This is a genomic window from Streptomyces sp. NPDC001020 (assembly GCF_053599115.1).
On record NZ_JBSFLQ010000015.1, the window covers coordinates 1 to 114,094 of the forward strand.

Consider the following 114,094-nt stretch of genomic DNA (forward strand, 5'->3'; position numbering starts at 1 on the left):
CCCCACCCGACACCAACCCCCACAACCCCTCCGGAGACACCACACCCCCCGGAAAACGACACCCCACACCCACCACCGCCACCGGCTCATGAGCGGCATCGGGACGCAAGGCGCCGAAAGCCGGCGGCAGAGCGGGGGACGCTGTGGCGGCCTCGTCCGCGTCGAGCGGTGCGAGCAGCCGCTCGACGACGGCCGCCGGGGTCGGATGGTCGTAGGTGAGCGTGGAGGGCAGAGCGACGCCGAGCGCGGCACCGAGCCGGTCGCGGAACTCGACCGCGCCGAGGGAGTCGAAGCCGAGCTCCTTGAAGGCACGGTCGAGGGGCACGGTCTCGCCCTGGCCGTAGCCGAGGACATCGGCGACGGAGTCGCGCACCAGAAGGGTCAGCCGGCGCCGGCCGAGCGCCGCCGGTTCGTCGCCGGCGGTCGCCTGGGGGCCGGAGCCGGGTGGGCCGGGCTCACGGTCACCCGGCACGACGGGGGGCGGTGCCGCCGTGCCGGGTGCCGTGCCGCCGGTCGGCACGGGTGCCGCAAGGGAGGGCTGCGGTGCCCGTGCCGATGTTTCCGGTACGGCACCGGGCTGTCCGGATTCCGTTCCCTGGAAGGGCCAGTGGCTCTTCCGGAGGAACACCTGTGAGGGCAGGGCCACCCGCCGAGCGCCGGGCAGGAGGGTGCCCCATTCCGGCTCGCGGCCCTGGACGTGGAGGGTGGCGAGGGCAGCGGCGGCGGTCTCGGCCTCCGGCCTGCCCCGGCGCAGCGCGGCGGCGAAGGCCGCGCCCGGCAAATCCGTCAGCGCCTCCCGCGCCAGGGAGGCGAGCACGGCGTCGGGGCCGAGTTCGAGATAGGTCGTGCAGCCGAGCCCGCGCAGGGTGAGCAGGCCGTCGTGGAAGCGCACGGGCTCGCGGACCTGCCGGATCCAGTGACGGGGGGTGTCGATGCCGTCGGCGAGGCGGCCGGTGAGTGCCGAGACCGTCGGCCGGGTGGGGGCGTGGTAGGTCAGGGTCCCGGCGACCGCGGCGAAGGCGTCGAGCATCGGTTCCATGTGCGCCGAGTGGAAGGCGTGGCTCACCGGCAGCCGGCGGGTGCGGCGGCCCCGCGCCCGCCAGTGAGCGGCGACCTCCGCGACGGCCTCGTCGTCTCCGGAGACGACGGTGGCCCGGGGGCCGTTGACGGCGGCGAGCGAGACCGCCGTGCCGGGCAGCAGCGGCTCGACCTCCTCCGCCGCCGCCTCCACGGCCACCATCGCGCCGCCCTGCGGCAGTTCGCGCATCAGCGCACCGCGGGCGGCGACCAGGGTGCAGGCGTCGGGCAGGGACAGGACGCCCGCCACGTGCGCGGCGGCGATCTCGCCGACGGAGTGCCCGACCAGATGGTCCGGCTCGACGCCCCAGTGGGCGAAGAGCCGGTACAGGGCGACGGAGAGGGCGAAGAGCGCGGGCTGGGTGAAGTCGGTGCGGTCGAGGAGGTCCGCCGCCGCGGTCCCGGGCGCGGCCCACATGACCTCACGGAGCGGACGGTCCAACAGACCGTCCAGGTGGGCGCAGATCTCGTCGAAGGCCTCGGCGAACGCACGGTGGGCCGCGTGCAGTTCGCGGCCGGCGCCGAGACGCTGCGCGCCCTGCCCAGGCATCAGGAACGCGACGGGGGCCGCGGTGCCGCCCTGCCCGCCGGGGGAGCCGGTGACCGTGCCGGGGTGGCTTCTGCCGTCGGCCAGGGCGTCCAGTGCGGCGAGACGGGTGTCGGCGCCGGTGCCGAGGACCACCGCACGGTGGCGTTGCCGGGTGCGGGTGGTCGCCAGGGAGAAGGCGATGTCGGCCGGGGACGCCTCGGGAGAGTCGCCCAGGTGGGCGCGCAGCCGGGCGGCCTGCCGGGCGAGGTCCTGCGCGTCGCGTCCGGAGAGTACCCAGGGCACGGGCACCGCGCTGTGCTCGGGGGGCGTGCCGGTCTCGTCGGCGCGGGGCGCGGCGGGCGGCTCGGCGAGGACGGCGTGCGCGTTGGTGCCTCCCATGCCGAAGGAGCTGACGCCGGCGGTGAGCGGCCGGTCCTCATGGGGCCAGGGGCGCGCGGCGGTGACGACGCGCAGGCGCAGCGCGTCCATCGGGATACGGGGGTTCGGTGTGTCGAAATGGAGGCTCGCGGGAATCCGCCGGTGGACGATGCAGAGGCCGGCCTTGAGCAGGCCGACTATGCCGGCGGCGCCCTCCAGATGACCCACATTGGTCTTGGCGGAGCCCACCAGGAGGGGACTGTCCGGATCCCGCGTGCCGCCGTACGCGGCACCGAGCGCGGCGGCCTCCACCGGGTCGCCGACACGCGTACCGGTGCCGTGCAGCTCGACGTACTGGACCTCGGCGGGTTCGGCCCCGGCTGCGGCGCAGGCGGCGCGGACGGCGGCCTCCTGGCCGGCGGCGCTCGGCACGGCGGTTCCGTCACTGCCGTGCCCGTCGTTGGTGACGGCGCTGCCGCGGATGACGCAGTGCACCGGGTCGCCGTCCGCGAGCGCGTCGGACAGCAGTTTGAGCATGAGGACGACGCCGCCCTCGCCGCGGACGTAGCCGTCGGCGGCGGCGTCGAAGGTGCGGCAGCGCCGGTTCGGCGAGAGCGCGCCGAACTTCTCGACGACACCGGTGCCGTCGGGGTCGAGGACGAGGTGGACGCCGGCGGCGAACGCGGCCCGCGACTCCCGTCGGCGCAGACTCTCGCAGGCCAGATGGACGGCGACGAGGGAGGAGGACTGCCCGGTGTCCACGCTGAGGCTGGGGCCGCGCAGGCCGAGGGTGCGCGAGACCCGGTTGGCGAGCAGGCCGCGCTGGGTGCCGGCGAGGGTGTGGCGGGTGGCCGCCGTAGCGTCGCACCGCGCCGCCAGCTTGGCGAAGTCGTCTGCCATGGCGCCGACGAAGACAGCGGTGGCGGTGTCGCGCAGCGAGCCTGGCGCGATGCGCGCGTCCTCGGCACATTCCCAGGCGAGTTCCAGGAGGAGACGCTGCTGGGGGTCGATCCAGGCGGCTTCCGCGGGAGAAATTCCGAAGAATTCAGCGTCGAATCCGTCGATGTTCTCCAGGAATCCACCGACCGGCACCTGGGGCGACATTCCAGGTGATTCCCGACCCCCCGAGGGAACGGGAACATTCCGCGTGCCGGGCATTTCTGAAACAGCATCCTCGGCCTCGACGAGAAGCCGCCAGAAAGCCGCGGGGTCCTCGGCTCCCGGGAGCCTGCACGCCCAGCCGACAACCGCTACGGGTTCGCCGTTCCGTGCATTTGGGACGACGGGTGCAGGGGGTTCGGCGGGCGATGTCGCACCCGTCCGCCGCCGTGCCGAACCACGCATGAGGAACCCCCGATCCACGTGCATCGAACTGTGGTGGAAACTTTCCCAGAGGCCGTGGTCGCACGCACCTCCGATATTGCTCTGCTCAGGCTGCACACGGGGCGTTGTGTTAATTCTTCGATGCGCGCGCAAGAAGCGTCGGCAACATCGTTATTGGATCATCGATGTCCTTGCGCGGACGATGTACTGATCCTTTTTCCTCACATGACGAAGCGAATTGCTCCGCGGCGAGTAATCGGGCGAGTGCCGCGGCCCGCTGGTTGCTCGGTTCACGTTCGGCGCACTCGGCCGCGTAGATCCTCAGGAGGGTGTCGAAGCGGTACAGTCCGCCGCCCGCCTCCTCGAGCATGTGATGGTCGGCGAGAATCTGGAGCGACTGTCCGGCCACCGCCGGGTCCGTGCCCGTGAGCGCGGCGCTCACGGCGACGTCGATCACCTCGCCCTGATGGAGCCCGAGCAGCCGGAAGAGCCGCGCGGCGTCCGCGGGCAGGGCGTCGTAGACGACGTCGTAGGCGGCCCGGAGGCTGGCGGCGACGTCGTCCTCCACGGCGAGACGGTCGAGGCGGCCTTCCTCGGCGGCGTGCTGATGCACCATGTCGGCGAAACTGAGCCGAGGGTGGTCGGCGAGGCCCTCGGCCGCGATCCGCAGGGCGAGCGGCAGACGGCCGCACATCTCCGCGAGCCGGGCGGCGGCGTCGCGCTGGCCCTCCATCCGTCCCTCGCCGATGAGATAGGCGAGCAGCCGCACCGATTCGGTGATGTCGAGCGGCTTGAGTCCGATGCGGTAGGCGCCGTCCCGCACCACGAGTCCGCGCTGCGCACGACGGCTGGTGACGAGGACGCAGGACGGTCCGTTGGGCACGAGGGGGCGCACCTGCTCCGCGTTGACGGCGTCGTCGAGGACCACGAGCATGCGCTTGCCGTCCATCAGGCTGCGGTAGAGCGCGGTGCGTCCGGCGAGGTCGTCGGGGAGGCGGGTGTTGGGCACTCCGAGGCTGCGCAGCACCTGTGCGAGTGCGTCAAGTCCGCTGAGCGCACGGTGTCGTGGGGCGCTGCCCTCCAGGTCGACGTAGAGCTGGCCGTCCGGGAAGCGGGAGGTGAGCCGGCGGGCCGCGTGCAGGGCGAGGGTGGACTTGCCGACACCGGGAGCGCCTTCGACGACGACGAGGGTGGGACGCATCTCCCGGTCGGCGGTCTGGGCGGTGAGGGCGTCGAGTTCGGCGAGTTCCTGTGCACGTCCCACGAATCCGCGTGCACTGTAAGGGAGTTGGGCCGGGCGGACCGGTGCCTCGGGGAGCGGGGCGGGCTGGGCTCTTCCGGCGGGGCGACAGCTCTCGCGCAGAGAGGTCACGTCCGTGACCCTGCCCAGCAGGTCGGGGTGACCCTCCAGGATGCGGCTGTGCAGCGTCTGCAGATCGAGGCCCGGCTCCAGGCCCAGTTCCTCGCTGAGCAGCCGGCGTGTCTCCCGGTAGACGCCGAGGGCGTGGGCGCGGCGTCCGCAGCGGTAGAGCGCCAGCATCAGGAACCAGCGCAGGCGTTCCCGCAGGGGCTCCTTCGCGACCAGGTTGGAGAGCACCGGGACGACCTCGGCGTGGCGGCCGACGGCGAGCATGTCGGCCGCCCACTCCTCGACCGCGGTCATCCGCAGCTCGGACAGGCGGGTGCGCTCCATCTCCGCGAACGGGCCCGGAACGTTGGCGTAGGCGTCTCCGCGCCACAGGCCGAGCGCCGCGTCGAACTCTCGCAGGGCCTCGGGCAGCCTGCCCTGGCCGTGCAGCCGACGCGCCTGCGCGTGGTGACGTTCGAAGAGGGCGATGTCGACGTGGTCCGGGTCCAGGGCCAGTGCGTAACCACCGCCGGACGAGATGAGCACCCCGCCCGACTCCCGGCGGCCGCGCCCCGGGTCGAGCGCTCTGCGAAGGCCGGCGACGTAGGTGTGGACCCCGTTGGCCGCGGTCTGCGGGACAGCACTGCCCCAGACGGCGTCCACGATCTCCTCGACGCCCACGATCTCGTTGATCCGGCTCACCAACACGCCGATGACCGCGCGTTGTTTGGGCGGGCCGAGCAGCACCTCCGCGCCGTCACACCACGCCCGCACTGAGCCCAGCAGTTCCAGCCGCATGATCCCCCTCATCCGACAACGCCGAAGACATCCGGACCCGCGCCGGTGCGCCGCGGTCCGCTCGGTGAAGAATCGCGCCCCACTGTTACCCCGACATCACACCAGTGCCCCGCTTCACCTCATCTGCAACCTGCGGAGGAAGCGCCGACTTGCGCGCTGACAACAGCGAAATTTCAACAAAGGTAACCATCATTCGAACACCTGTCACCGCCCACATTGCTCACCAGTCCCCGGCGTATCGCCCGGCCGGTGACACGTGCGGGAAAGGGCGAGGCCGGGTCGCCGGCGGGAGGCAACATGCCATCCGCGCACGGGTGCCTCCGGACCGGCGGGCGGTCCGAAGGCACCTGGCCGCGGCGCAGCCGGAGGCACGTGCGGCGTGCGGCGTGCGGCGTGCGGCGTGCGGCGTGCGGCGGTTCAGACGAACAGCCCGGCCATCTCGTCGAGACTGCGCAGGGTGTCGTCCTCCGGCACGGTCGGCAGGGTGAACAGGATGCGGTCGGCGCCGGCCTCGGCGATCGACTCGACCACCTTCCGGTCCGGCGGGACCTGATACATCGTCACCGGTATGTAACCCCGCCCTCGTTCCTCGGCCGCCCGACGGAAGTCGGCGATGACCTGCCGGAGGGATGTCTCGCCCCCCAGCATCACGGGCAGCCAGGTCAGCCCCCATTCGTCGCCGTAGTCCAGAACCCTCTGCACGGCGGCGGGGTGGTTGCCGCCCACCATGACCGGCGGATGCGGCCGCCGCACGGGTTTCGGCCAGGAGAACACGGGGTCGAAGGAGACGAAGTCGCCGTGGAACTCCGCCTCCTCCCGAGTCCACAGTTCCTTCATGGCGAGAACCCGCTCCCGCATGAGGTCCATCCTGGTCCGCGGATCGGTCCCGTGGTTGCGGATCTCCTCGCGGTTCCAGCCCGCTCCGACGCCGGCCACGACCCGGCCTCCGGAGACGCGATCCAACGACGCGATCTCCTTCGCGAGCGTCAGGGGATCGCGCTGGGTTACCTGGAAGACCCCGCCCCCCAGCACCAGGCGCTCGGTGACCACGGCCGCCGCGGTGAGCACCACGAACGGGTCGAGGGTCCGGTACAGCTCCCGCCGGAGTTCGCCCCCACCGGGCCACGGGGTCTCCCGGCGCACCGGGATATGGGTGTGCTCTCCCTCGAAGAGGGACTCGAAGCCGCGTTGCTCGAGCGCCCGACCGAGGCTCACCGGCCCGATCCCCTCGTCCGTCACGAGCGCAGACACACCGAACTTCATGCGCCGTTCTCCTTTCGGTGGGTATGCCGGGACGCCGGCACGGTCCCGTTCAGGATGTCGCGGGCTCGCCGGCGCGAGCGATGGGCACCGTGTCCGAGACCCCCTCCGCGCGCACGACCTTCCCGTCGCGGATGATCCAGAAGTGCACGAAACGCACGTTGAACTCGTTGCCCGTCCCCTTGAAGCGTCCGCTCCACCAGCCGAGCGCGGTCACCCAGTCGCCGGACGGAAGGAGTTCCTCCACGTCGAACTTGGCCTGATCGAGATGGCCGAGAGCGCTGGCAAAGTACGCCTTGGCCCCGTCGAGGCCCTTGTAGTCGCCCTCGGACCACGGCAGGGACTTCGGTGCGACGATCTCGACCTCGGGGTGACAGGTGGCGATGACGCTCTCGATGTCGAAGGCGGTGAGCCCCGCGTAGAGACGCTTCACCGTGTCGACCGGCTGTTCCGTCATGCTTCCTCCATGGCTGGTTGCGGTGTGGTGGTGGTACACAGGGACGGCGCGTACGGAGCACCCTTCACGCGACGGGGGTGCCCACGGCGGAGGGGCGGCCGGTCACCGCGGGCGATCTGCGGGCGGCTCGCAGCGAGCGGGCGATGACGCCGGGCCGCAGCAGAGCGGACGGCGGTGCGAGCATCTGCTGCACGTTCAGCATCACGCGATGCACGTCCACGGAGGTGTGACTGGCCCGGGTCACCTTGCCGACGTACCAGTTGGCCACGTCTGTGCCGAAGGCCTTGGGGCCGACGGTCTCCGGGAAGATGAAGTCGCCGGCGGTGGAGATGCGCCACGGCATCTCGAGGAGCTTGCCCACCGCCCGGAAGTAGGTGCGGCTCATCCGCTCCGTCGGTCCGCCGCAGTGGTCGAGGGAGCGGCCCAGTTCGAGGGCTTCCAGGATGGCGACGGTCATGCCCTGGCCGTAGAGCGGATTGAAGCTGCACACGGCGTCGCCCAGGGCGACGTAACCGGCCGGGGGACGGCGCAGCCGCTCGAAGTAGCGCCTGCGCGACATCGGGTACGTGTAGCGCAGCGCGTTGCCCGCCTCCACCGGCTCGGACCTGGCCAGCAGGTCCTTCATGTGGGAGGTCGGAAGACCGGCCGCGAACGCGGCGAAGCCGTCCGGGTCGGTCGGGGCGTAGGAGCGGTGCCAGCCGCCGAGGGTGACGATCCAGCGGTCGTTCTCCACCGCGAAGGCAGCCGCCGCCCGCTTGTCGTCGGGTCCGATCGAGGCCATGAGGAAGAGCAGACCGCCCATCTCCGTGACGCGGTCGCCGGGTAAGCGGTGCAGCAGCCTGCTCGAGTATCCGACGTCGATCTTCACCGTGTCGACCTCGGGAGCCGGGCAGCCGACCTGCTCCAGCCAGCGGTCGCCACGGTCGCTGCGCCCCGTGGCGTCGACCACCAGATCCGCCTCGACCACCTCTCCATCGTCGAGCACTGCACCGGTGACGCGGCCGGGAAAGCCGGTCACGCCGGTGACCGTCGCGTTGTCCCTCAGCGTGGCGTTGGGCAGTCCCGCCACCCGCCGCCGGAGCGAGTACTCAAGAAAGGCCCTGGTCAGGCTGACGCCCATCATGCCTGTGGGGTGCGGGATGCGGAACGCGCCCATCTGGTGGAACAACAGGTCGTTGCCCGGGTCCCACGGGACGGCTCCGCTCGCCGTCAACTCCGCGGTCAGCCCGGGGAAAACCTCCTCCAACGCGATCCGTCCGCCGATCAGCAGGGCGTGGCTGTGGCGGGCCTGGGGCGCGCCCTTGCGGTTCGAGACATCGGACGGCAACGCGTCCCGGTCGAGCACGGTGATTCTCTCGAATCTTCCGGCCAGAGCACCGGCGGCGGTGAGTCCCGCGACGGAGCCTCCGACGACGACCGCATGCTTCCCGAACACCAAAACCCACACCCCCACCTTCACGAGCGGCCTGTGCCGCTCCTGGATCTCCGGGTCTGAGGTGAGTCTGCGCGGGCAGATGTGTGCCGGTCGCCTCCGTGGTTGCTCAATCGACCGGTCACTGCCGGATCACCAGGGGCGGTGCCGGCCCCTGGGGACGCCCTCCCGGCCGGGGGGCAACCGGGAGGGCGGGGCCGGGGGCCGGGTGCGGCCGCCCCCGGAGTTCAGGCCCCGGCCCGCACCGCCGTTCCGTGGGCGTACGGGGGTGCGGACGGGACGGGGCCGGCCGCCGGCAGCGGCGCGGTCCGGCCGGTCACCTCCAGCACACCGTCCTCCTGCCACCGGCCCAGGAACCCGGAGCAGACCAGGGATCCCCGGTGGCCGGCGGCCGGCTCGGGGCAGCCGCCGTCGCACAGCCGGTCGAAGGGCAAGGGGTCCCCTGCCGCCCAGATCCGGCCCGTGGCTCCGGCCGGCAGGGGACGCCCCTCCTCGTCCCGCACGGTGACCCGGACCCCTGGCACCGCGGACCCCAGGCCCCGCGCGGGCGTGGAGGCGGAGGCGGTCCATGGCAGGGCGCCGTCGCGCGGGGCGAACTCGGCGAGCAGCCGGGTGTAGGGCAGTAGTTCGGTGTGGCGCTCCACCAGCCCGGCGGGGAGCGGTCCGCCGATCAGGAGCGCCGTGCCGGGGCCCGCCGTCCTGCCGGGGCGGTCCTCGGCGAGCAGCGCGTCGTACTCCTCGGGCCCGTACACGGCGGCCGCCCCCGGGTGGTCGCGCCCGGTCGCCGTCGCACCGGGACCGTTGAGCCGGCTTCCGGCGGAGACGGCCCACCACAGCGCGGCGAGACCGCGTGCCTCGCCGGGCCGCTGCGCGGTCCACACGCCGCGGCCGGGTCGCCCGGCCCGGCACAGCCTGGCGCGGGTGGCCAGCAGCCAGGCACGGTGGCCGACGAGGTGCCCCACGCAGCCGCCCGTGGTGTGCTCGGTCAGGAGGTACGCGACGTCGTCCGGGCCGGACCGTGGCAGCGACACGTCGACCCGCACCGGTGCGATCCGGGCCCAGGTGCGCTCGTCGTCGAGGACCATCGCGTCGAGCGGCCAGCGCTCCCGGTGGGCGGTACTGCACAGCACGAGGGTGGCGCCGCTCATCTCGGCGATGCGGGCCGCCTCCCTCTCGTCGGCCCGATCCGGAACCGGCACGCAGACACCGCCCAGGGCGAGCACGGCGAGCTGGGCGACGAGGGACTGAGTGTGGTCGGCGGTGTGGACGAGCACCGGATCGCCGAGCTGCACGCCGTAGCGGAGCATCACGGAGGCGAGTCGGCGGGCGTTGTGCTCGGCCGCGCCGTAGGTGAGGGTCCGACCGCCGTCGGCGACGGCCACCTCGTCCGGCCGGCGCGCCGCGATGTACCCGAACAGACCGTCGACGGTGGTCTGTTCGGTCGCCGCCGTCCCCGGGCGTCGCACGGACCGGCCGCTCGGGTCGGCGGCGGGCCGGTGCTCACCGGTGCTGATCACTGACGCTGCGCTCACTCGGGCCCCCAGGTTACGGCGTGCACACGGGCGTCCAGGTCCGAGGGCTTCCCCGGGCTCGGTGCGACCAGTGTCGCGGGGCCGCTCTGGGCAACTTCTTAAGAGAATGTGCCCGAGGTGCAGCCGACCCGCCATCGCGTGCGCCAGGCTGCACCGGGCCGGGCCCCGGGGCAGGGACGAGTCCGCGGGGCGCGGCCATGGGCGCCGCCGGGACACGAGGGAGGACCGCACACTCGGCGGCAACAGCCCGACCCGCCGGCGCCCGGGAGGTCAGAAGAGGGCCGCGCCGCTCTCGAAGTCCAGCAGGCGCTTCTTGCGGTCCAGGCCGCCGCCGTAACCCGTGAGGCTGCCGTTCGCGCCGACGACGCGGTGGCAGGGCACGATGATGCCGATGGGGTTCTTGCCGTTGGCGAGTCCGACCGCGCGCGAGGCACTCGGACTGCCGAGTGCCTCGGCCAGTTCGCCGTACGAACGGGTCTCGCCGTAGGGGATCAGGCGTAGCTGTTCCCAGACGCGGCGCTGGAAGGGAGTTCCGTCCAGGCGCAGTTCGAGGCTGAATTCCTTCAACTCGCCCGTGAAATAGGCCTCCAGTTGGTCGATCACCTCACCGAAGGGTGTGTCGTCGTCCGAGGCTCGGCTTCGCTCGCGCGGGGCGACTCCCATGCCGAAGCTCTCCTCGGGCGGCCGGTGGCGCTGGCTTTCCATGTAGAGGCCGGACAGGACGCCGTCCGTGGCGACGAGGGTCAGGGGGCCGTACGGGCTGTCGATCACGGTGTGCTGTTTCTCTGTCATGGAATGGCCTTTGGCGTCCTCATACGGGCAGGAAGTTGATCGGGTGACCGTCCGTCGCCCACAGATACTGGACTGCGTACGCCCGCCACGGCCGCCAGGCCGCCGCACGTGCCGTGAGCGCGGCGGGGGTGGACGGCAGGCCGAGTTGCTGTGCGGCGCGGCGGATGCCGAGGTCGGTGGGCAGGAACGCGTCGGGGTCGCCGAAGGCGCGCATGGCGATCACGTCGACGGTCCAGGGGCCGAAGCCGGGCAGGGAGAGCAGCCGGGCACGACTCTCCTCCCAGTCACTCTCGACGCCCAAGTGGAGTGATCCGTCGGCGAGTTGACGCACCAGGGTGGTGAAGGTCGTACGGCGGGTGCGTGGCATCGCGAGCGATGCGGGGTCGAGCGCGGCCAGTGCCTGCGGAGACGGGAAGAGATGGGTGAGGCCGCCCTCGGGGTCCTGGACCGGTTCACCGTGCGCGGTGACCAGGCGGGCCGCGTGGGTACGGGCGGCGGACGTGGAGACCTGTTGGCCCAGGACGGCCCGTACGGCGAACTCGGCCTCGTCGACGGTGCGCGGCACCCGGCGGCCGGGTGCCTTGTCGACGAGGGGCGCCAGCAGCGGGTCCGTGCGCAGTTGCTCGTCGACCGCGACCGGGTCGGCGTCCAGGTCGAGCATGCGGCGGCACCGGCTGATGGCGACGGGCAGGTCGCGCATGTCGCTGAGGGTGAGGCGGCAGGCGATGTGCTCGGGCTGAGGGGTCAGCGCCACGATCCCATGCCCGTAGGGCAGTCGCAGTGTGCGCCGGTACGCGCCATCGCGCCATTCCTCCACGCCGGGTACGGCGGTCGCGGCGAGGTGACCGAAGAGGTTGTCGGGGTTGAGCGGGGCGCGGAACGGCAGGCGCAGGCCGAGGACGCCGGGGGCGGTCACCGTCTGCTTCGGGCGACGGCTGCGCAGCTCGCTCGGGGGGAGCGCGAAGACCTCGCGAACGGTGTCGTTGAAGGTGCGGATCGAGGAGAAACCGGCTGCGAACGCGATCTCCGCCATCGGCAGCGCGGTCGTCTCGATGAGCAGCCGGGCGGTCTGGGCCCGCTGGGCGCGGGCCAGTGCGAGGGGACCGGCGCCGAGTTCGGCCAGGAGCTGGCGCTCGACCTGGCGGGTGCTGTAGCCGAGGCGGCCGGCGAGGCCGGGCACGCCCTCGCGGTCGACGACGCCGTCGGCGATCAGTCGCATGGCGCGAGCGACCAGGTCGGCGCGCTGGTTCCACTCGGGCGAGCCGGGGCTGGTGTCCGGGCGGCACCGCTTGCAGGCCCGGAATCCGGCCTGCTGGCAGGCGGCCGCACTCGGATAGAAGATCATGTTCTGCGGCTTCGGCGGCACCACCGGGCAGCTGGGCCGACAGTAGATCCGCGTGGTCACCACCGCTGTGAAGAACCAGCCGTCGAACCGTGCGTCCTTCGACTGGACGGCGCGCAGGCAGCGCTCCCTTTCGGTGTGCATCCCGTTCTGCATGTCTCCAGCATCGGCCACGGGTGGCGGCCGGGCTGGCGGAAATCCGACATGTACGTGAGCCGACCTGCTGTTACCTCGATGACGAGCCTCCAGATGCGCCGGGTGATCACACTCGATGCTGCGCGCGGTGTCGAGGCGGCGGTCACAGTCGGACGACGACGAGGGCGATGTCGTCCCGGGCGCCGCCGGTCACCCCCAGTTCGGCCAGCACGACGTCGGCCATGCTTTGCGGGCTGAGGGTGCTGCAGTGGCCGAGGGTGTCGGTGAGCCGGTCCAGACCCTCTTCGATGTGCTCATCGCGCCGTTCGATCAGCCCGTCCGTGTAGAGCACGAGGGTGTCCCCGGGGCTGTAGGTATGAATGGCCTGGGGGCGGGGCACGTGCTGGGGCCGGGCGCCCAGCGGTGGGTCGGTGGCCTGGTCGAGCAGGTCAAAGCCCCCGTCGGACCGGACGAGGACCGGTGGCGGGTGCCCGGCGCTGCTGTAGACGATCAGATTGCTGCGGGGCTCCACCAGCACCTTGACAGCGGTGGTGTTCAGCGCCCCCTCCACCGACCGGGCGTACAGGCCGAGCACCTCGAGAGCCTGGGCGGGACGCCCCAGCGCGCGCATGGCCGCGCTCAGGGCGCTGCGGAGCATCCCCATGACGGCGGCGGCCTCCAGGCCGTGTCCGACGACGTCGCCGACGGCCACCGCGAAGGTGCCGTCGGGCAGGTCGACCAGGTCGAACCAGTCGCCACCCACGTTCAGCGAGCCGGCGGCGGGCAGATAGCGCACCGCGACGTCCTTGTGCCGGGAGAGATCGGGCGCCTGAAGCATGGCTTCCTGGAGCGCGAGGGCCACCTGGCGTTCGTTGGTGTGGGCCTGCCGCAGCTCCTCGTTCAGCACCTGCAGCTCGCGCGCCCGCGCGTACAGCTCGGCCTCCAGGGCCTCGCGCTCGGTGGGCGGCCCGGGCCCTCGCTCCTTCCCGGCGCCGCGCGTGCTCATGTACGCGGTCACGTCCTCCGCCCGGTGGATGATCCATATCACCTTCCCGTCGGAGCCCACGACGGGCGTGTTGACCGGGGACCACCACCGCTCCTCGAAGGTGCCGGGGCGCCCCGTGACGGGGATGCCGTACTTCATGAAGGCCAGCGCATCGGGCTGCCGGGTGGCCAGGACCCGCTCCAGTGAGTCGTGCAGGGTTCGTACCCCCTCGGACTCCGGGTCGTTCGGGTCGTCCGGGAAGGCGTCGAAGATGTGCCGTCCGACCAGGTCGTCCCGGGTGCGTCCGGTCATGTCGAGGTACGCCTGGTTGACCTCCACGATCACCAGGTCGGGATCCAGAACCAGGTAGGGGCTCGGTGTGGCGGCGAACAACGCCGCGTAGTCCATCACCGACATCGTCACTCTTCCTCGCTCCCCGCCCGTCTCTTCACGCTACGGTTCGCGTAGCTCAGACGCCCCCCCGAGGCTTCGCCGCCCTCTGGGAAGGTGAGTACGGGGTCCTCCCAGGGGGAGCTTCAGCCCGTGTGACGCGTCAGCCGACCTGCGCCGCGAACGCCTCGTACGCACGTTCGTCGAAGAGGACGAACCTGACCTCCTCGACCGCCGTCCGCGCCGCACGCACCGTCTCCACCGCGATGCGGGCGGCGTCCTCGATCGGCCACCCGTAGATGCCGGCGGAGACGGCCGGGAACGCGACCGTCCGGGCACCGAGTTCGTCGGCGACCCGCAGTGCCTCCCGGTAGCAGGAGGCCAGCAGGTCCGAGCGGTCCTCCCCGCTGGTGTAGCGCGGGCCCACCGTGTGGATCACCCAGCGTGCGTCCAGTTCCCCCGCTGTCGTGGCGACCGCCTGGCCCGTGGGCAGGCCCTTGCCGTAGGAGGAAGCGCGCAGGGCGCGGCACTCCGCGAGGATCGCGGGACCGCCACGCCGGTGGATCGCACCGTCCACGCCTCCCCCGCCGAGCAGGGAGGAATTGGCCGCGTTGACGATCGCGTCGGCGCTCTGACGGGTGATGTCGCCCTGGACCAGCGTGAGGGTGGTCATCTCTGTCTCAGCCTCCTCCAGACGGCCTTCGCCGCGTTGTGCCCCGACATGCCGTGCACACCGGGGCCCGGCGGGGTCGCCGACGAGCAGATGAAGACGGCGGGGTGCGGCGTGCTGTACGGGAACAGCGAGGGTTTGGGGCGCAGCAGGAGCTGGAGTCCGCGGGCCGCGCCGGAGGCGATGTCGCCGCCGACGTAGTTGGCGTTGCGGGCGGCCAGTTCGGGCGGCCCGGCGGTGGCGCGGGCGAGGACACGGTCGCGGAAGCCCGGGGCGAAGCGCTCCAACTGGCGTTCTATGGCCTCGGTGAGGTCGCCCTGCCAGCCGTTCGGCACGTGGCCGTACGCCCAGAAGACATGCTTGCCCGCGGGCGCCCGGGTGGGGTCGGCGACGCTGGGCTGCACGGTGATGAGGAACGGCGGGTCGGGGGCACGGCCCTCCCGGGACGCCGCGTGCAGGGCGGCACCGATCTCCGTGCTGTCCGCGCCGATCTGCACGGTGCCGGCGACGCGCGGTTCCTTCGCGGTCCACGGCACCGGGCCGTCCAGCGCATAGTCGATCTTGAAGGCGCCGGGGCCGTACCGGTAGCCGTCGTAGTACCTCCCGAGGCCGGCGATGCGGGCCAGTGCGGTGGGCGAGGTGTCGAAGACGTAGGCGCGCGCGGGCGGCAGGTCGTCGAGGCGCTTGACCTCGTAGTCGGTGTGGAGGGCGCCACCGAGGTCCTTGAGGTACGCGGCGAGCGCGTCGGAGATCGACTGGGAGCCGCCCCGGGCCACCGGCCAGCCGCGGGCGTGCGCGGCCAGCGCGAAGATCAGGCCGATCGCGCCGGTCGCGAAGCCGTCGAGGGGGGCCATCACATGCGCGACGAGCCCGGCGAACAGGGTCTTGGCCCGCTCGTCACGGAATCGGCGCATCAGCCAGGTCGACGGGGGCAGGCCGGCGAGACCGAAACGGGCCAGAGTGAGAGGGTCATGGGGCAGCGAGGTCAGCGGCAGCGACATGAAATCCCTGGCCAGCGTGTCCCAGCGGCTCACGAAGGGCTGCACAAGCCGGCGGTAGGTCCCCGCGTCCCGTGGTCCGAACGATGCGGCCGTCTCGGCCACGGACCGGGAGAGCACCGCAGCGGTGCCGTCCGGGAACGGGTGCGCCATCGGTAGTTCGGCGTGCAGCCACTGAAGGCCGTACCGCTGCAGGGGCAGCGCTCGGAACGCGGGCGAGTTGATACCAAGGGGGTGCGCGGCGGAGCACGGGTCGTGCCGGAAGCCGGGCAACGTCAGTTCCTCGGTGCGGGCGCCGCCACCGATGGTGCCGCACGCCTCGAAGACGGCCACGGAGAAGCCGCGGCGGGCCAGCTCCACGGCAGCCGTCAGCCCGTTGGGCCCCGCCCCCACCACGACCGCATCGAGCATCGACGGCACCTTCGGACTCCTTCGTCAGCCGACGGCCACTGGGCATCAGGATATGCCCGGGGGCCGACGCCTCCGGGGCGTGGGTGACCGCCACCAAGTGAGTCGACTCGAGTAAAGCGACGGTGTTGTGTCTTCCCGCACCGCAGCGAGGTGGTAGCCCTCCCCGCTGACTCTGGCTGGGGCGGTCGACGGGAACGGCGCGCTGGTTGCGCCCTCTGCCCTCGCGGCGGACGGCGGCGCCTTCGCCGAGGGTGATGTCGTCGCAGTTCAGGCTGGTGAGCCCGGAGACGTGAAGGCCTGTCCGGACGCCAGGGCCGGCATGGCCTTGTCCCGTCGTCCCTCCCAGCGTGTCGGATCCGGCGCGATCAGCGCGTCGACCTCCGATCTGCCCGCCGGAGCGGGCCACGATACCGGCAGAAGGTCTTTATGGACCCGCGCAGAGGCCCGCCCGGCCCCGTTACTGCCGCACCGGAATGCCCACGGGAGTGCCGCCTTCCAGCAGCCACTTGGCGACAATCGCCGCCCTGCTCCGCACGCCGTACCGGTCATAGAGACGCTGCAGATGGGAATCTATCGTGCGAACGGACATGCCGAGGTGTTTCGCTATCTCTTTGTCACGACGACCTTCGGCGATAAGCGAAAGAATCTCGATTTGCCGCGTACTGAGGTGCATTGCCCCTCCAGGACGAGCGCAAGCAGGACCATTGCGACGACACGCACCGAACGTAAACGACGCCTCGTAGCCGGTCAAGCACTCATATTGCTCTTACAACGGCCACCACTATGAGGGCGGGAGTCGGGTCGCCGCCCGCTCCGTCAGTCGTCCTCGTCCGCGGCCCCTCGGCCGGACCTCGAGGAACGCGCTCGCCGTCATGCACCCCACAGCGCGGGTGTCGCCGCCGTCCTCCACGTCGGCGCAGTCCCTGCAGCGGTCGCGAACACCTCACCCACGTCTGCGGTGTCCGCGTGAACTCGGCGCACCAGGAAGCGGGTTGCGGCGTCGGGGCATCGCCGTGCGCACGGGTCCGCGCCCCATCGCGCCGACCGCTACCACGCCACCTGGATTTCGCCCCGTCCCGGTTCACCGATCTCGGTCTCGGTGAGTTCGAGAGCCTCGGGCCCGCCGTACTCGTCGACCATTACCGCTTGCCTCGCTCTGTTACCTCCGACCTTGCGAGCGCGGCGAATTCCGCTCTTTCAGAAACTCAGAAACTCAGAACCTCGGCGACTCGGAGACTCAGAGACTCAGAACGAAGGCGCACACGTTCCCCTCGTCCGCAAACCACCGCATGGGGTGGCCGAAAGCGCCGCGGGGGGTCGGCGGACACGGGACGACTCCAAGATCGCTGTACTCGCAGTGATCGAACAAGGTGAGCCGAAGGGAGTCGAGGCCAGCGGAAGGCGTCGGACCCGTAGCCAGTGCAGCAGCGACGCGGGCAGGAAGATCGCCCAACTCCGCGCCCTCCCACGCCCATACACGTGCCGTCGGGTCAGCAGGCGTGGCCCGCTCCTGAATCTGGACATGCGCTCGCTCCCCACCGCACAGAAGCAGCGCCCACAGCGTTCCCTGAACCACACTGCGCGGGAGACCGTACAGGCTTCGGCCGACCGAGTCCGGAGCGCCGGCAAATGCATGGAACGCCATACACGACAAGGCCGGCGATTCGTTGACAGTCTCGTGGGCATCCGTCGTGGTCATCGTTTTCCGCCTCGCTCACCTGGGTCGATGGGATGCGATCGCTGCTCAGTGGCGCGGCAAACCGTGTGCTCGCGACCGTGACTCACCTTAGGGTCACGCAACGTACCGGGGACAGCCGTGAAATCCCTGAACGTCCTTTCCACCACAGCACCGCATCTGCACGCCGTCCACGTGGAGCTATACGCTCGTCGCATGCTGGATTTCGATCGTCTGCGGGCGCTGGTCGCCGTGGCGGAGCAGGGGTCCATGACCGGCGCGGCCGTGGTGTTGTCCTTGTCCCAGCCCGCCGTGTCACGTCAGATAGCCGCCCTGGAACGGCAGGCCGGTACACGGCTGCTGATACGGGGACCTTCCGGGGTCCGGCTGACACCGGCCGGAGAACTGCTCGTCAGCCACACCCGGGCCATGGTGGAACGCCTGCAACGCGCCGAGGGACAGCTGGGGCTGCTGACCGACGAGCCGGGACGTGGAGCCCGCATCGGATCATTCAGCAGCGCGAACACCTCCCTGATTCCTCAGGCCATGGTCGAATTCATGCGCCGCCACCCACGAGTCACGCCACCGGTTGTCGCCGCCACCGATCCTGAGACACATCTGGCGGTGCTGCGGACGGGCGGACTGGACCTCGCGCTGGTCACTGAATGGGACCTGGCGTACCAGGACCTCGACGGAATCGAGCTGTTTCCGTTGGTCGAGGACGAGTTGTTACTGGCCACGGCGCGGGACCGTTCCCGGGCGAGCGGCCGCGTACGCCTGGGGGATGTACGAGGCGAGGTCTGGATCGACGGCGCCCATCCGGACTGCCTCGGGCCGCTCGAGGGGCTGCTCGGACACCGCAGGGCCGCTCCAGCCGTCATCCAGTGCCATGACTGGACCGCGAAGCAGGGTTTGGTGGCCTCGGGCGCCGGGGTCATGCTCTTTCCCTCGCTCGCCCGCCGCACCGTACGGCCCGATATCGTCCTGAGCCCTCTCGACGGCGAACTCCCGAGGCGGCGGATCTTCGCCGCGTGTCCGGACGGCGCCAGGCGTGTTCCCCAAGTCGCCGCGTTGCTCGACGCGATGCGGGAGGCGGCTCAGCGTTGGGCTGCCTCACCGTGAAGCGAACCCGCTTCGTTCCGGTCCGCGACGGGGAGCGGGGGACGCTCTGTGCCGAAGGCCATCGACGCCGCGGCAACCAGGGCGGCAGTCGCCGCCGTCACCATGCCCAGTTCCGGGGAGGCATGTTGGACGGCGAGCCCGGCCACGAAGCTGCCGGCCGCAAACCCCACCCAGTTGGAGGCGACGAGCACCGCGAACGCTTGGGAGCGCGTGTCCGCTGAGGAATACCTGCCCACCAGCACCGTCTCCATGGCGTCCGCCGGCCCGTTGACGAAACCGATGAACAACAGCAGAGCTGTGGTGACCACCATCGCCGGACCGACGCCCAGGACCAGGATGGCCAGACCATAGAGAGCAAGCGCAACGGCGAGTTGGACGTGCGCGGAGCCGGGCAGCCGCATTCCGCCGTAGCAGAAACTCCCCACCACGCCACCACAGGCCAGGGCCGCTACGAACACACCGGCGCTGGCGCCGAGTTCGTCGGCGTGCGCGACCACGGACACCTGCAGCGCACCGATGGCGAAGGCAGCCAAGGCCACCACCGTCTGGATGTGAACCTGCCGCCGGTTCCAGTTGAGGCGTAACCCAGGCCCTGCCAACCGCGGGCGTTCACGGTCCACCAGCCGTACCGCAGGCGCGGACCTCAACCACCAAACGCCGAGCGCGGAGACGCAAGCGGTGACCACGACCGCGTAGACGGGGGGTAGAACAGCCACGATCCCGGCCACCAGGAGCGGGCCGACGACGAAGACGCCCTCGGTCATCAATCCGGAGAGCGCGAACAGGCTTCGCCGGTCGTCCTCTCCCGGAACGACCGCCATGAACACCGCGTTGGAAACCGCAGAGGCCGGCGGGGTGGCGGCGCCGGCCAGGAAGGCAGTCGGAACAAGCAGCGGCAACCATGCCGAGGTCACGGCCGCCAACACGAAGAGCCCGAAGAACAGGGACTGCAAAGACGTCGACCAGGCCAGCGCGGCTCGTGGCCCGCGGCGGTCGGCGATCCGTCCCCACATCGGTGAGGCAAAGGCCAGGGCGACAGCGTAGGCGCCGGATACCAAGCCCGCTTGTGCATAGCTTCCGGTGGCATCCTCTGCGAACAGGAGCAACGCCAGGCTGACCATTCCCGCCAACATGCGGCACGCAAAGGCAGCCACGGTGACACGGGTCGCTCCGGGATGAGCGAGCGCAGTACGGTAGCGCGCAATGGCGGACATTTCGGTTGCCTCCAACGGACGGCCTGCTTCAGGCGTGAGGCACATGCCCCGGCCCTTTCGAAGCATGCGAGCCGCATTGGTCCGGGGTCAAATAACCTTTTCGGCACCAGGTATGTCCTGTGCGCATAGCCTCAGTCAACGGCGACGGTGTTTCCACTGACCGCGGAATTCCGTACGCGACGGATTGTCCGGACGTGGATAACGTTGACGACGCTCCAGCGACCCATCCAAACATCAGGAGGTTTCGCTGCAATGACAACCGAGACGATACGGACGCCCGAGACAGTCACCAAGGCGACCGCCAAGGCCTGTGCGACGGCGGCGTGGGACTGCCAAACCCACACGTTCCTCGGATCGCCCGAGACCGTCGTCCAGCACTTGGCCGGCCTGCCCGACGAACTCGTCGGCCGGCGTGTGTACATGCTGATGGTTGAGGGCGACAGCCGTTCGGAAGCACGCATCTTCGAGCGGTTCAACATCGGGGACGACGAGGGCACGGTGGCCCGGTGGGACGAGGACGACATGGGTAGCCTCGTCACCCAGATCACCGAAGTGCTCGTCGCCAACCGGGGCGTCCACTGCCCTGGCGAGCAGGTCAAGGCGACACTCGAGGGTGAGCGCGAACTGAGCGTCGCCGCCCCCGCTCCGGCCCCGCGGTCAGCGGCCCAGGCGTTCGGCCCTGTGCTCGCCGAGTTCGAGGGCGACGCGTTCGTGCGGGCGACGGTCATGGTGCTCTGCTGATCGACGGCGCACACGGGAGGGACAGCGGATCCGCGGCTGTCCCTCTCTCCTCCTTGTCCAGGCCGGGCACACCACCACACGATGGTGGCCCCCGTAGTTGATGAGAGACCCTGGTGAGCTCTTTGCGGCGTGTTCCCTGCGGTACCTGGCCCTCTCCGATCAGTGCGGACGTCGTGGCACGAGCCCGCCTCCGTCTTGATTTCCCCTCAGCCGCCGACGGTCTGGTGTGGTGGCAGGAGGTCCGACCCGAGGAAGGTGGCCGGACCACTGTCGTAGTCAGGACACCAGCGGGTGAGCACAGAACGCTGCTGGAGTCGCCCTGGGATGCCCGCACACGAGTCCATGAGTACGGCGGCAGGTCGTATCTGCCGGTCCGAGCACCCACGGGCGGCGACTGGCAAGTGGTGTTCTCGCACTGTCCTGATCAGCGCCTCTACCTCACTCAGCGGGAAGGGCCGCCGCAGCCCCTCACCCCTTCTCCGGCCACTCCGGGCACCCTCCGCTATGCGGACTTCGCGCTCTCGGCCGACGGTCTCGAGGTGTGGTGCGTCCGGGAATGTCACTCCGCAGGAGGTGACATCTCGCGGTCGATCGTCACTGTGCCCCTCGACGGCTCCGGTGCACAAGCGCCGGAGGCCATCCGCGAAGTGGTCACCGGGGCGGACTTCTTCGCGTTTCCCACTCCTTCTCCGGACGGCCGACAACTGGCGTGGATCTGCTGGAACCATCCCCATATGCCATGGGACGCCAGCGAGCTTCGTGTCGGCTCGGCCCGTGAGGGCAGTCCGATCGTCGGCCGGACCGTCATGGGCGGCGGCGCGGAGTCGGTGCTGGCGCCCTGGTGGCGCGACGAGGCGACCCTCTATACGGTCTCGGACCGCTCAGGGTGGTGGAACCTCTATGAGGTGGACCCTGTGCGAGGGCAGCCTCACAATCTCCACCCCCTGGAGGAGGAGTTCGCCGCTCCCTTGTGGGACCTGGGCGGACGCCCGTTCGTCCCTGTCGGCGACGGCCGCCTCGCCGTGGTGCACGGACGTGGTGACCAGCAACTGAGCCTGTTGGATCCCAGAACCGGCGAACTGTCGGACATCGACTGCGGATACCCCGTCTTCTCGCCTGTCCTGTCGAGCGACCGGAACAGCTTGGTCGGCCTGGCCGGTGGACCCGACAGACCCCCCTCCATCGTGCGAGTGGACGCCCTCACAGGTGCCGTCGAGGAAGTGCGCTGCGAACTTGACGACACCCCTCCCCCGGCCTATCTGCCCACGCCCCGTGCGGCCGAGTTCACCAACCTTTCGGGCGACGTGGTGCATGCGCTCGTCTATCCCCCGTCCCACCCGGACGTATGCGCGCCGGACAATGAACGTCCGCCTTACATCGTGTGGGTGCACGGCGGGCCGACCGGACACGATCCAGGGATGCTCGACCTCTCCAAGGCGTACTTCACCAGCCGCGGCATCGGCGTCGTAGCGGTGAACTACGGGGGGTCCAGTGGCTATGGCCGTGCCTACCGCGAACGTCTGAAGGGCATGTGGGGTGTGGTGGACGTGGCCGATGTGAGCGTCGTCGCGCGCCGCCTCGCCGAGCATGGCGAGGCGGACGGGCAGCGACTGGCCATCCGCGGGCCTTCGGCGGGTGGCTGGACGGCGTTGGCGGCCGTCACCACTGGGGTGGCGACCCACGGCCCTGTGTTCCAGGCTGCGACCTCCTACTTCGGCGTCGCCGATCTCGAACGGCTCGCTCTGCACCTGCACGACTTCGAGTCCCACTACCTCGATGGTCTCGTCGGACCTCTGCCCGAGTGCGCCGAGCGCTATCGCAGGCGGTCACCCATCGGCCATGCGGGAAAAACCACCTGCCCGGTACTGCTGCTCCAAGGGGAGGAAGATCCGATCGTGCCGCTCCCCCAGGCGAAGGTCTTCTCCGACGAACTCACGGCGCACGGCGTCGACCACGCCCTCCTCACCTTCCCGGGGGAGTCCCACGGATTCCGTATGGCCGCCACCATGGTCGCCGCCCTGCAAGCCGAACTGGCCTTCTACGGGCGGGCCCTCGGCTTCACACCTCCCGATGTGCCACCGCTCGATGACGCCTCCGGGGCGTGAGTGACAGCCCTCCCTGCTGCGGTGTGGATCAGGCCCTGCCCGACAGCAGGTCCAGCATCCGGCGGGCGGTCGCCTCGTCCCGGGCCGCGGTGAACGGCAGGGCGTTGCCGCCCGTGATACGGAACGGTTCACCCGCCAGAGTGAGGTTCGCACCGCCCGCCTCCTCGACCAGCAGAAGGCCCGCCGCGTGATCCCAGGCCGCTTCCCACGAGAAGGCCGTGGCATCCAGCCGGCCCCGGGCGATGTCGAGGTACTCCAGGCCCGCCGAGCCGCACGGACGCGGGCGGACACCCTGCGTCTGCAAGCCGAGAAGCGCACGCTTCTGCTCGTCCGACGTATACAGCGGGTGGGACGTCGCCACCTCCAGGTCACGGCCCGGCTCGGGCGAGCCGGCGCGCAGGCGCTCGCCGTCGAGGAACGCGCCTCCGCCCCTTGTCGCCCGGGCCATCTGGTCGTGGGCCGGTGCATACGTCCACGAGGCGTACACGACGCCGCCCTGGGCGAGCGCGACCATCGTGCAGAATCCGGGGTCGCCGTGAACGAACTGGCGGGTGCCGTCGACCGGGTCGACGATCCAGACCGGGGCGTCGCCGCGCAGCGCCTCGTACGTCGCCGGGTTGAGGTGTACCGCTTCCTCGCCCACGACGACCGAACCGCGCAGCAGCTTGGCGAGCGCCTCGGTCAGGTATTCCTCGGCCTTGCGGTCGGCGTCCGTGACCAGGTCGTGCGGCCCGCTCTTCTCGTCGACCTCCTCCGCGGCGAGCTGGCGAAAGCGCGGCATGATCTCGATGGCGGCCGCCGCGCGGACGGCCTCCTCGACGTCGGACGTGCCGTGGGCGAGAAACTCGTCGATGGTTTCGTTGTCTCCGATCATGACTCCCATGAGAGCACGCTCGACTGACAATCCCTACCGAGCCGGTGCACTCCGAGTGGAATCGACGTGAATTCGGGGTGCCGGGGCTCGTGGCGCGGGCGGCGCTCCGCCCTGCCCGTCACCGCCTGGTGGTTCGGATTCAGCGTCCGACCGCGTACCCCTGCATCCCGCGTGGGTTCGCCGCCGCCGACAGCAAGCCCCTCTCCGGGTCACAGGCGACCGCGCACAGCCGCCCCTCGGACCAGGCCTCGCCGACCGTGACGTGGTGGCCACGCCGACGCAGCTCCTCGACGACCGCAAGATCCATGCGGGACTCGACGGTGACACTGCCGGGGCGCATCCCGCGCGGGTAGAACGATCCGGGAAAGCTGTCGTTGTGCCAGTTCGGGGCGTCGATGGCACCCTGGAGATCAAGGCCCCCACGGACCGGCGGGCGCAGTGCGGCGGCCAGGAAGAAGTGGGTCTGCCACTGGTCCTGCTGGTCGCCGCCGGGCGTCCCGAACGCCAGCACCGGTACTCCCTCGCGCAGTGCGATCGAGGGGGTGAGCGTGGTGCGGGGCCGGCGGCCGGGGGTCAGCGAGTTCGGCAGGTCCTCGTCCAGCCAGGCCATCTGGAGCCGGGTGCCCAGCGGGAAGCCCAGTTCGGGTACGACCGGGTTGGACTGCAGCCAGCCGCCGCTGGGGGTGGCGGCGACCATGTTGCCCCACCGGTCGACGACGTCGAGGTGGCAGGTGTCACCGCGGGTGGCGCCATCGGCGGTGACGTGCGGGTCGCCAGGTACCGAGGACGCCGGGTGCTTCGCGACCGTCGGTTCCCCGACACCCATGGCGCCACCGAAGCCCGGCTCGTCGACGGTCGCCACGCGCGCGTACCTGCTCAAGCGGGGGACACGGCCCCCGGGCGCGCCGGGGCGCAGCTCGTACGACGCCTTGTCGCCGACGAGGGCACGCCGCTCGGCGTTGTACGCGTCCGACAGCAGTGCGTCCAGCGGCACCTCGGCCGCGTCGCCGTACCAGGCCTCGCGGTCGGCCATGGCGAGCTTGCAGCCCTCGATCAGCAGATGGACGTAGTCGGCGGAGCCGTACCGTGGCAACTCGGGTGGCAACAGGGCGAGTTGCTGCAGCAGCACCGGGCCCTGGCTCCAGGGGCCCGCCTTGCACACGGTCCAGCCGTTCCAGTCGTAGGTTGCCGGGATCTCGTAGCTGGCGGACCATCCGGCCAGGTCGGCGGCGGTCAGGGTGCCGCTGTGACGCTCGCCGCTGGTGTCCATGGTGGGCCGCTGTGCCTGCCGCACCAGGGCCTCGGCGATGAACCCGGACCGCCACACCTCCCGTGCCGCCTCGATCTGGGCCACCCGGTCCCCCGCCCCGGACACCTCGGCGAGCAGCCGCTTCCAGGTGGCGGCCAGCGCGGGATTGCGCAGCAGTCCGCCGGGCCGAGGCGCCTTCCCGCCCGGCAGGTACACCTCGGCCGACGAGATCCACTCCGTCTCGAACAGCTCGCGTACGCTCTCGACGGTCTCGCCGACGCGTTCCACGGGCGCGTGGCCGTGCTCGGCATAGCCGATGGCGTACGTCAGGACGTCGGCGAGGGATGTGGTCCCGTGGTCGCGCAGCAGGAGCATCCAGGCGTCGAAGGCACCAGGGACGGCCGCGGCGAGCGGCCCGGTACCGGGGACGAGTTCCAGACCGAGTCCCCGGTAGTGGGCGATCGTGGCTCCCGCGGGCGCGACGCCCTGCCCGCAGAGCACCCGCACCTGGCCGCCCGCCGGCGCGAGGAGGATCGGGACCTCACCGGCGGGACCGTTGAGATGGGGCTCCACGACGTGCAGCACGAACGCCCCCGCCACGGCCGCGTCGTACGCGTTGCCGCCGCGTTCCAGCACGGCCATCGCCGACTGCGAGGCCAGCCAGTGGGTGGAGGACACCATGCCGAAGGTGCCCTGGAGGGTGGGGCGGGTGGTGAACATGTGGCCTTTCACCTCGCTGGTGCGGCGCCTCGGCCGGACCGGGCGGCGCTCAAGACGGGTTCTGGGGGAGCATCTGGGGACTTCGGGCCGGAGCCCTCCTCCGTCCGCTCCCCGAGCAGGCTATCGGTCGTCGGCGCCCTTCTTCCCCGCGTCCGGTGTGAAGCAGGCGTAGAGGGCGGAGCTTGTCGGCCTCCCGGACCTGCGTTTCTCCCAGGGCCCGCAGGCGTTCGTCATGCCACGGGGTTACTGAGCCCGACCCGGACTCCGCCGCCAGGATGACCTTGATGACTCCCCGGCCCGATGCCGTCTGTCATCGCCCGGCGGCAGGCTCTCACCTGGGTGACGGCGACCATTCCCGTACGGCTTCGCCCGCGCCCGTCCATCTGCCGGTTCTGCGGATCCCTCGCGAGGAGACAAACCTGTGAGTTCTCGTGGCGTCATGGACAGGCTGCACGGTCCGACGGCGGCGGGCGTACCGCGCTGGGCGGTGTGGACCGCCTACACCACTGCGTTCACCGCGTTGCCCTCGGCGGTCTGGCGGATCACCTGCATGGTCTTCGGGGCCCCCTTGATCGACCCACCGTCACAGGGCAACGACGCCGGAAGAGGCCCGGAGCTGTTCGACGGCTGGTGGTACATGGTCCTCCTCAGCGTCGTCAGCGAGGCCCTCGCCTACCTCGCCGTGGGGCTGGTGTGCACCTGGGGTGAAGTCTTCCCGCGTTGGCTCCCCCGCCTGGGCGGACGCCGGGTGCCGGTGTTGGGCGCCGTCATCCCCTCCACCCTGGGTGCCATCGCCCTGACCGCGCTGCTTGGCCCTTGCACACTCACCATGTGCGCCCTGGGCCGCAGCATCAACGGCGAACCCAGCCCCATGAACATGCACGGCTGGCAGCACGTAGCGTTCTGGGTGTCCTACACCCCGCTCGGCCTCTGGGGACCGCTGCTCGCCGTCCTCACCGTCCACTACTACCGACGCCGACAGCGCCCCGCCGCCCAGGGTCATCGGATGCGGACCGCCTCGGTACCGCCGGGCGCGGTCTCGTAGCTCTGGAACCAGTGTGCGTCGACGTAGCGGGCCGTCGAGCGGGCTTCACCTCACCGATATCTCGCCCTCACGCGGCCGCTTCGCCGCCGTTCCAGTCCCAGCCGGCGATCGTGTCGCGCATCAGCCGAGCCCCGGCCGACAGGTGGCCGGAGGCGGACCGGACGAGGGTCAGGGTGCGGCGGCAGTCGGGGCTGTCGATGTCGACCCAGGCGATGGGGACGTGCTCGGCGATGCGGCGGGCGAAGGCCGGATTGAGACCGATACCGAGCCCGGCGCTGATCAGTACCTGGATGGCGCCGGGCTCGTCGCCCTCACAGACGATCCGTGGCACCAGGCCGCGTCCGGCGAAGAGCCGCTCCAGCAGCCGTCGCTGCCAGTGGCCCTGATGGGTCGTGATCTCCCACCGGCGGCTGCCGCTCGCCCCGGCCGAACGCTACGACGTGGTCGTGGATTTCGCCGACGTGGCGGTCGGGAGCAGCGTCCGCCTCCTCAACCGGCTGGGCTCCGGCCGCGCCCGAGAGGTGATGGCCTTTCGGGTCGCGCGCCGGGCCGCCGACGACAGCCGGGTGCCCCGGGTCCTGTCCACCGACCTGCCGCGCTGGCGCCGCTCGGAGGCCGCCCGGGTACGGGAGTTCGCGTTCCGGGCCGGGCGGATGGACGGCGGCCGGGGCTGGCTGATCGGCGGGTTGCCGTTCGACCCGGCCCGCGCGGACGTCACCACTCGCCTCGGCGACGTCGAGGTGTGGCGACTGATCGCGGACGTGCACCATCCCGTGCATCTGCATCTGGTCGGCTTCCGGATCCTCTCCCGCGGCGGACGCCCGCCGCTCCCCCACGACGCGGGCCTCAAGGACACCGTCTCCCTACGGCCGGGTGAGTCGGCGGAGATCATCACCCGCTTCGACGGCTACCGGGGCCGCTACCTCTTCCACTGCCACAACGCCGAGCACGAGGACATGGGCATGATGGCCAACCTCCACGTCACCTGAGGACGCGGCGGCCGTCGCCGCCCCTGCCGCATTTGGCGATGGTGCCGTCGACCGGCACGCTCACCCGACAGCCAACAGGAGGCCGATCCCCGCCGACGGTGGTCATGCCACGGCAAGGTGGCTGCGGTGGTGCCGTGGGGTCTCGGCCTCGTCGAGCAGGGTGAGGGCGAAGTCGGCGTAGGAGATGCGGGCCGCCATGTCGCCGTGTTCGCGGATGTCGTAGTCGCCGGTGCGCTCGCCCTCGTGGTCGAAGTCGCCGGCTGGGCTGACGTACACCCAGTCCAGCGTGCCGCCTTCGACACGGAGCACCTCCAGACCGGCGGCGTGAGCGAGGCAGAAGGGCCGGAACTCGACGGGAAAACCTGGCGTGTCCAGCAGGCGGGTGCCATCGGGGCCGGACAGCAGCGATGCGAGCCCAACCGTGACGAGCCTGTCCACTCCGGCCTGTCGCAAGCCCTTGACCAGTGCGTGTGCGGCATCGGTGAAGAAAGCGTCTGGGTCGGTGCCCGCGCCGTACACCGCGGCCGCGTTGATCGCGGCGTCGTGCCCGGCCGCGAGGGTGGCGACGTCCGCCACATCGGTGACGTCGCCGGCAACGATTCGTACGCCACCATCCGTCAAGCTGCTGTAGCGAGAGGGGTCGCGCACCACCGCGGTGACATCGTGTCCACGCCGACGTGCTTCAGTGACGGCCTGCCGACCGGCCCGGCCACCTGCGCCGAAAATCACGATCCTGCTCATCTTTGGAATACCTCCTGCTGAGTCGATGCTCCGGAAGGTATCCAGAAGGGCGGTTACCTCCCGGATACCGAGATCAGACACCGACCCCAGCCGCAGGGCAGGAGACCACCATGGCGCACCGGCAGCCGCTGCCTCCCGACATGTTCGACGAAGTTTGTCCGTCCTCGCTGGTGCCGTTCCGCTTCGGCGACAAGTGGGCAGCCCTGGTCATTCGTTGCCTGGAAGGCGGTCCACGCCGATTCTCCGAACTCCGCGTGCCACTGCACCGCGTCACCCCGAAAGTGCTCACACAGTCGCTACGCCGCCTGGCGCGAGACGGGCTCGTCTCACGCACGGTGCACACTGGCCCGAAACCGGGAGTGGAGTACGCGCTGACGCCGCTGGGGCGCAGCATGCTGGAGCCACTGGATGCCGTATACGCGTGGGTAGCGGAGCACTGGGACGAGCTACTCGATGCACGGGAGCAAGACACGGCCCGGTAACCGGCGGGCTCATCGCACGCATCGACGAACCATGGGGACCGCCGGGATCGAGCCGTTACTTCACGGGGGCTCTTGGCGGCAGACGTAAGGACAGCGCGGCCCTTGCCTCCGTGTTTCCTTCTTGGCGAATTGCAAAGTTCTGCAACTTGCAACATCATGGATCGTCTGCCGCGCCTCCTGCGGGAATGGAGGTGTGGCTCCCGCATGCGCAGATGGCGACACCAGCGAGGCGACGCGACCCGCCTACTGCCCCGGCAGCCTGTCGGGGCACCAGCTCCTCGACGGAAGCCCGACTGCACGGGAGGTCGTCGTCGAGAAGGAGACCAAGCGATGCCGGTTCCGCTGTATCAGGCGAAGGCGGAGTTCTTCCGCATGCTGGGGCACCCGGTGCGGATCCGGGTGCTGGAGCTGTTGCAGGACGGCCCGATGGCGGTACGTGACCTGCTGACCGAGATCGAGATCGAGCCGGCCGCTCTGTCCCAGCAGCTCGCGGTGCTGCGCCGTTCGGGAATCGTGACGTCAACCCGTGAGGGCTCCACCGTCATCTATGAGCTGGCCGGCGGGGACGTCGCGGAGCTGATGCGTGCGGCCCGCCGGATCCTGACCGAGATGCTGGCGGGACAGCGCGAGCTGCTGGACGAGCTGCGGGAAGCCGAGGTCCCGAGCCGGTGAGCACCCTGGTGGCCCCGGTCCTCGTCCGGGTGCGTTCCCTGCTGCCCACCCGCGCTGATCTGGCGGTGATGGGCCGCGACCCCAAGCGGGACCTTCTGGCCGGGCTGACGGTGGCGATCGTCGCGCTTCCCCTCGCGCTCGGCTTCGGTGTCTCCTCGGGCCTGGGTGCCGAAGCGGGCCTGGCGACCGCTGTGGTCGCCGGGGCGCTCGCGGCCCTGTTCGGCGGATCGAATCTGCAGGTCTCCGGCCCGACCGGTGCGATGACCGTGGTGTTGGTACCGATCGTCGCCCAGCATGGCGCCGGGGGCGTCCTCATGGTCGGACTGATCGCCGGCGTAATCCTGCTCGGCCTGGCCGTGGTGCGTGCCGGGCGCTACATGGCCTACATCCCTGCCTCGGTGGTGGAGGGCTTCACCCTCGGTATCGCGCTGGTGATCGGCCTGCAGCAGGTCCCGAACGCGCTGGGCGTGGCCAAGCCGGAAGGTGACAAGGTCCTGGTGGTGGCCTGGCACGCCGTCGAGGCGTTCGTCAAGGCGCCGAACTGGACCGCCGTCGCGCTCGCCGCCGCCGTGACGCTCGTGATGCTGCTGGGTGCGCGGTGGCGGCCGACGATCCCGTTCTCGATCATCGCCGTGATCGCCGCCACGCTCGTGGCACAGGCCTTCCACCTCGAGGCCGCCGCACCGATCGGCACCCTGCCCGCGGGGCTGCCCGCCCCTTCCCTCGGTTTCGTCGACCCCTCCGCACTCGCGTCCCTGCTCGCGCCGGCCGTCGCGGTGGCCGCGCTGGCGGCGCTGGAGTCACTGTTGTCCGCGCAGGTCGCCGACGGCATGACAGTCGGGCAGAAGCACGACCCGGACAAGGAGCTGCTCGGCCAGGGCCTGGCGAACATCGCCGCCCCGCTGTTCGGCGGCGTCCCGGCGACCGGAGCGATAGCCCGCACCGCCGTCAACGTACGCACCGGCGCCTCGTCGCGGCTGGCCGCCCTCACCCACGCCGCCGTGCTCGCGGTCATCGTGTTCGCCGCGGCCCCGCTGGTCTCCAAGATCCCGCTTGCCGCGCTGGCCGGGGTGCTGATCGCGACCGCGATCCGGATGGTCGAGGTCGGCTCGCTGCGCGCGATGGCCAGGGCCACCCGGGCGGACGCGGCCGTGCTCGCCCTGACCGCCGTCGCGACCCTCGCGCTGGACCTGGTCTACGCGGTCATCATCGGCCTGGTGGTGGCCGGCGCGCTGGCGCTGCGCGCCGTCGCGGCCCAAGCCCGGCTCGACCAGGTCGACTTCCGCCCCGACCTGCCCGGCGAGCACAGCGACGAGGAACACGCGCTGCTCGCGCAGCACATCGTCGCCTACCGGATCGACGGACCGCTGTTCTTCGCCGCCGCACACCGCTTCCTGCTGGAACTGTCGGAGGTCGCCGACGTCCGCGTCGTCATCCTGCGGATGTCGCGGGTGACGACCGTGGACGCCACCGGTGCCCTGGTCCTCAAGGACGCCGTCGACAAGCTCAACCGGCGCGGAATCGTCGTCATGGGTTCAGGCATCCGCCCCGGCCAGCGACAGGTGCTGGACTCCGTGGGTGTGCTGGACCTGCTGCGGCTGGAGGGACGGGAGTACGCGACGACACCCGAGGCCATCGCCGGGGCCCGCGAGTACCTCGAACATGCTGGGCTCCTTCGTCCCTTCAGGCCCGCCCCTGTCCGGAGGGTCGCCCGATGACCGCCCCCGACGGTGCCGGCCGCAGCATGGTCGAGGTGTCCGGGACGGAGGCTCTGCCACTGCGGCACGTTCTGACCCTCCCCCTGATGGGATCGGCCGTGCGCCTGGCGCGGGAGACCGCGGAGATGGTGCTCATGGAGTGGGGCGTCCCCCTGCGGCATCCGAGCGTGGACCCGGCCCTGCTCATCCTGTCCGAGCTGGTCACCAACAGCGTGCGGCACGCTGCGGTGCTGTCCGAGACGGTCACCGTCATCTACGCGGCGGGCAAGAACACGTTCGCCTTCGCCGTCCACGACCGCCACCCCTACCAGCCGATCCTGTACGGTGCGCACGCCGCCGCCCCGGGCACGGGGCTGGGCACGGTCGTCGAACTGACCCTGTCGCTGGGCGGAACCGCGGTACTGCGGGGCGACGCGGACGGCGACGGCAAGAGCATCTGGATCACGCTGCCGCTGTGACAGCTTCGAGCCATGGCGGCAGGGGTGGTGGCCTTCGGCCCCTTTGTCGCCGCGTACGCGCTGCTCTGGTGGGTAGCCAACCGGCCGCTTGCACGCCGGTCCCTGCTCGCCGCACACCGTTACTGGGCACAGCGTTCTGGGCACATGCCTGCCCACCGCCGCGCTCGTCGGTAACTCACTCTGACGACCTGAGCGCCCTCGGCCTTCAGCCGCTCAGCCCCAGCTCACCCGCGCGCAGCCCGGCCTGGAACCGCGAACCCGCGTCGAGGGCGTCGAGCAGTTCGGCGACCCTGCGCCGGTAGGTCCGCAGGGACATGTCGAGCTCCCGCGCGGCTGTCTCATCGGTGGCACCGGACCCCAGCGCGCGCAGGATCTTCCGGCTCTCGGCGTCGAGTTGGGGACGCTCGCCACTCAGGAAGCGCTTGAGGTCGGTGGACGTCTCCCAGGCGGCTTCGAACAGCGCGTAGACCCCACCGACCAGGGTGGGGGCGCTGGTCACGGTGTACTCCCGGTCGCCCGGAGCGCCCTCGCCCGCGAGTATCGCGAACCGGCGGTCGATGACGATCGTCTCGTGCGGGAGCGCGGTGACGGCGATCCGTACCGACGCGCCCTTGTCGACGAGCTCGCTCAGGTGCCGGCGGCTGTGCTCGTCGGCCAGCGCGGCCGGGCTGTACAACTTACGAACCCGCTGCGTTCCGCTGTTCCGCAGCCGGTTGCGGGCAGTCTGCCGGGCGCCGAGGTGAGCCCAGGTGTCGAGATCACGGGCGGCGCAGACGAACTCCTCGCCGACGGAGGAGAACGGATGCTCGGTGCGCGCCAGAAGTTCCAGGTCACCGCGGATCGTCATGATCTCTGTCACCACCCCATTGTGCCAACTGGCAGCAAGCTGCCATGTGTTCGCCGTCCCGGCTTGCCGCGGGCCAGGCTGAACCCATGAGCAACGACTTCCGCCTCGGTGGCGATCTCCTGGTCGACCGCATCGGCTTCGGGGCCATGCGCCTGCCCACCCATACATTCCGTGGCCCAGCCCGTGATCCCGAGACCGGTCGCGCCATCCTGCGCCGAGCGGTCCAGCTCGGTGTCAACCACATCGACACCGCCGCCTTCTACGCCAGCGGCGACAACACCGTCGGGTCCAACGCCCTGATCCGCGAGGCCCTCCACCCCTACCCGGCCGACCTGGTCATCGCCACCAAGGTCGGCCCGGCCCGCACCCCCGACGGCGGTCTGCTCGAGACCACCGACCCCGCAGGCCTGCGACCGCTGGTCGAGGAGAACCTCGAAACCCTCGGCGTGGACCGCCTCGATCTGGTCTACCTGCGCGTCGGCGGCCTGGGAGGTCCGCCGCACGGCGAGTCCGTCGCCGAACGCTTCGAGGCGCTGGCCGCGTTGCGCGAGGAGGGCCTGATCCGCCACCTCGGCCTGAGCAACGTCGACGCCGACCACCTCGCCCAGGCCCGTGCGATCGCACCCGTGGCGGCAGTCCAGAACGACTTCCACGCCGGCAAGCGCGACGACACACACCTCCTGGCCGTCTGCGAGAGGGCCGGCATCGCCTTCGTGCCCTTCTTCCCCCTGGGCGGCGGCGTGAGCGACCTCAGCAGCGACCGCATGACCAAGGTCGCGGACCGGCACGGAGCGACGGTGCCGCAGATCGCCCTGGCCTGGCTCCTCGCCTCTTCCCCCGTCACCCTGGCCATCCCCGGCACCGGCTCCCTGGCCCATCTGGAGGAGAACATCGCCGCCGGGTCGATTGCCCTCACCCGTGAGGATCTCGCCGAACTCGTCTGAAGTGGCCGCAGTGGCCCTGGAGTTCATGGAGCCGGCAAGGAGTCTCAGGCCCTCCCCCGGCCCACCACGCGGGCACGCCGGGCAGCCGCCGGATCGTCAGTGCACGAGGTCGCCGTCGTGATGCTGCTGGGTGACAGCATGCTCGGTGTGGTGGCGAGGCGGCGTGCGTCGCGGGCGGACCGGCCACCAGATGCCCCGGCCGAGGAGCGCGGCGAGCGCCGGTACCAGCACCAGGGAGAGGACGAACGCGGAGAGCAGGATGCCGAGCGCCGTCGCGAACCCGATCTGCTGGGTCGAGGGGTCCGCGTTGACGCCGAGGCTGCCGAAGGAGGCGGCGAGGACGATGCCCGCGGTGGTGATGGCCGGTGCGGTGTGGCGCAGGGCGCGTGCGACGGCGGCACGGGCCGGGCCGGGGTGTTCCATCTCCTCGCGGATGCGGTCGCTGATCAGGATGTTGTAGTCCGTGCCGAGGGCGACGACGAAGAGGAACAGCACCAGCGGCAGAACGAAGTTGACGCCCGGCTTGTCGAGGAGGTGCTGGAAGAAGAGCGTGGAGGCGCCGAGAGTGGCGGCGAAGCCGAGGCTGACGGCGATCATGAGGACGGCGGGGGCGAGCAGGCTGCGCAGCAGTACGAGCAGGATGAGGGTGATCAGCACGGCGGCGACCGGAAACACGATCCTCAGGTCGTGGTCGACGGCGGTGGAGACGTCCGCGAAGATCGCGGCGGTGCCGCCCACATGGGCTTCGGTGCCTGCGGGTGTGTGGCGGGCGACGGCGTCGCGGACGGGTCCCGCCACCAGGTGTCGGGCCTGCGCGCTCTGCGAGTCCACGGTGAGGTACAGGTCGATCCGGGCGGCGGTGCGGTCGTCGTTGAGGACGGTCCTGCCGACCTGCCCGACACCCTTGACCTCGCCGAGGGCCTTGGGCAGGGCCTGGACCCGCCCGGCGCTGAGAGCCCGGTGGTCCGTGGCCTCGACGTAGACGGTGGCCGGGTCGGACACCCCGGCGGGCAGGGCGCGGGTGATCTCGGCGGAGGTGACGGCGGCCGCCGTCTTGTGAGTTCCGCCTGTCTGCCCGAAGTCCATCCGGATGCCCAGCAGCCCCGCTGTCAGCGCGCCGAGCAGAGCGAGGCTGGCCAAAATGGCGGTCAGCGGGCGGCGGGCGACGAAGTCGCCCAGGCGCGCGGTCGCGCCAGGGCGGGGCTCGCGCTTCAGGGCGCGGGACGGCCAGAACATCTTGCGTCCGGTGGCGGCGAGAAGCGCCGGCATCAGGGTGAGGCTGGCCAGCAGCATCACGAGCACCGATACGGCGACGGCGGGGCCGAGCACCCGGAACTGGCCGAAGGTCGCGACTCCGAGCGTCGCGAAGGCGGCCACGATGGTCAGGGCGGCCGAGGCGATCGCGGTTCCGACGCGGGCGCTGACCTCGCCGGCCACGGTACGGGCCGGCAGGTCCGGGCATGCCCTCAACTGTTCGCGGAAGCGGAAGAGGAGGAAGAGGAAGTAGTCGACGCCGATGCCGATCAGTACGACGCCGATGATGCTCGGCGTGCCGAGGTCGAGCTTGATTCCGGTGAGCATCGCGACGCCGACGACGGCTCCCGCCGCCGCGCCGCCGACAAGGGCGACCGCGAGGAGCGGCACGAAGGCCGCGAGCACGCTGCGGAACACCAGAATGTTGATCAGCACGATCAGGCCGATCATGAGAACCCCGACGACCGTCGTGGTCGTCTTCTCGGCGTCGGCGGTGTCGACCTGGTCGGCCAGACCACCGGTGAACCCGGTTCGCATGCCCTCCTCGGCGAACGCCTGCCGACTCCCATCGCGGACGGCACGGTAGAGGTTCTGCAGCCCCGGATCCGCCGAGTTGCCCGCCAGTTCCACGGACAGCAGTTCGAAGCTGCGGTCGGGCGCGACCATGGCGGGGCTGACCCTGGGCGTCTGGGAGTAGTCCTTGGCCAGGAAGGAGGGCCCGTTATCGTCGGACTTGGGCATCTTCACGTGCCGGTGGCCCAGCCGCTCGGCGACGGCACCGATCGTGCGCTGGTCCGGTCCGGTGAGGGGCTTGCCGTCGGTGCGGGCCACGAGCACGGTGACCACGTTGGCATCGGGATCGGCTCCGAAGCGGTCCTTGGCGATCTTCAGCGCGGCGGCGGAGTCGTAGGTCGCCGGCAGGAAGTCCCCGGTCTGGCTCTGAGTGACGCGGAACAACAGCGTCTGGCTGAGCCCGCTGAGCAAGATGCCCACCACCGCCCACAGGGCGATGACCTTCCATGGGTTCCGGGTGGAGAACCCGGTCAGGGCTCGGATCACGTTGTCCTCCGGCAGTGGGTGGAGCGCCGCGTTTGCGGCCGGTCTCCAGCTCATCAGCGGGAAACGCCAAAATCGTCCGAGCGCCGGACGAGAAGGGGTGTGGGAGCGGGGTCCGGGCCGCGATGCCGACCAGGACCCTGGTCCCATGCCGGGCCGGCCCGAGGTCCCGGGGTTGGGCCGGGGGAAGCCGATGGGAAACTAGTGCCCCGAAAGGCAACATTTGCCCGGCGGACGAACGTTGCCTGCCCGGGCACTGAAACACGTCATGCCGGTGGTCGTGGGGCACCGGCGGCATTCGAGGAGGACCGTCATGCCGACACAGGGGCCTGCGCCCGGGGCACCCGAAAGCCGGCCGGGCGGTGAGCTGCTGCCGTGGACACGTAACGACGCCCTGGTAGCGGTCGGAGCGGTGGCGGTGGACCTGATCAGCTTCGCCCTCGGCATCCAGGCCACCCTGGGGTACGTCCCCGCTGTCGGGTGCGTCCTCCTGGCCGTGCCCGCTCTGCCCCTGCTCCTCCGGCGCCGCGCCCCGGTTCTGGTGCTCGCGGCGGTCCTCCTGATCGGGCTGGTGCTGAACCTGAGCGTGCCGATGCCACAGCACTTCAACGCCACGCTGGTGGTGGCGCTCTACACGGTCGTACGCTCGCGGAGCCTCGCCGTGACGGCGGCGGCGTCGCTCGCCGCGATCGTGCTGCCGCTGGTGGCGCAGACTTCATGGCCGCGCCCGACGATCGCCGACGTGGTGGCCACCGTGTCCGCCGTCGTGCTGGTGGTGGCGGCCGCGACCGTGATGAACCGCTGGCACCGGGACAACGAGACCAAACGGCAGTTGCTCGCCGACCAGGCGGTGGCCACCGAACGGCGGCGCATCGCACGGGAGTTGCACGACATCGTGGCGCACCACATCACCACCATGCAGCTGATGGCCGGGGGCGCGCGGGCCAACCTGGCCGCCGATCCCGAGCAGGCCAGACAGGCTCTGATGACGCTGGAGGGGTCCGGCCGGATGGCACTGCGCGAGATGCGCCAACTCCTGGACGTCCTGCGGGCCGGAGACGAGGCGGAGGAGGAACCGACCGCCCCGCAACCGGGCATCGCGGACCTGGAACGTCTCGTCACCGAGTCCTGCCGGTCCGGGGTACCCACCGCGCTCGATGTGCGGGGCGAGCCGCGCACGGTGCCGTCGAGTATCGGGCTGACCGTGTTCCGAGTCGTGCAGGAAGCGCTGACGAACGCGCGCAAGTACGCTGGCGGGGCGCCAGCAGCCGTACGGCTGACGTACGGGCTGGACGACGTGACGGTGGAGGTGTCGGACGACGGTCCGGGCGAAGGCTTCGCCGGGGGGTCGGGATACGGTCTTGTCGGGATGCGGGAGCGTGTCGTGCTGCACGGGGGAACGCTGGAGGCGGGTCCGTTGGACGAGGGCGGGTTCCGGGTGTGGGCCCGGCTGCCGCTGCCCGTCACCGAGGGGGCACTGCGATGAAGGAGACGGCGCACACGGAACCGATCAGGGTTCTGATCGCCGACGACCAGCCGCTGGTGCGCCGGGGACTGGCGCTGATCCTCACGCCGGATCCCGCCTTCGAGGTGGTCGGCGAAGCCGAGGACGGCGCGCAGGCGGTGACGCTGGCGCACCGGCTCCGGCCCGATGTCGTCGTGATGGACATCCGCATGCCCGTGCTGGACGGCGTCGCCGCGACCGACCGTCTCACCCGGGAACTGCCGGGCTGCCGGGTGCTGGCACTGAGTACCTTCGACATGGACGAGTACGTGGTGGCGGCACTGCGCGCGGGCGCCTCCGGTTTCCTGCCCAAGGACATATCCCCGGAGGAACTGGTCACGGCCGTAAGGGTCGTGCACACCGGGGAAGCCGCCGTCGCGCCCCGGCTGCTGACCCGGCTGATCTCCACCTACGTCAGGGCCCCGCAGCCCCCCGATCCGCCCTCCGCGCACCCGGACCTGCTCACGCCGCGTGAGCTCGAGGTGTGGCGGCTGATGGCCACGGGCCTGGACAACACGGAGATCGCGAGTGCGATGGACATCAGCGTCTCGACCGTGAAGAACCACATCACCAGCCTCTTCGGAAAGCTGGACGTCCGCGACCGGGCGCAGGCGGTGATCGTCGCGTACGAGACCGGGCTCGTCGCGGTGGGACAGCGCGGTCGGTGATGACGGCGGACGGAATCGCCCCCGAGCCCGGGAACACCGCGGCCGTGCCCGGCGTTGGTCCCCTTCGACAGAACGGAGGCGGATCAGGTGCACGGTGAGTACAAGGTCCCGGGCGGCAAGCTCGTCGTCGTGGACGTGGAGGTCGAGGAAGGCGCGCTGCGGCACGTGCGTGTGGCGGGCGACTTCTTCCTCGAACCGGACGAGGCGCTCGACGCCGTGAACCGCGCGCTGGAGGGGGCCCCGGCGGACACCGACGCCGCGGGCCTGGCCGCCAGGATCGACGCGGCCCTTCCCGAGGGCACCGTGATGTACGGGCTGACCTCGGAGGGCGTCGGGATCGCCGTGCGCCGGGCCCTCGCGCACGCCACCGACTGGACCGACTACGACTGGCAGCTCATCCACGAGGGCCCCCAACCACCGGCCCTGCACATGGCCCTGGACGAGGTACTGACCGCCGAGGTCGCCGCCGGACGGCGCCCGCCCACGCTCCGCGTGTGGGAGTGGGGCGCCCCTGCCGTGATCATCGGCAGCTTCCAGTCGCTGCGCAACGAGGTGGATCAGGAGGGCGCGGCACGCCACGGCATCCAGGTCGTGCGCCGGATCTCCGGGGGCGGCGCCATGTTCGTGGAGCCCGGCAACACGATCACCTATTCGCTGTCGGTGCCCGAGGCGCTCGTGCACGGACTGTCCTTCCAGGACAGTTACGCGTATCTCGACGACTGGGTGCTGGGTGCGCTGGGCGACATGGGGATCAAGGCCTGGTACCAGCCGCTGAACGACATCGCCACGGAGAACGGGAAGATCGCGGGCGCCGCCCAGAAACGGATCGTGGGACCGGGTGGCGGGCCCGGTGCCGTCCTGCACCATGTGACCATGTCGTACGACATCGACGCCGACAAGATGCTCGAAGTCCTGCGCATCGGGCGGGAGAAGCTGTCCGACAAGGGCACCAAGAGCGCGAAGAAGCGGGTCGATCCGCTGCGCCGGCAGACCGGGCTGGCGCGCGAGGCCGTCATCGGGCGGATGATCGAGTCGTTCCGCGGCCGGTACGGCCTCGCGGACGGCAAGGTGACGGACGCGGAAGTGGCCCGCGCGCAGGAGCTGGCGCGGATGAAGTTCGGCTCGCAGGAGTGGACGGCCCGCGTGCCGTAGGGAGTCCTATGACGCTGGCGTACGATGCACCGTGCGGGTTCCTCCACACCATCCCTCATCGAGAAGTGCGCCGTGCGTTCTCTTCCTCTGCCGCTCGCTCTGAGCGTGCGTCTGCTGCCGGTTGTCGTGCTCGCCGTGTCGGGCTGGGCTCTGTCGTCGGGGTCGCCCGCCGCGGCCCCGGCCACCGACGACAAGTCGCCGCAGGAGTCCCGGAACACCCAGGCCGACCCCGCTCCGTCGGCGCCGGCCGCCTCCAAGACGTACACCACCGCGCCGGCACCGTGCTCCAGCCTGCCGAAGCAGACGATCACGTCTCTGGTCCCTGGCGCCAAGCCGGCCGGGCAGGAGATCCCCTCGACGGACAAGTCGCGGCGGCGCACCTGTTCCTGGAACGCGCTCAAGGGCTACGACTACCGCTGGCTCGACGTGTCCTTCGAGATCATGGGCTCCGATGCGCAGGCGCAGCAGTCCTACCAGGAGCGCACCTCGAAGCAGAGCGGCGGAGGGGCCGTGCCCGGTCTCGGTGACACGGCCTACTCCGTCGTGAACCTCACCACCAAGGACAAGCAGGAGACCCGCGAGGGGGTGGTGCTGGTGCGCGCGTCCAACGCGCTGGTGATCGTCACCTACAACGGCAGTGACTTCGAGACCAAGAAGGCACCCGGTACGGACGAAATCAACAAGGGCGCCATCAAAGCCGCCAGGAGTGCGATGACCGCGCTCGAGGGCAGCCGCAAGAACTGACCCGGGCGGTCAGAGCGTCGCCCTCTCCCGGCCGCGCAGCAGCATAAGCGCCACGTACACCACCATCGACGTGCCCAGGCCCACCGCCCAGCCGTAGTCGGCCAGCGGCTTGAGGGCGGGTATGGGGCGGCCGTCGATCAGCGGGTGGAAGTCCGCACCGCCGATGGCGAGTACCCCGCCCACCACGAAGGCCGCGACGGCCCGCCAGTTCCAGCCGCCCTCGTACCAGTAACGGCCGCCCGTGCGGTACAGGTCGGCGAGGTCGAGCCGGCCGCGGCGCAGGATCCAGTAGTCGGCGATGAGGATGCCGGCCACCGTGCCGAGCAGGCCTCCCACCAGGCCGAGCCAGGTGAAGATGTAGCCCTGCGGGTCGGAGTACAGCTTCCACGGGAAGATCAGCACGGCCAGGACGGAGGTGATCAGGGCTCCCGCGCGGAAACTGATCTTCCTGGGCGCGACATTGGAGAAGTCGAACGCCGGCGAGACCAGGTTGGCCGCGATGTTCACGGACAGGGTCGCCACCAGCACGGTGACCAGCGCGTAGAGCAGGCCGACCGTGTTGTCCGTCTTGGCGGCGAGCTGAACCGGGTCCCAGACCGGCTCGCCGTACACGGCCTGGGAGCCGGAGGTGACCAGCACCGACAGGAACGCGAACAGGGTCATCGTGGTCGGCAGGCCCAGGGCCTGGCCCCAGGTCTGGGCCCGCTGGCTTCTTCCGTAGCGGGTGAAGTCCGGGATGTTCAGCGCCAGCGTGGACCAGAAACCGATCATGCCCATGAGCGAGGGCGCGAACAGCTTCCAGAAGTCGGCGCCCCAGCCCAGCTTGGAGGGCTGGTCGAACAGCGGGCCGAGGCCGCCGGCCTTGTCACTCATCCACCACAGCATCACGAAGGCGCCGACGAGCACGAAGGGCGCCGCCCAGTTCTCGAAGCGGCGGATGGTCTCCATGCCCCGGTAGATGATGGCGACCTGGATCGCCCAGAAGATCGCGAAGGACAGCCACATGGTCCAGGCGTAGCCGCCGACCTTGGAGGCGTTCGCCCAACTGTCGCCGATGAGCTTCCCGGCGAGGAAGTAGATCGCCTCGCCGCCGATCCAGGTCTGGATGCCGAACCAGCCACAGGCCACCAACGCCCGTACGATCGCTGGCAGGTTGGCGCCGCGCACACCGAAGGAGGCGCGGACGAAGACCGGGAAGGGGATGCCGTACTTGGGCCCCGCGTGCCCGGTGAGCAGCATCGGCACCAGCACGATCAGATTGGCCAGGGCGATGACGAACACCGCCTGCTTCCAGTCCATGCCGACGGCGATCAGACCGGAGGCCAGGGTCCAGGAGGCCGTGTTGTGGGCCATACCGACCCAGAGCGCCGAGAAGTTGTAGGTGGTCCAGGTGCGCTTGCTGACGGGGACCGGGAGCAGGTCCTCGTTGGCGTACGGGCCGCTCGGCGGAGGGGAACCCGGGGCGATCTCCACGCGCCCGTCGGGGAGGGTGACCTGTATGGATGGTGGTGGGGCCGTGGAAGCGGTGTCGGTCATGGCAGGCCAATCGTGAGGCGGGGAGGGAAAGGCCATGCGGGTGGGGCCGATGGCAGGTGCGCGGGTAGCGCCCTGGGCCCCCTTCCCGGGGCAAAGGGAAGGGGACGAGTGATGGAACGGGGTCCGAAGGCCCCTGTGTGCACTAGCCGTTGACGGCCGGGATGACCCGCGTCCCGTACGCGTCGATGACGGCTTCCTGTGCGTCGTGCATGTCGTAGAGCGCGAACTGGTCGACGCCCAGGTCACGCAGTGCGGTGAGTTTCTCGACGTGTTTCTCGACGGGACCGATGAGGCAGAACCGGTCGACGATGTCGTCGGGCACGAACTCGGTGTCGGGGTTGCCGCTGCGCCCGTGGTGCGCGTAGTCGTAGCCCTCACGGGCCTTGATGTAGTCGGTGAGTTCGGCGGGAACGGCGGCGGACTGCTCTCCGTACTTGGTGACGAGGTCAGCGACGTGGTTTCCGACCATGCCGCCGAACCAGCGGCACTGCTCCCGTGCGTGGGCGAGCGCCTCGGGCGAGTCGTCCTCGGTGACGTACGCCGGGGCGGCGACGCAGATCTTCACCTCGGACGGGTCACGGCCGGCGGCCACGGCCGCGTCTTTGACCGCCTTGACCATGTACTCGGTCAGATACAGGTCGGCGAGCTGAAGGATGAAGCCGTCGGCCTCCTCGCCGGTCATCTTCAGGGCCTTGGGTCCGTACGCGGCCATCCAGACGGGGAGTTGAGCGCCCGGCTTGACCCAGGGGAACCTGACGACCGTCCCACCGAGGTCGGCCTCCTGTCCGCTCCCCAGCGCCCGGATGACCTTCATGGCCTCGCTGATGCGGGCCAGTGTGTTCGGTTTGCGGCCGGCGACGCGCATCGCCGAGTCACCGCGACCGATGCCGCACACCGTACGGTTGCCGAACATGTCGTTGAGCGTGGCGAACGTGGAGGCCGTGACCTCCCAGGTGCGGGTGCCCGGGTTCGTCACCATCGGGCCGACCGTCAGCTTCTCGGTGTTCGCCAGGATCTGGCTGTAGATGACGAAGGGTTCCTGCCACAGCACGCAGGAGTCGAAGGTCCAGCCGTAGCGGAAACCGTTGCGCTCGGCGCGCTTCATCAGGCTGATGACCCGCGAGGCGGGCGGGTCGGTCTGCAGGACGAGTCCGAAGTCCATGGGCACCGCTCCTAGTTGAGGTACTGGCAGGTGGAGCGGGGGGTGTAGACGCCGTGGCCCGCGCGCCCGGTGTACTCCCGCTCGGTGATGACCATCTCGCCGCGTGAGAGGACCGTCTCGACCCGCCCGGTCGTGCGCTTGCCCTCGTACGCCGAGTAGTCGACGTTCATGTGATGCGTCCCGGCGGACATGACCTGCTCGGCGTGTGGGTCGTAGATGACGATGTCGGCGTCCGCGCCGGGGGCGATGGTGCCCTTCTTCGGGTACATGCCGAACATCCGGGCCGGGGTTGCGCAGGCGATCTCGATCCAGCGGCGGCGCGAGATGTGCCCGTCGACGACGGCCTGGTGGAGCAGGTCCATACGGTTCTCGACGCCCGGCAGACCGTTGGGGATCTTCGAGAAGTCGCCCCGGCCCAGCTCCTTCTGACCCACGAAACAGAAGGGGCAGTGGTCGGTGGAGACCACCTGGAGGTCGTTGGTGCGCAGCCCCCTCCACAGCGCGGCCTGGTGCTCCTTGGGCCGCAGCGGCGTCGAGCAGACGTACTTGGAGCCCTCGAAGTCCGGCTCGGCAAGGTTGTCGGTGGACAGGAAGAGATACTGGGGGCAGGTCTCGCCGAAGACGTTGAGCCCCTCGTCGCGGGCCCTGGCCAGCTCGGCGACCGCCTCCTGCGCGGAGACGTGCACGACGTACAGCGGGGCCCCCGCGACCTGGGCGAGCCTGATGGCGCGGTGGGTGGCCTCGGCCTCCAGGAGGGCCTTGCGGACCTCACCGTGGTAGCGCGGATCGGTCTCACCGCGGGCCAGCGCCTGCTCGACCAGCACGTCGATCGCGATGCCGTTCTCGGCGTGCATCATGATCAGGCCGCCGTTCTCGGCGGAGCGCTGCATGGCGCGCAGGATCTGGCCGTCGTCGCTGTAGAAGACGCCGGGGTAGGCCATGAACTGCTTGAAGGAGGTGACGCCCTCCTCGACCAACAGGTCCATCTCCTTGAGCGTCTCCTGGTTGACGTCGGAGACGATCATGTGGAAGGCGTAGTCGATCGCGCAGTTGCCCTCCGCCTTGGCGTGCCAGGTGTCCAGGCCCTCGCGCAGGGTGTGTCCCACGCTCTGCACGGCGAAGTCGACGATCGTGGTCGTCCCGCCCCAGGCGGCGGCACGGGTACCGGTTTCGAAGGTGTCGGAGGCGAAGGTGCCGCCGAACGGCAACTCCATATGGGTGTGGGCGTCGACACCGCCCGGGATCACGTACTTGCCGGTGGCGTCTATGGTCCTCCCCCACCCTTCGTGCGGGGGTGCCCCCATCTCGCTTCGCTCGGCTGTGAAGGCCGCGGCCGCCGGTGTGCCGGACGCGGCGAGGGCGGCGATGCGGCCGTCCTCGATCAGGACGTCGGCGTGGATCTCGTCGGACGCGGTGATGACGAGACCACCGCGGATGACAGTACGGCTGCTCATGCGTTCACGCTCCGCTGGGTTGTGGTCGAAAGTGTCGGTCGTCTGTGGCTGGTCACGCAGTTCCCCGCGCCCCTGCAAGGGCTTCGCCCTTTTGCGGGGCGCGGGGCCACTCTGTCTACGGCGCGGTCAGTGGCGTGTACGCGCCCGGCGCGCGGTCCCGGTAGAACTGCCACCGGTCGCGTACCTCGCGCAGCTTGGCCATGTCCAGGTCGCGGACGACGAGTTCGCTTTCCTTGTCGCTCGCCACCTCGCCGACGAACTGCGCCTCCGGGTCCACGAAGTACGAGGTGCCGTAGAAGTCGTTGTCGCCCAACTCCTCGACGCCCACGCGGTTGATCGCACCCACGAAGTACTCGTTGGCGACGGCCGCCGCCGGCTGCTCCAGTTGCCACAGATAGGCGGACAGGCCACGCGAGGTGGCAGACGGGTTGAAGACGATCTCCGCGCCGACGAGGCCGAGGGCCCGCCAGCCCTCCGGGAAGTGGCGGTCGTAGCAGATGTAGACGCCGATCCGACCGACCTTGGTGTCGAAGACGGGCCAACCGCTGTTGCCCGGACGGAAGTAGAACTTCTCCCAGAAGCCCTTCACCTGCGGGATGTGGGTCTTGCGGTACTTGCCGAGGTAGGAGCCGTCCGCGTCGATCACCGCGGCGGTGTTGTAGAGGACGCCGGGCTGCTCCTCCTCGTACATGGGCAGGACGAGCACGATGCCGTGCTCCTTCGCCAGCGCCTGGAAGCGCTTGACGATGGGGCCGTCCGGGATCTGCTCGGCGTACTCGTAGAACGCCGGGTCCTGGACCTGGCAGAAGTACGGCCCGTAGAACAGCTCCTGGAAGCACAGGACTTGGGCGCCCTGGGCGGCCGCGTCGCGAACCGCCTGCTCGTGGACCTGGATCATTGATTCCTTGTCGCCGGTCCAGGCGGTCTGGAAGACGGCGGCACGGACCACTCTGCTCATCGGGACCTCCGGTCGCTCGGGTGAGAGCCTGGCTGCGATCCAGCGCCGGGTCAGCCCGTGGCGTCTGGTGCGTACGAACGCAAGGCGCCGGAGCGCTTTCGTGGCGGAGCCACGTGGGCGGTTCGGCAACGCGGCGAGCGTGCGTGCCAGACGCCACGGGCCCGGCGCTGGGTTGTAGCCAGGCTCGGAGCTTAGGAAGTCCGTCGGGCCTGGTTGAGTTGCACTGTGTCACGTCTGCGGGTCGTTGGCGTTCCAGCGTGTCACCCCGGCCCGTGCACATGTGTTCTCCGCTCGTGTCCACGGTGACTCACCCCTGTTGGGCGTCGTGGGCGAGCAGTGCGATGTGCACGGAAGCCGCCTGTTCGAAGTCGTCGAGGTCGACTCCGAGACGGGCCTGGATGGCCTCCAGGCGGCGGTAGAGGGCGGGCCGGCTGACGTGGTGGAGCTGGGCGGTGCGGGACTTGTTGCGGCCGGTGGCGAGGTAGGTCCGCAACACGGCCAACAGGTCCGGCTCCGCGCCGGGCCCGCACAGCAGCCCGTCCAGCTCGCGTTCGGCGAACGACTGGACATGCGGGTTGTCGCGCAGCAGCCGGACCAGACCACGCAGATGGACGTCCTTGAGGCGTACGACGGCCGGCAGGTTGAGCGCGGCGGTGTGTTCGGCGACGGCGTCGGCCACGTGCCGGGCCTCGCGCAGCCCGGCGGGCACGTCCTCCCAGGCGGTGCGCGCGCCGGCGGCCGCGACGACCGGCGCGCCCGCCGTCGACTCCGTCCGCAGCCGGGTGGCGAAGTGCGCGGCCAGCGCCCCGGCGTCCTGGTCTCGGGCAAGGCTGAGCAGCACGGCGGTTGCCCCGTCGGCCAGTTCGGCGACGAGTCCGGGCAGCCCCAGCAGGCGCAGGACGCGGTCGAGGGTGACCGGGTCGCCGTCGCGTACGACGAGGGGCACGAAGGTACGGCGGTTGACGGGCAGCCCGGCAGCGCGTGCTCGCGGCAGCAGTTGGCGGGCCGGTACGACCCCTGAGACGAGGTCGGTCAGCAGGCTCTGCGCGGACTGCTCCTCCCAGGACTGCATCGCGCCGCCGAGCATGCGGTGCAGGACGAGGGCCTCGGCGGCACGCTCGGCCAGCAGGCGCCCGACGGGACTGTCACCGCGGTAGCCGCACAGCACGATCCGGCCCCAGTGCTCGCCACGTCCGCCCAGTTCGGCACGGACCCAGCCGTCGCCCTCGCCGCCGCCCGCCTGCCGGGCGATGCGCTCCCAGTCGCGCAGCACGTCGTCGACCGCGGACCGCTCCCCCGCCGTGGCGAGCACGCGGTGGGCGAGGTTGGTGAGGATCACGGGACAGCCGGTGTGCACGGCGATCTCGTCGAGCAGCCGCTGGAGCGGAGCGCCCGCGGTGATGATCCCGGTCAGGGCCGTGCGCACGGACTCCGACAGGCTCACGGTCGCGAACTTCCGCCGTACGAGTCGGCACTGGACCTCCTCCGTCAACTCGGCGAAGGGGAAGGGCCGGTGCATGACCACCATGGGCAGCCCGCAGCGCTCGGCGGCCCGGCGCATCACGTCGGGCGGCGCCGGGAAGGCGCGACCGAGTCCGAGGACGACGGCCGCGGCCTCCGCGCGGTGCAGGGACCGGATGTACTCGGCCTGCTTCTCCTCGTCGCCGGCCAGCAGCACCCCGGTGGTGAGGACCATCTCGCCGCCGCTGAGCATCACGCCGACGTCGGCGGCCTCGGCGACGTGCACCCAGCGCACGGGCCGGTCGAGGTGCCCCGCCCCGGCCACCACCTCGGGCTCTCCTGCGAGCACCCGGTCCAGCGTGAGGACCTGGCGTACCGACAGGGCGGGTTCCAAGGCGGTGGTCATGGCGATGTTCCCTTGCTCGGGTCAGTGACGAGGGCTCCTCATGACGGGTCGAGGCGTCACTGGACGCTTCTGAGGGCACGCTCGAGGATCGCGGCGCCCTCCTCGGCCTCCGCGACGGTGAGCGTGAGCGGCGGGGCGATGCGCAGGGCGCTGGTGTTGTGCCCGCCGCCCTTGCCGATCAGCAGCCCTTCCGCACGGGCGGCCTCGAGCACGGCGGACGCCGCTTCCGGGTGGGCCTCGTCCGTGCCGGGACGCACCAGTTCGACGCCGATCATCAGGCCCCGCCCCCGCACCTCCCGTACGACCGGAAGCTGCGCGGCGACGGCTCGCAGCCGTTCGATGAGCAGTCCGCCGACGCGCCGGGCGTTGCCCTGAAGGTCGTGTTCCACGAGGTAGGTGAGGTTGGCGAGGCCTGCCGCCATCGTGATCTGTGTTCCGCCGAAGGTCGAGATGCTGTTGGCGTCCAGGCAGTTCATGATGTCGGCTCGGGCGACGACACCACCGATGGACATGCCGTTACCGATGCCCTTGGCGAAGGTCAGGATGTCGGGAGGGCCCGAGGCGGCGTGTGCCTGCCAGCCCCAGAAGTGGTCGCCGGTGCGGCCCCAGCCCGTCTGTACCTCGTCCGCGATCCACAGGATGCCGTGCTCCCGCAGCACCTCGAGGAAGGCCGCGTACAGCCCGTCGGGCGGCGAGGTGAAGCCGCCGACGCCCTGGATGGGCTCGGCGATCAGCGCCGCCGGCGGGCGGGTGTGCCCGAGCAGGTCCTTGAGGTCCTCGACGCACGCCGTGATGAAGTCGGTGTCGTCCAGGTGGGCGAACGGGCCCCGGGTGCGGACACCGCCGTGGACGTACAGGGTCTGCAGGGGTGACAGGGAGGTCGGGGACCAGCCGCGGTTGCCGGTGATACCGACCGCGCTGAACGAGCGGCCGTGGTAGCTGTTGCGCATCGCCAGGATCTGGTTGCTGCTCCGGTACGTCGTCGCCAGCAGCAGCGCGGTGTCGTTGGCCTCGGTGCCGGACGTGGTGAAGAAGACGCGGGCGTCCGGGATGCCGCTCAACCGGGCGATCCGTTCGGCGAGTTCGACCATCGGCCGGTTGAGGTAGAGGGTCGAGGTGTGCAGGATCCGGCCGGCCTGCTCGGTCACCGCCTTGGTGACCTCGGGCAGGGCGTGTGCGGTCATCGTGGTGAGGATCCCGCCGAAGAAGTCCAGGTACTTCTTCCCGTCGGCGTCCCAGACGTGGCGGCCCTCGCCATGGGTGATCTCGAGGGGGTCCTCGTAGTACAGGGCGAGCCAGTCGGGCAGGACGGTCCGGTGGCGGGCGTACAGGTCGGTCACGGCTTCACCAGTCCTTCGTACGCGTCGGGGCGGCGGTCACGGTAGAACGCCCACTGCTGCCGCACTTCTTCGATGACATCGAAGTCGAGGTCACGGACGAGGAGTTCGTCGTCCTTGTCGTCGGCCACCTCCCCCACGAACTGCCCGCGGGGGTCGACGAAGTAGCTTGTGCCGTAGAAGTCGTTGTCGCCGTACTCCTCCCGGCCCACGCGGTTGATCGCGGCGACGAAGTACTCGTTGGCGACGGCGGCAGCGGGCTGTTCCAGCTGCCAGAGGTAGGCGGACAGGCCGCGCGAGGTGGCCGATGGGTTGTAGACCAACTGTGCGCCGTTGAGTCCCAGTTGTCGCCAGCCTTCCGGGAAGTGGCGGTCGTAGCAGATGTAGACGCCGACCCTGCCGACCGCGGTGTCGAAGACGGGCCACCCCAGGTTGCCCGGTTTGAAGTAGTACTTCTCCCAGAACCCCTTGAGCTGGGGGATGTGGTGCTTGCGGTACTTGCCGAGGTAGGTGCCGTCGGCGTCGATCACGGCGGCGGTGTTGTAGTAGAAGCCGGACTGCTCGACCTCGAAGACGGGGACGACGATCACCATGCCGGTCTCGCGCGCCAGCTCCCGCATCCGGGTGACGGTGGGGCCGTCGGGCACGGGCTCGGCCCAGCGATAGTGCTCGGGCTCCTGGACCTGACAGAAGTAGGGGGCGTTGAAGACTTCCTGGAAGCCGATGATCCTCGCGCCCTGCCGGGCCGCCTCGCGGGCATGCTCCACATGCTTGGCGATCATGGATTCGCTGTCGCCGGTCCAGGTCGCCTGGACCAGCGCGGCGCGTACGACGTGGGCCATGGTGCCGCTCCTTTGCCTGGTGTCCCGATGGGGACGTCAGAGAGCCTCTACACCCGTAGACGTAGACACGGCTTGAACGTAAGCCTCCAGGACGACCTTGCCAAGACCATCGTCGGCAACCCGCGGAGTGGATCATGATTCGCACCCCTGTGGACGAGTGGCCGGAGTGTCGGCGGGCCGCTCAGGCGGTGGATCCGTCGGCCTCAGGGCGTGGGCGGGACCCGCTTCGGCTCGCGGGACGGCCCGGGCCGAAGGCCTTCGCGAGCTGGTCGAGCAGGGGCCCTGCGGACGGGTGTGGATCGCGACGCGGTGTGATCGTGTAGATGCCGCGGGTCGGGGGATCGACGAGGGGCACTGTGGTGATGTCGGAGCGCAGCGCGCAAGCCAGCACCCCGGGGATCAGTGCGATGGCGTGGCCGGCGGCGACCAGCGCAGTCTTGCCGGGCAGATCGGTCGCGGTGACGTCGATACGGACGGTGACACCTGCGCGGGCGGCTTGCTGCCGCAGCAGCGTCGCCGAGCCCTCGTTGTCCTCCACCCAGCTCTGGTCGGCCAGCGCCTGAATGCGCACCGGGCCGGGCCCGGCGCGTGGATGGTCGGCTGGCAGCACGACGACCATCTCGTCCATGCCCAGGAACCGTCGTTCAAGACGCGGGTCGTTGGGTAGCCCCGGGGGCGCGTCGGTGACGACGGCGATGTCGAGGTCGCCGGAGACCACCCGGTCGTGCAGTTCCAGGCTCAGCCCTGGCGACAGGCTCCACCGGACGGGTCCGGCCGTGTCCAGCAGGCGGCGGATCGCCACGGGCACGATCCCGGCGGCCAGGGACGGCGTGGCACCGACGACCAGCGGCCGGCCGAGCGCCCCGTCACGAACGTCCCGTACGGCACGAACGGCCCGGTCTGCCTCGGTGAGTGCGGCCAGGGCGTGCTGACGGAACACCTCTCCGGCAGGCGTCGGACGGACGCCACGCACATACCGCTGCACCAGCGACACCCCCAACTGGCGCTCCAGTCCCGCGATCTGCCGCGAAACCGCCGACTGCGTGTAGCCGAGTTCGGCGGCCGCCGCCGACAACGACCCGAGCCGGCACACCGTTATGAACGTCCGCCATGTGGTGAGCACCATGTCCCGAGTATGCCTGTGGGTATGCGGAGTTCGCAGGGCGAACCTGCGAGATCTGCGCTTGTCGCAACCCTCGCGGTGCCCGACTCTGGGACGCATGAACGAACCGCACTCCATCGCCGTCCTCGGCTTGGGCCGCATGGGCGCCGCTCTGGCGACACGACTCGCCGACCACGACTGGAACGTCGTCGGCTGGACACGGTCCGGGCGCCCGACCGGCGCCGTCGAGACGACCGACGACCCGAACGACGCCGTGGCCAAGGCCGACATCGTGCTCCTGGCACTGTTCGACGGCCGGGCATGCCTGCAGATCGTCGACCGGGTCCGCGACTCGCTGCGACCGGACACGATCGTGCTGAACACCAGCACCGTCGCCCCCGCCGCGGCCGCGACGCTGGCCCGGCGGCTGGGCCCGGCGTACGTCCACGCGCCCGTGCTCGGGTCCGTACCGGCTGTCGCCGCCGGTGCCCTGCGGATTCTCGCCGCCGGCGGCCAGGACGCACTCGATCGGGCCCGACCGGTGCTGGACGCGCTCGGCACCGTGCGGCACGTCGACGACGCAGCCACCGCCGCGGCGCTCAAGCTCGTCGCCAACAGCAGCCTCGCCGGTGCCGTCCTCACACTGCGCGACTCACTGCGGCAGGCCGACGCCCTGGGCCTGTCCCGTGCCCAGGTGCTGGACATCCTCGAACTCGGCCAGCTCGGCGGGCTCGTCGCCCGCAAGCGCCCCTTCCTGGACAGCCGGTCGGCCCCGGCAGAAGCCACGGCCGAGTTCACGATCGGCGCGCTGGCCAAGGACATGGCACTGCTGGCCTCCGCGTCGAACAGCCCGCTGCGCAGCGCGGCCGAACTGGCCGGCACCCCCGCCGACCCCGAGGCCGACATCGCCGTGGCCGCCACGGTCCCCGCTGTGGGTGACGCCGTGCTTGAACCGCTGCGTGCCTACGTCCGCGGACACGCCACCGGCGACCCCACCCACTTCCGCGACGCGTTCCTGCCCACCGCCCACATCGAGGGAGTCCGGGACGACGCATTCGTGTCATGGCGTCTGGACGAGTACTGCGCACTCTTCAGCGGTCGGCCGGCCGCGGACGAACCGACCCGTTCCCGCCGCCTCGACACCATCGACGTCCACGGCACCGTCGCGACCGCGTCCATGACGCTCTGGCACGGCGCGGACACCTTCACCGACATCTTCCTGCTGGTCCGGGTCGACGGCAGGTGGCGCATCGCCAACAAGGCCTATCACCGAAGCACCTGAGAGGGCCGGACGCGCTGTGCTCCGCGGGAGGGGGCGCGGTCCGTGGGCCCCGTTATCGGACGCCTCCGTGCCGGGATCGCGCCAGGCATGCCCGGCTCACGCCGCGACCGGCGCGCACCGTCCGACGAGTTCGTCCATGGACAGCCCGAGCACCCGCGCCAGCGCCGCGACCGTGAAGAACGCCGGGGTCGGCGCACGCCCGGTCTCGATCTTGCGGAGGGTCTCGGCGGAGATTCCGGCGCTCGCGGCTACTTCCGCCATGCTGCGGGTGCCGCGAGCCTCGCGCAGCAGCCGCCCGAGGCGCTCGCCGCGCTCGTGCTCTTCGGGGGTCAGCGGGGTTCGCACCATGAGCCCATTCTAATACCGGGCCACCCACAGGGCACCGGTATAGTAATTGGAGATCGGCGGTATAGTAATTGGCATGATGGAACTGAAGACGGATGCGTCGATCGACGCGATGTACACGGCCGGGCAGGTCGTCGGCCGGGCCCTCACGGCGGTGCGGGACGCCGCGGGCATGGGTGTCTCCCTGCGCGAACTCGACGAGGTGGCACGCGAGGTACTGCGCGACGCGGGTGCGAGTTCACCGTTCCTCGGCTACCGCCCGTCCTTCGCCACGACCCCCTTCCCCGCGGTCATCTGCGCCTCGGTCAACGACGCGATCGTGCACGGCATCCCGGACGGTTACCGGCTGCGCGACGGCGACCTGGTCTCCATCGACTGCGGCGCCGAACTGGAGGGCTGGGTCGGCGACTCGGCGATCAGCTTCGTCGTGGGCCAGGCGCGGGCCGCCGACCTGCGACTGGTCGAGACCGCGGAGCGGGCCCTCGCGGCGGGCATCGAGGCGGCCGTCGTCGGCAACCGCATCGGGGACATCGCGCACGCGATCGGCTCGGTGTGCAGGGCCGCGGGGTACGGCATCATGGAGGACTACGGCGGGCACGGCGTGGGCCGTCGTATGCACGAGGACCCGCCCGTTCCGAACGAGGGCCGACCGGGCCGCGGCATCCGGCTGCGCCACGGCATGGTCCTGGCCATCGAGCCCATGCTCATCGGGGGCGGCACGGACGGCTACCACACGGCCCCCGACGGCTGGACCCTCCGCACCAACGACGGCTCCCGTGCGGCCCATACGGAACACACGGTGGCGATCACGGAGTCAGGGCCGCGGGTCCTGACGGCGCGGCATTAGGGCGTGTATTGGGCCGTGATCGCATGGTGGTCCGGGTGAGCTCTTTGATCCAGATCATCAAGGCCCAAGGGTGGAGGCCGGCGAGGTAACTGTCCGGGGTCTTGTCGTACCAGGTCTCCTCGATGTAGCTGTGCATCGGCTTCGCTACGCCGCAGTAGGGCAGCCCCGTCACGAGGTCCTGCCACCACACATCAGACCGGGGTTGCGATGCCGATGAGTTTCACGGTCGTAAGGGGTCGATACGGGTGCAGTCGACAAGCAGAGGGAGGCCCACGATGGGCAAAGTGTTCACTCACATGACGATGTCGCTGGATGGGTTCGTTGCAGATCCGAATGACCAGGTCGGGGAACTGTTCGAGTGGTACGAAGCGGGGGAGGTGACCGTGCCTAACCCTAATGAGACCGTTTCGTTCCAGGTCGACGATGCCAGTGCGCAGGCGCTACGAGAGTTGACCGGCAACTGCGGTGCACTCGTCGCCGGCCGACGCCTGTTCGACATTGCTCGTGGTTGGGGTGACAAACACCCGGCAGGCGCTCCCGTCGTCGTGGTCACTCATCGCAAGCCTGAGGACGCCACCACGAAGTGGCCCACAACGACGTTCGTCGATGGAGTTGAGGCCGCGATCACCCGGGCCAGACAAATCGCGGGCGATCAGGACGTCACTATCGCGAGCGCGACGATCACCAGGCAGGCACTCGACCTCGGTCTGGTAGATGAGGTATGTGTCAGCCTCGTGCCAGTGCTGTTCGGCGAGGGGATCCCCTACTTCACGAAGCTGGACCGGGGCCACCAACTCCTCGACGACCCGATCGTCATCCAAGGGCGCCGTGCCCTTCACCTGCGGTACCCAGTCCGACGTTAGCTAGTGCTCGGCTGAGGGGAGGTGCTGGGGTTTCTCGCCCCAGGCTGTCCGCGCAGTCGTGATCCGCGCCGCCGTGCCGCCGACGGCCTTCGACACCCGGCCACGAGGCGTTCCTGAAGGTGCCCCCGGCAGGGGACCGTGCCATCGTGGTCTACGGGCGCCGCGCTCCTAGGGCCTCTCGTCTGGATCCTGTCCGGACAGGTGTACCCCGGGCCCGGTCCGGGCACCCGCGTAGCACCGGTACGTCGATCAGCGGAACGGATTGCCATGACCAGCGGGTTCAACGGTCCGCAGGGCTACGGCTCGGACCCCTTCGCAGAGTTCTTCTCACGTATCTTCGGCGGCGGGCCGCGTCCCGGCCCCCGCCAGATCGATCTCGGACGACTGCTCAGCGAGCCGGCCCGGCAGCTGGTCGCCGGCGCCGCACGGTATGCCGCCGAGCACGGCAGCCGCGACCTCGACACCCAGCACCTGCTGCGCGCGGCGCTGTCCGCCGAACCCACCCGTAGCCTGCTCAGCCGGGCCGGCGCCGACCCCGACTCGATGGCGACGGAGATCGACCAACGCACCGGACCGGCCCAGCACGGTCCGCGTGAGACGCCGCCGCCGTCCTCGCTCACCCTGACGCCCGCCGTCAAGCGTGCCCTGCTGGACGCACACGAACTGGCCCGGGCGAGCGGCGCCGGCTACATCGGCCCGGAGCACGTGCTCACCGCCCTGGCCGCGAACCCCGATTCCGCCGCGGGGCACATCCTGCACTCGGCCCACTTCGCGCCGCCCTCCCTTCCGGCAGAGGCGGGCGAACACGCCCAGGCGCGTCCCGAGCGCCCTCGCCCGCCCTCGACCCCCACCCTGGACAAGTACGGCCGTGATCTGACCGACCTCGCGCGCGAGGGCCGTATCGACCCGGTGATCGGGCGGGACGAGGAGATCGAGCAGACCATCGAGGTGCTCTCCCGCCGCGGTAAGAACAACCCGGTCCTGATCGGCGACGCAGGCGTCGGTAAGACCGCCGTCGTCGAGGGGCTCGCCCAGCGCATCGCCGACGGCGACGTGCCCGACACCCTCCTCGGCCGCCGGGTCGTCGCCCTGGACCTGACCGGCGTGGTCGCCGGCACCCGTTACCGCGGGGACTTCGAGGAGCGGCTCAACAACATCGTCGGCGAGATCCGCGCCCACTCCGGAGAGCTGATCATCTTCATCGACGAGCTGCACACCGTCGTCGGCGCCGGCGGCGGGGGCACCGAGGGCGGGTCCATGGACGCGGGCAACATCCTCAAGCCCGCGCTGGCCCGCGGCGAACTGCACATCGTGGGCGCCACCACACTGGAGGAGTACCGCCGGATCGAGAAGGACGCGGCGCTGGCTCGCCGCTTCCAGCCGATCCTGGTGCCCGAGCCGACCGTCGCGGACGCGATCGAGATCCTGCGCGGGCTGCGCGACCGCTACGAGGCCCACCATCAGGTCCGCTACACCGACGAGGCGCTGGTGGCCGCCGTGGAGCTGTCCGACCGCTACGTCACCGACCGCCATCTGCCGGACAAAGCGATCGACCTGCTCGACCAGGCCGGGGCCCGGGTACGGCTGCGGGCGCGGACGAAGGGCACGGACGTACGCGCCATGGAGCGCGAGGTCGAGCAGCTGACCCGGGACAAGGACCAGGCGGTGGCCGACGAGCAGTACGAGCAGGCCACACAGCTACGGGACCGCATCACCGAGCTCAAGGAGCGGATCGGCCAGGCCGCCGGCGACACCGAGGCCGACGAGGGACAGCACCTGATGGTCACCGCCGAGGCCATCGCCGAGGTGGTGTCCCGGCTCACCGGCATCCCGGTCAGCCGGCTCACCGAGGAGGAGAAGAAGCGGCTGCTCGGCCTGGAGGAGCATCTGCACCAGCGGGTCATCGGGCAGGAGGAGGCGGTCAGCGTGGTCGCCGACGCCGTGATGCGCTCGCGCGCCGGGCTGTCCAGCCCCGACCGGCCGATCGGCAGTTTCCTCTTCCTCGGTCCGACCGGCGTCGGCAAGACGGAGTTGGCACGCGCGCTCGCGGAGGTGCTGTTCGGCAGCGAGGAGCGCATGGTCCGGCTCGACATGAGCGAGTACCAGGAGCGGCACACCGTCAGCCGTCTCGTGGGCGCGCCGCCCGGATACGTCGGTCACGAGGAGGCCGGACAGCTCACCGAGGTCGTACGGCGGCACCCGTACTCGCTGCTGCTGCTTGACGAGGTCGAGAAGGCCCACCCGGACGTCTTCAACATCCTGCTGCAGGTCCTCGACGACGGCCGACTCACCGACGCCCAGGGCCGGACCGTGGACTTCACCAGCACGGTCGTGGTGATGACGAGCAATCTCGGCTCCGAGGCGATCATCCGGCGCGGGGCGGGCATCGGGTTCGGGCCCGGCGGCGCCGAGGCCGACGAGGAGGCGCGGCGCGATCAGATCCTGCGTCCGCTGCGCGAGCACTTCCGGCCCGAGTTCCTCAACCGCATCGACGAGATCGTGGTCTTCCGGCAGCTGACGGCCGAACAACTGCGGCGTATCACGGACCTGATGCTCGACCGGACACGGCGTCGGCTGCAGTCGCAGAACATCGACGTCACGTTCACCGAGGGGGCCGTCGACTGGCTGGCGCAGCGCGGCTTCCAGCCGGAGTACGGTGCCCGGCCGCTGCGCCGCACCATCCAGCGGGAGGTCGACAACCAGCTGTCCAGGCTGCTTCTGGACGGCCGGATCGTGCAGAAGGGCCGGGTCGTGGTGGACGTGGAGGGCGGGCAGCTCGCCTTCCGTACCCAGCCGCCGCCCGCCACCGAGGCGCCGGACGAGGCCGCCGCGCCTGTGGAGCCGGGTGAGGGGGCGGCCCGTCCCGAAGGAAACGGAGGGTGAGTGTTCCGGGCGGCTCCCCCATCGCCCGGAACACTCACGACCGCGCAGTGGTCACACGGTGGGGCCGGACACCGGCGACGCCGTGTCCGGCCCCACCTCAGTGCCGAAGCGCTCCACCACGCCGCCGGTGACCCAGACCCCGCCCTTGACGCCTATGGCCGGGCCCTCGCGATTCTGGATGAGCTCGACCACCCCGGTGCCGCAGAGGTACGTACCCGCCTCGCCGAGCTCAACGCCGGCCGATAGCTGCCGGGCGGATCCGCCGGCTTTCCGCGTGACTATCCGACTCGGTTCTGCCTCGGGGGTCTCATGAGGCCCGCCTCATAGGCGATGATCACCGCCTGGGTGCGGTCCCGGGCGCCGGTCTTCGCCAGGACCGCCGCCACATGCGTCTTCACTGTGGCAGAACCGACTCCCAGTCGCTGAGCGATCTCCGCGTTGGTCAGCCCGGCCGACATCAGCCGCAGCACCTCGCCCTCACGGTCGGTGAGCCGTGCCAGCCAGGGTGGTGGCGCGACGTACTCGCGCGCGTGCTCCTGGGCCAGCGCCCGTACGGCCGACGGGAAGAGCAGGGTGTCGCTGCGGGCGACCAGCCGTACCGACTGGACCAGCGTGTCGGCATCAGCCCGTTTCAGCAGGAAGCCCGCGGCTCCGGCGCGTAGCGCGTCGTAGACGTAGGAGTCGTTCTCGAAGGTGGTGACGACGACGATCCGGGGCGGCTCGGTGAGGGTGGCGAGGATCTGTTCGGTGGCCCGTATGCCGTCGATCTCGGGCATGCGGACGTCCATGAGGACCACGTCGGGGCGCACCTCCCGCGTGACGGACACGGCCTCGGCCCCGGTCGCCGCCTCGCCGACGACCGTCAGACCGGGCTCGGCGGAGAGGATGGCACGCAAGGCGGTGCGGACCATGCGCTCGTCGTCGGCGAGCACGATCCGGATGGGGGGTGAACTGGTCACGCGGGCCCTACCTTTCAAGAGTGGTCGCTCTGGTCATTCGTAAGATCGGAGGGCCCGGGAGGTTCTGGGTATGGCTGTCATGCGGAAGCCGTTGGCAAGGCTCAAAGGACTTGGCCGCCCGGAGCCCCGCGACGACTCGACCGCCAATTGGGAGACGCGACTCCGATCGCTGCTGTAGGACAACGTCGGCGAGGTCGTCTGCGGGATCGAAGTGACGACGAGCTGGCGGAGGGAACGTGCCCGAGGTCTGGGCCGGGGTGGACATCGGCAAGGAACACCACCACTGCGTGGTGATCAACGCGGACGGTGAACGGCTGCTGTCCCGCCGCGTCCTGAACGACGAGACCGAGCTGCTCCAACTCATCGGCGACGTCCTGGGGATATCCACCGACGCGCTGTGGGCCGTCGACCTCAACCACGGCGGCGCCGCGCTGCTGATCCGCCTGCTCCTCAGCCACAGCCAGCCCATGGCCTACCTCACCGGCCTGGCCGTCCACCGAGCCTCGGCCACCTACAAGGGCGAGGGCAAGACCGACGCGAAGGACGCCTTCGTCATCGCCGACCAGGCCCGCGTCCGCCGCGACCTCGGCCTCCTGCGGCCCGGAGACGAGATTGCCGTCGGCCTGCGCACCCTGACCAACCGGCGCCCGGACGTGGTGTTCGACCGCACTCGGCAGATCAACCGCCTTCGCGCTCAACTGCTGGAGATCTTCCCGGCGTTGGAGAGGTCGCTGGACCTGGTCAAGGGGCCCGTGATGCTGCTGACCGGCTACCAGACCCCTGCCGCGATCCGCCGCGCCGGCGCGAAGCGGATCGAGACGTGGCTGAAGAACCGCAAGGTCCGCGGCGCTGCCGCGCTCGCGAAGAAGGCGGTAGAAGCCGCACAAGCCCAGCAGACCGCGCTGCCCGGCGAGACGCTGGCCGCCGCCATGGTGGCCCGCCTCGCGAAGGGGGTGATGGCCCTCGATGAGGAGATCGCCGAGCTCGACGCCCTGATCGAGGCCAAGTTTCGCGAGCATCCGCACGCCGAGGTGATCCGCAGCCTGCCCGGCATGGGCACGAAGCTCGGCGCCGAGTTCATCGCCGCGACCGGCGGTGACATGGACGCCTTCGGCAGCGCCGACCGCCTGGCCGGCTTCGCCGGCCTGGCCCCAAGACCCCGGGACTCCGGCCGTGTCAGCGGCAACCTGCGCAGACCCAGGCGCTACCACCGCGCGCTGCTGCGGAGCATGTACCTCTCGGCGATGGTCAGCATCACCGCATGCCCCGCCTCCAAGGCGTACTACCAGCGGAAGAGAAGCGAGGGCAAGGGCCACAAGCAAGCCCTGCTCGCTCTCGCACGCCGCAGGCTCAACGTCCTGTGGGCGATGAGCCGTGACGGACAGTGCTACCAAGGCTCACCACCCGTCACGGCTGCGGCTTGACAACACGATTGGGAAGTCCTTTCAACGGCAGTCGTACGGACAGACGCCACGCCCCGTCGACCGGCCCCGCCTCCGCGGCGCCGCCCAGCAGCCGGGCGCGGTCCGCGATGCCGCGCAGTCCGTGGCCGCCGCCGGGCCGGGATGCGGGAGCGGCGTGCACCTCTCCCAGCGGGTTCTCCACGGTGATCTCCAGACGGCCGTCCACTGCGACGATCCGGAGCACGACCGGGACCTGCCCACCCGCGTGCTTCAGCGCGTTGCTCAGCCCCTCCTGGACGATGCGGTAGGCCTCGCGGGAGATCACCGGCGGCAGGGTTCCGGGACCGGTCTCCACCTCGGCCGTGATGCGCGGACCACCCGCACGGGTGCGGCGCAGCAGTCCGTCGAGGTCGGCCGCGAGCGTGGGTGCCGGCGCCTTGCCGGGCGTGTCGTCGGCGCGCAACACGCCCAGGACGGTGTCGAGTTCGCCGACCGTACGTCGTGTGGTGTCCTCGATCGCGGCGAGCGCCTCGCGCGCGAACTCCGGGTCGGTGTCGAGGACCCGGCGGGCGGCGCTCGCCTGGAGGGTCACGGCGCTGAGCGCGTGGCCGACGGAGTCGTGCAGTTCTCGGGCGAGCCGGTTGCGTACGGCGAGGTCGGCGGCGCGGGCCTCGGCGGCGGCCAGCCGGTCCTCGGGGCCGGGCCCGAGCAGGGTGGGCGCGCACCGGGCGAGGAGTGCGCCGCAGCCCGCGGCGCAGGCCGCGAGCGCGACCAGCGTCGCGATGCCCGCGACCGGCGCGAGCACCGCCGTCCAGGGTCCGTCCGCCGCGCCGGGCAGGGCAAGCCCCGCGTCGCTCAGCCCCGGGAAGACGGGAAGCGCGATCAGCACCGTCGCGAACGGCGGCACCGACAGCGACATGCCCGAGATGATTCCACCGAGCCCGAGGTGCAGCGTGAACCAGGCTGCGCAACGCCCCTTCGCGGCCCATGTCCGGGCGGGCCCCTCGGCCAGGCCGTCGGCGCCCACACCGCACAGCGCGCGCAGCGCCGCCACCGACATCGGCCGGGTCAGCGGGAAGGGGGAGGTGAGCGCGGCGAGCGGCAAGCCGATGGCGAACGCGGCGAGTTGCAGAGGAAACGAGGTGAACACGTCCGGCGAGCCGCTCACCGCGCCGACGATCACAGTGCCGACGAAGAAGTACGGCATGGCGATCGCGCCGCCCAGGATCAGATGGATCCAGCGGCGGCGCGCCACACGGCCGAACAGCGGCCGAACAAGCCTTGTCATGCCGCCCGCTTCAAGTCCCCGGCCGAGCGTCCGGCGATGGCGCGGGCCAGCAGGGCGGCCAGGAGGAAACCGACGATCATCTGGCCAGCGTAGGTGAGGTTCATCAGCGCTGTGGGCCGGTCGGCGGGATCCCCCACGGCGGTCAGCGCGGCCAGCAGCATCCAGCCACCCCAGCAGGCAAGGACGCCCGAGCCCAGCCAGGCGAGTGCGAGCGGCACCGCCACCGGCAGCCTGCCACCGCGCCGGAAGGCGAGCAGACAGGCTCCGGCGACGGCGGCCAGGGCGAAGCAGAAGTACGTGGCTTCGAGGAGGTAGAAGTCGGTGTCCCGGTCGGCTGCGCGACCCGTGCTGAGCCCGGCCGCGCCGCCGCACGCCCACATCGTGTGCATCACGAGGGGGAACACGGAAAGGACACATGCCGTGACCACGCACGTCCGCTGCGCCGCGCCGGCCGATCCGGCCGGGAGCTCTCCCATCCGCCCCTGCCACACATACCCCCAGCGGTCACGGGCGTAGAGCAGGAACAGCGCACCGAGGGCCAGCCCCTGCACGATGAATCCGGTGTAGACGACCCCGAAAACCCACTCGTCGAGGAACGGTTTGCGGCCGGTCCCGGACTCCTTGTCGGCCGTACCGCCGAGCATCTGCACGAGCAGGTGGAGCGGGTAGCCGGTCATGATCGGCGCGAGCAACCCGGTGGCCACCCACACCGGTAACACCAGGGTCCAGGCGGGCACCCGCAGCCCCCACGGCCGGGTCAGCAGCAGCGCCAGCAGGATCACGGCGGAGTCCATGAGCACGGTGAGGCTGTTGCCGACGGCCATCGTCACACGGTGCTCCAGCAGCGTGCTGCCGGACGGGATGCCCAGGTGACTTCCCGCGATCCAGGCGACCTTCAGGCACAGGTACGGCGCACAGGCGACGACGGCCACGACGCTCAGCACACGGCGGAACCGGCTGAGGCCGGCGACGTGCTGCGTGACGGGGGCGGTGTGCGTATCGCCCTGCTCGGGCGAAGCCACGACCTTGGGCAAGAGCGACTTTGTCATGCCACCACACTCCCGCGCGGGTTGCCCGCGGCACCTCGTGCACGGTGACGATCCGTCTCCGCCGCACGGGGGAGAGCCAGGTCCGCCCTGCCGTCAGTCGCGTCGGTCAACCGTCCCGGCCTGAAGGAACCGACGCAGGATGAGGCGGAGGGTGGGCAACTGCTCCGTCGGATCGAATCCCGGACTCGCGGCCGCGCTGGTGTAGAGCGAGGCGATCAGGGCCAGGACCCACGTCGCGGTGCCCTCCGGGTCCAGGCCGGGATCGATCTGACCGGCGTCGGCGGCCTTCGAGAGCAGTGCCGCGATCGCCTCGTGCTCTTGGGCGTTGCCGCGGCTCAGCAGTTCTTCGAGTTCGGCGTCACGGTACGCCTGCACCATCGCCTCCATCACCAGCGGCGGGGCCAGCGGCTCCGCCGCCGGGGCGGCAAGGAAGTCGACGAGCTCCAACAGCGCTTGCCACGGGTCGTCGGCGGCCCGCGCCTGCGCCAGGCGTGCGGCCTTGTCCTCCCCGTCGTCCTCGAACACGGCGAAAAAGATCGCCCGCTTGTTGGGGAAGTAGTGGAACAGGTTGCCCGCACTCATGCCCGCGGCCTTGCAGATCTCGGCAGTCGTGGTGCGCTCGTAGCCCTTCTCGGCGAACAGGGCCGCCGCGACGCCCAGGATGTGCTGTCGACGTGCCTGGTGCTTGGCCGGGTCGACCGTCCTCATGGCGTCCTTCCTGACTGGGTCCTGGGGCCATCACCTTACCCAACTCTCATTAATAGACCGAGCACTCGGTTTATGATTAGGGTCGTACTCCACCCATCCGGTCGGGAAGGAGTAACCATGCCCCCTGCCCTGTCCACCCCCATCCCCACCCCGAGACGTTCACTGCCACGCGGACGCAGGTTCGCGCCGGCAGCGGCCCTGTTGGTGCTGTCCCCGATCTGCGCCGAGTACCTCATCGGCTACGACCAGATCATCGGCCGCCCGCTGGAACTGCTGACCGGACTGCTCTTACTCGCCCCGCTCTACGGCACGGCCGCGCTGATGATCCGCGAGATCACCCGCCGAACCGGGCGAGGGTGGCCGACGATCCTGCTGCTGGGCGCCGCATTCGGCTTGTTCCAGGCCGGACTTGTCGAGCAGTGTCTGTTCAATCCGGACTTCTTCGACGACCCGTCCTGGGATCAGGAACGGCTGCCCACCCTCGTTCCCGCCCTGGGCATCAGCGTCAGCCAGGTACTCAGCTTCATCGCGGGCCATGTGATCTGGAGCTACGCCGCTCCGATCGCGGTGGTCGAGGCCTGCGTCCCTCGCCTTGCGGACCAGCCTTGGCTACGCAAGGGCGGTATGAGCTTCACGGTCGTGCTGTACGTCCTGGCGATCTTGCTGTTCTCCCACGAACTCACCCGCGACTTCACGGCCACTCCCGGACAGTTGGGCACCACTGCCGCGATCGTGCTGGCGTTGGCTTCGGCCGCCTTCGTGATACCGCGTCGCCGCTCGGCCCGGCCCGGACGGGTCCCGTCGCCGTGGCTGGTCGGGGCCACCGCTGCCGTCCTGCTGACCGTCCACCAGCTCGTCCCGTCAACGTGGACGGGCGGCGCCATCGATGTGTTGACGCTCGCCTCGCTCGGTGGCCTGCTGTGGTGGTGGTCGGCTCGGGAACAGTGGAAACGTGTTCACGCGCTGGCCGTGGGCGGTGCCGCGCTGGTGGTCAATGGTGGCCTGTCCTTTGTGGTCGAGCCCCTGGGTCAGGTGTCCTACACCGCCAAGTACGCCGCCAACACCGTTCTGATGCTGGCCGTCATGGCGTTGCTCGTATGGGCCCGGCGTCGACTGCTCGCAGCCGTACCCGCGGGAACCGAACCGGATCGTCCGACCGAGTGCGACACGATGTAGCCCAGGCCCCGGACGCGCCCCGCCACTCGGTGCAGGCGCAGCACATCGACAGGGTCGACGCGGCGGGGCTCGAGATGCCCGCACCACCTGGTACAGGCGGCCCGATCACACCCCGGCCTCTCGTGCGACCGGGTCGCCCAGCCGGACCGTGCCGGGTTCGAGGACGTCCAGGTACACCCCGAGGCACGCCAGCCGACCCAGGTCGAAGACGGGTGTCCGGTGTTCGCGGGCGATCGTACGCATGATGCCGGGGTCGGCCTTCAGCTCGTCGTGGCCGAGGGTGGGGACCACGCAGCGGGGCGTGGGCACCAGCACGCGAAACAGCGCCTCGCCCACACGCAGTCGTGCGTCCTGCCAGGTGTCCTCGACGAAGTCCGGGGCGTCGGCGGTGTCCACGACCAGGTTCGGCCGGAACCGGCGAGGATCGAAATCGCCCGCCGGATACACGGCTCGGAGCCTTGCCAGGGAGGACGTGGTGACGAGGTGGACCTTGCCGTAGTCGAAGAATGTACCCGCCGCGACCTTGCCGACGGTGATCTGCTCCCCTGTCCCGTCCACGAACGCCGTTGGCCGCACGGCATCCGGGACGCCGCCTTCGTACTCAGGCACCGCACGCTCCAGCGTGTGGTGAGCCGACGCGTCGGCCGACACGAGCACCGGGCGACCCAGCAGCTTGGACAGCCGGGCATCCAGCTCGGGATCCCCGACTGCGCAGATCGCCCCGTCCGGCAGCTCGACCTCGATCGTGCCGTCATCGGCCAACCGGCTTCGACAGCCGAGCAGGGCGCCCCACTTGCGTGGATGCTTGGCACTCCCGATTGCGCCCTGCTCGTCGAGAACCGCGAGAGTCCGGTCCCCGAACAGCCCCGAGCGAGTCACCGCCACGGACACCAGAGCCTCGCCGAGCATGGACTTCACCGGATATCGGTGTAACGCCGTCACAGTGCCCTGCGCGGAGGTCACTGCGAATGTTCCCGCCACGTTCCCCCTGCCTCACGGGAATCAGTCACAGGCCGGCGACTTTCCCTGGTCACCCTGTCCGCACGCGGCATCTGCCGGATCCACCACCATCGCGGACCCACCGCCCCGCCGCACCGTCTCGGCCGCGGCCAGCCACTTGCCGTTCGGGAGCCGCTGCACACCGGTGGTCGCGCCGATCTCCGGATTCAGCGTGAAGGAGTGCCCGATCGCCTCGAGTCGACTGCGCAGAGGGCTGTCGTAGAGGCCGGGTTCGAGTTCCGTCTTCGCCGCGTTGCGCTGGCTGGCACGCGGCGCGGCGATCGCGTCGACGAGCGGCAGGTGCCGGTCGAGGAACCCGGTCAGGGTCTGCAGCACGGTGGTGATGATGGTCGCGCCACCGGGCGAACCGAGCGCCACGACCGGCCGGCCCTGCTTGTCGAGGACGATCGTCGGGGAGATCGAGGAGCGCGGACGCTTGCCCGGGCCCGGCAGGTTCGGGTCGTGGACGGCCGGGTTGGCGGGAGTGAAGGAGAAGTCCGTCAGCTCGTTGTTGAGCAGGAAGCCACGGCCCGGGACGGTGATCCCGCTGCCGCCGGTCTGCTCGATGGTGAGCGTGTAGGAGACGACGTTGCCCCACTTGTCGGCGGCCGTCAGGTGGGTGGTGTTCTCTCCCTCGTACGTCGTCGGGGCCGCCGTGCCCCCGGCGCCGCAGGCCCCCGGATGGCGCGGGTCGCCGGGCGCGAGCGGGCTGGTCAGCACCGCGTCGTCCTTGATCATGCACGCGCGCGAGTCGGCGAACTTCTGCGACAGCAGTTCCTTGGCCGGCACGTCCTCGAAGGCGGGGTCACCCACCCAGCGCCCGCGGTCCGCGAACGCGATGCGACTGGCCTCGATGAAGTGATGCAGGTACTGCGCCTCGCTGGCCTTCGAAAGGTCGGTACGCTCCAGAATGTTGAGCGCCTCACCGACGGTCGTACCGCCGGAGGACGAGGGCGCGATGGAGTAGACGTCGAGACCGCGGTAGGAGGTCTTCGTGGGTGCCTGGAGCTTCCCCCGATAGGCCGCGAGGTCCCGGGTGGACAGCTTGCCCGGGCGCGCTTTCCAGCCCGAATTCGGGTCCACCGGCGGGTGGTTCACGGTGGAGACGATGTCCTTGCCGAGGTCGCCGTGGTAGATCGCGTCGACGCCCTTCTTGCCCAGTTCCTCGTAAGTGCGGGCGAGGTCGGGGTTCTTCAGGGTCGAGCCGACGACCGGGAGTTCGCCGTTCGGCAGGAAGAGTCTGGCGGTGTCCGGGAAGTAGCGGAAGCGGGCCTCGTTGGACGCGGTCTGCGAGCGGAAGGTGTCGTCGACGGTGAACCCGTCGCGTGCGAGCCGCTCGGCCGGCTTCAGGACCGTGCCCAGCCGCTTGGTGCCCCACTCGTCCAGCGCCTTCTGCCAGGTGGCGGGCGTACCCGGGGTACCGACGCTCAACCCGCTGGTGACGGCGTCGGCGAAGGCGAGGGCCTTGCCGTTCTCCTCGAAGAGGTGGGAGTCGGCGGTCAGCGGGGCGGTCTCGCGGCCGTCGATGGTGCGCACCGTGCGGGACTTGGCGTCGTAGTAGACGAAGTAGCCGCCTCCGCCGATACCGGAGGAGTAGGGCTCGGTGACGCCGAGCGCGGCGGCCGTGGCGACGGCCGCGTCCACCGCGTTGCCGCCCTTCCTGAGGACCTCGATTCCGGCAGCGGAGGCATCGGCGTCGACGCTCGCCACGGCACCGCCGTAGCCGACGGCCACAGGTACCTTCGTCGGCGTCCGTGCCGACGAAGGCGGCGCCGCCGCTCCCACCGACACCACGGCGGCCGAGACCGCCAACACCGCCATCCTCCGTGCGACAGGGCGACGCATTCGTACCTCCAGTCGACGACCGTCAGCGCAGCGTATCGGCATTGCCATGATCACGTCAGTGTCTCGAACACCGGTCCGCACAGCCAGCTACCATGCGCCCCCATGAACGACGACGTACGCAACATCATCCTCGGCTTGGTGGCGACGGGCATCAGCGCCGGACTGGGCTGGCTCGCCCGCACCTACCTGTCAACGCGGAAGCTCCGCCGCAAGCAGGCGTTCTTCGGGCTGCCGGAGAACTCGGAGGCATTGCTCGTCGTCAGCCGCGACCCGGCCTCCTCCGAGCCGGCCGTCCACCGTTTCGATGTGTTCGCCCTCCTTGAACTGGCCGCGCTGATCAAGGACTGCGGGGCGAACCTGCAGATGGTGACCCAGGACAAGGTCCAGCAGGGCTTCGGTGAACGCACCGAGTTCTGCGTGGGCGGTCCCGCCGCGAACCGGCGCATGCTGGACCACATGACGGCGATGCTGCCCGGCATACGCGTCAACATCACCCCGGAACCTGGCCCGGACCGCGGCGCCTTCCAGATCGGCAGCGAGCGCTACCGTATGGAGTCCGGCGTCGCCGAATACGTCCTGCTGGCCCGCCTCACCGCGGGCGAGCGGTCCGAGGCGCGGCCGGTGTTCCTCTTCTGCGGGCAGCGAGGGATCACCAACCAGGCGGCGACCCGCTATCTCGCCCGCAACCACGAGCGGCTGGCCCGCAAGCACGGCGACAACTCCTTCGTCCTGCTGCTGAAGGTCGTCAACTCACAGGCGTACGGCCCTGACGTGGTCGAGCTCGTCTCGGACGTGACGCGGGTGGCACAGGCACCACTGCCGACCCCGACGCCCCCCTCCGGGCGGGGTTCACACCGCGCGACCTGAATTCACGCAGGCCCGACGATCGTTGCTCCCCGCCTGACGCACCGACGGGTCACCCCGAGCGCTGTCGAGCACAACCCGTCCGGCGCGCAGCTGACCTTCTCCCCGGCGGCGGAAGACGCGTTCCACGCGTCCGTACCGCTGCGCGAGCAGTGATCTCCGGCTGCCGCCGGCCGGGCCTGGCCCTGTGACTGCTGCTCCCCTCCCCCTACGGTTCCGGGACCGTGGGGAACCCCCACCCGGCAGCAGTGTCCCAGGTCCGGCCGCGGCGACGTCCACGGCCCCGGTCTTGGGACTGCACCGCTCCCACCCGGTCACCGGACCGGCGAACCAGGGAGAACGGTACGCACATCCCGGCGCAGATCGGTGAGACACCATCATCACCGGGATGAACGGCACATCGTAGTCGAGGTTCGACGCGATGGTCTTCCCGGAGTGGCGGAACTCCTCACAGGCGGACAGAGTGAGGGGGTTGTGAACTGCTGCCGCTTGACAGCGCTTGAGTGCGTTCTGGTGTGCATGAGTGAGTGTTGTGGCTCAGGCGCGTTCGTTTCTGGGGATGGGAATGGGAGTTCTTGTGTCGAGTGCGTGACCTGTGCGGGCGGGTGCTCGTTGAGTGCGGTGATGGGGGTCTTCAGTGGTGGGGGTGGGGTGTGGGCGGGTTGCGGGAGGTGGCGGCGCCGTTCGTGGTGCCCGGCCCGTTGGGGGTGGCCGTCCGTACCCGTCTGAAGGGGCTGAGTGCTCAGGACGAGACGGTGCTGCGTGCCGTCGGTGGGCTGCTCGGCTCCCTGGCCTCCCGTGACCTGAAGGCCCGCTGTGCGACCGGCCTGGATCACGACAGCGCCCAGTGGGCGCAGCGCCCAGCACTGGCAACAACCGCTCACCACAACAACCCGAAAGCCCACTCGTCACGACGCTGCCGCCGTGGCGATCGGCAGGCGCGCCCTGGGACACCCGATCCGGTGGGGGTACCTCCCAGGCCCTCAAGGCACTGGGGGAGGACGGCACCGCCCCGCACCCACCAGAGTGACGGGTGCGGGCATCGGACCGTCCAGGCCCGACCAGGCATCCCGGGGCGTGAGGGAAACCGCCCCCGCATCCCCGGACCACGGACACGATCCGCCGGGACCGGACGCGGAGCGAACGCGGTGGACCAGAACACCCAACACCGTTCGGAGCGTTCGACTGAGCACGGGCCCTGGCAACAGGGCTCACTCCCGCTCAGTCTTTAGGAACGGTGTTGCGCAGGACCGGGAACCACACGGTGCCGAAGGTGCGGAGGCCGGACGGTGACGACGTCGTCAGACCTCGGCCACCTCGGCGTACACCTGGGACAGTTCGGGGGCACCCGTGGACGCCCAGGTGTGGCCGTCAACCACCACGTCGATCTCGCGGCCTGAGGCCAGCCGTACCACGGGGTGGCCGCTCGGCCAGATCTCCCAGGCGGCTCCCGGAACCGTGCGCACGATGACCGTGCCCAGGTAGAGGCCCGCGTCGTTCCCGAGCCAGGGCAGCACCTCCGGGTCGTCGCGCCAGCGCGGAAGGAGCTGGTCGAGTGCCTCCAACGACGAGGCGGAGTCGTCGAGTTCGACGCCCACCTGCTCTGCTTGGGAGCGCAGCAGTTCGCACTCGGAGAGGAGTCCGGTGACGGCGGTCGCGTCGGCGTCACCGTCGGAGAACACCGCGACGCCGAAGGCGGCGCCGCGCTTCTTGCGCCAGTTGCCCAGGAAAGGGATGTTCATGTGCCCAGCGTGTCATCGGTGCGACCGGTCGCACCACCGTGACACCGCGGAGAACCTTCCCTACACCTCCAGGTCCACCACCACGGGCGCGTGGTCCGACGCACCCTTGCCCTTGCGCTCCTCCCGGTCCACGTACGCGTCCTTGACCGCCTTCGCGAACGGCTCGTTGCCGTACACCAGGTCGATGCGCATACCGCGGTTCTTGGGGAAGCAGAGCTGGCGGTAGTCCCAGTAGGTGAACGGATGGTCGTACTTGAGCGGGCGCGGGACGACGTCCGTCAGGCCCGTCTCCCGCAGCGAGACCAGGGCGGCGCGCTCGGCCGGGGTGACGTGCGTGGCGCCCTCGAAGGCCGCCACGTCGTGGACGTCGTCGTCCGTCGGCGCCACGTTGTAGTCACCCAGCACCGCGAACGGGCGGCTGCCCGCCGCGTCGCCCGCCACGGCCGCCTTCAGGGCCTCGAACCACTGGAGCTTGTACGCGTAGTGCGGGTGGTCCACCTCGCGGCCGTTCGGCACGTACACCGACCAGACGCGGACCGGGCCGCAGGTCGCGGAGAGGGCGCGGGGCTCCTGGACGCCCTCGTAACCGGGATCGCCGGGCAGGCCCTTGACCACGTCCTCCAGGCCGACACGGGAGAGCACCGCGACGCCGTTCCACCGGCCGGTCGCGTGGACCGCCGCCTCGTAGCCCAGGTCACGGAGCTGTTCGTAGGGGAACTGCTCCTCGGCCACCTTGGCCTCCTGCAGGCACAGAACGTCCGTGCCGCTGCTCTCCAGCCAGGCCAGGAGCCTCGGCAGGCGAGCGGTGATCGAGTTCACGTTCCAGGTCGCGATGCGCATGTCCCACAACCTACCCGGCAGGGATGACAACGCGTCCCGGGCTCGGTCTCCCCGGGCCCTTCGTCCTCAGACCTGCGCCGACGCTCCCGGCGTCAGCCTCAGGTGCTCGGCACCGCCCAGCGCGCCGATCTGGCTGTCGTAGATGGGGCGGGCGAGGTCCGTGAGGAGGGCGTCGTGGATGTCGTACGCGCGCTGCGGCTTGACCTCGCGGACGTAGTCGATCACCTCGGCGATCTTGCTCCACGGCGCCATGACCGGGAGCATCAGCGTCTCGACCGGGCAGTCGGGGACGGTGAGCGCGTCGCCGGGGTGGAAGACCTTGCCTTCGTCGATCAGGAAGCCGACGTTCGTGATGCGCGGGATGTCCGGATGGATCACGGCGTGCAGTTCGCCGTGCACCTGGATGTCGAAACCGGCCGCGGTGAAGGCGTCACCGTGGCCCACGGTGTGCACTCGGCCCGGGTACGTCGCCGAGATCTGCTCCGCGACGGAGGCGAGGGTCCAGATCTCGGCGCCCGGGTTGGCCTCCATGCCGGCCCGCAACCGCTCCTCGCTGAAGTGGTCCATGTGCTCGTGCGTGACCAGGATGGCATCCGCACCGACGGCGGCGTCCTCCTCGCTGAAGGTGCCGGGGTCGATGACGAGCGTGCGTCCGTCCTTCGCCAGACGGATGCAGGCATGCGACTTCTTCGTGAGCTTCATGGCTCCATCCTGCCCCGCCCGGGGCGGCCGGGGCCTGTTCAGCATGGTGCCGGCGCTCACTCCTGGGGGGTGGTCTCCTCCCGGATGACCTGCTGCGCCACCCGGAACGCGCTGGTAGCGGCCGGCATGCCGCAGTAGACCGCCGCGTGGAGCAGCACTTCCTTGATCTCGTCCGGGGTGAGTCCGTTGCGCAGGGCCGCTCGGGTCTGGAAGGCGAGTTCGTCCAGATGGCCGCCCGCGACCAGCGCGGTGAGCGTGATGCAGCTACGGGTGCGCCGGTCGAGACCGGGGCGGCCCCAGACCTCGCCCCAGGCGTAGCGGGTGGTGAACTCCTGGAACTCCCCGGAGAACTCGTCCGCGGAGGCCAGCGCCTGGTCGACGTACGCGTCGCCGAGTACCTCGCGACGGATCTTGATCCCGGCGTCGTACGCGTCGGTCCGGCCCGCGGGCTCGGGCGGGACGGCGACGGGGGCGATCTCGGCCACGGGCGCCACCAGCGGCGCCGCCGCCAGCACTGGCTTCACCGGGGGCGCCACGATCGCCGCCATCTGGCCGGTCGTCGAGTCGAACGCCGCCTGCCAGGCGGTCGAGAAGTGGCGCACGAGCAGGTCGGTGACGGCTGCGGGCTGCTCGACGGGCACCAGGTGGGAGGCGCCGGGAACGACGGCGAGCCGGGCGTCCGGTATCCCGGCGACCAGAGTGCGCGCCTCGGCGGGACCGGTGACCTGGTCGTCGGAACCCACGAGGACGAGGGTCGGCACGCCGATACGGCCGAGTTCGGCCTGTACGTCGAAGGTGGCGAGCGCCTCGCAGGCCGCGATGTAACAGCCGGGGTCGGTGGTACGGACCATCTGCACGGCCCACTCGGTGATCGCGGGCTGGGCAGCCGCGAACCCTGCGGTGAACCAGCGGTCCGGGGCCATCCTGGCGATCGGGTCGAGCCCGTTGGTCCGGACGACCACACCGCGCTGCCGGAACTCGTCGGCCGTACCGAAACGGGGCGAGGCGGCGATCAGCGCGAGCGAGGCCAGTCGCTCGGGATGGCGCAGCGCCAGCTCGACCCCGATGGCACCGCCCAACGCGCAACCCGCGTAGCCGAAGCGCTGCACTCCGAGTGCGTCGAGAGTGGCCAGCAGCCGGGCTGTGAGGTCGGTGACGGAGCCCGCGGGGTGGGCGAGGGCGCCGCCGTGGCCGGGCAGGTCGAACCGGAAGACCCGCCACTGCTTGGCGAGTTCCGGGACCTGCCGGTCCCACATGTGCCAGGTGGTACCCAGTGAGGGAGCCAGGATCAGGACCGGAGCGTCTTCTGGCCCGTCAAAGCGGTATTGCAGGGTGTTCGATGGTGTCTCACTCACGCCCCAGACCCTCTCACGTCTCACGACTGCCCCTATGACGAGGGTTGCGACTGCACAGGTCTGACCAGCCCGAACCGTCCCGGCTGCAAGGACGTCCAGGTAGACACCGAGCACGATGCCGGCATCCGCCGGGAGTTCGTGGACGGTCGAAGTACGCGTCAACTGGCCCGAAGACCGACCGCCAGCGTCAGTTCAAGGACCCGGTGCGGCGATGCGAGATCCGGAAACAGCTCCCGCAGCTGCGACATCCGGTACCGGACCGTCTGGGGATGGACGAACAACGCCGCCGCCACCTCCTCCCGCCTGCCCTGGTGCAACAGCCACGCCCGCAGCGTCTCCTCCAGCCGCCGTGCGGTCGCGACAGGCAAGGTGCGCAACGGTGCGAGGGCTCGGGCACGCAGGTCTGCGAACGCGTCCACGTCGGCGCTCAGCACCAGCTCGGGCAGGTGGTCCTCGGTGTCGCGAATATCAGAGGAGAGGGAGCGCGCGCGTACGGCTCGTGCGTACGAGGCGGACGCACGAGTCCATGGCCGGCCCGGGCCGACCACGGCGGTGCGGTCGGTCAGCTGCCGCACCAGATGTGATCGGTCGGAATCGGGGACGAGCAGCACACCGGTGGCGTCCGGCAGATCGTCGAGGACGAGGGTGCCCGGGTCGAGCGCGCGGTAGGCAGGCCGGGCCTGGGCGGCGGGCAGCAGGACCGCCGTCAGCGAATCCGGAGGCTGCCATCCGGCCCGTTGAGCAGAGGCCAGCAACACGTCCGGGCTCGCGCCGGCGAGGAGGTCGCGGGCCAGATGTTCCAGGTGGCGCTCGCGGGCCCTGCCCCGGGCGGCCAGTTCGTCGGCGTGGCCCGCGGCGCTCGCGGCGGAGAGCTCGTCGATGTAGGCGAAGGTCAGCTCGGCGAACTTGGCGACCTCGGCGGCGGGCAGACCTGCGGACACGGCGCCCGCTGCCAGGCATCGCCAGGCCACGCGGGCGCCGACGCGGTAGGCGCTGAGCAGGGCGTCCATCGAACGGCCGTCGCGCACCTCGCCGCGGCCCAGCTCGTAGGCCGCGTCACCGCCGTCGCCGCCCGTGGCGTTCCCGCTCGCGAGGTCCAGGTAGTGCCCGAGGGCGGTGCGAACGGCCCGGCGGATGGTGCCGCCCATGCTGCCCGAAAGGGCGTTGGCGTAGGGAGGGACCTCGTCGATGATCGCCTGGACGACCTCGTCGGCGGTGGTCTTCAGCGCGGCCCGAAGTGCGGTGACCGTCGTCTCACCCAGGGCCAGTTCGCTGGCCCTCTGGGTTACACGACTCACGTTTTTATTCCCTGCGAACAATTCCACCCACCAGATTCACGTCCTACGGTCAGGACTTTACGCCCTGAGACGCAGCAAGCTGGAGTCATGACGAGTGCAGCACTTCGCAGCAGGGCGTGGAAACTGCTGGAGATGGTCACGACGCCCCTGCTGCCGTCGGACTACCTCGACCTGGTCAGCCCACTGCGTGCGGGCGCTGACCTGCGGGGGCGCATCGAGGCCGTGCACCCCGAGACGGATGACGCCGCGACTGTCGTGATCAGGCCGGGGCGGGGCTGGCGCGGCCACACAGCCGGTCAGTACGTGCGGATCGGGGTCGACGTCGACGGCGTACGCCTGTGGCGTGCCTACTCCATCACCTCGCCGACGAACCGCCAGGACGGCCGCGTCACGATCACCGTGAAATCGATCCCGGACGGCAAGGTCAGCAACCACCTGGTCCACAGGGCGAAACCGGGCACGCTGATCCAGCTCGACCAGGCGACCGGTGACTTCGTGCTGCCGCCGGCCAAGCCCGCCAAGGTGCTCTACCTGACGGCCGGCAGCGGCATCACGCCCGTGATGGGCATGCTGCGCGACACCGAGTTCGACGACGTCGTCATGGTCCACTGCGCGCCACAGCCGCAAGACGTGATCTTCCGCAACGAACTGCACGACCTGGTCGCGGCCAAGAAGCTTCGGCTCACCGAGGTGCACACCGACACAGACGGCATGCTCGACATCGCCCATCTCGACGAACTCGTGCCCGACTGGGCCGAGCGCGAGACCTGGGCGTGCGGACCCGCGGGCCTGCTCGACGCCGCCGAAGAGCACTGGATCGAGCACGGCGTCCAAGAGCGCCTGCACACCGAACGCTTCCGCCCCAGAATCGTCGTCGCCGGCGACGGCGGCGAGGTCACGTTCAGCGCCACCGGCAAGACCGTCGACGCGGACGGCGCCACGCCGTTGCTGGACATCGGCGAGGAGGCCGGCGTGCTCATGCCGTCCGGGTGCCGTATGGGCATCTGCTTCGGCTGCGTCACGCCACTCAAGGCGGGCGCCGTCCGCGACCTGCGCACCGGCGAGATCACCGAGGCCGAGCCGGGCGTCCTCATCCAGACCTGTGTGTCCGCCGCGGCGGGCCCCTGCGACATCGAACGGTAGGAGCACCTTGACCGCCATTGACCCCACCGCCCACCTGACGGCGGAGCAGATCGAGGAGCTCGGCCACGAGCTGGACGCGATCCGCGACGAAGTGATCGCCGGACGCGGCGAGAAAGACGCCGCCTACATCCGCAAGGTCATCTCGGCGCAGCGCAAGCTCGAATTGGTCAGCAGGGGCGTGCTGCTGTTCTCGATCTTCCCACCCGCGTGGCTGCTCGGCACCGCCGGTCTGTCCGTGGCGAAGATCATGGACAACATGGAGATCGGCCACAACATCCTGCACGGCCAGTGGGACTGGATGCGGGACCCGAAGATCCACTCCACCACCTGGGAATGGGATCACGTCTCGCCGGCCGACCAGTGGAAGCACTCGCACAACGAGCTGCACCACACGTACACCAACGTGATCGGCAAGGACAACGACCTCGGCTACGGCATCATGCGCGTCGACGAGGACCAGAAGTGGCACCCGTTCCACCTCGGCCAGCCACTGTGGAACTTCATCAACGCCTGCTTCTTCGAGTACGGCATCGCAGCGTACGACCTGGAGCTCGGCAAGAACCTGCACAAGCGGCGCCGCAAGAACCCGGAGTTCCGCGCGCGGGCCAAGGCCGTGGGCCGCAAGATCCGCAAGCAGGTGCTGAAGGACTACGTGATCCACCCGCTGCTGTCGGGCCCGTCGTTCCTCACCACGCTCGCCGCCACGTTCACCGCGAACCTGGTCCGCAACATCTGGTCCCATTCGGTGATCATGTGCGGGCACTTCCCCGAGGGCGTGCAGGTCTTCGAGCGCCGGTCGATCAAGGGCGAGACGCGCGGGCAGTGGTACCTGCGCCAGATGATGGGCTCGGCGAACATCAGCGGCAGCAGGGCCATGCACTTCATGACCGGCAACCTGTCGCACCAGATCGAGCACCACCTGTTCCCGGACCTGCCGAGCAACCGGTACGCCGAGGTCGCGGTGAAGGTGCGCGCGCTGTTCGAGAAGTACGAGCTGGAGTACGTCACCGGACCGCTGCCCAAACAGGTGTTCTCCGCGTGGCGCAAGGTCTTCCGGCTCTCGCTGCCGAACAAGAAGCCCGAGGTCAAGACGCCGGACCGTGAGCAGGAGCTCGTTGCCGCCTGATTGTTACAAGCGCCTGGCTCACGAACCCGAGGTCAGGCGCCCTTGTCCGCAGGCTCCAGAATCGCCACGCACTCCACGTGATGCGTCATCTGGCGCCGGTGTCGGCGTCGACGATGGCCACCACCGTGACCACGCCTTCGGCGGCGAGGGTGAGGCGGTCCTTGAGGGATGCTTCGGTGGCGCCGCCGACCTCCATGCCGTCCTCGTAGACGTTGCCGGCGGGGACCTTGCCGGGGATGGATGCGCGCCCGTCGACCAGGTCGACGACGACGCCGTCCTCGGCGATGACGACCCGGTCGGGGTCGACGCCGGTACGGATGGCCAGGTCGGCGTTGGCCCGCAGGTGGCGCCATTCGCCGTGCACGGGCATGACGTTGCGGGGCTTGACGATGTTGTAGCAGTACACGAGTTCGTCGGCGCTGGCGTGCCCGGAGACGTGCACCTTGGCGTTGCCCTTGTGGACCACGTTTCCACCCGCCAGCACCCGCTACCTGACGCTCGGCACGTCCCACGCGACCACGGCGCCGCCGCTGTCCGCAACGCGCTCACCGAGACCGTCCAGACCCTCCCGCCTCACCTGCTACTTCTGCGCCCCGGCCAGCCCTTGGCCGCGCGGCTCGAACGAGAACACCAACAGCCTGCTGCGGCAGTACTTCCCCAAAGGCACCGACCTATCCCGCCACCCCGCGAGGACCTGGACGCCGCCGCCACCGAACCCAACAGCCGCCCACGCAAGACGCTCGACTGGGGGACCCCAGCCGAGCGTCTGTCTGAACTGCTCGCCGCTTGATCAATCCACCGCAGTGTTGCTACGCCCCCGGAATTCGCCCACGCCGGTGGGGCCTCACTGCTCGGTCGGCTCACACCTGTCCGTACGTCAGGCGGACAGGGGGAGCGAGCGTTGCGGAAGCCGGCCCGTACGGGCCGGCCAGGGGCGCAGATGCGGCGGTAGGGCGGGTGCGGCAGGTGAAGCCGAGTTGGGTCATGGCCCTGAGGACTTCGCCGGTGCTGAAATCACGCCGGTCCTGGCGGGTGACGACCTGGCCGACCTGCTTGGCGGGGTAGTGGCGTCGTCCGATGATGACGAACTCACCGGTGACCAGCTCAGGTGTGATGCCCTTCATCAATTCCACGACGCCGCTCTTGGTCAGGTCGAACGGGAAGCGAGCGATGACACAGCGCACGATACCTCCAGGGAGAAGAGAAGACGGGCCCGGATAGGGGTGACGGCGGTTCAGCGAGAGAGGACGCCCAGAGCGTTGCCGTGTCCGTCGACCACGGGCGGAGCCCCGAGCCGGCGGCAGCGCATCGCACGCTCGGCTTCGGCCCTCGTGGCCAGCGGCGACGCGAAGGGCCCGATGACGTCGGCGATGTCACGCAGGCGGATCCGGTCCGTGTATCCGGAACCGTCACGAACGGCCGTGAGCCGGTCCCGGGTGACCAGGCCGGTGCACGTACCATCCTCGTCGCAGACGACCAGCTGACCTGTACGGGCGGCGGCCATCACGGACAGTGCCACCTCCACGGTCATGTCCTCCCAGACCTGGGGTCCGGCCGCGTCCGCGGGATCGGCCGCCGTCTGCACGGCGTTGGTACGTGTTGAGCGGAAGTGCGTCTGGTCCAGCGTCAAAGGGTGCCTCCTGCGAGGTTGGGTGGGCTTCCTGACACGAAGGTTCTATGCCGCTGCACCGGGGGTGGACTGCCGTACGGGCGCGCGGCGGGCCGCCGAGACGGGGCGGCGCCGACCTCGTGAGGTGGCGCCGCGCTTCTTGGGGCGTTCGACCACCGGTGCGGTGATGACGACCGGGATGCCGGAGGGGGCCTGGGCGCCGGTGATGCGGTGCAGGGCTTCTTCGCCGACGCGGACCTGGGTGGTCTGCGGGACGATGCCGGCCGCTGCCATGAGGCGGGTCATGCCGCGGCGCTGGTTGGGGGTGACCAGGGTGACGACGCTGCCGGACTCGCCGGCGCGGGCGGTACGGCCACCGCGGTGGAGGTAGTCCTTGTGGTCGGTCGGCGGGTCGACGTTGACGACGAGGTCGAGGTTGTCGACGTGGATGCCGCGCGCCGCGACGTTGGTCGCCACCAGCACGTTGACGTGCCCGGTCTTGAACTGTGCCAGCGTGCGGGTGCGCTGTGGCTGCGACTTCCCGCCGTGCAGGGCGGCGGCCCGTACCCCGCTGTTCAGGAGGTGTTCGGTGAGGCCGTCGACGGCGTGCTTGGTGTCGAGGAACATGATCACGCGGCCGTCGCGTGCGGCGATCTGGGTGGTTGCCGTGTGCTTGTCGGCGCCGTGAATGTGGAGCACGTGGTGCTCCATCGTCGTGACCGCGCCGGCCGAGGGATCGACGGAGTGCACGACGGGATCGCTGAGGTAGCGGCGCACGAGCAGGTCGACGTTGCGGTCGAGAGTGGCGGAGAACAGCATGCGCTGGCCTTCGGGGCGGACCTGGCCGAGGAGGGCGGTGACCTGCGGCATGAAGCCCATGTCGGCCATCTGGTCGGCCTCGTCGAGGACCGTGATGGAAACCTGGTTCAGCCGGCAGTCGCCACGGTCGATGAGGTCTTTGAGGCGTCCCGGCGTGGCGACGACGATCTCGGCGCCGGCGCGCAGCGCGCTCGCCTGTCGGCCGATCGGCATTCCGCCCACCACCGTGGCCAGCCGCAGCCTCACGGAGCGGGCGTACGGGGCGAGCGCGTCGGTGACCTGCTGCGCCAGCTCACGCGTGGGTACGAGGATCAGCGCCAGCGGCTGCCTCGTCTCGGCGCGCTGCCCGGCCGTACGGGCCAGCAGCGCCAGCCCGAAGGCGAGGGTCTTGCCGGAGCCGGTGCGGCCACGGCCCAGTACGTCCCGGCCGGCGAGGGAGTTCGGCAGGGTCGCGGCCTGGATCGGGAAGGGTACGGTCACGCCTTGCGAGCTGAGCGCGCCCAGCAGTGCCCCGGGCATGTCGAGATCGGCGAAGCCCTCCACGGCGGGGAGCGCGGGAGTTATCGTCTTGGGGAGGGCGAACTCCCCCTGGACCGCGGCGGGCCGGCGGCCGTGACCACCGGAACGGCCCGGACCGCCGGAGCGGCTCCTGGCCGACGAACCGAATCGGCTGCCGCCCCTGCCGGAGTCGGTACTGCCGTTACGGGTGCGGGTGAAGCGGTCGTTCGTGCGTGTACGGTTCATGCGGAACCTTCCTCGATGCGGCACATATCAAGGAATTCCCGCAGCGATCAGCAGCACAGAGAATTGCAAGAATGGACCGGTGGAATGCGACAGCGAATCTGACCGACGGAAAATCCGTGCGGGCACAGGCGCTGGAATGAATGGCGCGAAGCGGACGCAATGTTCGGGCGTGTGCCGCTATGAAGCTATGAAGGGTGCGTACACCCCTGAAGGATGCCCCGTATGCGCTGAGCCTACGGGTTTCCTGGTTGTCGTCCGCAGGTGAAACCACTGCGGAAAACGCGAGTAGCTGGGGCCCGCACCCCGAAGGACGCGGGCCCCAGCTACAAGTACGCGACAGTCAGAGTCAGGCGAGAACGATGTTCTCGGCCGTCGGGCCCTTCTGGCCCTGCGCGATGTCGAAGGTCACCTTCTGGCCCTCGATCAGCTCACGGAAGCCCTGGGCGGCAATGTTCGAGTAGTGGGCGAACACGTCAGCGCCGCCACCGTCCTGCTCGATGAAGCCGAAGCCCTTTTCCGCGTTGAACCACTTGACAGTACCAGAAGCCATGCCATTTCTCCTTTGGGGCAGTGCATCGGGATCCGCACTGCACGGACCCCGCATCGCCGCGATGATCACCCCGCCGGGAAAAAGAACGGATAACAAAAGTGCTTCCAGTGGCGCAGGCGCCGCCCGGAGGGCACTTAAAGTTTTGGGACCACAACTGCAACTGAGATCGACAGTAGCACGCCGAAGCGGCCTGTGTACGGTGAAGAATCACACCCCCACTTAATACGGTAGAGAATCTGTCTGCCTGTCCCGTTGAAACCTCAGCTCGCGGGCACAGATTTTGCCCCAGCCGGAGCGCAACGTTTCGGGAAGCTTGGGGGGCGCGCCCAGCGTAAGGGCTGCTCCCCCAAAAGATGGTGCGGGCGGGCGTGGAGATCAGCCTGGCTGCGGCAAGCCTCACGGCCCGTCTCCGGCGCACGCACGGGAGCGGCCATATCGAAGACCATCAAGGACCAGACAGTCGATCAGCTCGGTGGAAACAGCAGCATCCTGGTGCGGCAACGCCGTGAGCACGAGGAAACGGCGGCTGACGGATCAGTACCTGACCCTCGACGACCTTCACCAGCGGGAACGCGTTCTGAAGCAGGCGGTGCAGCTGGTCTTCAGCCATGCCTTCGTGGAAGAGACGGTGCTGTAGGCCGCCCTACGAGCCTCAGGCCCGGCGGCGAGGAACTGACGACAGCCGCAGTCGTTTTTCACAGCGGTACAGGGGCACGCAAGGTGCCCAACACCGGCCTCGTACCCTCGGACAAGGCAGTGCTCTCATCCCGGAATTCCAGTTCGGCGGCGCCACCGACCCGAGCCAACCGCATCTGGGCCATTCCCTCAGGCGAGTCCGCCGGCTACGCCCGCCCGCGACGCGCACACGGGCATGCGCACGTCGCGGGCCACCGGACGGGACGCGCGAGTGGATAGCGCGAGTGCCGGTGAAGCGGTTAGATCGCGGGACTCATCGACTCAGCCGCCGCTCTTGCGCCTGAACGACCGCTGGCTCGCAGCCGGGCCGTGCGCCGAACGCACCTTCGACACATCGGACTTGGCGGCAACATCAGCGGCATCCGCCTGCGCACCGCGCTTACGCGCCAAGGCTTCGCGGAACTTGCGCTTGAGGTCATAGTTGCCGTCGCTGTCCGGCGCCAGAGGGGACGTCTCGGAGGCAGCCGGCTCCGAACCTTCCGTAGATACGGGCTCTGCGGTCATGGTGACCTCCTGGGTTCGGGGGTGGGCAAGCACAGCTTGTCATGCCGGGCGCAGTGCGGGGCGCCGTCAACGTCATACTGCTCCGCTTCGGCCGGTATCCCTCTCGCGGCCAAGGCGTTGACTGCGTAGGTGAGGCGCACAGGACGGCTTTGGTCCGGGCCGAGGGTTGTCGATCCCGTGGCCGGCACCTTCACTGCCATGGCAACGACTCTCAGCCGTTGCGACGCACGAGGGCGGCCTTGCGGGCCTCGGCGAGCTTGCGGGCCTCGCCGGCCTTTCGGGACTTGCCACCGGCGCCGCGGGAGGTGTCCTTGCTGGTGCCGAGGCCGCGGAAGGGAGAGTTGCTGTTCTTGGGTCGGGGGATGGCGGGCCCGCCGTCGAGCGGGGCGCCGGAGGGAGCCTTGGCGCCGGTGATCCGGCTCAGCTCCGCCTCGCCCGAGCGCACCTTGGTGACGGTTGCCTCGATGCCGGCTCCGGCCATCATGCGGCTCGTCTCGCGGCGCTGGCCCGCCAGCACGAGCGTGACCACGCTGCCGGACTCACCGGCGCGGGCGGTGCGGCCCGCCCGGTGCACATAGTCCTGTCGCAGCTTCCGCGACCATGAACAGCCTGCGAACGAGAAGCCCGTGCGCCCCTCGGCGGGGGCAGGCATCGCCTCGGACGCCTCCCGGAGCGTTCGGCTTTGACAGGGGCGAAGGCTATGACTGTTGGTCGCCAAGGGCCCCGGCCGGATTTGCCGAGCACTCGACGCGAGGGCGCAGGGAGGAGGACCCGGGGGCAGCGGTGCCGACGCCGGAGCTGCAGCACACCCGCCCGGAAGCCCCCGCCGGCCGCGCCTGTAGGAGCTTGCCGTCGCACGAGCTCTCACCGGCGCTCTCAGACGTCTGTCACCAACTACGTCGACTCCCCCGGACCGCAGTGCCTGACCTGCTGTTACGCGCCCGCCCTGGACTGACGTGGAGGCCCGAAGACGGTCTCTACAACCTGTGCCATGTGGTACCCAGTGAGGGAGCCAGGATCAGGACCGGAGCGTCTTCTGGCCCGTCAAAGCGGTATTGCAGGGTGTTCGATGGTGTCTCACTCACGCCCCAGACCCTCTCACGTCTCACGCCGTGGCTCTCAGCGGTCCCCGAAGATCTCCTTCACTTCGCGGACCGCGTAGTACACGAGCACATAGCCGGCAGCCGGGTCCGCCCACCAAAGCCCCGCCAGAGCGTTGAGTACCAGGCCGAGCAGCACCGCGGCGGCCAGCAGCCCGTCGATCAGGGTGACCCTGCCCTCCGTCTTCAGCACCGGGTTGTCCAGGGCGGCACCGGTGCGGGCCAGCGCCACCCCACCCACCGCCGGACCGACCTCGACCTTATTGCAAGTAAGATGCAACAACATTAGGTCAGCAATAAGAGTGTGAGGTCCAATGATGGCCCGACGGATGCAAGGAGCCGCTGCCGCAGCGGCGCTACTCACGGGGGTCACCGCGTGTTCGGCCCCCAGCGGCGGCGCGGACGATGCCGGGTCCGCCGATTCCGTCGTCATCGGGGTGGCCTCCGAACCGGACACCCTCAGCCCCCTGCTCGGCTACGGCAAGGACGGCAACTCGAAGATCTTCGACGGCCTCCTCGCCCGCGACACCGACCTGAAGCTGAGACCGGCTCTGGCGAAGGCACTGCCCAAGGTCACCGACGGCGGGCTCAAGTACACCTACACCCTCCGCGACGGCGTGAAGTTCAGCGACGGCGAGCCGCTGACCTCCGCCGACGTGGTTTTCACGTATGACACGATCCTCGACGCGAAGACCAACAACACCAACCGCACCGAGCTGGACGCCATCAAGGACGTGCGAGCGGACGGCGACGACAAGGTCGTCTTCACCCTCAAGTACCCGTATGCGCCCTTCGCCGGGCGCACGGTGCTGCCAATCGTGCCCGAGCACATAGCCAAGGGGCAGGATCCCAATACCGGCGCCTTCAACACCGAGCCGGTCGGCACCGGGCCGTACGTCCTGGCCGGCTGGAGCAAGGGCGAGAAGCTCACCTTCAAGGCCAACCCCGACTACTGGGGCGGCGCGCCCAAGGTGAAGAAGGTGATCATGGCGATCATCAAGGACGACGACGTGCGCGCCACCCGGCTGCGCTCCGGCGATCTCGACGGCGCGGTGCTCCCGCCCAACCTCGCCGCCACGTTCAAGAACGACAAGGCGAGGAAGACGTACGACGCGAATACCTACGACTTCCGCGCCGTCACCCTCCCCACCGCGAACAAGGTCACCGGGGATCGCGCGATCCGCCAGGCCCTGGACGCCGCCGTGGACCGCCAGACCATGGTCGACAAGATCCTCGACGGCGCCGGCCGTCCCGCGTACGGTCCTCTACCCGTTAACGACCCCTGGTTCGCCAAGGGCATCGAACGCAAGCAGGACCTCGCCAAGGCCCAGCGAATCCTCGACCAGGCGGGCTGGAAGTCCGGCGAGGGCGGCATCCGCGCCAGGGACGGACAGCGGGCCTCCTTCACCCTCCTCCACCCCTCAGGCGACAAGGTCCGCCAGGACCACGCCCTCGCTTACGCCTCCGACGCCAAGAAGATCGGCATCGAGGTGAAGACGCAGAGCGCCACCTGGGAGGTCATCGAGCCGCGCATGAAGAACACCGCCGTGCTCGCGGGGCTCGGCAACAACGGCGACCCCGACTACGGCCTCTACACCCTGCTGCACTCCTCCCTCGCCGGCGACGGCTTCAACAACATGGCCCGCTACGACAGCCCGGTTGTGGACAAGGCACTCGACACCGGCCGCCGCAGCCCGGACGCGGCGACCCGGAAGGCCGCCTACGACAGCCTCCAGCGCGAACTGGTGAAGGACCCCGGCTACACCTTCCTCACCCACATCGACCACGTCTATGTCCTCGCCGACCGCTGGGACGGACTGACCACGCAGGTCGAGCCGCACGAGCACGGCTTCGCCAGCGGCCCGTGGTGGAACCTCGAAGCCTGGCAGCCGAAGAAGTGACGTCCTCCCTGCCCTGGGGAGCGATGGCACGCCTGGTGGGACGGCGGCTGCTGTTCGCCGCCCCCATCCTCCTCGTCGTGACCTTCGGCGTCTTCGCGATCGCCGCCGCCTCCCCCTTCGACCCCGTCAAGGCGTACGCGGGCACGGCCGCCCTGGGCGCGGACGCTGAGACCCTGGAGCGGCTGCGGGAGAACCTCGGCGTGGACGAGCCGTTCGCCTCCCGCTGGTGGAACTGGCTGACCTCCGCCCTCAGCGGCGATCTCGGCCAGTCCGCGGTCATGCGACAGCCGGTCGCCCAAGTCATCGCAGAACGCCTCGTGTGGTCCACGCTGTTGTGCGCGGTCGCCTTCGCGGTGGCCGTGCTGGCCGGCACCGTGCTCGGAGTGCTGGCGGCCCGACGTCCCGGATCCGCGCTCGACCGCGTCGTCGCCTCGCTCGCCTACGCCCTTGAGGCGGCGCCCATCTTCTGGATCGCCCTGCTGGCCATCTGGTTCTTCGCCCTCCAGTGGGGCGTGCTCCCGGCCGGCGGCCTCACCGACACCGCGAGCGCACAGGTTACGCCGGGGCAGGTCGCGAGCCACCTCGTACTGCCCGCCGGCGTGCTCGCCGTCTCCCAACTGCCCTGGTTCACCTTGTACGTCCGCCAGGGCGTCGGCGACGCCCTGACCGAGGACCCCGTACGCGGCGCCCGCGCCCGCGGGCTGAGCGAGCGCACCGTCCTGCTCGGCCACGCCCTGCGCTCTGGACTGCTGCCCGTTCTCACGCTGATCGGCTCCCGCGTGCCCGAACTCATCACCGGCGCCTTGCTGGTGGAGAGCGTCTTCAGCTGGCCGGGCATCGCGGCGGCCACCGTGGAAGCGGCCACGGCCGTCGACTTCCCTCTGCTCGCCGCGCTGACCACGCTGGCCACCGCCGCCGTGCTTCTCGGCAACCTGCTCGCCGACCTGCTCTACGGCCTGTTCGACCCGAGGGTGAAGTTCAGTGACATGTGAATCGCCTTCAGAGTCCGCCTGGCGGTCGTACGGCACCGACCGCCCCTCCACCCGCACGGTGCGGGTGCGCCTCTCGGCTGTGCTGGTGACCGCGACCGTGCTCGCCGTGCTCCTCGTGCCGCCGCTGGTGCAGCTCGACCAGCAGGCCGTCGACCTCGGCGCGAAGTTGCTGCCGCCGAGCTGGTCCCACCCGTTCGGCACCGACGACCTCGGCCGGGACCTGCTCCTGCGCTGCGTCTACGGTCTGCGCGTCTCCCTGCTGGTCGGAGTGGTGGCGGCCCTCACGGCGACCGTGATCGGCACGGCCGTCGGAGCCACCGCGGGAGCACTGGGCGGCTGGGTCGACCGAGGCGTGATGCGGGTGGTCGACACGTTCTCGTCCGTGCCCCATCTGCTGCTCGGGATCTTCATCGTCGCCATGTTCCGGCCCGGAGTGTGGCCCGTGGTGGTATCGGTGGCGCTCACCCACTGGCTGTCCACCGCCCGTATCGTGCGCGCCGAAGTGCTGTCCCTGCGCTCGCGGCCGTACATCGACGCGGCCGTGTCCGGCGGCGCGTCCCGGTGGCGGGTGGCGGTACGGCATCTGCTGCCCGCCGTGCTGCCGCAGGCCGCGCTCGCCGCCGTCCTCATGGTGCCGCACGCCATGTGGCACGAGTCGGCCCTGTCCTTCCTCGGACTCGGCCTGCCCACCCACACCGCCAGCCTCGGCACCCTCATCCAGGGCGCCCGGGGTTCACTGCTCGCCGGGCAGTGGTGGCCCACCCTCTTCCCCGGCCTGTTCATCATCGTCCCGACCCTCGCCATCGCCGGTCTCGCCGGAGCCTGGCGGGAGCGGATCAACCCCCGCCGCCGATCGGAGCTGATGCTGTGACCGAGCGATCCCCTGTTCTTTCGGTCCGCGGGCTGTCGGTGCGCTTCCTCATGCCCGGCGGGCGGCGGATCGCCGCCGTCACCGACGCCCACTTCGACGTGGCGGCCGGCGAATGCCTCGCCCTCATCGGCGAGAGCGGCTGCGGCAAGTCCGTCCTCGCCTCCGCCCTCCTCGGTCTCCTCCCCGCCAATGCCCAGGCAGCGGGCGAAGCCCGCCTCGGCGGCCTGGATCTGCTCACCGCGAACGAGCGCACTCTCGCCCGCACGGTAAGGGGTCGCCTGATCGGGCTCATCCCGCAGAGCCCGGCCGCGCACCTCACCCCCGTGCGTACGGTCCGTTCGCAACTGGAGGAAACCGTACGTGCGTTGACCGACATACGCGGGGGAGCCGTCGTACGACAGGCAGCCGAGGCTGCGGCCGAACGCGCCGCATTCCCCACCGGCCACCTCGACAGCCACCCGCACAAGCTCTCCGGCGGCCTCGCCCAGCGCGCCGCCACCGCCCTCGCCCTCGTCGGCGGCGCACCGCTGCTGCTCGCCGACGAACCGACCACCGGTCTCGACCGCGACCTGGTGGACCACACGGTGGACGAACTACGGCGCCACGTCGACTCCGACGACCACGAGGACGGCACCGGCCGGGCCCTGCTGGTGATCACCCACGACCTCATGGCCGCCGAACGCATCGCCGACCGGGTGGCCGTGATGTACGCGGGCCGGATCGTCGAACTCACTGACGCCAAAACGTTCTTCGGCACGCCCGGCCCCCGGCACCCCTACAGCCGCGGCTTGCTCCAAGCACTCCCCCAGCGCGCCTTCACCCCGATTCCCGGAATGCCGCCCGAACTCGGCGACCTCCCCGACGGATGCGCCTTCGCCCCACGCTGCGAGCGCGCCTCCGAAGCCTGCGCCGCCCTGCCGTCGACGAGCGGCCAAGCCGCCTGTCACCATCCGCACGTACCGGAGGACCTCCGTGCTTGAAGTCCGCGCCATCACCGCCGGATACGACACGAAGGCCCCGGTGGTCCGCGGCGCCTCGCTGACCGTCGCGCCAGGTGAGTCCGTCGGTCTACTCGGCCCCAGCGGCTGCGGCAAGTCCACCCTCGCCCGGGTCGCGGCCCTGCTGCACCGCCCCGACTCCGGCACGCTCCTCCTCGACGGCGAACCCGTACGAAGCTGGCGCCACCGCGCCCCGCGCGCCCAGCGCATAGCCCTCGGCGTGGTCTTCCAGCAGCCGCGCCTATCCGCCGACCCTCGACTGCGGCTCACCGACCTGATCGCCGAACCGCTGCGGGCCACCGGCCGCCGCGGCGGAATCGAGGAGCGCGTCTCCGAACTGGCCGCAGCCGTCGGCCTCACCCCCGACCTCCTGGACCGCCGCCCCCACGAGGTCAGCGACGGCCAGCTCCAGCGCGCCTGCCTCGCCCGCGCCCTCGTGCTACGCCCGCGCTGGCTGATCTGCGACGAGATGACCGCCATGCTGGACGCCTCCACCACCGCCGCGTTGGTGGCCGCCGTCGAGGACTACCGCGCCACGACCGGCGCCGGCCTGCTCGCCGTTGGCCATGACCAGGTACTCCTGGACCGCTGGTGCGACCGCACGCTCCACTGGGACGACGTCACCGGCCGCACCACGCCGACAACGGGACGGCTCCCGCAGGCATCGGGCCTGCGGGAGCCGTCCGTTGTGCCGCCTGTCGGTGAACGGTGAACGGTGAGAAGACGATCACGAGGCAGGACGCTCAGGGCGTACTGCGGCGTCAGGGCGCGAGCAGAAGGCTGTCGCCGCGCTCCTTGGCGGCGGCGTAACGCCTGGCCATGTCCTGCCAGTTGACGACGGACCACATGGCGTCGATGAAGTCGACCTTCTGGTTCTTGTACTGGAGGTAGAAGGCGTGCTCCCAGGCGTCGAAGACCAGGATCGGGGTGGAGCCCTGGCCGATGTTGCCCTGGTGGTCGTAGACCTGCTCGACGATCAGCCGGCCGCTCAGCGGCTCGTAGGCGAGGACGCCCCTCGATTACGGCCTGGTCACGGAGTGCCGCCCGGACCAGCCCGTGGCAGCCACGACCTCAGCCGCGACATCTACGACAGCCCTCCCATCCGTCACCACCCGCATAGTCTCTGCGGGGACGCGCTGGTCCAGGAGCCGCGCCTTTCGGGCACTGCCTTCCAGCTCCTGCTCCAGCTCCGAGCCGAGCTCCCGGCGCATCAGCCGCTCACGGGCGGTGGCATCGGAGGCGGTGAGAAGGACCCGCACAATCCGAACACCCGTCCCCATGGCCCGCTGGAACATGCCGGTCTCCTCTGGCAGCACACTGAGAGTGTTCGTATAGATCAGTCGGCGATAGCCGCGCCGGGCGAAGTTGGCCCACACAGCGGCGAGGTTCGTCTCGGTGATCTCCGAGCGGTGAGGATCCCCCTCCGGGGCCGGGTGCACCTGCCCCATGAAATCACCATCGATGACCGCGTGTGGGACCGCCGCAGCCCGCAGCAACGCCGAAACCTCCCACCCCACCGTCGTCTTGCCGACTCCGGCCCGCCCGCCGATCAGTAGCACTTCCGCGTGATCCATAGAGGCAGCGTGCCAGCCCGCATCCGTCTTACGCGATCCGATATCGAGCGACCTCATGGCCGCAGGCGCGAGCAGCAAGATCACATCTACGGCTGGAGCACTAAGGCGTCCAGCAGCACCCTCACCTCACTCCTGATGCGGGCGTGACATTCGAAGACAAGTCCTGTTCCGGAGCCTCTCGGCGATCCGCTCCACCGCGGCCGTACCGACGCCGGCCGGCCACACTCCACGGGGCAAGGACTGTGACTACTTCCACTTGCGCTGATGGCTGCACTGGCAAGGCGTCACCCCGTACAGCGCTGACGGTGGACTGTGGCCACTTCGTCTCGCAGATCAGGGTTGTGTGAAACCACGTACTTACAGCGGCCGACCTCGATCGTGGGTGGAGCGAGTTGAGGTGGGCGCGATTGCGACGGCTCTGGGAGTGCCGGAAGTGAGGGAGTCGCCGGGAGAGGCCGCCGGGGCGATCCCCCTGCCAGGCAGAGACGACGGCACACACGGAGCGCCATGTAGGCGAAGCCGGTGCCGTGCGCACCGGCCCAGCGCGTCATTCCGAAGGAATGCGAAACTCGAATTCGGGGCGGTCCCACAGCACGACGGGCGGGTTCGCGAGCACGGTCCCGCTCCGCACTGCACCGACGCGGTGGTAGAAGTCTTCGGCGGGAACATGCGACACGACCTTGACACGGTCGAGCCCGGCGGCACGGGCCTCGGACTGCATGTGCGCGACGAGCAGTCGTCCAATGCCCCGTCCTTGCGCTTCGTCGGCGACGAACAGCAGGTCGAGCTCCGGTGGAACGAGGACGAGCGAGTAGAACCCGAGGACCCGGCCTCCCTGCTCGTCGGAGCCGACGGCCACGAAGGCGCGGTGGGCCTCGATGTAATCAGGGCCGACCCGGTAGCCCGCGACTGCGGCTGCGTACTTACCCTCGTAGGCGCCTGAGCCACGCACGAGCCGTGTGAGCCGTTTGGCATCCCGCGCGACGGCCCTCCGGATCATGATCGGCTGACTGACGGGGGAAGTGCGTGAACTCATCGGGAGAGTATTTCGCACCGGGAAGTGCCTTCGTACGGCGGGTCGGCTGCTCGCGCAGGCGTTCCTGCACCGCTCCCCCGGAACCCCTCGCCCAGGCCCCGATCGGCCACGTCACTGCCGCCGAATCGCCCCGGCACACGCCCACGTACGCGCGGATCATCGTGGCCGAACACGCCCGACGCCACCTCTCGCCCAACTGCGCGATCTTGTCGTCAGCCGCTCGGCAGGCCGCCAGCGCCGCAGAGTAGGCACACGGGGACAGTGGACGGTGCATCCCTGCCCGGATCTCCCAGACGGCATGGCACCCCACACGCAGCCTTCAGACACAAGGTCCTCCGCCGCCCCAACGGCGAAGGGCCATCAAAGTTGCTGTGACGACCCGGACCGCCCGTTACTGGCCGGCAGGAACGGCCGCAGCCGTTCCCACTCGGCATCGCTCAGATCACCCCGCCCATATAGGCATCAAAGACCCGGACACGAAGCAGTCACAAGCGTGTTGACTCCCTTGACCAATCGGGCTGAGGAGCGGCCGAGGCGAGGTGGGCCCGCAGCGCCGCCAGGTGCTCTCACGTGGCCGGGGCGAGCCCGGTGCCTCGGCAGGCAGCGCTCGCCCCGTCGCGCTGCCCCGCACGCCTCCCGAGCTCTTCGGGCAGGAGGCGCCCCAGCGTGCACAGGATCGCTCATGTTTCTTCCGACGCTCCCAGACCGGTCAGAGCCCCGACCGGGTCCAGGTCCGGGACACCGCGGGGCCACCAGTCCTCATGCCCCGGTTCCGACTCGTACGCGTACCACAGGCCGTCCTGGCCGAGGCGGAGCTGGGTGTGGCCGTCCGGATGCGTGAGGCGGTTGCGCCAGGGGCGGAAAGCGGGGATGTCCGCGGCGAGGAGGAGGGGACGGGCGCGGTCGAAGCGGCCCGCCGGCGGGTCCCAGGGCTCTTCGAGCACGGCGAGTCCGTCCCGTCCGCCCTGCCGCCACGCGGCGACCGCGCGCGCCAGCTCGGCCGGTGACCGCCCGGTGGCGGCGGCCAGCGAGGAGTAGAGCGCCCGGGTCGCCGCGGTGAGCCCCGAGCCGGGTCGGGCCGCGGCGAGGCGTACCGCGTCCTGCCACAGCGTCAGCTCCGCGACCGGATCGTGCCCGGTGGTCAGCAGGGCGTGTGCTCGGGCCGCCGCGTCCGTGGCCAGCTGGTCCAGCGCGAGGGGGTCCGGGCCGTCCGGAGTCCCCGGGTAGACCGGCGGCTGCTCGGGGTGCGCGGGGGGCGGCAGCGGGGCCGGGAGCGGCGGGAGCGCACGCCGGGTGACGGCGTCATGGGCGCGGATGCCGGGAACGGGTGCGGGTTCTCGCTCCTGGGCGGCGCGGGCCGCGTTGCGCCGGGACATTGCGTCGAGCAGTTCGCGCTCACCTCGGCCGCGCAGCAGGAGGAGGACGAAGGGATCCTGGTCGAGCAGCCGGGCGGTCTGGTAGCAGACGGCGGCGGCGTGTTTACAGGGGTGGCCGACGTCGGGGCAGCTGCACTGCGGTTCGAGGTCGCCCGGACCAGGGAGCAGCCGGACCCCGCACTCGGCGAGGGACCGCGGCACCTCCTTGTCCAGCAGCGCGGCGATGTGGCCGGGCTCCTCGGCGGCGGCGTCCAGGAAGCGGTCCCACTCCTCGTCGGAGAAGGTCCGCAGCCGCACCTGGGTGCGGTACGGGCGCGGACGGTTCCCCTGCACATAGGCCAGCACGAGCCCCGGGGTGACGGTGAGGGCGTCCACGTTCCCCCCGCCCGCGTAGGCCCGCCCCCGCGCCAACCGTGCGGTGTCGAGTGCGCCTTCCTCCAGGGCCGTGACCCAGGCGTTGCCCCACCATGTCCGGGCGAACCGGTCGGCCGGGTCCGTCGGTGACACGGGGAGCGCGGCGAACGTGCGCCGCAACTCGCCGTCACGGCGCGGGGCGGCCATCGACCGCGGGTAGCGGGCGGCCGGGGGCGCGTCCGGTGGCGTACGGCCGGCCATCGGGGGCGGGCCCTCTTCCTCCTGCCGGGGCGTGCTCCGTGCCTCGATCGGGGCCGGCTGGGGCGTCTCCTCCCGCTCGCCGCCGTCGTCCCCCGCAGGAGGCGCGGTCCCGCCCCGCGGTGCCGTCACCGGCAACTCGAAGGCGTCGGCGAGGAGTTCACGTACGTGCCGGACCCGGGTGCTGTGCGCACGCGTCCGGGTGCCCCGGCGGCCGGGAGCGCCGGTCGGCCGCGGAGGGCCGGATGCCGCTCGGGGACCGGACGGGCGCCGGGCCGCTCCTCCACCGGCGCCGGCCTCGGCCCCTTCCCGGTCCGCTTCTTCCCGCGCGGCTCGCAACGCCTCCCGCGCGGCGTCTCCGGGGCGCGCGGCCGATGCGGTCTCGCGATCGGTGTCCAGGATCCCTGGGGTATCCCGTACGGCCTCGGGAGGCTTCTGCGCGGTCTCCTGTGGTGCCACAGCGCCCTCCCCTGTCCGGGGGAGACCGTGGCGTTCCGTGGTCGCCCGTCGCAGTGCCGCGCGCGCCGCATCCCCCGGCTTGGCCGTCGGCTGGACGCCCGTCCCGGGCGCGGTGGCGTCGGGGCCCGCGGCGGCAGATTCTGCGGCCCGGACGTCACCGTCGGCGCGCTCGGTGCTCTCGGTGCTCTCCCGCTCCCGAGCGGCCCGCAACGCACGACGCACCGCGTCAGCCGGGCGCGCCGGAGCCGTCCCGTCCTCGGAAAGCGGCTCCCCGCCCGTCCCGGGCCGTTGCTCCCACGCCGCGTTCACGTCGTCCTCCTCAGCGACACCAGGTCCGACAGCTCGCGGTCGGTCAGTTCGGTCAGGGCCGACTCGCCCGAGCCCAGGATCGCGTCGGCCAGAGCCCGCTTGGACTCCAGCATCTCGGCGATGCGGTCCTCGACCGTGCCCTCGGTGATCAGTCGGTGGACCTGCACCGGCTGGGTCTGGCCGATGCGGTACGCGCGGTCCGTGGCCTGCTCCTCCACCGCCGGGTTCCACCAGCGGTCGACATGGATGACATGGCCCGCGCGGGTGAGGTTGAGGCCCGTGCCCGCTGCCTTGAGGGAGAGGACCAGGACCGGGGTCGTCCCGCTCTGGAAACGGTCGACCATCCGCTCACGGTCGGGCACCGGCGTACCCCCGTGCAGTAGCTCGACCGGTACCGCGCGGGAGGCCAGGTGCGTGGTGATGAGCCGGGCCATGCCGACGTACTGCGTGAACACCAGCGCCGAGCCGTCCTCCGCCAGCAGCGTGTCCAACAGCTCGTCCAGTACGGCGAGTTTCCCGGACCGGGCGGTGAGCGCCGCGGCCGTTGTGGGGTCCTCCTTCAGATACAGCGCCGGATGGTCGCAGATCTGCTTGAGCGAACCGAGGAGTCCCAGGACGAGGCCCCGGCGGCCGATGCCCTCCGCCGTCTCGATCGCCGACAGGGACTCCCGCACGACCGCCTCGTAGAGCGCGGCCTGTTCGCGGGTGAGCGGCACCGGATGGTCCGTCTCCGTCTTGGGCGGAAGCTCGGGGACAATGCCCGGGTCGGACTTCCTGCGGCGCAGCAGGAACGGGCGGACCAGGCGGGCGAGCCGCTCCACCGCCTCCTCGTCCTCCCCGTTCTCCACCGCGCGCGCGTGCCGGGCGCGGAAGGACTTCAGGGGGCCGAGCAGGCCCGGGGTCGTCCAGTCCAGCAGTGCCCACAGTTCGGAGAGGTTGTTCTCCACGGGCGTCCCGGTGAGCGCCACGCGCGCGGGGGACGGGATCGTGCGCAGTGCCTTCGCTGTGGCCGAGTACGGGTTCTTGACGTGCTGTGCCTCGTCCGCGACGACCATGCCCCAGGTCTGGTCGGCGAGCCTCGGCGCCGCGGTCCGCATCGTCCCGTAGGTGGTGAGTACGAAGCCGCCGTCCAGGTCGTTCAGGGTGCGGTCCGGGCCGTGGAAGCGGCGGACCGAGACGCCCGGGGCGAAGCGGGTGATCTCCCGCTGCCAGTTGCCCAGCAGCGACGCCGGGCAGACCACCAGGGTGGGCTCGCGGCGCGCCCGGCGCAGATGCAGGGCTATGACGGTGACCGTCTTGCCGAGGCCCATGTCGTCGGCGAGGCAGGCGCCGAGGCCGAGGGAGGTCATCAGGTCCAGCCAGGCCAGGCCCCGCAACTGGTAGTCCCGCAGTCGGGCGGCGAGGCCCGGGGGCGGCTCCACCGGGCCGACGCCCGCCGTCAGCCGGTCCCTGAGGGTGGCCAGCGCGCCGACCGGTACCGCTTCCACCGTCGCGCCGTCCACCTCGGTGCTGCCGGTGAGTGCCACGGACAGCGCGTCGACCGGGTCGAGCAGGCCCAGCTCACGCTTGCGGGCCTTGCGGACGAGCGCGGGGTCGACCAGTACCCACCGGTCGCGCAGCCGGACGACGGGGCGGTGGGCCTCGGCGAGCGCGTCCATCTCGGCCTCGGTGAGCGGATCGCCACCCAGGGCAAGCTGCCAGCGGAACTGCAGCAGTTCCTCGCTCTCGAAGAAGCCCGTGCCGTCGGTCGCCGTACCGGGCGCGGGCCGTACGATCGCCGTCGCCGTCAGGTCCTTCGCCAGATCCCGGGGCCAGTGCACAGCGACCCCGGCGGCGCCCAGCCGGGTCGCCGCGACGCCCAGCAGTTCGCCCAGCTCCTCCTCGGACAGCGCCAGTACGTCGGGCGCCTCCTGAGCGGAGAGCCGCTCCAGTGGGGGCCAGACGCGGGCCGCGCGGCGGACGGCGAGGGCCGTGTCCACCCGCGCGCGGGGGCCGAACGCGGCGTTCGCCTCACCGGCCCACAGCGCCGCCGCGTCGACGACGAGGGTCGGGTCGGCGAGGCTGTGCACCTGCACGACGGCCGCGCCGACGCGACGGGCGCCCTCGCCGTCGTCGAACAACTGGTGTGCCGACAGGTCCAGACGCAGCGAGATCCGTACGCCGGTGTCCATGCCCGCGGCGACCTCCGCGGCCCAGTCGTGCGCCCGGGGAAGACTCTGCGGCTCGTGCGCCGCGAACGGCTTGCCCGTGGCGTGGGCGGCGGCCGGGGTGCGTGGCAGGGTGTCCGCGACCGCGTCCAGGAAGGACCGTACGAGGGACTCGGGCTCGGGCAGCATGAGCGGGCCCTTGCCGGCCAGCGGGACGGCATGGCCCTCATGGGGCAGCGCGGCGGCGACCGCCCTGAGATGGGCGATGTCGTCCGGCTCCAGCGGTCCGGCCCGCCAGGCGTCGTATCCCTCCGAGGTGAGCCCGGGCAGCAGCCGACCGCGTGCGACGAGTCGCAGGGCGTGCAGCGTGGCGGCGCCCCAGCAGGCGGTGGCGGGGTGGGCGGCGGGGTCGCGCCGGGCCCGGGCGAGCAGCGGCAGGGCGTCGGCGATGGGCAGTGAGACGGCGGGCACGGTGCCTCTGCGCACGCCGGTTCCGTGGCGGCGTACGACCGTCAGTTCCTGCGTGCCGTCCGACGGCAGCGGTCCGCCCTCCGGATCCCAGAAGGCGACCCGGCCCTGGCGGGGCAGCGGCGCGGGCAGGAAGACGGCGGCCAGCCGCCCCCAAGCTCTCGACTGCGTTCGAGCAGGGGGTGCCCCCATGGTCACGGCCGCCTGGGCCACCTGCTCCCCCATACGTCCTGTCACCTCCCGCCGTCGCGTCGCGTCAGATTGTCTTCGACTGTACGGGCGGGGTCTGACAATCGGCTCCGGGCGACCGGCGGGGACCGGTCAGGGGATCGTCCGCGACACCACGTAGACCGTCGGACGGGCGGGGTCGGCCCGGTTCACCAAGACGTCAATGGTGGGCGCCGGGTTCTTCCGCGCACGGGTCAGGCCGTACCAGGAGCCGTCTCCTGTGAACGTCCAGCCGACGACTTCCTGGTCGCGCGCGCTGATGGTGATGTCGTTCTCCTTCAGCTCGCTCGGACTCGTCTTCATGCGGCGCAGGAACGCCTCGAGGCCGACGTAACTGGTGGTGAACTGCGCGTACAGCCTGCTGCTCTTCCAGTTGTTCGTCTCGTAGTAGGCGATGTCGGTGGCGTCCCAGGGGATCTTCACCTCGTACAGGCTGCGCAACACGCCCGGGGGCCAGCCCGGGGTGAGACCGGTCGCCGAGGACCTCGCCTCCTTGACTTTGCCGCTGTCGCGGCTCTGGTTCGCGGAGATCACGAGGTAGCCGGCGGGGACACCGATGAGCAGGACGATGATCAGCAGGGTCAGCGCCCGGCGCCGGAACATGTGCCACCGGTCCTCCGGGGGCCTCGAGGGCTCGTCCGGCGGTGACGACTGGCGCGGTATGGAAACAGTGGAGGTCACAGCGACCCCTTGGCGGTGCGGCGGGCCTGCGCGTACCGCTCGTAGCGCTCCACTCGGCGCCGGTTGGCCCGCCGGAAACGGCGGGCGACGAGGCGGGCGAGGTCGGCGGCGCCCACCATGCCGGCCTCGGGGCCGAGCTGGGCGCGCGCGATGCGAGCCTCGGGACGGTAGCCGCGGCCGGTCAGATGGCGTCGGAAGGCGTCCCGGGCCGGACCGATGAGCAGGTCGTCGGCCGCGCTGACCCCGCCGCCGATCACGAAGCAGGACGGGTCCAGGGCGGCGGCCAGGTTGGCGATGCCGACGCCGAGCCACTGGCCGATGTCCTGCAGCAGCTCGACACACATCGCGTCGCCCTCGCGGGCCAGCTCGGTGATCATCGGGCCGGTGATGTCGGAGATGTTGCCCTTGACGTGCTCGATGATCCCGTAGGCCACCGGGGAATCGGCGGCTGCCAGCTCCCTGGCCTCGCGGACCAGGGCGTTGCCCGAGCTGTACTGCTCCCAGCAGCCGCGGTTGCCGCACGGGCAGCGGTGGCCGCCGGGCACGACCTGCATATGGCCGAACTCGCCCGCGACCCCGAACTTGCCACGCTTGACCCGGCCGTCCTCCAGGATGGCGCCGCCGATGCCGGTACCGAGGGTGATCATGACGAGGTGGTCCTCGCCGCGGCCCGCACCGAAGCGCCACTCGGCCCAGGCGGCGGCGTTGGCGTCGTTGTCGACCAGGACGGGGACGGCCAGCCGCCCGGCCAGGCGGTCGCGCAGGGGCTCGTTGCGCCAGGACAGGTGGGGGGCGAACAGGACGCGATTGCGGTCCGCGTCCACCCAGCCGGCCGCTCCGATGCCGACGGCGTGCACATCGTGCCGGTCGGAGAGGTCCAGGACCAGCTCGACGATGGTGTCCTCGACGACCTTGGGGCTCTTGGACTTGTCGGGCGTCTCGGTGCGGAGCTTCTCCAGGATGTTGCCGTCGGCATCGACGACGCCCGCCATCACCTTCGTACCGCCGATGTCGATACCGACCGTGGGAACGCGCGGCGCCGACAGATGCGAACGGCGCTCACGCGTGCCGACGGTCCGCAGGACGGTCGCCCGGGCGGAGCCGCGGTGGGGGAAGTCGCGGTAGGTGCTCATCGCGCCGATTCTGCCTCACGCTGCCGCGGGGCCGCATCGTGGAACCCCGGCGCTCCGGTTGACGTGTGGAAGCCACGAACCGTTTGCCGGTGGCGGGACCGCTGTGGTCGGCCACGCCCATGATGCGGAGCCGGGGGAGGCGACAGCCCCGCGCCCTACGGGGCGCGGTTGTCCAATTCGTGGCGCAGATCGTCGAGTTCGTCGCCGCCGGCCATCTGCCGCGTCAGCTCGTCCAGCGAGATCTCCTCGCGGGTGTGATGGCCCACCATCGTGCCGCGCTTGAGCAGGACGAAACGGTCACCCACCAGATACGCGTGGTGCGGGTTGTGGGTGATGAACACAACACCCAGTCCGGCGTCCCGTGCCCCCGCCACATACTTCAGCACCACACCCGACTGCTTCACACCCAGTGCCGCCGTCGGCTCGTCGAGGACCAGCACCTTGGCCCCGAAGTACACCGCCCGCGCGATGGCCACGCACTGGCGCTCGCCACCCGACAGGGTGCCGATGGGCTGGTCGACGTCCCGCAGGTCGATGCCCAGGCGCAGCAGTTCGGCGCGTGTGGTGCGGCGCATGAAGTCGACGTCCATGCGCTTGAAGGGGCCGACCCCCTTGCGCGGCTCGGAACCGAGGAAGAAGTTCCGCCACACCGGCATCAGCGGTACGACGGCGAGGTCCTGGTAGACCGTGGCGATCCCGCGGTCCAGGGCCTCGCGCGGGGAGGCCGGGCGGCACTCCTCGCCCTCGATACGGAAGGTGCCGGCGTCGTGCTGGTGCAGCCCCGCGATGATCTTGATGAGGGTGGATTTGCCCGCGCCGTTGTCGCCGAGGACGCAGGTGATCTCCCCCGGGTGGACCTCAAGGGAGACCCCTTCGAGGGCACGGACGTTGCCGTAGTACTTGCTGACGTTCTCCAGTTCGACGAGCGCCGTGCGCTCCGTGACGTCGACGTCCGTCGTCATGTCGTGGCCTCCGCACGCTTGCGGACCCAGGCGTTGAGCAGGGTCGCGAGGAGCAGCATCGCTCCGAGGAAGAACTTGAACCAGTCGGGGTTCCACTGGGCGAAGACGATGCCCTTGCTGGTCATACCGAAGATGAGCGCGCCGACCGCCGACCCGACCGCGGATCCGTAGCCGCCGGTGATCAGGCAGCCGCCGATGACGGCCGCGATGATGTAGATCAGCTCGTTGCCGACGCCCTCTCCGGACTGCACGACGTCGAAGGAGAACAGCAGGTGCTGGCCGGAGATCCAGGCGCCGAGGGCGACGCCCATGTACAGACCGATCTTGGTCCGGTGCATCGGGACGCCGACCGCGCGGGCCGCGCTCTCGTTGCCGCCGACCGCGAAGATCCAGTTGCCGGCCCGGGTACGCAGCAGGATCCAGGAGGCGAGGGCGACCAGGGCGAACCACCACAGGATGGTGATCTTGAAGTTGACACCGCCGAGGGTGACCGTGGAGGCGAACACGGCCTTGGCCGATTCGAAGCCATCCATGTCGGAGATCGACTTGCTGGAGACCGTGCCGCTGATCAGCTTGGTGAGGCCGAGGTTCAGACCGGTCAGCATCAGGAACGTACCGAGCGTGACGATGAAGCTGGGCAGCTTCGTACGGGTCAGCACGAACCCGTTGAACGCGCCGATCGCCAGCGTGACCAGCAGGGAGACGCCCACACCGACCCAGACGTTCGCGGTCATCTGGTAGCTGAACATCGACGAGACCAGCGCCGACGACGTCACGAGGACGCCCGCGGACAGATCGAACTCGCCACCGATCATCAGCAGCGCGACCGGAACGGCCATGATGCCGATCGTCGAGGCCGCGTACAGAACCGTGCTGAGGCTGGAGCCCCGCAGGAAGCTGTCGGCGACGATCGAGAAGAACAGGAAGACGGCGAGCGCGCCGACCACCGAGCCCAGCTCGGGCCGGCCGAGGAGCTTCTTCAGGGGCGACGTCCTCAGGAGCCGCTCGTCCGCGGACACCCCGTCCGCCGTCGTCTCCGGCTGGTTCGCCGGCGCCGTCGTGCTCATCGCGTGCCCCGCTTCGCGTACTTCTCCAGGGTCGCGGCCTGGTCCTTGGTGATGATCTGCGGTCCGGTGAGTACCGGATGGCCGCCGCCGATGGTGTTGGCGTTGTACTTGTAGAGCCAGAGCTGGTCGACCGCCTCGTACCCCTGGAGGTAGGGCTGCTGGTCGACGGCGAAGCCGAGGGTGCCGTCCTTGAGCTTGCCGGCCACCTTCTCGTTCAGGTCGAAGGTGTCGATCTCCGCCCGGCTACCGGCGTCGGCTCTGGCCTTCACCGCGGTGTCGGCGAAGGGGGCGCCGAGGGTGACGACCGCGTCGAGGGACTTGTCCGACTGGAGCCTGGCCCCGATGGCGGACTGCACGTCCGGCATGTTGGTGCCGTTGACGTAGAGGTTCTTCACGGTGCCGTGGAAGGTCTCCTTCACACCCGCGCAGCGCTGCTCGTGGCCCACGTTGCCCTGCTCGTGCAGCACGCACAGGACCTTCTTCCGGCCGCGCCGGTTCAGCTCCTCGCCGACGGCCTCACCGGCGATCGTCTCGTCCTGGCCGATGTGGGTGAGCGCGCCGAAGGCCTTCGATTCCTCCGATCCGGAGTTCACCGTGACCACGGGGATGCCGGCCTTCTCGGCCCGGGCGACGGCGGCCTTCATCGCGTCGGGCTTGGCCAGTGTGACGATGATGCCGTCGACCTTCTGGTCGATCGCCGCGTCCACGAGCTGGGCCTGCTGCTGGGCCTCGGCGCTGTGCGAGTAGAGGAACTTGATGTTGTCCTTGAGGGCGGCCTGCTTGGCGCCGCTCTGCACGATGTCCCAGAAGGTGTCGCCGTCACCGGAGTGCGTGATCATCGCGACCGTCCAGCGGGGCGTGTCCACCGCGGCGCGGCCCTGGGCGGCAGCGGCCTTGCGGGCGTCCTCGGCGCGCTTTCCGCCGTGGCTGCTGCACCCGGCGAGGGATACGCCGAGCGCCCCTGCGAGCGCGATGGTTGCCCAGATCCGTATCCGTGCCACGAGGTGCCCTTCTTGCGGAGTTTATTGGAACGACCAAGTATCGCTTACTGGCCATTGATGCCGCAGGTCAGGGCCCTGGGTCTGCGGGAGGCGCAGGCGCACCGGCGGTTCCGGGGCTGCAGGGCACGGGTGTTGAGAGCCCAGGGCCTCAGGGCCTCAGGGCCTCAGGGCCTCAGGGCCTCAGGGGCGTACGAGTAGCTGGAACTCGAACGAGTAGCGCGAGGCGCGGTAGGTATGAGTGCCGTACTCCACGGCGCGGCCCGTGTCGTCGAACGTCGTGCGCTGCATGGTGAGCAGCGGGGCACCCTCGGGCTCGCCGAACCGTTCGCCCTCGTCGAGGGTGGCGGCGCGGGCCCCGACGGACTGCCGGGCGCTGTGCAGCGTGATGCCGGCGGCGCGCATCAGACGGTAGAGGCCGGTCGCCTCCAGCCGCTCGGTCGGCAGATCGAGCAGACCGGTCGGCAGGTAGTTGCACAGGCACGCCATCGGCTCGCCGTGCGCGAGGCGGAGCCGCTCGATGTGGTGCACCTCGCTGCCCTCGGGCACCCTCAGCGCGGCGGCGACCTCGGTCGACGCGGGCACGACGGTATTGCCGAGCACTCGGGTCGCGGGGCGCTGCCCGGCCGCCTCCAGGTCGTCGTACAGGCTGCTGAGCTCCAGCGGCCGCTTGACCTGACTGTGCACGACCTGGGTACCGACACCACGGCGGCGCACGAGCAGGCCCTTGTCGACGAGGGACTGGATGGCCTGGCGGACGGTGGGCCGGGACAGGCCGAGCCGCGCGGCCAGGTCGATCTCGTTGCCCAGCAGACTGCCCGGCGTCAGCATCCCGTGCTCGATCGCGGCCTCCAACTGCTGGGAGAGCTGGAAGTACAGCGGCACCGGACTGCTCCGGTCGACGCTGAGCTGGAGCGACACGGTCGGATGCACATCTGGTTTCGGCACGGGGCGAGCGTAGCTCCGGTGCCGGTTGACGGGAAGTCGTGTAGTCCGGTTGTCCGGACAATCCATTGACACGACGGGGGGTGGGACCTCAGGTTGTTCTCATGCGCATCGGACTCATCGGGGCAGGTCGTATCGGGACGTTGCACGCGACCACGCTCGGCCGCCACTGCGAGGTCGGCTCGCTCGTCGTCACGGACATCGACACGGGCCGGGCCCAGCAGCTCGCGGCCCGTCTGGGCGCGACGGCCGCGCCCGGCGTGGACGAGATCTTCGGCTCGGGCGTGGACGCCGTTGTCATCACGGCCGCGACCGCGGCCCACGCCGAGCTGATCGGCCGGGCGGCACGCTCGGGGCTCCCGGTGTTCTGCGAGAAGCCGATCGCGGTCGACCTGCCTAGCACACAGGCCGCCCTCGCGGAGGTCGACTCGGCCGGAACGATCCTGCAGATGGGCTTCCAGCGTCGCTTCGACGCGGGTTACACGGCCGCACGGGAGGCCGTGCGCTCCGGAAGGCTTGGGCGGCTGCACACGGTCCGTGCGGTGACCTCCGACCAGATGCCGCCGCCGGCCGCGTATCTTCCGTTCTCCGGCGGGATCTACCGTGACTGCCTCGTGCACGACTTCGACGTCCTGCGCTGGGTGACCGGCCGGGAGGTCGTCGAGGTGTACGCGACCGGATCCGACGCCGGCGGGGCGATGTACCGCGAGGCGAACGACGTGAGCACGGCCGCGGCCGTGCTCACGCTGGACGACGGCACGCTGGCGACGGCGACGGCGACGCGCACCAACGGGGCGGGCTACGACGTCCGTATGGAACTGGCGGGCGAGCTGGACACGGTCGCGGTCGGCCTGGACGACCGTACGCCCCTCAGGTCGACCGAGCCGGCCGGCCCGCCGCCCCCGAACGAGCCATGGACCGGCTTCCTGGAACGGTTCGCGCCCGCGTACGAGGCCGAGATCGCCGCGTTCGTCGAGGTGGTACGCGGTGAGCGCGCGAACCCGTGCGACGGCCACGAGGCCCTCCAGGCCCTGCGCGTCGCGGAGGCCTGCGAGCTGTCCCGCCACGAGCGCCGCCCGGTGAACGTCGGCGAGATCGCGGGCGCCCGCGCCTGACGGAAGCCGGCCGGGACGGACACACCGCGCACCTTCGGGGATCTCGGTTGACGCAGGCCGGCGGTCCCGGTTTCCTGCTGCGATGCCGAACCTACGTTTCCAGGAACCCCGCGACGACGCCGCACTCGAGGACTGGCGGTACGTCCACAACGAGATCATCCCCGCGGACCCGCTCTCCCTCGACGACGTACGCGAGCGTGTGACGCGCAACCGCCTGGAGAGCGCGTACCTGGGGGACGTCCTCGTGGGCTGCTCGACCGTGCGTCCGCCCAAGGACGACACGGCCACGGCGATGGTCATCGCGCGCATCCTGCCCGCCCACCGCGGGCAGGGTTTCGGCGAGCAGCTCTACACGCGGGCCCTGGGGCAGGCGCGGGCCCTGGGTGCCGAGGTGATCGAGACGATCGTGCTCGGCACCAACCCGGACGGGCTCGCGTTCGCACGCAAGCACGGATTCGTCGAGGTCGAACGCTATGTGGCGGACGTGGACGAGGTCTGGCACACCCTGCGGCTGACCTGAGCGTCAACCCGCATGGAACAGGGCCGGCTAGGCGTTCTCCGGAAGTTCGTACGAGCCGTACCGCGGGCGGCCCGCCAGGTCGTACGAGTGGATGGTGACGCCTGCGGCCGTGGTGCGACCACCGGTGTGGTGGAACGCGGTGGGCAGGGCGCCCTCGGCGAACAAGCGGCGTCCGTCGCCGAGGACGACCGGGAACGTCAGCAGGTGCAGGGTGTCGACGAGGTCGAGCGCGAGCAGGGACTGGACCAGGGCGCCGCTGCCGTGCACCTGGAGTTCACCCTCGGTCCGCTCCTTGACGGCGGTGACCTCCTTGGTGAGGTCGCCGCGCAGCACGGTGGTGTTCGCCCAGGAGGGGGTACCCAGGCTCTGCGAGGCGACGTACTTCGGCAGGGAGTTGAGCCGGGAGGCGATGGGGTCGGCCGGGTCGGTGCTCTTCGGCCAGTGCGCGGCGAAGATCTCGTAGGTACGGCGGCCGAGGAGGAAGGCGCCCGTGCGGTCGAAGACCTCGGTCATGAACCGGCCGAAGTCCTCGTCGCCGTACGGAACGCTCCAGCCGCCCTGTTCGAAGCCGCCGCTGGTGTCCTCCCCGGGTCCACCCGGGGCCTGGTGGACCCCGTCGAGGGTGATGAAGGCGGTGACGGTGAGCTTGCCCATGACGGGTGCCCTCCTTCTCGGATGGTTTTCCGGGTCTGCTGTCGGCGGTTCAGACCCCTCCGGCGGCCACAACTCATCGGTCGGTTGTCAGCAGAAGAGCCACCCGGGTCGCGTCAGCCGCCCAGCTCCTGGTGACGGGCCGCCAGGTGTGCCGCGCCCTCCTGCGTCAGGGAGCCGTACAGGCGCAGGCGGGAGATGCCACCGTCCGGGTAGATGTCCACGCGCGCGTGCGTGCCGACGGCCGGTGCGGGCAGAACGAAGCGGTGGTTCGTGTCGGGCTGGAGGCGGGTACGCGGCAGGATCTCGTGCCACGCGGCGTCCTCGCTGTCCCTGACCGAGACCGACGCCCAGCCCGCCGCGTTCCCCTTCAGACAGGCGGTGTCGATCTCGATCGCCCGGATCTGCGACTGAGCCACCAGCCGGTAGCGGATCCAGTCGTTGCCGTGGTCGCGGCGGCGGCGCGTCTCCCAGCCGTCGTTCATCTTGCGGGAGCGGCCGGGCTGGATCGTGTTGGTGGCCGGTGAGTAGAAGAGGTTCGAGGCGTCCTCGACCTGGCCGCCGTTCTCCATGGCGACCACGTCGAAGGTGCCGAGGACCGCCAGCCAGCTCGGGTCCGGGACCACCTCGCCGTACACGCGCAGGCGCGCGATGCCCCCGTCGGGGTGCTGGTTCACCCGCAGGTGCGTGAAGCGCTGTTCGACCGACACCGCGAAGCCGTTCGCCGCGTGGCCACCGACCGGCGTGCGCGGGACCAGCGTCGTCCACTTCGCGTCGTCCGACAGCAGGTGCTCCGGGGACGGGGAGCCGGGCACCGACGCCCCCTCGACGGACACCGCCTGCGGGTAGTTGCCCCGGAAGTGCGCCGTGTCGACCACGATGCCGCGTACCACGCCGGGCGCGCCGAGGCGTACCAGCGCCCAGTCGTGGTCCTCGGCCGTCGGCCACGGGTGCTCGGCCGAGGTGCCGCGGCGGCGCCGTGTCTCCCAGCCGTCCATGACCTTGCCCTTGTGCCCGAAGTGTTCGGGGTCGAATTCGGCGCGCTCGGGCACGAGGAGGTTCTCGCGCTGGGCGAAGAACTCGTCGCCGGCGGCGATGACCGCGGCGCCCAGCCCGCGGTCGGCGAGGTTGGCGTACCGGGTGAAGGGGAAGTCGGCGGTGCGGTAGTCCGCGTAAGGGTCTCCGCCGCTGTACGGGTTGGCGTCGCCGGTGAAGCCGGCCACCTCGGATTGCTGCTGCGCCGTCACGGTGATCAGGTCTTCCTCTCTGGGTCGGCCGCTGTGGGGGCGGGAGGGAATCAGTCGGTTCTGTCGAGCAGTCGTCCCTTCGGCTCGGTGAACTCGCCGTCGTCCACGACGCGCTCGCCGCGCAGCCACGCGGACTTGACCACGCCGTACAGGGTCCTGCCCGCGTAAGCCGTGACCGGGTTGCGGTGCTGGAGGGCCGCCGGGTCCACGGTGAAGGTCTCGTCGGGGGCGAGCACCGCGAAGTCGGCGTCGCGGCCTGCCTCGATGGCGCCCTTGTGGCGAAGGCCCGCCAGTTGTGCGGTGCGTGTAGACATCCAGCGGACGACGTCCTGCAGGCCGTGGCCGCGCCTGCGGGCCTCGGTCCAGACCGCCGGCAGGCTGAGTTGGAGGCCGGAGATGCCGCCCCATGCGGTCGCGAAGTCGTCGGTCTTCAGGTCGGCCGTCGACGGGGAGTGGTCGGTGACCACGCAGTCGATGGTGCCGTCCGCCAGCGCCCGCCACAGCAGGTCCCGGTTGGCGGCCTCGCGGATAGGCGGGCAGCACTTGAACTCGCTTGCTCCGTCAGGGATTTCCTCGGCGGTCAGGGTCAGGTAGTGCGGACAGGTCTCCACCGTGATCCGCAGTCCCTCGGCTCTGGCGGCGGCGAGCAGCGGCAGTGCGTCGCCGGAGGACAGGTGCAGCACGTGCACGCGCGCGTCGAATCGCTTCGCCTGCGCGATGAGATTCGCTACCGCCGTGTCCTCGGCGTCGCGCGGTCGGCCGGCGAGGAAGTCGGCGTACTTCGGGCCGCTCTGCTGCGGGGCGGCGGCGAGTTGGCGCGGGTCTTCGGCGTGCACGATGAGCAGTCCACCGAATCCGGCGATCTCGGCCAGGGAGCGGGCGAGCTGCTCCTGGTCGAGGTGCGGGAACTCGTCCACGCCCGATGGTGACAGGAACGCCTTGAAGCCGAAGACGCCCGCGTCGTGCAGCGGTCGCAGGTCCCCCATGTTGTCGGGCAGCGCACCGCCCCAGAACCCGACGTCGATGTGGGCCTTGCGGGCCGCGACCTCCCTCTTCACGCGCAGGTGGTCGACGGTCGTGGTCGGCGGGAGGGAATTGAGGGGCATGTCGATCAGGGTGGTGATGCCGCCGGCCGCCGCCGCGCGCGTCGCGGTCCAGAAGCCCTCCCACTCGGTGCGGCCCGGATCGTTGACGTGCACGTGGGTGTCGACCAGACCCGGCAGCAGGACGTCGTCGCCGAGGTCCTCCACCCGGGCACCGTCCGGTACGTCCGCGTCGTAGGGCAGTACGGCCGTGATCGTGCCCCCGGCGACCGCGACCGACGCGGCGCGTTGCCCTTCGGGAGTGATGACGCGCGTCGAGCGCAGGACCAGTTCGGCATCGGACACCCGGACCCCTCTCTCTGCCGCCGTTCTACGGGCGGGAAACGGGACGCACACCATGTGACGGGCTTCAACGTTCTGTTGAAGGAGTCTTCACTCCACTCCACGCACCGTCAAGGGGCAGTCGCCTTCCCGCACACATTCGACGGGTGAGCTTGGGCCTTCCGCAACACGGAATTAGGATTCCATAAGGCAGAACGCAGCTCGCGCCAACAGGAAGCCGACCGACCGCCGGGTAGGCTTCTGCCCTCCCACCAGCCTTGAAAGGAACGCGCCGTGCCGACGTCGACGTCCAGCACCAGCGACGCCCCCGCCAAGTCCGCCGCCGGCGGTGGTGGAGTCCAGTCCCTCGAGCGCGCCTTCGACCTGCTGGAGCGGATGGCGGACGCGGGCGGCGAGGTCGGCCTCAGCGAGCTGTCCGTCAGCAGCGGACTGCCGTTGCCGACGATCCACCGCCTGATGCGCACGCTCGTGGCCTGCGGTTACGTACGTCAGCAGCCCAACCGCCGCTATGCGCTCGGCCCGCGGCTGATCCGGCTCGGGGAGTCGGCGTCCCGGCTGCTCGGCACCTGGGCCCGCCCTCATCTCGCACGGCTGGTCGAGGAGACCGGCGAGACCGCCAACATGGCACTGCTCGACGGCGACGAGGTCGTGTATGTGGCGCAGGTGCCGTCCAAGCACTCGATGCGGATGTTCACCGAGGTGGGGCGGCGGGTGCTGCCGCACTCCACGGGCGTGGGCAAGGCGCTGCTCGCGACCACACCGGACGACGAGGTCCGCGCCCTGCTCGCCCGCACGGGCATGCCCGCCGCCACAGAGAAGACGATCACCACTCCCGAGGCTTTTGTCGCCGCGCTGGAAGAGGTGCGCCACCTCGGGTACGCGGTCGACGACAACGAGCAGGAGATAGGAGTCCGGTGCCTCGCGGTGTCCGTGCCCGATTCCCCGACGGCCGCGGCGATCTCCATCTCGGGCCCGGCGGGCCGGGTCACGGAAGCGGCGACGAAGAACATCGTGCCGGTGCTCCAGCAGGTGGCGGCGGAGCTCTCGCGGGAGCTGGCGAGCTCGGGACCGGTCACCTGACGCCCATACCCGTTGGGCGCCCCACGATCGCCACCGGGTCGGGTATGCAGTACGCATGACGCGCAACGAAGAGGTCGCCGGGCTGCTCCTGGCGGCAGGCGGGGGACGGCGGCTCGGCGGGCGACCCAAGGCATTGCTCGAACACCGGGGTCGGCCGCTCGTGGAGTACGCGGCGGGGGCCTTGCGGGCGGGCGGGTGCGACCGGGTGCACGTCGTACTTGGCGCCGCGGCCGATGCCGTACGGGATCGGGCGGAGCTGTCCGGCTGCGTCCTGGTGGAGAACCCGGACTGGGGGCGGGGCATGGGCTCCTCGCTGCGGGCCGGGCTCGGCTCGCTGACCGGTACGGGGGCGCGGGCGGCCCTCGTCTCGCTCGTCGACCAGCCCGGCATCGGCCCGCAGGCGGTGGCCCGCGTCCTGGCCGCGTACCGGGACGAGACGTCGCTGGTCTCGGCGACCTACGAGGGGGTGCGGGGACATCCGGTCCTGCTCGGCTCCGCCCACTGGGCCGGTATCGCGGCGACGGCCACCGGGGACCGAGGGGCGCGCGCCTATCTGAAGGCGCACGAGGAGGCGCTCACACTCGTGGAGTGCGGGGACGTCGCGCAGCCGTACGACATCGACACACAAGGCGACCTGACGCATCTTGAGTGAGCGGGTGGCGCCGAGCGCCGTCTCCCCCTCGAAGCGGAGCATCTCGACATCAACAAATCATTGAAGTTCCACTATGAGGAAACTAGCATCCACCTACCAGAAGCACTTGACTGCTCACCAGGCGCGGACCTGCCGCATCAGAGCCCTGGCACCTCGCGCCGCCACCTCCCATGCCAGCCCGCTGAAGGAGAAGTGACAGCTCATGTCCGCACCCGTGCCGTCCCCGGCGGTCGTCGTCGACGCCGAGCCCCTGCCCCGGCAGGAGGAGGTCCTCACCGACGCGGCGCTCGCCTTCGTGGCCGAGCTGCACCGGCGGTTCACACCCCGGCGTGACGAGCTCCTCGCCCGCCGCGCGGAGCGCCGGGCCGAGATCGCCCGCACCTCCAGGCTCGACTTCCTCCCGGAGACCGCCGCGATCCGCGCGGACGACTCCTGGACGGTGGCCCCCGCACCGCGGGCACTCGACGACCGCCGGGTCGAGATCACCGGCCCCACCGACCGCAAGATGACCATCAACGCCCTCAACTCCGGTGCCCGGGTGTGGCTTGCGGACTTCGAGGACGCTTCCGCGCCCACCTGGGAGAACGTGGTCCTCGGCCAGTTGAACCTGATCGACGCGTACACCCGGAACATCGACTTCACCGACCCGGGCACCGGCAAGTCGTACGCCCTCCGCCCCGACGAGGAGCTGGCGACGGTCGTCATGCGTCCGCGCGGCTGGCATCTGAACGACCGTCACCTCGAGGTGGACGGGCAGCAGGTACCCGGCGCCTTCGTCGACTTCGGCCTGTACTTCTTCCACAACGCACGCCGTCTGCTCGACCTCGGCAAGGGCCCGTACTTCTACCTGCCGAAGACGGAGTCGCACCTGGAGGCACGCCTGTGGAACGACGTCTTCGTGTTCGCGCAGGACCATGTCGGCATCCCGCAGGGCACCGTCCGTGCCACCGTCCTGATCGAGACGATCACGGCGGCGTACGAGATGGAGGAGATCCTCTACGAACTCCGCGACCACGCCTCCGGGTTGAACGCGGGCCGCTGGGACTACCTGTTCTCCATCGTCAAGAACTTCCGTGACGGCGGGCCGAAGTTCGTCCTCCCGGACCGCAACGCGGTGACGATGACCGCCCCGTTCATGCGGGCGTACACCGAACTCCTCGTCCGCACCTGCCACAAGCGCGGCGCGCACGCGATCGGCGGCATGGCGGCGTTCATCCCCTCCCGGCGCGACGAGGAGGTCAACAAGGTCGCCTTCGAGAAGGTCAAGGCGGACAAGGACCGCGAGGCGAACGACGGTTTCGACGGTTCCTGGGTCGCCCACCCGGACCTGGTCCCGATCGCCATGGAGTCCTTCGACAAGGTCCTCGGAGACCGGCCGAACCAGAAGGACCGGCTGCGCGAGGACGTCGACGTCAAGGCCTCCGACCTGATCGCCGTCGACTCCCTGCACGCCAGGCCGACGTACGCGGGTCTGGTCAACGCCGTCCAGGTCGGCATCCGCTACATCGAGGCCTGGCTGCGGGGCCTGGGCGCGGTCGCCATCTTCGATCTCATGGAGGACGCGGCCACCGCGGAGATCTCCCGCTCCCAGATCTGGCAGTGGATCAACGCGGGCGTCGAGTTCGAGAACGGCGAGAAGGCCACGCCGGAACTGGCCCGCAGGATCGCAGCCGAGGAACTGGAGAACATCAGGGCGGGGATCGGCGCGGAGGCCTTCGCCACGGGCCACTGGCAGCAGGCCCACGACCTGCTGTTGCAGGTCGCCCTGGACGAGGACTACGCGGACTTCCTGACGCTTCCCGCGTACGAGCAGTTGGCCGGCTGAGTCACTCCCATCCGTGCAGGGCCGGTCCCGCCCGGCCCTGCGCGGCACGCTCAGCCGTCGGTCGGGGCTGCGGCGTGCGGTCCGCCGACGAGCATGCGGTCCACGACCCGCGCTGTCGCGAGACCGTCCCCGGGCTCGCAGAAGTCCCTCATGAACTGGGCGTACTTCTCCCGGTACTCCGCTTCGACGGCATCGACGTCACGCAGGGCCTTGACCAGGTCTTCGGAGGTCTCCAGCAGCGGGCCGGGCGCCCGGGTGGTGAGGTCGAAGTACAAGCCGCGCAGCGAGTCCCGGTAGTGCTCCAGGTCGTAGGTGAAGAACAGCATCGGCTTACCCGAGTGCGCGAAGTCGAAGAACGCCGAGGAGTAGTCGGTGACCAGCACATCGGCGACGAGGTACAGATCGGCTATGTCCGGGTAGCGGGTGACATCCCACACGAAGCCCTGGCCGGCACCCGGTACGTTGCCATGGACCCTCGGGTGCTTGCGGAAGAGCAGCACATGGTCGTGACCGAGTTCGGCCTGGGCCGCGGCCAGGTCGATCCGCAGATCGAGTTTGTACAGCTTGCTCGCGTGCTTCTGGTCTTCCCTCCAGGTAGGAGCGTAGAGCACCACCTTCTTGCCCTCAGGCAGGCCGAGCCGCTCCCTGACCCGGGCGACCCGCGCGTCGCGGTCGGGGGCGTGGAAGACGTCGTTGCGCGGATAACCGCTCTCGAGCATTTCGCCTTCGATGGTGTACGCCCTGCGCATGATCTCTGTGGTGTACGCGTTCGGCGACACCACGAAGTCGAACTGCCGGTAGCTGTGCGGCAGGCTGGCGATATAGGCGGGATTCGACTTGGTAGTGCCTTGGAGGTCCTTGCCGATCTTCTTCAGCGGCGTGCCGTGCCAGGTCTGCACGACCCGCTGCCCGGGGCGGGTGACGAACCAATCGCCCACCGTCGTGTTGACAACGACGTAGCGGCTGCGCGCCAGTGCCTCGTACCACTCGCGGCTGCCACGGCTCACCACACGCGCTCCCGACGGCATCTCGGGCATCCCCCCGTCCTGGGTCCAGATGTGCTCGACGTCGACCCCCCGACGCACCAGCTCCTCGTAGACCGCCCGCGGCGAGTCCGAGAACTGCTTGCCGCTGAGGCTCATGTAGAGCACCGCGTCGCGCAAGGGGAGCTCGCGCTGCTCGTGGAAGTACACCTCGCTCAGCATGCGCTGCCGGTAGGCGCCGTGCTCATCGGGGCCGAGCAGCCGTTCCGGCTCGATGAAGATGCGGTCGAAGTGGCGGCGGTCCACGGTGTAAGCACGCTGCGGGCCACTGAAGTGCATGGGCAGCTCCTGCACCTGCTCCGGACGCAAGGTCACCGGGACGTCCCCGGACTTGTCCCAGGCGTCCGGGTCGCGGAAGAACAGGTACCAGCGACCGGGGCACAGGGGCAGCTCGGGACCGTGCGCCTGCGGGGCCGCCTCGGGCTTGATCCGGACCGTGAACCGCCCGTCGGCAAGCTCGACCGGCAGCTCCTTCTCCTCGAAGCGGACCCCGTGACGCAGGATGACCTTCTTCCCGGCCGCTTCCTCACTGGGATACGTACCCTCGAGTACCAGCTCCCCCAACCCCGTCACGGTCATCGCGTCCACCACGGGTCGGACGGCTCGCGTTGCCAGCACCAGCCTGCCGGGCCCGTCGCGGTGGACGGCCAGCTCGCGGCCGGGGGCAAGCCAGTGCCTGCCGGTCGTGAAGCCCTCGGCGAGGAGGGCCGCCTGGCCCCGGCCGTCGGCTCCCCTCAAGGTCACCTTGAATTGCCGGGTCTTGGTTCCCGGCAGGTCGTTCGCGGCCAGCCGGGCAAGACTGAAGACCGACTGGTAGCGCCGGAACGCGTCAGGGGAACCGGACAGAGGAGTGAGCGGGCTCTCGAGTCTGGTGTCGCCTTCGACGACGCTCACGGCGGTGGGGGCCTTGGCGCCGCTCCGCGCCCTGGTGACCAGTCGCAGCTCGCCGTCCGCGACAGTGCAGGACTCGACCTCGACAGGGGGCTGCTGCACCGTGATGCTCACGGCATTCTTGGTGAAGCCGACCACGAGACGTGAGCCGTCCGCCAGATGACGAACCTGGTTGTGCCCGGCCGTGCCCGCGTCGCGCTGGCGCACCTGCGCGCCATAGGTCCCGCCCGGACCCGCGATCCTGACGGACAGAAACCACTGGCCGGCACCGTGCCCGGCGAGCTCGCGCAGCCGGCGAGCGGGGACGACGACTTCGAAGCCCGTGTGGTCGTAGCAGTGCAGGGCCTGTCCGGAGGCGACGGTGGCCTGCTCGTTGCGGGTGCGGCGCATGCGCAGTCTGATGCGGCGGCCGGTCTCGGCTTCCTCCAGCACCGCGAATCGGCCGATGACGCGGCTCGATGGACGCGGCAGGTTCGCGACAAACGCGTACCCCTCCCATACCAGATCGTCGCCGCGCCAGCCGACCGAGGTGAGCTGCGCCGTCACCGGCAAGTCGCGACGCTTGAGCGCGACGATCCGTTCAGGCAGCGCCAGGCCCCGCAGCCCCGGCAGCACCAGCCGGGGGCGCCGGGCGCCTGCCACGAGGAAGGCGCCCGGGTCCCTTCGCTGGTGCCGGACCACCTCGACAAGATCCTCGGCGCGCCCCTCGGCAGCGAGATACCAAATGACGCGCTCGAGCGGAGGGAGGCCAGTGAGCACGCCCTCGCCGTGGGTGTCGAGCAGTTCCCGCGCCGTGGCACGCAACTCCTCGCGCTCAACCTGCGAACTCTCCGGAAAGTATCGCAAGGTCCTCCGTACTCTTGCCGACGCGAGATCGGCGAGAGACTGCGCCATGAGCAACGCCCTTCTTAACATGCCAGTAAAGTCCAAGTCATCGCACGTTAAACCGAGTCACAAGTGTTTCGCATGCTTCGTGTGATAACAGTGCGGGCACAATGCAGCTTGGATCCGCTGCCCCAGGCCAGGACGTGCGACAGCAGCCGCAGGATGCGATCTTCCAGTGGCCGCGGATCCAGGCGACGAGTTGGGCGCCGGTCGCGGCGCCGGGCGGCGGGCTGGTGATCAGGTAGACGCGTTCGATGGTGAGCTTGCCGGTGGTGAAGTCCTGCCTTCAGCGTTCGACTTGGAGGGCCTGCCTGGCATCGGGACAGTCGAGGTGGGCGAAGGCAGCGGTCTTCAGGTTCCATGCCACTCCGGCGAACCGGACGAAGCTCGATCCTGCCAGGGACCCTGTGTCCCGAACGGCCTCGGTCCGCACCCGGTGCGTGGCCGTGGTCATTTGAGGTGAACCGACCAGTCCTGTTCCGCGGCCGGTTTGCCGTGCAGGTCGGGGACCCGCTTGAGCCAGCTCGGTCGGCCTTGCTGGGTCCTCACCGCGCGGAGCGCCTCCTCGGCGGCGAGTTCCTCCCGGGTGGGGAAGTCGGTGGGCAGCCAGGCCTCGGACGCCTTCACCCGGGCCAGGAGGTACGCCACGTACGCGTCCCGGACCTCGCTGGGCGTCGCGAAGCCCGGCTCGCCCGTCAGCCACGCGTCCGGTACCTCCTCGGCGATTTCGCGCAGCAGTTCCTCTGTCACCCGGGGCGCGAGTTCGGCCTCGGCGGCCCGCATGTCCGGGGTGAAGTGGCCGAGAGCGTGGTGTCGGAAGTCGTACGTCTTCTCCGGCGCGGAAGCGTCCCAGCGGTGATGGAAGACGAGGGCGGCGCCGTGGTCGATCAGCCACAGCCGCGGGGGTGCGGTGCCGAAGGTGGGCCAGACCATGAGGTTGGAGCTGTGCACCGTGCGGTCGACGTTCACGGTCAGCGCGTCGAGCCAGACGATTCTGCCCGCCTCCACCGGGTCGACCGTACAGGCCCTGGCGACCTCCGGGGTGAAGTCCCGGGCGCCCGGGAGGTAGTCCATGCCGAGGTTGAGACCGGGGCTCGCGTTCAGCAGGTCGCGCACCTCCTGGTGCGGTTCGTGCGCGGCGATCTCCGGGTCGAAGTGGACGAAGACGAGTTCGGGCACGCGCAGCCCGAGCCTGCGGGCCAACTCCCCGACGATCACCTCGGCGACCAGCGCCTTGCGACCCTGCGCGGAGCCGGTGAACTTCACGACGTAGGTGCCCAGATCGTCGGCCTCGACGACGCCGGGGACGGAGCCACCCGCCCGTAGGGGCTCGATGTAGCGGGTTGCAGTGACTTCCCTCAGCATTTTCCAAGACCCCAAAGCTTGAGAACCTGCGGGGTTTCGACTGGCATCCTTGCCTCCCCGCCTCCCACCAACAGTCCGTCAGTGGCCGTCCGCCCCTTGCTTTCGGCTTCCGGCATGAAGTGGGCATAGTAACCAAGCGTGACAGTCGGGGAGGAGTGCCCTGGCCCTCACGTCAGCGTGACCACGGGCTCCCCCGTCTCCAACATGATCGACGCGTAGGTGCGCCGCAGTCGCCGGGCGTGGCTGCCAGGCCGGGGCTTCGGCGTACCGGGTGACATCCCGGTTCTGCGGTCGAGTACTCCTGTCCGGCTGTCACGCTTGATTCCTGTCGGGACTCAGTCCAGGAGCAGTCCCATGTAGTACTCGTCGATCCGGCGGCCGTGAACCTCCAGGGCGGCCCGCCGCAGTCCTTCGACCTGGAAGCCACATCCGAGATAGAGGCCGAGGGCACGCCGGTTGTGCTCCATCACAGTGAGCTCGAGCCGGCCCATGCCGCGGGAGCGGGCCTCCTCGACCGCTGAGCGCATCAGGGACTGCCCCAGCCCCTGGCCACTGTGATCGGCGCGTACCCCGGCCACCACATAGCCGGTTCGGCGCGCTCGGGCATACGGCAGAACGGCCACATCGACATAGCCGACCGCCACCTGTCCGGCCAGTGCAATGACCACATACGACGGGTCCCGACCATTGACACAATCGGACAGACGCGCTTCCAGCGGCCCCGCGCCCTGCTCCCGCTCGCCCGGCTCCAGCAGCATGAACTCCGTTTCCCGGTCCAGCACCTGCTGCAGTTCCACCAGCGCGCACGCATCCCCAGGACGTGCCAGTCGGATCAAGGGAGTAGTCACTGTCATGTCCCCAGACTGTCAGAGGCACACACTTCCCGCCCCGGTCGGACTCCGGCCTGCGCGCAGACGGCAACGGCGGTCGACGAAGACTGCCCGATTCCGGCAGTGTTCTCGAGGGCGCGCAACAGCGAGGATCTTGCTGCTCTCAACCACACCGGGAGGCACACCCGTGAGACAGCACCGCGCAAGTCTGCTCGCCGCGGCCACTGCCCTGACGCGGGCAGCCACCAGGCCCCGGCCGGGTACGTCGTGATCGCGAGTGTCACGGCCCGATGCCGGCCAGTGTGGCGGCGACGCCCGTCACGGCTGGACGACCTGGGCCCCTTCCCGGTAAGAGAAGGCAGTATTGGTACAGACCGCCAGGGGGGCCGTCTCCTCGGAAATCCGCAGGCCAGCCTGCCTTCCGAGGCCCCCATCGCTGGTCTGGTGTGCGCTCTGTGGTCGTCCTTCACTATGGCGCGCGCCATATAGCCCGTCAGATTCGCCCGAACCCAAAGGTTTTCTTGTGTCTCTTCTCATCGCGCTGGGCGTTGTCGGCCTCGTAGTGCTTCTGCTGCTCATCGGTTCCATACGCACTGTTGACCAGGCGCATGTCGCAGTCGTCACGCTGTTCGGGAAGTACCGTCGGGTCCTGAACCCCGGTCTGAACGTCATCATTCCGATCCTCGAACGCATCCACAGCAAGGTGCCCGTTCAGAACCAGACCTCCCGCCTTCAGTTCTCCGCCATCACCGGCGACCAGGCCGCGGTCCACTTCACGTCCACGATCATTTTCACGGTGTCCGACCATTCGCCGGAGACCGTCCAGCTCGTGGCCTTCAAGTTCATCAACGACAAGTCGTTCCACATGGCGATGACCAGCGCTGTCGAGGCCAGTGTGCGGGAGTTCGTGTCGACGAAGAAGCAGGCCGAGGTTCTGGGCCTGAGGTCGGAGATCGTCTCGCACGCGAAGTCCACCCTGGATGACCAGCTCGCCTCGTGGGGTTACACCCTGGTCGACCT

97 protein-coding genes and 6 pseudogenes (1 of these 103 cut by a window edge) are annotated in these 114,094 nt (G+C 70.3%); 37 read left to right on the plus strand and 66 right to left on the minus strand.

Annotated elements, in window-relative coordinates; translation table 11 throughout:
• From ACWDEX_RS16305 to ACWDEX_RS16360, 12 genes are all read right to left on the minus strand, one after another.
• Positions 1 to 3,352, minus strand: a 3,352-nt coding sequence (locus tag ACWDEX_RS16305; RefSeq protein WP_450464065.1) for a type I polyketide synthase, incomplete at its 3' end; no start/stop codon positions are given.
• A gap of 85 nt (positions 3,353 to 3,437) precedes the next feature.
• Positions 3,438 to 5,453, minus strand: coding sequence for a BTAD domain-containing putative transcriptional regulator (locus ACWDEX_RS16310; RefSeq protein WP_450464067.1), 2,016 nt, complete (start codon positions 5,451 to 5,453; stop codon positions 3,438 to 3,440).
• Between the two features lie 417 nt (positions 5,454 to 5,870).
• Complete coding sequence (locus tag ACWDEX_RS16315; RefSeq protein ID WP_450464069.1) at positions 5,871 to 6,716, minus strand: LLM class F420-dependent oxidoreductase; 846 nt, start codon at positions 6,714 to 6,716, stop codon at positions 5,871 to 5,873.
• A 49-nt stretch (positions 6,717 to 6,765) separates the two neighbouring features.
• Positions 6,766 to 7,170 carry a nuclear transport factor 2 family protein gene (locus tag ACWDEX_RS16320; protein ID WP_450464071.1) on the minus strand — a complete coding sequence of 135 codons (405 nt, stop codon included), beginning with the start codon at positions 7,168 to 7,170 and terminating at the stop codon, positions 6,766 to 6,768.
• A 64-nt stretch (positions 7,171 to 7,234) separates the two neighbouring features.
• Positions 7,235 to 8,605, minus strand: a complete 1,371-nt coding sequence (locus tag ACWDEX_RS16325; RefSeq protein WP_450464072.1) for an NAD(P)/FAD-dependent oxidoreductase — start codon at positions 8,603 to 8,605, stop codon at positions 7,235 to 7,237.
• Between the two features lie 224 nt (positions 8,606 to 8,829).
• Positions 8,830 to 10,134, minus strand: coding sequence for an AMP-binding protein (locus ACWDEX_RS16330; protein WP_450464074.1), 1,305 nt, complete (start codon positions 10,132 to 10,134; stop codon positions 8,830 to 8,832).
• Between the two features lie 270 nt (positions 10,135 to 10,404).
• Positions 10,405 to 10,926 (minus strand): methylated-DNA--[protein]-cysteine S-methyltransferase, encoded by a 522-nt coding sequence (locus ACWDEX_RS16335; RefSeq protein ID WP_450464075.1) that lies wholly within the window; start codon positions 10,924 to 10,926, stop codon positions 10,405 to 10,407.
• Positions 10,927 to 10,945: 19 nt separating this feature from the next.
• The gene (locus tag ACWDEX_RS16340; RefSeq protein WP_450464076.1) at positions 10,946 to 12,424 is read right to left on the minus strand and encodes an AlkA N-terminal domain-containing protein; all 1,479 of its coding nucleotides are present in this window, start codon (positions 12,422 to 12,424) and stop codon (positions 10,946 to 10,948) included.
• Positions 12,425 to 12,566: 142 nt separating this feature from the next.
• The gene (locus ACWDEX_RS16345) at positions 12,567 to 13,805 is read right to left on the minus strand and encodes a PP2C family protein-serine/threonine phosphatase (protein ID WP_450464236.1); all 1,239 of its coding nucleotides are present in this window, start codon (positions 13,803 to 13,805) and stop codon (positions 12,567 to 12,569) included.
• 136 nt (positions 13,806 to 13,941) lie between these two features.
• The gene (locus ACWDEX_RS16350; protein WP_450464077.1) at positions 13,942 to 14,451 is read right to left on the minus strand and encodes an O-acetyl-ADP-ribose deacetylase; all 510 of its coding nucleotides are present in this window, start codon (positions 14,449 to 14,451) and stop codon (positions 13,942 to 13,944) included.
• Positions 14,448 to 15,857, minus strand: a complete 1,410-nt coding sequence (locus ACWDEX_RS16355) for a phytoene desaturase family protein (protein ID WP_450464079.1) — start codon at positions 15,855 to 15,857, stop codon at positions 14,448 to 14,450. The genes ACWDEX_RS16350 and ACWDEX_RS16355 overlap by 4 nt, the downstream gene beginning before the upstream one ends.
• Positions 15,858 to 16,314: 457 nt before the next feature.
• Positions 16,315 to 16,530, minus strand: coding sequence for a response regulator transcription factor (locus ACWDEX_RS16360; RefSeq protein WP_450464080.1), 216 nt, complete (start codon positions 16,528 to 16,530; stop codon positions 16,315 to 16,317).
• A gap of 1,218 nt (positions 16,531 to 17,748) precedes the next feature.
• On the opposite strand from ACWDEX_RS16360, the gene ACWDEX_RS16365 reads away from it, so the two are divergent.
• Positions 17,749 to 18,654: a LysR family transcriptional regulator gene (locus tag ACWDEX_RS16365; protein ID WP_450464081.1), complete on the plus strand. Its 906-nt coding sequence runs from the start codon at positions 17,749 to 17,751 to the stop codon at positions 18,652 to 18,654.
• Here the strand turns inward: ACWDEX_RS16365 and ACWDEX_RS16370 are convergent.
• Positions 18,630 to 19,868, minus strand: a complete 1,239-nt coding sequence (locus tag ACWDEX_RS16370) for an MFS transporter (RefSeq protein WP_450464082.1) — start codon at positions 19,866 to 19,868, stop codon at positions 18,630 to 18,632. The genes ACWDEX_RS16365 and ACWDEX_RS16370 overlap by 25 nt on opposite strands.
• Positions 19,869 to 20,120: 252 nt before the next feature.
• On the opposite strand from ACWDEX_RS16370, the gene ACWDEX_RS16375 reads away from it, so the two are divergent.
• Both ACWDEX_RS16375 and ACWDEX_RS16380 read left to right on the plus strand, forming a co-directional pair.
• On the plus strand, positions 20,121 to 20,609 hold the full coding sequence (locus ACWDEX_RS16375) for a hypothetical protein (RefSeq protein ID WP_450464083.1): 489 nt from the start codon (positions 20,121 to 20,123) through the stop codon (positions 20,607 to 20,609).
• A 173-nt stretch (positions 20,610 to 20,782) separates the two neighbouring features.
• Positions 20,783 to 22,714: a prolyl oligopeptidase family serine peptidase gene (locus ACWDEX_RS16380; RefSeq protein ID WP_450464084.1), complete on the plus strand. Its 1,932-nt coding sequence runs from the start codon at positions 20,783 to 20,785 to the stop codon at positions 22,712 to 22,714.
• 28 nt (positions 22,715 to 22,742) lie between these two features.
• On the opposite strand, the gene ACWDEX_RS16385 is transcribed toward ACWDEX_RS16380, so the two are convergent.
• Positions 22,743 to 23,588: an inositol monophosphatase family protein gene (locus tag ACWDEX_RS16385; protein ID WP_450464085.1), complete on the minus strand. Its 846-nt coding sequence runs from the start codon at positions 23,586 to 23,588 to the stop codon at positions 22,743 to 22,745.
• 139 nt (positions 23,589 to 23,727) lie between these two features.
• On the minus strand, positions 23,728 to 25,557 hold the full coding sequence (locus tag ACWDEX_RS16390) for a gamma-glutamyltransferase family protein (RefSeq protein WP_450464087.1): 1,830 nt from the start codon (positions 25,555 to 25,557) through the stop codon (positions 23,728 to 23,730).
• A gap of 421 nt (positions 25,558 to 25,978) precedes the next feature.
• Here ACWDEX_RS16390 and ACWDEX_RS16395 point away from each other — a divergent pair, with 421 nt between their 5' ends.
• Positions 25,979 to 26,602 carry a hypothetical protein gene (locus tag ACWDEX_RS16395; protein ID WP_450464088.1) on the plus strand — a complete coding sequence of 208 codons (624 nt, stop codon included), beginning with the start codon at positions 25,979 to 25,981 and terminating at the stop codon, positions 26,600 to 26,602.
• Between the two features lie 67 nt (positions 26,603 to 26,669).
• Here the strand turns inward: ACWDEX_RS16395 and ACWDEX_RS16400 are convergent, their stop codons facing one another.
• Positions 26,670 to 26,999: a LysR substrate-binding domain-containing protein gene (locus tag ACWDEX_RS16400; RefSeq protein ID WP_450464237.1), complete on the minus strand. Its 330-nt coding sequence runs from the start codon at positions 26,997 to 26,999 to the stop codon at positions 26,670 to 26,672.
• On the opposite strand from ACWDEX_RS16400, the gene ACWDEX_RS16405 reads away from it, so the two are divergent.
• The gene (locus ACWDEX_RS16405; protein ID WP_450464090.1) at positions 26,995 to 27,591 is read left to right on the plus strand and encodes a multicopper oxidase family protein; all 597 of its coding nucleotides are present in this window, start codon (positions 26,995 to 26,997) and stop codon (positions 27,589 to 27,591) included. The two genes, ACWDEX_RS16400 and ACWDEX_RS16405, sit on opposite strands and share 5 nt — an antisense overlap.
• A gap of 102 nt (positions 27,592 to 27,693) precedes the next feature.
• Here the strand turns inward: ACWDEX_RS16405 and ACWDEX_RS16410 are convergent, their stop codons facing one another.
• The gene (locus ACWDEX_RS16410) at positions 27,694 to 28,377 is read right to left on the minus strand and encodes an NAD(P)-dependent oxidoreductase (RefSeq protein ID WP_450464238.1); all 684 of its coding nucleotides are present in this window, start codon (positions 28,375 to 28,377) and stop codon (positions 27,694 to 27,696) included.
• Between the two features lie 65 nt (positions 28,378 to 28,442).
• Between ACWDEX_RS16410 and ACWDEX_RS16415 the strand changes: the two genes are divergently transcribed.
• The 4 genes from ACWDEX_RS16415 (at position 28,443) to ACWDEX_RS16430 (ending at position 31,662) form a co-directional block, all read left to right on the plus strand.
• Positions 28,443 to 28,814, plus strand: a complete 372-nt coding sequence (locus ACWDEX_RS16415; protein ID WP_450464091.1) for a winged helix-turn-helix transcriptional regulator — start codon at positions 28,443 to 28,445, stop codon at positions 28,812 to 28,814.
• A gap of 330 nt (positions 28,815 to 29,144) precedes the next feature.
• Entirely contained in the window at positions 29,145 to 29,486 is a 342-nt protein-coding gene (locus ACWDEX_RS16420) for an ArsR/SmtB family transcription factor (RefSeq protein WP_450464092.1), read from the plus strand.
• Positions 29,483 to 31,204 carry a SulP family inorganic anion transporter gene (locus ACWDEX_RS16425; RefSeq protein ID WP_450464094.1) on the plus strand — a complete coding sequence of 574 codons (1,722 nt, stop codon included), beginning with the start codon at positions 29,483 to 29,485 and terminating at the stop codon, positions 31,202 to 31,204. Before ACWDEX_RS16420 ends, ACWDEX_RS16425 begins: the two co-directional genes overlap by 4 nt.
• On the plus strand, positions 31,201 to 31,662 hold the full coding sequence (locus ACWDEX_RS16430) for an ATP-binding protein (RefSeq protein ID WP_450464095.1): 462 nt from the start codon (positions 31,201 to 31,203) through the stop codon (positions 31,660 to 31,662). The genes ACWDEX_RS16425 and ACWDEX_RS16430 overlap by 4 nt, the downstream gene beginning before the upstream one ends.
• A 205-nt stretch (positions 31,663 to 31,867) precedes the next feature.
• Here the strand turns inward: ACWDEX_RS16430 and ACWDEX_RS16435 are convergent, their stop codons facing one another.
• Positions 31,868 to 32,521, minus strand: a complete 654-nt coding sequence (locus ACWDEX_RS16435) for a DNA-binding response regulator (RefSeq protein WP_450464096.1) — start codon at positions 32,519 to 32,521, stop codon at positions 31,868 to 31,870.
• Between the two features lie 74 nt (positions 32,522 to 32,595).
• Between ACWDEX_RS16435 and ACWDEX_RS16440 the strand changes: the two genes are divergently transcribed.
• Positions 32,596 to 33,453, plus strand: a complete 858-nt coding sequence (locus ACWDEX_RS16440) for an oxidoreductase (RefSeq protein ID WP_450464098.1) — start codon at positions 32,596 to 32,598, stop codon at positions 33,451 to 33,453.
• A gap of 96 nt (positions 33,454 to 33,549) precedes the next feature.
• On the opposite strand, the gene ACWDEX_RS16445 is transcribed toward ACWDEX_RS16440, so the two are convergent.
• Positions 33,550 to 35,820, minus strand: a complete 2,271-nt coding sequence (locus tag ACWDEX_RS16445; RefSeq protein ID WP_450464100.1) for an MMPL family transporter — start codon at positions 35,818 to 35,820, stop codon at positions 33,550 to 33,552.
• Between the two features lie 256 nt (positions 35,821 to 36,076).
• On the opposite strand from ACWDEX_RS16445, the gene ACWDEX_RS16450 reads away from it, so the two are divergent.
• The 4 genes from ACWDEX_RS16450 (at position 36,077) to ACWDEX_RS16465 (ending at position 39,831) form a co-directional block, all read left to right on the plus strand.
• On the plus strand, positions 36,077 to 37,249 hold the full coding sequence (locus ACWDEX_RS16450; protein ID WP_450464101.1) for a sensor histidine kinase: 1,173 nt from the start codon (positions 36,077 to 36,079) through the stop codon (positions 37,247 to 37,249).
• Positions 37,246 to 37,935, plus strand: a complete 690-nt coding sequence (locus tag ACWDEX_RS16455; protein ID WP_450464102.1) for a response regulator — start codon at positions 37,246 to 37,248, stop codon at positions 37,933 to 37,935. Before ACWDEX_RS16450 ends, ACWDEX_RS16455 begins: the two co-directional genes overlap by 4 nt.
• 87 nt (positions 37,936 to 38,022) lie before the next feature.
• Complete coding sequence (locus ACWDEX_RS16460) at positions 38,023 to 39,087, plus strand: lipoate--protein ligase family protein (protein ID WP_450464104.1); 1,065 nt, start codon at positions 38,023 to 38,025, stop codon at positions 39,085 to 39,087.
• Positions 39,088 to 39,159: 72 nt separating this feature from the next.
• Positions 39,160 to 39,831 (plus strand): hypothetical protein, encoded by a 672-nt coding sequence (locus ACWDEX_RS16465; protein ID WP_450464106.1) that lies wholly within the window; start codon positions 39,160 to 39,162, stop codon positions 39,829 to 39,831.
• A 9-nt stretch (positions 39,832 to 39,840) separates the two neighbouring features.
• Here the strand turns inward: ACWDEX_RS16465 and ACWDEX_RS16470 are convergent, their stop codons facing one another.
• The 8 genes from ACWDEX_RS16470 to ACWDEX_RS16505 all read right to left on the minus strand — a co-directional run bounded on the left by ACWDEX_RS16470 (position 39,841) and on the right by ACWDEX_RS16505 (position 50,113).
• Positions 39,841 to 41,367, minus strand: coding sequence for an NCS1 family nucleobase:cation symporter-1 (locus tag ACWDEX_RS16470; protein ID WP_450464108.1), 1,527 nt, complete (start codon positions 41,365 to 41,367; stop codon positions 39,841 to 39,843).
• A gap of 142 nt (positions 41,368 to 41,509) precedes the next feature.
• On the minus strand, positions 41,510 to 42,529 hold the full coding sequence (locus tag ACWDEX_RS16475) for a TIGR03842 family LLM class F420-dependent oxidoreductase (RefSeq protein ID WP_450464109.1): 1,020 nt from the start codon (positions 42,527 to 42,529) through the stop codon (positions 41,510 to 41,512).
• Between the two features lie 11 nt (positions 42,530 to 42,540).
• The gene (hydA, locus tag ACWDEX_RS16480; RefSeq protein ID WP_450464111.1) at positions 42,541 to 43,983 is read right to left on the minus strand and encodes a dihydropyrimidinase; all 1,443 of its coding nucleotides are present in this window, start codon (positions 43,981 to 43,983) and stop codon (positions 42,541 to 42,543) included.
• Between the two features lie 115 nt (positions 43,984 to 44,098).
• The gene (locus ACWDEX_RS16485; protein WP_450464113.1) at positions 44,099 to 44,941 is read right to left on the minus strand and encodes a nitrilase-related carbon-nitrogen hydrolase; all 843 of its coding nucleotides are present in this window, start codon (positions 44,939 to 44,941) and stop codon (positions 44,099 to 44,101) included.
• 307 nt (positions 44,942 to 45,248) lie between these two features.
• Positions 45,249 to 46,808, minus strand: a complete 1,560-nt coding sequence (locus ACWDEX_RS16490) for a PucR family transcriptional regulator (RefSeq protein ID WP_450464115.1) — start codon at positions 46,806 to 46,808, stop codon at positions 45,249 to 45,251.
• Positions 46,809 to 46,864: 56 nt separating this feature from the next.
• Positions 46,865 to 48,148, minus strand: coding sequence for an aspartate aminotransferase family protein (locus ACWDEX_RS16495; RefSeq protein WP_450464117.1), 1,284 nt, complete (start codon positions 48,146 to 48,148; stop codon positions 46,865 to 46,867).
• On the minus strand, positions 48,145 to 48,987 hold the full coding sequence (locus tag ACWDEX_RS16500; protein WP_450464119.1) for a nitrilase-related carbon-nitrogen hydrolase: 843 nt from the start codon (positions 48,985 to 48,987) through the stop codon (positions 48,145 to 48,147). Before ACWDEX_RS16500 ends, ACWDEX_RS16495 begins: the two co-directional genes overlap by 4 nt.
• A 181-nt stretch (positions 48,988 to 49,168) precedes the next feature.
• Positions 49,169 to 50,113: a LysR family transcriptional regulator gene (locus ACWDEX_RS16505; RefSeq protein ID WP_450464120.1), complete on the minus strand. Its 945-nt coding sequence runs from the start codon at positions 50,111 to 50,113 to the stop codon at positions 49,169 to 49,171.
• A 94-nt stretch (positions 50,114 to 50,207) separates the two neighbouring features.
• Here ACWDEX_RS16505 and ACWDEX_RS16510 point away from each other — a divergent pair, with 94 nt between their 5' ends.
• A complete protein-coding gene (locus tag ACWDEX_RS16510) occupies positions 50,208 to 51,371 on the plus strand; it encodes a nuclear transport factor 2 family protein (protein WP_450464121.1) in 1,164 nt (387 codons plus the stop codon).
• Positions 51,372 to 51,467: 96 nt separating this feature from the next.
• Here the strand turns inward: ACWDEX_RS16510 and ACWDEX_RS16515 are convergent, their stop codons facing one another.
• Positions 51,468 to 51,719, minus strand: a complete 252-nt coding sequence (locus tag ACWDEX_RS16515; protein ID WP_450464122.1) for a helix-turn-helix domain-containing protein — start codon at positions 51,717 to 51,719, stop codon at positions 51,468 to 51,470.
• Between the two features lie 73 nt (positions 51,720 to 51,792).
• Here ACWDEX_RS16515 and map point away from each other — a divergent pair, with 73 nt between their 5' ends.
• From map to ACWDEX_RS16530, 3 genes are all read left to right on the plus strand, one after another.
• Positions 51,793 to 52,563, plus strand: a complete 771-nt coding sequence (gene map, locus ACWDEX_RS16520) for a type I methionyl aminopeptidase (protein ID WP_450464123.1) — start codon at positions 51,793 to 51,795, stop codon at positions 52,561 to 52,563.
• Between the two features lie 275 nt (positions 52,564 to 52,838).
• Positions 52,839 to 53,426: a dihydrofolate reductase family protein gene (locus tag ACWDEX_RS16525; protein ID WP_450464124.1), complete on the plus strand. Its 588-nt coding sequence runs from the start codon at positions 52,839 to 52,841 to the stop codon at positions 53,424 to 53,426.
• A 267-nt stretch (positions 53,427 to 53,693) separates the two neighbouring features.
• On the plus strand, positions 53,694 to 56,309 hold the full coding sequence (locus tag ACWDEX_RS16530; protein ID WP_450464125.1) for an ATP-dependent Clp protease ATP-binding subunit: 2,616 nt from the start codon (positions 53,694 to 53,696) through the stop codon (positions 56,307 to 56,309).
• 51 nt (positions 56,310 to 56,360) lie between these two features.
• Here ACWDEX_RS16530 and ACWDEX_RS16535 read toward each other — a convergent pair whose 3' ends face one another.
• A complete protein-coding gene (locus ACWDEX_RS16535; protein WP_450464126.1) occupies positions 56,361 to 56,501 on the minus strand; it encodes a hypothetical protein in 141 nt (46 codons plus the stop codon).
• A gap of 86 nt (positions 56,502 to 56,587) precedes the next feature.
• Complete coding sequence (locus ACWDEX_RS16540) at positions 56,588 to 57,268, minus strand: response regulator transcription factor (RefSeq protein ID WP_450464127.1); 681 nt, start codon at positions 57,266 to 57,268, stop codon at positions 56,588 to 56,590.
• Between the two features lie 236 nt (positions 57,269 to 57,504).
• On the opposite strand from ACWDEX_RS16540, the gene ACWDEX_RS16545 reads away from it, so the two are divergent.
• Positions 57,505 to 58,692 (plus strand): IS110 family transposase, encoded by a 1,188-nt coding sequence (locus ACWDEX_RS16545; RefSeq protein ID WP_450464128.1) that lies wholly within the window; start codon positions 57,505 to 57,507, stop codon positions 58,690 to 58,692.
• Here the strand turns inward: ACWDEX_RS16545 and ACWDEX_RS16550 are convergent.
• The 3 genes from ACWDEX_RS16550 to ACWDEX_RS16560 form a co-directional block, all read right to left on the minus strand.
• Positions 58,676 to 59,959, minus strand: a complete 1,284-nt coding sequence (locus ACWDEX_RS16550; RefSeq protein WP_450464129.1) for a sensor histidine kinase — start codon at positions 59,957 to 59,959, stop codon at positions 58,676 to 58,678. The two genes, ACWDEX_RS16545 and ACWDEX_RS16550, sit on opposite strands and share 17 nt — an antisense overlap.
• Positions 59,956 to 61,008, minus strand: a complete 1,053-nt coding sequence (locus ACWDEX_RS16555) for a hypothetical protein (protein WP_450464130.1) — start codon at positions 61,006 to 61,008, stop codon at positions 59,956 to 59,958. Before ACWDEX_RS16555 ends, ACWDEX_RS16550 begins: the two co-directional genes overlap by 4 nt.
• Positions 61,009 to 61,101: 93 nt before the next feature.
• Entirely contained in the window at positions 61,102 to 61,716 is a 615-nt protein-coding gene (locus tag ACWDEX_RS16560; RefSeq protein ID WP_450464131.1) for a TetR/AcrR family transcriptional regulator, read from the minus strand.
• A gap of 117 nt (positions 61,717 to 61,833) precedes the next feature.
• Here ACWDEX_RS16560 and ACWDEX_RS16565 point away from each other — a divergent pair, with 117 nt between their 5' ends.
• Positions 61,834 to 62,892 carry a hypothetical protein gene (locus ACWDEX_RS16565; protein ID WP_450464132.1) on the plus strand — a complete coding sequence of 353 codons (1,059 nt, stop codon included), beginning with the start codon at positions 61,834 to 61,836 and terminating at the stop codon, positions 62,890 to 62,892.
• A gap of 105 nt (positions 62,893 to 62,997) precedes the next feature.
• Here ACWDEX_RS16565 and ACWDEX_RS16570 read toward each other — a convergent pair whose 3' ends face one another.
• Positions 62,998 to 63,873, minus strand: a complete 876-nt coding sequence (locus ACWDEX_RS16570) for an MOSC domain-containing protein (protein WP_450464133.1) — start codon at positions 63,871 to 63,873, stop codon at positions 62,998 to 63,000.
• Between the two features lie 21 nt (positions 63,874 to 63,894).
• Entirely contained in the window at positions 63,895 to 65,736 is a 1,842-nt protein-coding gene (ggt, locus tag ACWDEX_RS16575) for a gamma-glutamyltransferase (protein WP_450464134.1), read from the minus strand.
• Between the two features lie 102 nt (positions 65,737 to 65,838).
• Here ggt and ACWDEX_RS16580 point away from each other — a divergent pair, with 102 nt between their 5' ends.
• On the plus strand, positions 65,839 to 66,603 hold the full coding sequence (locus ACWDEX_RS16580; RefSeq protein WP_450464135.1) for a hypothetical protein: 765 nt from the start codon (positions 65,839 to 65,841) through the stop codon (positions 66,601 to 66,603).
• Positions 66,604 to 66,834: 231 nt separating this feature from the next.
• Here the strand turns inward: ACWDEX_RS16580 and ACWDEX_RS16585 are convergent.
• A pseudogene (locus ACWDEX_RS16585) lies at positions 66,835 to 67,050 on the minus strand (amino acid ABC transporter permease); the annotation flags it as partial.
• 363 nt (positions 67,051 to 67,413) lie between these two features.
• On the opposite strand from ACWDEX_RS16585, the pseudogene ACWDEX_RS16590 reads away from it, so the two are divergent.
• Positions 67,414 to 67,785: pseudogene (locus tag ACWDEX_RS16590) on the plus strand (hypothetical protein); the annotation flags it as partial.
• A 116-nt stretch (positions 67,786 to 67,901) separates the two neighbouring features.
• Here ACWDEX_RS16590 and ACWDEX_RS16595 read toward each other — a convergent pair.
• From ACWDEX_RS16595 to ACWDEX_RS16615, 5 genes are all read right to left on the minus strand, one after another.
• Positions 67,902 to 68,342: a DUF6278 family protein gene (locus ACWDEX_RS16595; RefSeq protein ID WP_450464136.1), complete on the minus strand. Its 441-nt coding sequence runs from the start codon at positions 68,340 to 68,342 to the stop codon at positions 67,902 to 67,904.
• A gap of 60 nt (positions 68,343 to 68,402) precedes the next feature.
• A complete protein-coding gene (locus tag ACWDEX_RS16600; RefSeq protein ID WP_450464137.1) occupies positions 68,403 to 69,182 on the minus strand; it encodes an exodeoxyribonuclease III in 780 nt (259 codons plus the stop codon).
• A gap of 66 nt (positions 69,183 to 69,248) precedes the next feature.
• Positions 69,249 to 69,884, minus strand: a complete 636-nt coding sequence (locus tag ACWDEX_RS16605; protein WP_450464138.1) for an MBL fold metallo-hydrolase — start codon at positions 69,882 to 69,884, stop codon at positions 69,249 to 69,251.
• Between the two features lie 56 nt (positions 69,885 to 69,940).
• Positions 69,941 to 71,239, minus strand: a complete 1,299-nt coding sequence (pcaDC, locus tag ACWDEX_RS16610; protein WP_450464139.1) for a bifunctional 3-oxoadipate enol-lactonase/4-carboxymuconolactone decarboxylase PcaDC — start codon at positions 71,237 to 71,239, stop codon at positions 69,941 to 69,943.
• Between the two features lie 158 nt (positions 71,240 to 71,397).
• Positions 71,398 to 72,537, minus strand: coding sequence for a PucR family transcriptional regulator (locus tag ACWDEX_RS16615; protein ID WP_450464140.1), 1,140 nt, complete (start codon positions 72,535 to 72,537; stop codon positions 71,398 to 71,400).
• A gap of 87 nt (positions 72,538 to 72,624) precedes the next feature.
• Between ACWDEX_RS16615 and ACWDEX_RS16620 the strand changes: the two genes are divergently transcribed.
• Positions 72,625 to 73,680 carry a ferredoxin reductase gene (locus ACWDEX_RS16620; protein ID WP_450464141.1) on the plus strand — a complete coding sequence of 352 codons (1,056 nt, stop codon included), beginning with the start codon at positions 72,625 to 72,627 and terminating at the stop codon, positions 73,678 to 73,680.
• A 7-nt stretch (positions 73,681 to 73,687) separates the two neighbouring features.
• Positions 73,688 to 74,806, plus strand: a complete 1,119-nt coding sequence (locus ACWDEX_RS16625) for a fatty acid desaturase family protein (protein WP_450464142.1) — start codon at positions 73,688 to 73,690, stop codon at positions 74,804 to 74,806.
• A gap of 91 nt (positions 74,807 to 74,897) precedes the next feature.
• Here ACWDEX_RS16625 and ACWDEX_RS16630 read toward each other — a convergent pair.
• A pseudogene (locus ACWDEX_RS16630) lies at positions 74,898 to 75,281 on the minus strand (MBL fold metallo-hydrolase RNA specificity domain-containing protein); the annotation flags it as partial.
• A 106-nt stretch (positions 75,282 to 75,387) separates the two neighbouring features.
• On the opposite strand from ACWDEX_RS16630, the pseudogene ACWDEX_RS16635 reads away from it, so the two are divergent.
• Positions 75,388 to 75,596, plus strand: a pseudogene (locus ACWDEX_RS16635) (transposase); the annotation flags it as partial.
• A 70-nt stretch (positions 75,597 to 75,666) separates the two neighbouring features.
• Here the strand turns inward: ACWDEX_RS16635 and ACWDEX_RS16640 are convergent.
• From ACWDEX_RS16640 to ACWDEX_RS16655, 4 genes are all read right to left on the minus strand, one after another.
• The gene (locus tag ACWDEX_RS16640; protein ID WP_450464143.1) at positions 75,667 to 75,990 is read right to left on the minus strand and encodes an SCO5918 family protein; all 324 of its coding nucleotides are present in this window, start codon (positions 75,988 to 75,990) and stop codon (positions 75,667 to 75,669) included.
• Positions 75,991 to 76,040: 50 nt separating this feature from the next.
• Complete coding sequence (locus ACWDEX_RS16645; protein ID WP_450464145.1) at positions 76,041 to 76,436, minus strand: CBS domain-containing protein; 396 nt, start codon at positions 76,434 to 76,436, stop codon at positions 76,041 to 76,043.
• A 45-nt stretch (positions 76,437 to 76,481) separates the two neighbouring features.
• On the minus strand, positions 76,482 to 77,978 hold the full coding sequence (locus tag ACWDEX_RS16650; RefSeq protein ID WP_450464146.1) for a DEAD/DEAH box helicase: 1,497 nt from the start codon (positions 77,976 to 77,978) through the stop codon (positions 76,482 to 76,484).
• A 346-nt stretch (positions 77,979 to 78,324) separates the two neighbouring features.
• Positions 78,325 to 78,528, minus strand: coding sequence for a cold-shock protein (locus tag ACWDEX_RS16655; protein WP_043505040.1), 204 nt, complete (start codon positions 78,526 to 78,528; stop codon positions 78,325 to 78,327).
• A 505-nt stretch (positions 78,529 to 79,033) separates the two neighbouring features.
• Between ACWDEX_RS16655 and ACWDEX_RS16660 the strand changes: the two genes are divergently transcribed.
• A complete protein-coding gene (locus ACWDEX_RS16660; RefSeq protein ID WP_450464148.1) occupies positions 79,034 to 79,165 on the plus strand; it encodes a hypothetical protein in 132 nt (43 codons plus the stop codon).
• A 320-nt stretch (positions 79,166 to 79,485) separates the two neighbouring features.
• Here ACWDEX_RS16660 and ACWDEX_RS16665 read toward each other — a convergent pair whose 3' ends face one another.
• The 3 genes and pseudogenes from ACWDEX_RS16665 to ACWDEX_RS16675 form a co-directional block, all read right to left on the minus strand.
• Positions 79,486 to 79,728 carry a DUF5302 domain-containing protein gene (locus ACWDEX_RS16665; RefSeq protein ID WP_450464149.1) on the minus strand — a complete coding sequence of 81 codons (243 nt, stop codon included), beginning with the start codon at positions 79,726 to 79,728 and terminating at the stop codon, positions 79,486 to 79,488.
• A 211-nt stretch (positions 79,729 to 79,939) separates the two neighbouring features.
• A pseudogene (locus tag ACWDEX_RS16670) lies at positions 79,940 to 80,311 on the minus strand (DEAD/DEAH box helicase); the annotation flags it as partial.
• 536 nt (positions 80,312 to 80,847) lie between these two features.
• Positions 80,848 to 81,060 (minus strand): hypothetical protein, encoded by a 213-nt coding sequence (locus tag ACWDEX_RS16675; protein WP_450464151.1) that lies wholly within the window; start codon positions 81,058 to 81,060, stop codon positions 80,848 to 80,850.
• A gap of 82 nt (positions 81,061 to 81,142) precedes the next feature.
• Between ACWDEX_RS16675 and ACWDEX_RS16680 the strand changes: the two genes are divergently transcribed.
• Genes ACWDEX_RS16680 through ACWDEX_RS16700 form a run of 5 tightly spaced genes read left to right on the plus strand, consistent with a single transcriptional unit; the run spans position 81,143 to position 86,302 of the window.
• Entirely contained in the window at positions 81,143 to 82,729 is a 1,587-nt protein-coding gene (locus ACWDEX_RS16680) for an ABC transporter substrate-binding protein (protein WP_450464152.1), read from the plus strand.
• Between the two features lie 23 nt (positions 82,730 to 82,752).
• Positions 82,753 to 83,721 (plus strand): ABC transporter permease, encoded by a 969-nt coding sequence (locus tag ACWDEX_RS16685; RefSeq protein WP_450464153.1) that lies wholly within the window; start codon positions 82,753 to 82,755, stop codon positions 83,719 to 83,721.
• Entirely contained in the window at positions 83,711 to 84,592 is an 882-nt protein-coding gene (locus ACWDEX_RS16690) for an ABC transporter permease (RefSeq protein WP_450464154.1), read from the plus strand. Before ACWDEX_RS16685 ends, ACWDEX_RS16690 begins: the two co-directional genes overlap by 11 nt.
• The gene (locus tag ACWDEX_RS16695; protein ID WP_450464155.1) at positions 84,589 to 85,572 is read left to right on the plus strand and encodes an ABC transporter ATP-binding protein; all 984 of its coding nucleotides are present in this window, start codon (positions 84,589 to 84,591) and stop codon (positions 85,570 to 85,572) included. Before ACWDEX_RS16690 ends, ACWDEX_RS16695 begins: the two co-directional genes overlap by 4 nt.
• Positions 85,565 to 86,302: an ABC transporter ATP-binding protein gene (locus tag ACWDEX_RS16700; protein WP_450464157.1), complete on the plus strand. Its 738-nt coding sequence runs from the start codon at positions 85,565 to 85,567 to the stop codon at positions 86,300 to 86,302. The genes ACWDEX_RS16695 and ACWDEX_RS16700 overlap by 8 nt, the downstream gene beginning before the upstream one ends.
• 49 nt (positions 86,303 to 86,351) lie before the next feature.
• On the opposite strand, the pseudogene ACWDEX_RS16705 reads toward ACWDEX_RS16700, so the two are convergent.
• The 11 genes and pseudogenes from ACWDEX_RS16705 to ACWDEX_RS16755 all read right to left on the minus strand — a co-directional run.
• Positions 86,352 to 86,603: pseudogene (locus ACWDEX_RS16705) on the minus strand (Fe-Mn family superoxide dismutase); the annotation flags it as partial.
• A 6-nt stretch (positions 86,604 to 86,609) separates the two neighbouring features.
• Positions 86,610 to 87,164, minus strand: a complete 555-nt coding sequence (locus ACWDEX_RS16710; protein ID WP_450464159.1) for an AAA family ATPase — start codon at positions 87,162 to 87,164, stop codon at positions 86,610 to 86,612.
• A 547-nt stretch (positions 87,165 to 87,711) separates the two neighbouring features.
• Positions 87,712 to 88,200 (minus strand): GNAT family N-acetyltransferase, encoded by a 489-nt coding sequence (locus ACWDEX_RS16715; protein ID WP_450464160.1) that lies wholly within the window; start codon positions 88,198 to 88,200, stop codon positions 87,712 to 87,714.
• Positions 88,201 to 88,880: 680 nt separating this feature from the next.
• Positions 88,881 to 90,956: an SWIM zinc finger family protein gene (locus ACWDEX_RS16720; RefSeq protein WP_450464161.1), complete on the minus strand. Its 2,076-nt coding sequence runs from the start codon at positions 90,954 to 90,956 to the stop codon at positions 88,881 to 88,883.
• Complete coding sequence (locus ACWDEX_RS16725; protein ID WP_450464239.1) at positions 90,953 to 93,763, minus strand: DEAD/DEAH box helicase; 2,811 nt, start codon at positions 93,761 to 93,763, stop codon at positions 90,953 to 90,955. Before ACWDEX_RS16725 ends, ACWDEX_RS16720 begins: the two co-directional genes overlap by 4 nt.
• 129 nt (positions 93,764 to 93,892) lie before the next feature.
• Entirely contained in the window at positions 93,893 to 94,402 is a 510-nt protein-coding gene (locus tag ACWDEX_RS16730; RefSeq protein ID WP_450464162.1) for a sugar kinase, read from the minus strand.
• Positions 94,403 to 94,476: 74 nt separating this feature from the next.
• The gene (locus ACWDEX_RS16735) at positions 94,477 to 95,613 is read right to left on the minus strand and encodes an ROK family glucokinase (RefSeq protein ID WP_450464163.1); all 1,137 of its coding nucleotides are present in this window, start codon (positions 95,611 to 95,613) and stop codon (positions 94,477 to 94,479) included.
• Positions 95,614 to 95,768: 155 nt separating this feature from the next.
• The gene (locus ACWDEX_RS16740; RefSeq protein ID WP_450464164.1) at positions 95,769 to 96,575 is read right to left on the minus strand and encodes an ATP-binding cassette domain-containing protein; all 807 of its coding nucleotides are present in this window, start codon (positions 96,573 to 96,575) and stop codon (positions 95,769 to 95,771) included.
• Positions 96,572 to 97,642: an ABC transporter permease gene (locus tag ACWDEX_RS16745; protein WP_450464165.1), complete on the minus strand. Its 1,071-nt coding sequence runs from the start codon at positions 97,640 to 97,642 to the stop codon at positions 96,572 to 96,574. The genes ACWDEX_RS16740 and ACWDEX_RS16745 overlap by 4 nt, the downstream gene beginning before the upstream one ends.
• On the minus strand, positions 97,639 to 98,643 hold the full coding sequence (locus ACWDEX_RS16750; protein ID WP_450464167.1) for a sugar ABC transporter substrate-binding protein: 1,005 nt from the start codon (positions 98,641 to 98,643) through the stop codon (positions 97,639 to 97,641). Before ACWDEX_RS16750 ends, ACWDEX_RS16745 begins: the two co-directional genes overlap by 4 nt.
• Before the next feature lie 180 nt (positions 98,644 to 98,823).
• A complete protein-coding gene (locus ACWDEX_RS16755) occupies positions 98,824 to 99,561 on the minus strand; it encodes a GntR family transcriptional regulator (protein WP_450464240.1) in 738 nt (245 codons plus the stop codon).
• Positions 99,562 to 99,689: 128 nt separating this feature from the next.
• Between ACWDEX_RS16755 and ACWDEX_RS16760 the strand changes: the two genes are divergently transcribed.
• Positions 99,690 to 100,700, plus strand: a complete 1,011-nt coding sequence (locus ACWDEX_RS16760; protein ID WP_450464169.1) for a Gfo/Idh/MocA family protein — start codon at positions 99,690 to 99,692, stop codon at positions 100,698 to 100,700.
• Between the two features lie 82 nt (positions 100,701 to 100,782).
• Entirely contained in the window at positions 100,783 to 101,220 is a 438-nt protein-coding gene (locus ACWDEX_RS16765; protein ID WP_450464170.1) for a GNAT family N-acetyltransferase, read from the plus strand.
• 27 nt (positions 101,221 to 101,247) lie between these two features.
• Here the strand turns inward: ACWDEX_RS16765 and ACWDEX_RS16770 are convergent, their stop codons facing one another.
• The 3 genes from ACWDEX_RS16770 to allB all read right to left on the minus strand — a co-directional run bounded on the left by ACWDEX_RS16770 (position 101,248) and on the right by allB (position 104,506).
• Positions 101,248 to 101,874: a dihydrofolate reductase family protein gene (locus ACWDEX_RS16770; protein ID WP_450464171.1), complete on the minus strand. Its 627-nt coding sequence runs from the start codon at positions 101,872 to 101,874 to the stop codon at positions 101,248 to 101,250.
• Between the two features lie 113 nt (positions 101,875 to 101,987).
• A complete protein-coding gene (gene alc, locus ACWDEX_RS16775; RefSeq protein ID WP_450464173.1) occupies positions 101,988 to 103,118 on the minus strand; it encodes an allantoicase in 1,131 nt (376 codons plus the stop codon).
• A 50-nt stretch (positions 103,119 to 103,168) separates the two neighbouring features.
• Positions 103,169 to 104,506, minus strand: a complete 1,338-nt coding sequence (gene allB, locus ACWDEX_RS16780) for an allantoinase AllB (RefSeq protein WP_450464174.1) — start codon at positions 104,504 to 104,506, stop codon at positions 103,169 to 103,171.
• A 270-nt stretch (positions 104,507 to 104,776) separates the two neighbouring features.
• Here allB and ACWDEX_RS16785 point away from each other — a divergent pair, with 270 nt between their 5' ends.
• The 3 genes from ACWDEX_RS16785 to aceB all read left to right on the plus strand — a co-directional run bounded on the left by ACWDEX_RS16785 (position 104,777) and on the right by aceB (position 108,060).
• A complete protein-coding gene (locus ACWDEX_RS16785; RefSeq protein ID WP_450464175.1) occupies positions 104,777 to 105,583 on the plus strand; it encodes an IclR family transcriptional regulator in 807 nt (268 codons plus the stop codon).
• Positions 105,584 to 105,638: 55 nt separating this feature from the next.
• The gene (locus ACWDEX_RS16790; RefSeq protein WP_450464176.1) at positions 105,639 to 106,235 is read left to right on the plus strand and encodes a nucleotidyltransferase family protein; all 597 of its coding nucleotides are present in this window, start codon (positions 105,639 to 105,641) and stop codon (positions 106,233 to 106,235) included.
• Between the two features lie 202 nt (positions 106,236 to 106,437).
• A complete protein-coding gene (aceB, locus tag ACWDEX_RS16795) occupies positions 106,438 to 108,060 on the plus strand; it encodes a malate synthase A (RefSeq protein WP_450464177.1) in 1,623 nt (540 codons plus the stop codon).
• A 50-nt stretch (positions 108,061 to 108,110) separates the two neighbouring features.
• On the opposite strand, the gene ACWDEX_RS16800 is transcribed toward aceB, so the two are convergent.
• The 3 genes from ACWDEX_RS16800 to ACWDEX_RS16810 all read right to left on the minus strand — a co-directional run bounded on the left by ACWDEX_RS16800 (position 108,111) and on the right by ACWDEX_RS16810 (position 113,098).
• A complete protein-coding gene (locus ACWDEX_RS16800; protein ID WP_450464178.1) occupies positions 108,111 to 110,888 on the minus strand; it encodes a CDP-glycerol glycerophosphotransferase family protein in 2,778 nt (925 codons plus the stop codon).
• Positions 110,889 to 111,329: 441 nt separating this feature from the next.
• A complete protein-coding gene (locus tag ACWDEX_RS16805; RefSeq protein WP_450464179.1) occupies positions 111,330 to 112,244 on the minus strand; it encodes a HipA family kinase in 915 nt (304 codons plus the stop codon).
• Positions 112,245 to 112,579: 335 nt separating this feature from the next.
• The gene (locus ACWDEX_RS16810; protein ID WP_450464180.1) at positions 112,580 to 113,098 is read right to left on the minus strand and encodes an N-acetyltransferase family protein; all 519 of its coding nucleotides are present in this window, start codon (positions 113,096 to 113,098) and stop codon (positions 112,580 to 112,582) included.
• 499 nt (positions 113,099 to 113,597) lie between these two features.
• On the opposite strand from ACWDEX_RS16810, the gene ACWDEX_RS16815 reads away from it, so the two are divergent.
• On the plus strand, positions 113,598 to 114,094 hold the 5' portion of the coding sequence (locus ACWDEX_RS16815; RefSeq protein ID WP_450464181.1) for an SPFH domain-containing protein. The gene runs 430 nt beyond the window's last position; the window shows 497 of its 927 coding nt (coding positions 1-497); it begins with the start codon at positions 113,598 to 113,600; the stop codon falls past the right edge of the window.

What these genes read in the sequence shown, in the direction of transcription:
- ACWDEX_RS16335 (WP_450464075.1), bottom strand. Translation starts at nt 10,926, where the DNA reads ATGACAGAGAAACAGCACACCGTGATCGACAGCCCGTACGGCCCCCTG.
- ACWDEX_RS16655 (WP_043505040.1), bottom strand. Translation starts at nt 78,528, where the DNA reads ATGGCTTCTGGTACTGTCAAGTGGTTCAACGCGGAAAAGGGCTTCGGC.
- ACWDEX_RS16455 (WP_450464102.1), top strand. Translation starts at nt 37,246, where the DNA reads ATGAAGGAGACGGCGCACACGGAACCGATCAGGGTTCTGATCGCCGAC.
- ACWDEX_RS16445 (WP_450464100.1), bottom strand. Translation starts at nt 35,820, where the DNA reads ATGAGCTGGAGACCGGCCGCAAACGCGGCGCTCCACCCACTGCCGGAG.
- ACWDEX_RS16740 (WP_450464164.1), bottom strand. Translation starts at nt 96,575, where the DNA reads ATGACGACGGACGTCGACGTCACGGAGCGCACGGCGCTCGTCGAACTG.
- ACWDEX_RS16560 (WP_450464131.1), bottom strand. Translation starts at nt 61,716, where the DNA reads ATGAGGACGGTCGACCCGGCCAAGCACCAGGCACGTCGACAGCACATC.
- ACWDEX_RS16505 (WP_450464120.1), bottom strand. Translation starts at nt 50,113, where the DNA reads ATGGTGCTCACCACATGGCGGACGTTCATAACGGTGTGCCGGCTCGGG.
- ACWDEX_RS16530 (WP_450464125.1), top strand. Translation starts at nt 53,694, where the DNA reads ATGACCAGCGGGTTCAACGGTCCGCAGGGCTACGGCTCGGACCCCTTC.
- ACWDEX_RS16365 (WP_450464081.1), top strand. Translation starts at nt 17,749, where the DNA reads ATGCTGGATTTCGATCGTCTGCGGGCGCTGGTCGCCGTGGCGGAGCAG.
- ACWDEX_RS16430 (WP_450464095.1), top strand. Translation starts at nt 31,201, where the DNA reads ATGACCGCCCCCGACGGTGCCGGCCGCAGCATGGTCGAGGTGTCCGGG.
- ACWDEX_RS16805 (WP_450464179.1), bottom strand. Translation starts at nt 112,244, where the DNA reads ATGCTGAGGGAAGTCACTGCAACCCGCTACATCGAGCCCCTACGGGCG.
- ACWDEX_RS16355 (WP_450464079.1), bottom strand. Translation starts at nt 15,857, where the DNA reads ATGCTCGATGCGGTCGTGGTGGGGGCGGGGCCCAACGGGCTGACGGCT.
- ACWDEX_RS16485 (WP_450464113.1), bottom strand. Translation starts at nt 44,941, where the DNA reads ATGAGCAGAGTGGTCCGTGCCGCCGTCTTCCAGACCGCCTGGACCGGC.
- ACWDEX_RS16760 (WP_450464169.1), top strand. Translation starts at nt 99,690, where the DNA reads ATGCGCATCGGACTCATCGGGGCAGGTCGTATCGGGACGTTGCACGCG.
- ACWDEX_RS16470 (WP_450464108.1), bottom strand. Translation starts at nt 41,367, where the DNA reads ATGACCGACACCGCTTCCACGGCCCCACCACCATCCATACAGGTCACC.
- ACWDEX_RS16595 (WP_450464136.1), bottom strand. Translation starts at nt 68,342, where the DNA reads ATGAACATCCCTTTCCTGGGCAACTGGCGCAAGAAGCGCGGCGCCGCC.
- ACWDEX_RS16685 (WP_450464153.1), top strand. Translation starts at nt 82,753, where the DNA reads ATGGCACGCCTGGTGGGACGGCGGCTGCTGTTCGCCGCCCCCATCCTC.
- ACWDEX_RS16475 (WP_450464109.1), bottom strand. Translation starts at nt 42,529, where the DNA reads ATGGACTTCGGACTCGTCCTGCAGACCGACCCGCCCGCCTCGCGGGTC.
- ACWDEX_RS16515 (WP_450464122.1), bottom strand. Translation starts at nt 51,719, where the DNA reads ATGGTGCGAACCCCGCTGACCCCCGAAGAGCACGAGCGCGGCGAGCGC.
- ACWDEX_RS16730 (WP_450464162.1), bottom strand. Translation starts at nt 94,402, where the DNA reads ATGTTCCGGCGCCGGGCGCTGACCCTGCTGATCATCGTCCTGCTCATC.
- ACWDEX_RS16360 (WP_450464080.1), bottom strand. Translation starts at nt 16,530, where the DNA reads ATGCACCTCAGTACGCGGCAAATCGAGATTCTTTCGCTTATCGCCGAA.
- ACWDEX_RS16340 (WP_450464076.1), bottom strand. Translation starts at nt 12,424, where the DNA reads ATGCAGAACGGGATGCACACCGAAAGGGAGCGCTGCCTGCGCGCCGTC.
- aceB (WP_450464177.1), top strand. Translation starts at nt 106,438, where the DNA reads ATGTCCGCACCCGTGCCGTCCCCGGCGGTCGTCGTCGACGCCGAGCCC.
- ACWDEX_RS16320 (WP_450464071.1), bottom strand. Translation starts at nt 7,170, where the DNA reads ATGACGGAACAGCCGGTCGACACGGTGAAGCGTCTCTACGCGGGGCTC.
- ACWDEX_RS16715 (WP_450464160.1), bottom strand. Translation starts at nt 88,200, where the DNA reads ATGAGTTCACGCACTTCCCCCGTCAGTCAGCCGATCATGATCCGGAGG.
- ACWDEX_RS16450 (WP_450464101.1), top strand. Translation starts at nt 36,077, where the DNA reads ATGCCGACACAGGGGCCTGCGCCCGGGGCACCCGAAAGCCGGCCGGGC.
- ACWDEX_RS16620 (WP_450464141.1), top strand. Translation starts at nt 72,625, where the DNA reads ATGACGAGTGCAGCACTTCGCAGCAGGGCGTGGAAACTGCTGGAGATG.
- ACWDEX_RS16770 (WP_450464171.1), bottom strand. Translation starts at nt 101,874, where the DNA reads ATGGGCAAGCTCACCGTCACCGCCTTCATCACCCTCGACGGGGTCCAC.
- ACWDEX_RS16710 (WP_450464159.1), bottom strand. Translation starts at nt 87,164, where the DNA reads ATGGATCACGCGGAAGTGCTACTGATCGGCGGGCGGGCCGGAGTCGGC.
- map (WP_450464123.1), top strand. Translation starts at nt 51,793, where the DNA reads ATGATGGAACTGAAGACGGATGCGTCGATCGACGCGATGTACACGGCC.
- ACWDEX_RS16415 (WP_450464091.1), top strand. Translation starts at nt 28,443, where the DNA reads ATGGCGCACCGGCAGCCGCTGCCTCCCGACATGTTCGACGAAGTTTGT.
- ACWDEX_RS16310 (WP_450464067.1), bottom strand. Translation starts at nt 5,453, where the DNA reads ATGCGGCTGGAACTGCTGGGCTCAGTGCGGGCGTGGTGTGACGGCGCG.
- ACWDEX_RS16350 (WP_450464077.1), bottom strand. Translation starts at nt 14,451, where the DNA reads ATGACCACCCTCACGCTGGTCCAGGGCGACATCACCCGTCAGAGCGCC.
- ACWDEX_RS16790 (WP_450464176.1), top strand. Translation starts at nt 105,639, where the DNA reads ATGACGCGCAACGAAGAGGTCGCCGGGCTGCTCCTGGCGGCAGGCGGG.
- ACWDEX_RS16735 (WP_450464163.1), bottom strand. Translation starts at nt 95,613, where the DNA reads ATGAGCACCTACCGCGACTTCCCCCACCGCGGCTCCGCCCGGGCGACC.
- ACWDEX_RS16665 (WP_450464149.1), bottom strand. Translation starts at nt 79,728, where the DNA reads ATGACCGCAGAGCCCGTATCTACGGAAGGTTCGGAGCCGGCTGCCTCC.
- ACWDEX_RS16550 (WP_450464129.1), bottom strand. Translation starts at nt 59,959, where the DNA reads ATGACAAGGCTTGTTCGGCCGCTGTTCGGCCGTGTGGCGCGCCGCCGC.
- ACWDEX_RS16525 (WP_450464124.1), top strand. Translation starts at nt 52,839, where the DNA reads ATGGGCAAAGTGTTCACTCACATGACGATGTCGCTGGATGGGTTCGTT.
- ACWDEX_RS16440 (WP_450464098.1), top strand. Translation starts at nt 32,596, where the DNA reads ATGAGCAACGACTTCCGCCTCGGTGGCGATCTCCTGGTCGACCGCATC.
- ACWDEX_RS16765 (WP_450464170.1), top strand. Translation starts at nt 100,783, where the DNA reads ATGCCGAACCTACGTTTCCAGGAACCCCGCGACGACGCCGCACTCGAG.
- ACWDEX_RS16390 (WP_450464087.1), bottom strand. Translation starts at nt 25,557, where the DNA reads ATGTTCACCACCCGCCCCACCCTCCAGGGCACCTTCGGCATGGTGTCC.
- ACWDEX_RS16800 (WP_450464178.1), bottom strand. Translation starts at nt 110,888, where the DNA reads ATGGCGCAGTCTCTCGCCGATCTCGCGTCGGCAAGAGTACGGAGGACC.
- hydA (WP_450464111.1), bottom strand. Translation starts at nt 43,983, where the DNA reads ATGAGCAGCCGTACTGTCATCCGCGGTGGTCTCGTCATCACCGCGTCC.
- ACWDEX_RS16490 (WP_450464115.1), bottom strand. Translation starts at nt 46,808, where the DNA reads ATGACCACCGCCTTGGAACCCGCCCTGTCGGTACGCCAGGTCCTCACG.
- ggt (WP_450464134.1), bottom strand. Translation starts at nt 65,736, where the DNA reads ATGCGTCGCCCTGTCGCACGGAGGATGGCGGTGTTGGCGGTCTCGGCC.
- ACWDEX_RS16345 (WP_450464236.1), bottom strand. Translation starts at nt 13,805, where the DNA reads ATGTCGGTGATGGACTACGCGGCGTTGTTCGCCGCCACACCGAGCCCC.
- ACWDEX_RS16680 (WP_450464152.1), top strand. Translation starts at nt 81,143, where the DNA reads ATGATGGCCCGACGGATGCAAGGAGCCGCTGCCGCAGCGGCGCTACTC.
- ACWDEX_RS16510 (WP_450464121.1), top strand. Translation starts at nt 50,208, where the DNA reads ATGAACGAACCGCACTCCATCGCCGTCCTCGGCTTGGGCCGCATGGGC.
- ACWDEX_RS16420 (WP_450464092.1), top strand. Translation starts at nt 29,145, where the DNA reads ATGCCGGTTCCGCTGTATCAGGCGAAGGCGGAGTTCTTCCGCATGCTG.
- ACWDEX_RS16650 (WP_450464146.1), bottom strand. Translation starts at nt 77,978, where the DNA reads ATGAACCGTACACGCACGAACGACCGCTTCACCCGCACCCGTAACGGC.
- ACWDEX_RS16725 (WP_450464239.1), bottom strand. Translation starts at nt 93,763, where the DNA reads ATGGGGGCACCCCCTGCTCGAACGCAGTCGAGAGCTTGGGGGCGGCTG.
- ACWDEX_RS16580 (WP_450464135.1), top strand. Translation starts at nt 65,839, where the DNA reads ATGAACGACGACGTACGCAACATCATCCTCGGCTTGGTGGCGACGGGC.
- ACWDEX_RS16810 (WP_450464180.1), bottom strand. Translation starts at nt 113,098, where the DNA reads ATGACAGTGACTACTCCCTTGATCCGACTGGCACGTCCTGGGGATGCG.
- ACWDEX_RS16600 (WP_450464137.1), bottom strand. Translation starts at nt 69,182, where the DNA reads ATGCGCATCGCGACCTGGAACGTGAACTCGATCACCGCTCGCCTGCCG.
- ACWDEX_RS16605 (WP_450464138.1), bottom strand. Translation starts at nt 69,884, where the DNA reads ATGAAGCTCACGAAGAAGTCGCATGCCTGCATCCGTCTGGCGAAGGAC.
- ACWDEX_RS16385 (WP_450464085.1), bottom strand. Translation starts at nt 23,588, where the DNA reads ATGATCGGAGACAACGAAACCATCGACGAGTTTCTCGCCCACGGCACG.
- ACWDEX_RS16500 (WP_450464119.1), bottom strand. Translation starts at nt 48,987, where the DNA reads ATGGCCCACGTCGTACGCGCCGCGCTGGTCCAGGCGACCTGGACCGGC.
- ACWDEX_RS16555 (WP_450464130.1), bottom strand. Translation starts at nt 61,008, where the DNA reads ATGACAAAGTCGCTCTTGCCCAAGGTCGTGGCTTCGCCCGAGCAGGGC.
- ACWDEX_RS16745 (WP_450464165.1), bottom strand. Translation starts at nt 97,642, where the DNA reads ATGAGCACGACGGCGCCGGCGAACCAGCCGGAGACGACGGCGGACGGG.
- ACWDEX_RS16370 (WP_450464082.1), bottom strand. Translation starts at nt 19,868, where the DNA reads ATGTCCGCCATTGCGCGCTACCGTACTGCGCTCGCTCATCCCGGAGCG.
- ACWDEX_RS16375 (WP_450464083.1), top strand. Translation starts at nt 20,121, where the DNA reads ATGACAACCGAGACGATACGGACGCCCGAGACAGTCACCAAGGCGACC.
- ACWDEX_RS16315 (WP_450464069.1), bottom strand. Translation starts at nt 6,716, where the DNA reads ATGAAGTTCGGTGTGTCTGCGCTCGTGACGGACGAGGGGATCGGGCCG.
- ACWDEX_RS16565 (WP_450464132.1), top strand. Translation starts at nt 61,834, where the DNA reads ATGCCCCCTGCCCTGTCCACCCCCATCCCCACCCCGAGACGTTCACTG.